The following is a 115,343-nucleotide window of genomic DNA, read 5'->3' on the forward strand; positions in this document are numbered from 1 at the left end:
ACCAGGGTGTCCAGATCCTCTATGAGGTCCTCAACGAGCGTGAGGGCGTGCTCGCCGAGCGCACCTACTCCGTGTGGAGCGACCTGGAGGAGCTCATGCGGAGCCACGGGGTGCCGCAGTTCACCTTCGACGCCCACCGCCCGGTGGGTGCCTTCGACGTGCTCGGCGTGAGCTTCTCCAGCGAGATGGGCTACACCAACCTCCTCACCGCGCTCGACCTGGCGGGCGTCCCGCTGTACGCCGCGGACCGGGGCGTGGACGACCCGGTGGTGCTGGCCGGCGGTCACTCGGCCTTCAACCCCGAGCCAATGGCCGACTTCCTCGACGCCGTGGTGCTCGGCGACGGTGAGGAGATCGCCCTGGCGATCTGTGAGGTCATCCGGGAGTGGAAACGCGAGGGGCGGCCGGAGGGGCGTGACGGCCTGCTCACGCGACTGGCCGCCGGAGGAGGGGTCTATGTCCCCCGCTTCTACGACGTCGAGTACGCCGAGGCGGGCCCGATCACCTCCTACCGCCCCAACCGGGCCGGCGTGCCGTGGCGGGTCACCAAGCACACGGTGATGGACCTCGACAAGTGGCCCTACCCCAAGAACCCGATCGTGCCGCTGGCCGAGTCCGTCCACGAGCGCTACAGCGTGGAGATCTTCCGGGGCTGTACGCGCGGCTGCCGCTTCTGCCAGGCCGGAATGATCACCCGGCCGGTCCGAGAGCGCAGCGTCGAGACCGTCACCGAGATGGTGCAGTGCGGCGTGGAGTCCTCCGGCTTCCAGGAGGTCGGCCTCCTGTCGCTGTCCAGCGCCGACCACAGCCAGATCGGCGACATGACCAAGGGGCTGGCCGACCGCTACGAGGGCACCAACACCGGGCTCTCCCTGCCGTCCACCCGCGTGGACGCCTTCAACATCGATCTCGCCGAGGAACTCACCCGCAACGGGCGTCGCTCTGGCCTCACCTTCGCGCCCGAGGGCGGCAGCGAGCGCATGCGCCGTGTGATCAACAAGATGGTGACCGAGGACGACCTGATCCGTACGGTCAGCGCCGCCTACGCCTCGGGCTGGCGGCAGGTCAAGCTGTACTTCATGTGCGGCCTGCCCACGGAGACCGACGAGGACGTGCTGGCCATCGCCGCGCTCGCGCGTCGGGTCATCGAGACCGGCCGCGAGGTGAGCGGCCGCAAGGACATCCGCTGCACGGTCTCGATCGGCGGGTTCGTCCCCAAGGCCCAGACCCCGTTCCAGTGGGCCGGCCAGACTCCGCACGAGGTCGTCGACGCGCGCCTGTCCAAGCTGCGCAACGCCATCCGCTCCGACGGGACCTACGGCCGCTCGGTCGGCCTGCGCTACCACGAGGGCAGGCCCTCCATCATCGAGGGTCTCTTGGCACGCGGAGACCGGCGCCTGGGCGCGGTGATCGAGGAGGTGTGGCGCGACGGCGGTCGTTTCGACGGCTGGAGCGAGCACTTCAGCTACGACCGGTGGGTGGCCTGCGCGGAGAAGGTCCTCGCCCGGCAAGGCCTCGACGTCGACTGGTACACCGTGCGGGAGCGGGACGAGGACGAGGTCCTGCCCTGGGACCACCTCGACGCGGGGCTGGACCGTGACTGGCTGTGGCAGGACTGGCAGGACGCTCTGCACGGCACGGAGACCATGGAGGTCGACGACTGCCGCTGGACGCCGTGCTACGACTGCGGGGTCTGCCCGAGCCTCGGCACCGAGATCCAGGTGCACTCCGGAGGGCGGCGTATGCTGCCCCTGTCCGTCGCCTCGACGTGAGACACCACGCCCCCGGCGTGGGACCACACGGGTGCGACACGGGGCGGGGCGCGGCGTCAGGGGTGCGGTGTCAACACGAATTTCACGGCGTTTTCCGCGCGCCCGGAGCACCGCGTCGCGGCCGGTTCCGGGCCTGCGGCGGCGGTTGGGCCGGAAAGATCCCCGGCTCCGTCGAGGATGCGGGAACAGGCCCACCATGCCTATTGTTATCGAATTGAGGTAGGTACACCTCGACGGTGCGCGGCGATGGCACGAACGTGGCCGGCGGCACCGTAGTCTGAATAGTGTGCGGGCTGTCCAGGTGGGCCCGTTCGCGTGAGGCGGAGGAATGCCCGCCGGAGAGCTAGGGAAGGGAGGAGCGCTGCCCCCCGCAGGTGAGGGAGTCTCGCCCTCGAGCACAGACCAGGTCCAACATTTGCGCGTGCGCTACGCCAAGCGTGGCCGAATGCGCTTCGCGAGCCATCGTGACATCGCCCGGGCCTTGGAACGCGCGCTTCGCCGCGCAGGGATCCCTGTTGCCAGCTCACAAGGCTTCACACCGCATCCCAAGATCTCTTATGCCGGCGCCGCCCCCACCGGGGTCGCGAGCGAGGCTGAGTACCTTGAGCTGACGCTGACCGAACCGTGGGACGCGGAACGGACGCGAAGCGCACTGGACACAAGTCTTCCGTCCGGCCTCGACATCGTGGACGTGACACCGCTGAACCCAGGGGAGAAGAGTGGGTTCGCCGGAGTCCTGGAGGCCTCGGACTGGCGGATCGAACTACCCGGAGTGGTTCCGACGACGTTGGCGGCTGCCGTCGCGGAATTCCTCGAACGGGACCAGGTCGAGGTCGAACGCGTGACGAAGAAAGGACGCCGATCCGTCGACGTTCGCGCCGCGACCCTGGGCCTTTGGGTGGAGAACGATCCGCAGGCGCAGCACAGCGCGCTGCGCGCCGTGACACGACAGGGGGACACCACCGTCCGCCCGGACGACGTCGTGGCGGCACTGAACTCGGTGTCCGGACTAACGCCACCGTCCCCGCCCCGGGTGACGCGTATGGCGCAGGGCCGGGAGAACGAGTTCACGGTGGAGGACACGCGTGAGCGGGTCCAGGAACACCCATCAAAGCTTCACGCCGACATCGCGAACAGCGGTGACGGCGTTTGATAACGAGAATCGACAGTTCCCGAGTGCCGCGGCAGCGGCGAGCCCGATGCCGCGCCCGGGAATGCTGACGGGAGAGCGCCCGGATGCTCGACAACGAGCCAACGAGTGGTGCCAAGAGCACCCACGAGACCCAGAACACAACGGGAGAGGACCACATCACCGAGAACGGTTCGGCCGCACCGGAACGGCGCAAGCCCGCGGTGCGACCGGCGGGGCCACCGCCGGAGCCGCCCGCGCCAGCACCTGTGCGCACGGCGACGACCACCGCCCCCGCCTCGGACTCCGACGCGGCGGCCGAGCCTTCGACGGACGACACCGAGTCCTCCGACCCCCCCGCGACGACCAAGAAGTCGACACGGTCGACCAAGGCGACCAAGTCGACCAAGGCGGCGTCGACCGGATCGAAGACGAAGACGGAGACCAAGGCACCGGCCAAGTCTCGGTCGAAGACGCGCGCCGCGGCCGAGCCGGACACCGCCGCCGACGCCGCGTCCGCCGAGTCCGAGCCGGCCACCGAGACCCCCGGTTCCGGCGAGCCTGCCGCGGCGGAACCGGGGCCGCAGCCCGACGGGTCCGCTGAGGCACCCGAGACTGTGGCTTCCCAGAACGTGGCACCCAGTGCGCCCGCGAGCCGGAGTGCGGCCACCGTCGCGTTCCAGCCGCCGCAGCTCGTGTTCCAGCCGCCCACGGAGCAGGAACCGGCGAGCCGGAACGGCGTGCGCGCCGAGCAGGACACCGAGACCGAGGCCGAGATCGACGAGGACGAGGACACCGACGGTGAGGACGAGGGCTCTCGTCCCGCGCGGCGTCGCCGTCGCCGTGGCGGGCGGGGACGGGGACGTACCCGCGCCGCCGAGGGCGAGGACGGCGCCGAGTCCGGCGAGTCCGAGGAGAGCTCGACCGACACGTCCGACGCCACAGACACCGCCGAGGCGAGCGAGTCCGCGGCCAAGGACGACACCGCCGACGACGGTGGGGAGAACGGGAGCCGGCGTCGGCGTCGGCGCCGACGCCGTGGATCCTCCGCCGAGGCCGGCGACGGCGAGGAGAACCGTTCCGACGACCCGCCGAACACGGTGGTCCGTGTCCGGGAACCCCGCGCCACCAGTGGCGACGCGGAGGTCCAGGGCGTCAAGGGTTCCACCCGGCTGGAGGCCAAGAAGCAGCGCCGCCGTGAGGGGCGCGAGCAGGGCCGCCGCCGCCCGCCGATCGTGACCGAGTCGGAGTTCCTGGCCCGCCGCGAGTCGGTGAAGCGGGACCTGATCGTCCGCCGCGCCGGTGAGCGCACCCAGATCGCGGTGCTCGAGGACGACGTCCTCGTCGAGCACTACGTCGACCGCTCCAGCCACAAGTCCCTGGTGGGCAGCGTCTACCTGGGTCGAGTGCAGAACGTGCTGCCCTCCATGGAGGCGGCGTTCGTGGACATCGGCAAAGGGCGTAACGCCGTCCTGTACGCCGGTGAGGTCAACTGGGATGCGACCGGGTTGGAGGGGCAGCCCAAGCGCATCGAGTCGGCGCTGAAGTCGGGCCAGTCCGTACTGGTGCAGGTCACCAAGGACCCCGTCGGTCACAAAGGGGCACGACTGACCAGTCAGATCAGCCTCCCGGGCCGCTACCTGGTCTACGTTCCCGACGGCTCGATGACGGGCATCAGCCGCAAGCTCCCGGACAAGGAGCGCGCCCGCCTCAAGCAGATCCTCAAGCAGGTCATGCCCGAGGACGCGGGTGTCATCGTGCGCACCGCCGCCGAGGGCGCCAGCGAGGAGGAACTCCAGCGCGACATCACGCGCCTCGCCGCCCAGTGGAAGTCGATCTCCAAGAAGGCCAAGTCGGCCACGGCGCCGAAGCTGCTGAGTTCGGAGCCGGACCTCACGGTGCGCGTCGTGCGCGACGTCTTCAACGAGGACTTCGCCAGCCTCGTCGTTTCCGGCGAGGAGGCCTGGAACACGGTCGAGGAGTACGTCAACTACGTCGCGCCCAACCTGGCCGAGCGGCTGACGCACCACCAGGGCGAGACGGACGTCTTCGAGGACTACCGGATCGACGAGCAGATCGCGAAGGCCCTCGACCGCAAGGTGTGGTTGCCCAGCGGTGGCTCGCTGGTGATCGACCGTACCGAGGCGATGACCGTCATCGACGTCAACACCGGGAAGTTCACCGGTCAGGGCGGCAATCTCGAGGAGACGGTCACCAAGAACAACCTCGAGGCGGCGGAGGAGATCGTTCGGCAGCTTCGGCTGCGTGACATCGGCGGCATCATCGTCGTTGACTTCATCGACATGGTCCTGGAGAGCAACAGGGACCTCGTCCTGCGCCGCATGTTGGAGTGCCTGTCCCGGGACCGCACCAAGCACCAGGTCGCCGAGGTCACCTCGCTCGGCCTGGTGCAGATGACCCGGAAGCGGGTGGGCCAGGGCCTCCTGGAGGCGTTCTCCCAGACCTGTGACTGCTGCAACGGTCGTGGTCTGATCGTCTCGCCGGACGCACCCGAGGCCAAGCAGTCCGGCTCGGGCGCCCAGGCGGGTGGCAAGAAGAAGAAGGGCAAGGCGCAGAAGTCGGCCAAGTCCGAGGGTGACTCCGGCGGCGAGGCCGCCCAGGAGCAGACTCCGGCCGAGGCGTCGGCGAAGGGTCAGAAGGCGGGCAAGTCCGCGGGCGGGGAGAAGGAGAAGCGGTCGAACTCCGGGTCCTCCCGCGCCAAGGCGGCGGCGAGCGACGCGGCACCGGCTGAGTCGGACGAACCGGCCGCCTCCTCCGACGACGCCGGCGGTGACGCCGCCGACGGCGCGGAGAGCGACGGCGACAAGGCCGAGCGGCCCAAGCGTCGGCGTACCCGCCGCACCAAGACGTCCAGCAGCGGTTCCACGACGGCGGTGGCCGAGGCCACGTGACCCGTGGCGGAAGCGCTGGTGGAGTGAACGCTTTCGGAAACTGATAATCTGGACTTCGGCGCGTCAGGCAGCCTGGTTCTCATGCGCTAGGACCCGGCTCACGCGGCCCTGGAGACGAACCCCTTCAGGACTCTCCATCGGAGCGCGGCCGTGGTCAATGGGAAGCGCGTTCGGTAGCTACGGCTTGAGCAGGAAGTGAGTATCTCGGTGTACGCGATCGTGCGAGCGGGCGGCCGGCAGGAACGAGTAACTGTCGACGACGTGGTGAACGTCGACCGGCTCCCTGACGAGGCTGGTTCCACCGTCACGTGGCAGCCGCTGCTTGTCGTGGACAACGACAAGATCATCAGCGATGCCTCGGAACTGGGTGGCTACCAGGTGACCGCTGAGGTCCTTGGTGAGGCCACCGGCCCCAAGATCAACATCATGAAGTACAAGAACAAGACCGGTTACAAGAAGCGCATGGGCCACCGCCAGAAGTACACGCAGGTCCGCGTCACCGGTATCACCGCGGGCAGCTAGGAGAGCGTGGCATGGCACACAAAAAGGGCGCTTCGTCCAGCCGGAACGGGCGCGACTCCAACGCGAAGCGCCTCGGAGTCAAGCGCTTCGGCGGCCAGGTCGTCAAGGCGGGCGAGATCCTCGTCCGGCAGCGCGGCACCAAGTACCACCCGGGCGACAACGTGGGGCGTGGCGGCGACGACACCCTCTTCGCGCTCACCCCGGGAACGGTGCGCTTCGTGCAGCGCAACGGCCGCAAGGCCGTCAGCATCGTGTCCGCGCCGGCGGAGTAACGGCGCGCACTAACTTGTCAGGGCGGGCCAGGTACCTGGCCCGCCCTATTGGTGTCTCCTGGGAGGATCCGTGCCGGATTTCGTCGATGAGGTCGTACTGCATCTGACGGCAGGCGACGGCGGTAACGGATGTGCCTCGGTGCACCGTGAGAAGTTCAAGCCCCTGGGCGGCCCGGACGGTGGCAACGGGGGGCGCGGCGGCGACGTCGTGCTGGAGGTCGACTCCCGGGTCCGCACCCTGCTGGACTACCAGCGCCGGCCGCACCGTGCCGCGGACAAGGGCCAGCAGGGACAGGGCCACAACCGTGACGGCGCCCAGGGAACCGACCTCGTGTTGGGGGTCCCCGACGGTACGGTCGTCACCTCCCCGGACGGGGAACAGATCGCGGATTTGGTCGGTGTCGGCACCCGGATCGTCATCGCCCAGGGCGGGAGCGGCGGGCTGGGCAACGCCGCACTGGCCTCACCCAAACGCAAGGCGCCCGGGTTCGCGTTGAAGGGGGAACCCGGTGACGCGCTGGACGTCCGCCTGGAGCTCAAGACCATCGCCGACGTCGGCCTGGTCGGCTTTCCCAGTGCCGGCAAGTCCTCACTGATCGCCGCGCTGTCCGCCGCGCGCCCCAAGATCGCCGACTATCCGTTCACCACTCTGGTGCCCAACCTGGGGGTCGTCGAGGCGGGCGACGTGCAGTTCGTCGTCGCCGACGTTCCGGGCCTCATCCCCGGGGCGAGCTCGGGCAAGGGCCTCGGTCTGTCGTTCCTGCGCCACGTGGAACGGTGCTCCACGCTCGTGCACGTGCTGGACTGCGCGACCCTGGAACCGGGCCGTGACCCCATCACCGACTTCGAGGTCATCGAGGAGGAGCTGCGGGCCTACGGGGAGGCGACCGGTGTCGACCTGACCGAGCGTCCGCGGATCGCGGTCCTGAACAAGGTGGACGTCCCGGAGGCGCGGGAACTCGCCGACATGGTGGAGCCCATGCTGGAGGAGCGCGGCGTACGGACCCTGCGTATCTCCGCCGCGAGCCACGAGGGGTTGCGCGCGTTGTCCTTCGCCATGGCCGAGGTCGTCGCCGCCGACCGGGCCAGTCGGCCCGAGGCCGAACCCACCCGCGTCGTGTTGCGGCCCCGCGAACTCGGGTCGTCGGCGTTCGAGGTCAAGGAGGTCGGACAGAACACCTTCCGCGTCGTCGGCGAGAAGCCGACCCGATGGGTGCGCCAGACCGACTTCTCCAACGACGAGGCCGTCGGCTACCTCTCGGACCGCCTGAACCGCCTGGGCATCGAGGACGCCCTCACCAAGGCCGGGGCCCTGCCCGGGGCAGAGGTGCACATTGGCGACGACGACGCGGTCGTCTTCGACTGGGACCCGACGATCGCCGACACCGGGGGAGCGATCGGGCCGCGAGGGACGGACCGCCGCCTCGGGTGAGACGCGCGCCCGTCCCGGCGGGAGAGGCCGGCGGGCGGCGGTGGGGCAATGTGACCGTGTGGGCAGAGTGAAGGTCAGGGGCCAATGACTTCGGGGGAACGATGAGCGGGGAGGAGCTCCGCGCGGACGTCGCCACGGCCCGCCGCATCGTGATCAAGGTCGGTTCGTCGTCGCTGACCACACCGGACGGCGGTATCGACACCCGCCGCATCGACGAGCTCGTCGACGTGGTGGCCGAACGGCGGGGCTCCGGCGCGACCATCGTGCTGGTGTCCTCCGGGGCGGTGGCGGCGGGTCTCGCCCCCCTCGGGTTCCCGACCCGGCCGCACGACCTGGCCAGCCAGCAGGCCGCCGCGAGCGTGGGGCAAGGGCTGTTGTTGGCGCACTACGGCCGTGCCCTGAACCGGCACGGGCTGACCGCGGCCCAGGTCCTGCTGACCGCCGACGAGATGATGCGCCGAGCCCAGCACCGCAACGCCCAACGCACCCTGGTCAGACTGTTGGACCTGGCGACGGTGCCGATCGTGAACGAGAACGACACCGTCGCCACGCACGAGATTCGGTTCGGCGACAACGACCGGCTGGCGGCTCTGGTGGCCCACATGTTGCGGGCGGACGCGCTGTTCCTGCTCTCCGACGTGGACGCGCTGTACGACACCGATCCGCGCTCGCCCGCGGCGAAGCGCATCGGGTACGTCGGTGACGTTCGCGCCCTGAAGGACGTGGACACCAGCGGCGCTGGCAACCGCGGCGTGGGGACCGGCGGCATGGCCACCAAGATCGCCTCGGCGGAGATCGCCACCAGCGCCGGGGTCCCCACCGTCCTGACCACCGCCGCCAACGCCCACGCCGCGTTGGCCGGTGAGGTGGTCGGTACCTATTTCGCGCCCTCACAGCGCAGGCGCCCCTCGGCGCGCCAACTGTGGCTGGCCCACGCGACCACCGGCCGGGGCAGACTCATCATGGACTGGGGGGCCGTGCGTGCCCTCACCGCGGGTAAGGCGTCCCTGCTTCCCGCCGGTTTAGTCAAGGTCGAAGGCGAGTTCACCGCCGGCGACCCCGTGGACCTCGTCGACGAGGATGGCCGCGTATGGGCCCGCGGCCTGGTGAACTACGACGCCACCGAGATTCCCCACCTCATGGGCCGGTCAACGCGGTGGCTCTCCCGTGAGCTGGGTCCCGCCTACGAGCGCGAGGTCGTCCACCGTGATGACCTGGTGCTGCTGGGCTGAGGCCCACCGCTCCGGGGAACACCTCCACCAGAATCTCTCCACCCCCATCAGAGCCAACGCGCATCCATCCGGTAGGTGTGCGCGTTCACCTGCCATGACGGGGTCGAGGGCACCCATCTCCGGGCGGGTGGGGGGTCCGGGGTTCTCAGGCTCGGGAGATCGAGGACTCCAGGTACTCCGTGGAAGCCCGGTAGGCGCGTTCGATGCGGTCGCCGATGTTGCCGGACGCCCGGTAGCGAAGCTGGCTCGGCTCTGCGCGCGGGTCGGCTCCCGTCGGGAGGACATGGACCTCCACATCCGGCGGCAGCGTGGCGATCTCCTCGGTGAAGCGGTGCCGGCGCGCGATCTCGAACGCGACGAGGCCCACCTCCCAAGGCCAACGGGGGACCGCCAGTGGACGTTCGATGCGCCCAACGTGTAGCACGTAGATCCGGGTGGCACCCAGGCGTACGGCCCGGCCGACGGGGATGCTGTGCACGAGACCCCCGTCGTAGTAGTGAACCCCGTCAATCTCGACGGGTGGCAGCACCCCTGGCACGGAGGACGACGCGAGCACGGCGTCCACGAGAGGGCCATGAGTGAACCAGTGGGCGGAGGCGCGCTCCACACTGGCGGCGACGCACTGGAACGGGACCTGGAGGTCCTCGATGCGGTCGACCGGCAGCGAGTTGGTGAGGAGACGGCGTAGCTCGTGGTGTGAGTGCAGCGCGGTACCGGTCCGGGCCAGGGTGGTGACCCGCCGCAGCAGTGACCCGGAGAAGACGTGACCGATCACGCCGGACCGCCACCATTCGCTCATCCGCCGCACGGCGGACGTCGGATCGGCCGCCAGCGAAGCGCCGTTGATCGCCCCCACCGAGGTTCCGACCACGAGGTCGGGTGCGATGCCGGCCTCCGCCAGGGCGCGCAACATGCCGACCTCATACGCCCCGAGCGCGCCCCCGCCACCCAGCACGAACGCCGTGCCTCCGTGGTGCTGAGCATCGACTGACATGGGCACCACCTCCACCTTCTACCAGCATCTATGCCCCACTCGCCGTCCGGGAAGCGTGCCCCCTCCACAGCGACGAGGCGCCGCGGGAACACCGAAGCCGGATCCGACAGGCTGAGGAGAAGGGGTCGGTCCCCCAAGGGCGGCCATGTCCGGAGTCAGACCGGAGCGTAACGACGTCGCACAGGACCTCGGCGTCTCCCGTGACTCCGACCTGGAGGACCGCTTGGCCGCGCTGGACGGCCTCACACTCGGCGTGACCAGTCCCGGGTCCAGCACCGACGACTTCATGCGCTACTCCCTGCGCCGGGCCGGACTCGACCCCGAGCGCGATGCCGAGATCATCGCGGTCGGAGGTGGGCCCGCGCTCCTCGCCGCTCTGGAGGAGGGGCAGATCGACGCCTACCACCTCTCACCGCCCACTCCGTTCATCGCCGAGGCCCAGGGGTTCGGCACGGTGCTCATCAATGGCCCGGAGGACGACGTCCCGGAGTTCGCGGAGTTCGTGTTCACCGCCTGGGCCGCCGACCGGGGCTGGGCAGAGGACAACCCCGAGACCGCGGAGGCGTTCGGCCGCGCGATCGCCAAGGGGGTGGAGTTCGCGCATGAGGATCCCGAGGCGGCGGCCGCGATCGCCGCCGACTATCTTGGCGCGGACACCGAGGAAACACGCACCTCGCTGGAGGCGATGCTCCCCGCGATGCCGGAGACGCTGTGTCTGGACGAGGACCTGTTGGGCACCTCCCTGGAAACCCTGCACGAGGCGGGGATCTCCGAGGAGAGGGGCGACCCCAGTGAGGGCGTCCTGTGGACGAATGACTACACGGAAGGGTGCTGATGCGAGTAGTCCGCTATCGAGGCCAGGACGGGACGCCAGTGTGGGGGGAGCTGGGGACGGACGACGTGATCCGTCCGCTCGCCGCCCCACCGTTCGGCCAGTACCCCGTCGACGACGTCCCGATGGAGTTCGGGGAGGCGGCACTGCTGGCGCCGGTCATCCCGCGCACCATCGTGTGTGTGGGCCGCAACTATGCCGCCCACGCGGCGGAGTTCAACAACGATGTGCCCACCCGCCCGCTGCTGTTCATGAAACCGGCGTCGACCGTGGTCGGTCCTGGGGCGGCGGTTCGCTATCCGCCGGAGTCGGAACGGGTGGACCCCGAGGCCGAACTCGCGGTGGTGATCGGCCGCCCCGCGTTCCAGGTCAGCGCGGCCGACGCGCCGTCAGTCATCGGCGGCTACACCTGCGCCAACGACGTCACCGCCCGCGACCTCCAGAAGACCGACCCGGGGCAGCAGTGGACCCGCGGAAAGGGATTCGCCACGTTCTGCCCGGTGGGGCCATGGATCGAGACGGAGCTCGACCCCACCGACGTCGAGGTGACCTGCGCCGTCAACGGGGAGGTGACCCAGCGCGGTCGGACCAGAGACCTGATCTTCGACCTGCCGTTCCTCATCGAGTACGTCACCGCGTTCACCCGACTCCTCCCCGGCGACATCATCCTCACCGGAACCCCCGAGGGCGTAAGCCCCGTACGGCCTGGCGACAAGGTGGAGGTGTCGGCCAGTGGCCTGGGAACGTTGACCAACACCATCGAGACCGCGGAGTAGGACCAAGAGGTCGTGACCACCCCCGGGCCCTCCAGAGGGGAAGTGGGTGGGACGGGGGCTCATGCCTCGGCCCACCCACCCGGAGGGGGCCAGAATGGCCTATCCGGCGGTGACCAGCGCGCGCCAGGTCACCGTGCCGACCCAGCCGTCGTCACACGGTGATTGGGCCTCGGCCACGACTTCCTCGCAGACCTGGTCACGCTGGAACTCCTTCACCGCGTCCATCGTGTCGGTGTCGTACTCGCCGTTGTCGGAGTTGTCCGGCATGTAGCCGTAGTTGATCAGCAGGTTCTGGATCGCCAGCACCCCAGCCCCTTCATCACCGAGGTCGTAGTACCACTTGACTGGGTCCGGCCCCCAGTCCGGGTTGGGAGTGCTTCGGTCGAACTGGATGGTGTCCAGATGACCCCAGAACTCCTCCTTCATCTCCCCGTGCTCGCCGAGCCCGCGGTCCGCCTGGTACAGCAGTACGGCGTCCTCGACAGCGGTGGTGTAGTTGGGAATTGGGTGGTCCCCGTAGAACTGGTCCCCGTTCTCGTCCACCTCCGCGCCGAGGATGATGGTGGCCGCGTAGATGTTGATGTGGGTGTCGGTGTCGTTCGGATACTCCGGCCAGGGACGGTCCATGATGTCCGGAGCGTCGGCGGGTTCGATGGGTCCTTCCTCGGCCGTGGCGGTCGCCGATGTGGCGACCATCCCGCCTCCGAGCAGGGCGACGCTCGCGAGACCGATGGTCGACTTCCGGGCCAGGCTGCGCATCATCGTCATGTCTCCCCCAATGGGATCCGCGTGCGGGTTACGTAAGACAGGACGGGCGCTCTCACCGCCCGGTTGGCCTGCGATTCCGCACTGTCCGCTTGCGGACGACCACGGCGCGGCGTGAACCTGGGGCGCGGTTGCGCGTCTGTCTAAACGTGTCTGCCGGCGGGCCTGGCGTCCGGGACCTCGGCGTGTGCCGGCAAAGGACCAGGAAGAGGACATCGAAGAGGCCGGGGCAATCCCGTGCGCCCCGGCCTCGGTCCGTGGGTGTGTTCAGCCCGTGGCGACGAGCGCGCGCCAGGTCACGGTGCCGACGAGTCCGTCGTCGCACTGCTGTGCCGCTGCCTCGTCCTCCACTTCCTCACACACGTGGTCACGTTGGAACTCCTTCACCGCCGCTGTGGTGTCTCCGCCATACTGGCCATCGACGTCGTCTTCCTTGTCGAAGTAGCCCTGCGTGAAGAGAAGGTACTGGAGGGCCTCGACGCCCGCACCGGAGTCGCCGTTGGTGTAGAAGTCCGGGCCAACGCGAGGCCCCCAGTCGGGAGTCTCCACACTGGTGTCGAACTGGAGAGAGTCCAGGTGACCCCAGAACTCCTCCTTCATCTCCCCGTGCTCGCCCAACCCTTCCTCGAGCTGGTAGTACTCCACGGCCGACGCCAGATCCTCGGAGTAGGTGTCGGTCGGGTCGTCCTGCCAATAGGGGATTCCGTCGCTGTTGTACTCGGCCCCGAGGATGACGGTGCCGGCGTAGATGTTCGGGTGCTGGTCGGTGTCGTTGGGGTACTCCGGCCAGGGACGATCCATGATGCCCGGAGCGTCGGCCGGATCGATCGGCCTCTCCTCGGCCATGGCGCTGGGGATCGTGGCCATGCCGACGAGCGCTGCGCCGGCGAGGCCGAGGCCAGAGAAGGTGAGAATCCTGCGCTTGGTGGTCAATACGGGCATCGTCTCTCCCCGATGTGTTCGACTGTGACACGGGGCAGGACGCCCTTCCATCCGGGAACGGTTGGCGCCCATTCGGCTACTGACCGTTGACGGACGTCGTGGAGTGGTGTGTGAACCGAACGCGGGGCGGCGCGTCCGGTTCGCTGGTGCCGGGGGAGTGGGGTCGCGACGGCCCGGTCTAGACTGCCCGGCGTGACTCCCCCCTACTGGAACCACAACATCCACTACCAGCCGCTCGTCCTGGACGCCGTTCCCACCGGCTGCGAACGTGCGCTCGACGTGGGCAGCGGTGACGGCCTGCTCGCACGCCAACTCGCCGATCGCGCCACTGAGGTCGTGGGGGTTGACCCAACCCCCGCCATGATCACCACCGCGCGCTCCGCCACGCGGGACCTGGAGAACGTGTCCTTCCTGCGGGCCGACGTGGTCGAGGCAGCCGGGACCGAGCTGCCGGACGGCGGATTCGACTTCGTCTGCTCGGTCACCACGGTGCACCAGATCGGGCTGGAGCCGGCTCTGACGGCGATGCGCCGCCTCCTCGCCCCCGGAGGTCGTCTCTTCATCGTGGGTCTGGCGAAGAACAGCACTCCCGCGGACTGGATCGTCTCCGGGGCGGGACTCGTCGCCCACCAGTGGTTCAGTTGGCGCAGGGGAGGGGTCAGCGCCCCTGAGGGGATGCCCATCATGGACGGCGATATCAGCTGGGGGGAGGTGCGCCGGATCGCCACCCGCGAACTCCCCGGCGTCCGCTACCGCCGCCACCTGCTGTGGCGCTACTCCCTGCTCTGGGACAAGCCGACGGACGGTTAGGGGTCGGTCCGCGTCCCGGGATCGATCGGTAGCGTCGCGGTGTCCACACCGAGCTCTCCGAGGGCGCTGGGCAGCGTCACTCGCTCGCCGTAGGCGACGCGTTCGGTGCGCGTGTACCCCGCTCCGTCTGGAGCGTGGTGCACCGTACACAGCGCTGCGTACGGGTCGAAAATGGCATAGACCGGGATTGCGACCTGGGCGTAGAGACGCGCCTTCTCGTGATAGTCCCGGCGAACACTGCCTGGGGAGACGACCTCGATCGCGAGTTCCATCAGGTCGGGCGCGAACTTGCTGAGGTTCTTGGCAGCCTCGATCTCGGGTATGAGGGCCAGGTCAGGGCACAGTTCCGAGTCCGCGATGGCGATGGGGGAAGCCACATCCGTGACCAGTGCCCACTCCGGATTCAGTTGAGGTTCCAGCTCGGTCCACAGCCGGACGATCGTCTTACCGTGAACCGGTCGGACCGGGCTCATCATGATGCTTCCCCCGACGATCTCGACCTTGTAGCCGTCAAGCTGATCCGCGAGCTGATGTACCTTCGCGCTGAGTTGGTCCAAGAGTGTGGTCACGCCAACCTCCCTACCGTCAGTCACCATGCTAGCGACCCGCTCTGACAACCGCGCTGGATCCTCCACGCCGAGCGGCGCCGACATACTATTGTTGAACAATCCTCACTCCGTCGAGCCCACGAGAGAAGATCATGACCGACACCGAGCGCGAGGTCCACGAGGTCGCTGCGCGGGCCAAGCGCGCTTCACACGAGCTCGCTCCGCTGGCCCGAGCAGCGAAGGACGCCGCGCTGTTCGCCATCGCCGACGCGCTGGTGGCCAACGCCGAGTCCATCGTCAAGGCCAACAGCGAGGACGTGGCCCGGGCCCGCGAGGGTGGTCAGCCGGAGGCGATGATCGACCGGCTCGCCCTCAGCACCGACCGTGTCGAGGCCATCGCCGACGCGGTCCGCGAGGTAGCCGAGCTCCCGGACCCGGTCGGGGAGGTCGTGCGGGGGAGCACCCTGCCCAACGGACTCGAACTACGTCAGGTGCGTGTCCCCATGGGCGTCGTCGGGGTGATCTACGAGAGCCGGCCCAACGTGACGGTCGACGCCGCGGTTCTGTGCCTCAAGAGCGGCAACGCCGCCCTGTTGCGTGGCTCCTCCTCGGCCTACACGTCCAACACCCGGCTGGTCGAGGTCATGCGGGCGGCGCTGGCCGACACCGACGTCCCGGCGGACGCCGTGCAGCTGGTGCCGGGAACCGGTCGTGAGTCCGCCCACGCCCTCATGCGGGCCCGTGGTCTCGTCGACGTTCTGATCCCGCGTGGCGGGCGTACCCTCATCCAGTCGGTGGTCACCGAGTCCACGGTTCCGGTCATCGAGACCGGTGAGGGCAACTGCCACGTCTACGTCGACAAGGCCGCCGACCTCGACAACGCGCTCGTCATCACCCTCAACTCCAAGGCGCAGCGGGTGTCGGTGTGCAACGCGGCCGAGACGTTGCTCGTGCACCGAGGAGTCGCCGAGGAGTTCCTGCCCCGGCTCGTCTCCGCGATGACGGAGCGCGGTGTGACCCTGCACGGGGACGAGCGCACCATCAACATCATCGGCTCCGCCACGCCGGCCACCGAGGTCGACTGGGCCACCGAGTACCTCTCGCACGACCTCGCCGTGCGGGTGGTCGACTCGTTGGCCGAGGCGGTCGAACACATCCGTCGATACTCCACCGGCCACACCGAGGCCATCGTCACCGACTCCACCTCAGCGGCACGCCAATTCGTCGCGCAGGTGGACTCGGCCGCGGTCATGGTCAACGCCTCCACCCGGTTCACCGACGGCGGCGAGTTCGGGTTCGGCGCGGAGATCGGTATCTCCACCCAGAAGCTGCACGCCCGCGGCCCGATGGGGCTGCCGGAGATGACCTCGACCAAGTACGTCATCACCGGAGACGGGCACGTCCGCCCCTGAGCCCAGGAAAAGGTCGGGGGCGGCCCGGAGCCCGGACCGCCCCCCGACAACGTGTCAGGAACTGGGAGTGCCGTCGGAGTCCCGCCGGCCCGCGTTCTTCCACCGGTCGGCGACCGTGTCGAAGAGCTTGCCACCGGCGTTGGCCGCACTGCCGAAGAAGTCGCGCACCGTCCCCGCCAGCGGGTCGGAGCTGCGCTCCCACGACTCCTTGTAGGAGTTGGCCGCCTCACGGGCCTCCTCACCGATGGACGCGTCCCGGTCGGAATCCCGTCGCGGGTACTCCCCGTCCAGGATCCGCTGGTAGGAGCCGTCTTTCAGCCAACGGTCCAGCTCGGCGAGCCGGATCACGGCGAAGGGGTGGGTGTGACCGGACATGTTCAACAGCTTTAGCACACTGTCCAGCGCGTCGCCGCTGGAGTCGTACTCGCGGGCCTGCTCCAGCATGGCGTCGCTGTTCATCTCCGCCAACCGGGACCCACCCGCGATCTTCATCAGGGCCCGCTTGCCCGCCTCGGGGTCCTGTCCCGCCAGCACGCCGGCACGGTCGCAGGACAGCTCCGACTTACGGAACCACTCCTCCAGAGCGAGGATGATGGCGCGCAGTCCGATGTAGCCGAAGGGCACCCAGGCGACCCGCGCCGCGAGGTTGATCAGGAAGATGAGCATGGTGCGGTAGACCGCGTGACCACTGAGAATGTGCCCCACCTCGTGGCCGATGACGAAACGCTGCTCCTCGGGATCCAACAGGTCGAACAGGCCCGTGGTGACCACGATGAACGGTTTGTCCATCCCGATCGCCATGGCGTTGGGGCGAGGGTCCATACGGACGTAGAGTTCCGGGACGTCCTTCATGTCGAGCACATAGGCTGCGTCGCGGACGTAGTCGTGGAGCTCCGGGAACTGGCGTTCGCTCGCCCGGACCGCACTGGCCAGGTGGAGTAGTCGCAGCGAACGCCGACTCAGAACCCCGGTGAACCGCTTGAACAGCTCATCGAACCCCTTGAGTGAACGCAGTGCCACGAGCGCGCCGCGGTCGGCGGGATGCTCGTAGGCGCGGGAGGAGATATCGGAGAGCCGGACGCGGGTGCGATCGGGTGTTGTGGCCATATGGGCATGCTATGCGTGATGGTTCGTCCACGCCACGGTTTCGGCCAACGAGATATGACGTGAAAATCATCGGGCGGTTCGGAACCGCGCCCCGCCGCCCCTAAGCACCAGAAACACCGCCTACCCTCTGGTGGGGAACGGGAGGCCGTGACCGACAACGGACACGGACCACGCGGCGAACGGAGACAACGGGTGTCCGAGGAAGACACGAAGAGACAACCGCGGCGAGTCGGGATCATGGGTGGCACCTTCGACCCCATCCACCACGGCCACCTCGTCGCCGCCAGCGAGGCCGCCTCACTGTTCGGCCTCGACCAGGTGGTGTTCGTGCCCGCCGGCAAGCCCTACCAGAAGGACGACAGCGAGGTCAGCCCGGCCGAGCACCGGTACCAGATGACCGTCATCGCCACCGTGTCCAACCCACGCTTCGTCGTCAGCCGCGCCGAGATCGACCGGACCGGCCCCACCTACACCATCGACACCCTGCGCGACTTCCGCGACCACTACGGGCGCGACACCGAACTCTTCTTCATCACCGGCGCCGACGCGCTCGGCAACATCCTCAGCTGGAACAGCGCCGACGAGCTCTTCCAGCTCGCGCATTTCGTAGGCTGTAACCGACCCGGCCACCGGCTCGACGACGCGGGGCTTCCCCCCGGTCGTGTCAGCCTCGTGGAAGTCCCAGCGCTCGCCATCTCCTCTACCGAATGCCGAGAGCGGGTACGCAAGGGAGAACCCATCTGGTACCTCGTGCCAGAAGGTATCGTCCACTACATCAACAAGACCGGGCTCTACCGACACTGAGACCCAGGAGGACCAACCGTCCCGTGACCGCAACTCCAAGAGCCGTCGAGCTGGTCAACGTCGCCGCCGAAGCGGCCGCCGAAAAGCTCGCCAAAGACATCATCGCCTACGACGTGAGCGACCAGCTCGTCATCACAGACGCCTTCGTCCTCTGCTCCGCACCCAACGACCGCCAGGTCCGATCCGTCGTCGACGAGATCGAGGACCGGCTGCGCGCCGCCGGAGCCAAGAGCGTACGACGAGAAGGCGAACGAGACGGCCGCTGGGTCCTCCTCGACTACGTCGACATCGTCGTGCACATCCAACACGACGAGGACCGCGAGTACTACGGACTCGAACGCCTCTGGAAAGACTGCCCCGAGATCCCACTGCCAGTGAAGAACTCCAGCGGTGACTGAAACACGACGTGTGCTGTGCTGGCGACACGGCCAAACACGGTGGAACGCCGAGAAACGATTCCAAGGCCAAGCCGACATCCCACTCGACGAGGTCGGCGCCGCCCAAGCCGCCCACGCCGCGCGCATGCTCGCCCGCCTCAAACCCGACGGGATCGTCACCTCCGACCTCAGCCGAGCCGCCAGCACAGCCCAAGCCCTCGAAGCCGAAACCGGCCTCACCCCCAACACCGACCCCGGACTACGCGAACGCTCCGCCGGTGAATGGGAAGGCCTCAACCGCGACGACATCATCGCCCGCTGGCCCGAGGAATACGCGAAGTTCAACGTCCCCGGCGGAGAGGACATGAACGACGTCGGCCAACGCGTCGCCCAAGCCGTCGACCGCGGACTCGCCACCATCCCCCCACACGGACTCCTCGTCGTCGTCAGCCACGGCGGAGCCATCCGCGCCGGCATCACCACCCTCCTCGGCCTCCCACCAGAACACCGAGAAAGCCTCGGCCCTCTCGGCAACTGCTCCTGGTCCGTCCTCGGCCCCTCCGCCACCGGCCGCTGGCGACTCCTCGAACACAACGCCGCCAGCCTCCCCGAAGAACGCATCCTCAGCGACGACCGCTAACCGTTTCGACTCCACGCCCACAGTCCGCTAAAGTAAGGGGAGTCCGCACGGGGGCCACCCCAAAACCGGACACCCACGGGGCTATGGCGCAGTTGGTAGCGCGCCTCCATGGCATGGAGGAGGTCTGGGGTTCGAATCCCCATAGCTCCACGAGACTCGGGACGACCCTGCTCGGGGGCCTTCGGCCTCCTCGCGGGGTCGTCCCGTTTGTGCTTGTCGGGGGGGCGACCCCCCGTGCCCCCCGCGTGGCAACGTTGGTTGTTGTCGGACGGGGTTGGGGGCCTGGTGGGGTGGTTGTTGCCCTTGCCTCGGATGGTTTGGGCCGACGTGCTCGGGGGCCTTCGTTAGGCGTTGCGCGCCGGGCCAGCGCAACCTGGATCGCTGACTCACCGTGTTGGGGCCCTGTGAGGTAGCTGCGGCCGCCCGGGGGACATTCGCCCGGGCATGACAACGTCCGTGCTGCTCCCACTCATCACCCCGTTGATTGTCCAGGGGCGCCGACCGGGGTCGTGCGTTCGTCGGGACGGCTCGGATCCCCGCCTAAGAGCTCGACGACAGGCCGGTCACAGGGTCCAGAGCGTTCGCCAGTGACGGGGCGTCCGGCGTGCTCACCAGGATTTCGTCGAACTCCGGGTGCTCCAGCCGCACCCGCAACAGCGCCACGTTCCGCCGCATGGCCACCAGCCTTCGCGTGCCGTTCGGGTGGGTGAAGGTTCCGACCTTCACGAACCCCGAGACAACGAGCCCGAACTTGCGCCAACCGAGCACCTCCGAGGTCCACCCGAGCTCGGAGATCGCCCCCGTCACATCCCCCAAAGGCACCTCCACCATCGACCTGAGACTCATGTAGCGCTCCCAGCCCTCAAATGCGATGTGAAGGCGAGCGGGGTTCTGAAGTATTCGCACCATCGCCATACCCCAACGTTATCAATTTTGATAATAATCGCAAGTGGCATGATTGGTTCCATGTCCCAGCCTCGTATCGCCGACGTCGTGATGCACCCGGTGCGGTTGCGCATCCTGCACCAGCTCGCCGACCGTGAACGCACGACCTCCCAGTTGCGTGAGGCGTTGCCGGACGTCACACCGGCGACGCTCTACCGGCACGTGGGCGCGCTCCTCGACGCCGAAGTCCTCACCGTCGTCGCCGAGCGACGGGTCCGCGGGGCCGTCGAACGGACCCTCGCGCTCGGGCCACGAACGCCGCACGGCGATCAGGAGGAGGTCGCGGCCATCGGTCCGGCCGGGATGCGTCAGATCTATCTGGTGTTCCTGGCCCAGCTCAGTGGTCAGCTCGACCGGTTCCTCGAGTCCGCGGACCCGGACCTCCTCGCGTTGTCCGGTGCCGCGCAGACCGTCCTGCACGTCGACGGGGACGATCTCGCCGCCCTCCAGGAAGGGCTGGCCGCTCTCCTGGCGGACTACCGGGAAGCGAAACCCGGGAAGCGGCGAGTCACCCTGTCGACGGTCCTGCTCCCTGACGCCTGAGGTGGCCGAGGCGGCGGGCGCGCGACCAGGGAAGTGTGCCCCGTCTCAAGCGTTCAGGTCCTCGCGGCTCGTGCTGAGGATGGTGAGGCCCGCGCCGATCGCGACGAACGTGTAGAGGAACGCGCCGAGGCCGATGGCGGCCTCGGCTCCCGGGCCGTAGATGGCGGTGAGGCTCATCCGCGCCGTCTCGCGTGTGCCCAGGAAGATCGCGAGTGCTCCGACGGTGGCGATGCCGGCGCCGGCGCCGACGGCGAACGCGCTCTCCTGGATGGCTCCGGCGTCGGCGGTGCGATGGTGGGGGGCCGCGCTCATCAGGGCGTTGGCGGCGATGGCCATGACGATCCCGGCGCCGAGCCCCAGCAGGACCATCGCCACGGTCTGGGTGGCCCCGTTCATGACGAACAGGGCGCCACCGGAAGCGAGGGCCAGGCCGGTGACGATGACGTGTTGTGGGGAGAGACCGCGCTGCAACGCCGGGCCCAGCAGGCCCCCGACCGCGCAGGCCGCGGCGAGGGGGACCAGGGTGATCCCCGCCTCCACCGCCGACTGTTCGTCGATGATTTGGAGACGCTGGGTCAACACGTACAGGACCCCGTTGAAAATGCCGGTGGTAGCGGCGATCGTCGCGGTCGAGGCGGCCAGGAGACGGTTCGTGAACAGGCGCACGTCCAGGAACGGGCGCGCGAGTCGGAGCTGACGGGCCAGGAAGACGACGCCGACGACGGCACCCGCCACGATCGCCGCGGCGCTGAGGGCGGTGGTGGAGTCCGGCTGCGCCGCCCCCTTGAGGCCGACCACGAGGAGCCCCACGGCGACGGCGGAGTAGACGGCACTCGGGACGTCGAGGCTGGGGGCGTCGGGGTTGTGGGACTCCTCCAACACGGCTCGGGCGAGCACCACGCAGAGGACGAACAGCACCACGTTGATCCAGAACACCCACCGCCAGCCGGCCAGCTCGACCAGGCCACCTCCGAGCAGGGGGCCCAGGGCAGAGCCGACGCCGAAGCTCGCGGACCAGACCCCGTAGGCCACGGCGCGCAGTCGCAGGCCCGGAAAGGTCACCCGGATGATCGCCACTGTTCCGGCGATCAACATGGCCGCACCGACACCTTGCCCGGCACGGGCCAGGAGCAGCATCTCCGGTACCGAGGTGGCACCCGCCACCATCGCGCCGGAGATGGCGATGCCGAGCCCGATCAGGTAGAGGCGTTTGCGACCGAACCGGTCAGCGAGGACCGCGGCCGGGATGATCATCATTCCGGCGGTGAGTGCGTAGACGTCCGCGGTCCAGAGCGCCTGGAGGGGGCCGAGTCCCAGGTCCTCGCCGATGGCGGGCAGCGCCACCGTCACCTTGGTCATGTCCGAGCCGCCGAGGGTCATCACGATGGCGAACAGCCCCAAGATGGCCCAGAGGCTCCGGGGGATGGCTCTCCGCTGGGCTACCTCTGTCATCGCTGCCGCCTTGCTCGGTGGGGATCTGGGGACACAGTCCAGTCCTACGGCAGCCGAGAAATGAATTCCAGGTTCAATTTTTCACCGAATTCATGCACCATGGGTGCATGATTGACGCTCGGCTCCAACTGCTGATCGCCGTGAGCGAGTACAAGACCGTCACCGCCGCGGCCGAGGCCCTCTACCGAAGCCCGTCCGGAGTCTCCAAGCAGTTGAAGGAGCTCGCCGCCGAGCTGGATATCGACCTGCTCGAACGGCAGGGGCGGCGGGTGCGCCTCACACCGGCCGGTCAGCGCCTGGTGAACCACGCCCGCGCGCTGAACGCCCAGTGGGAGACCGCCCTCAGCGACACGGCGGCCGCCGCTCGACAACTGTGCGGTCCCGTCACGATCGGGAGCTTCCCAACGGGCATCTCCTCCCTCGTCACACCGACGGTGAGCCAGTTGCGGACGCGGCATGGGAGTCTGCGGCCCCTGGTCGTGGAGACGTACTCACGTGAGGTGCTCGTCGCCCTGGAGTCGGGCGCGATCGACGTCGGGCTCTTCGTCGCGGAGGAGGCGACGAGTCGGATCGAGGACAGCCACATCGACGTCTGCGACCTCATGGATGACCCCATCGACCTCCTCATCCCGCATGACCACCCTTTCAACGACCGCGAACGGGTGGCCCTGGTGGACGCTGCGCACGAGGAGTGGATAACGGGCCAGTCGCACCAGGACTCCTACGCGGAGCTCCTCGCCGCGACGCGGGCGGTCGGGTACTCACCCCGGGTCGCCCACTACGCCCAGGAACTCACCGCCGTCACCGCGCTCGTCGCCGCCGGCCTCGGCATCGCCGCCGTCCCCCGGATCGCCATGACGATCTCCCACCCCAACGTCAACCAGATCGCCCTCGCCGGCCGCGACGTTCCCCGCCGCCGGATCCTCCTCGCGATGCGCCGAGGATCCGCCGAGAATCCCCGCATCGAAGCCGTGGTCGCGGCCCTACGGGAGCGCATCGCCGACCTACGCCGCGACCAGTGACGGCGGAAAGCGCCCCGCGGCTCCTCTGACGATGCGGGCCACGGGCCGGGGTCGGAGCTCGGCTATCCGACGACCTCCAGGTTGTCGATCATGGTGCGCAGAGTCCGCGCCGTGCGTTCGTAGTCCTCCGCCGGGACACCCGCCACCGACCGCTCGCGGATCGCCCGCACCTCGGCGGCGACGGTGGTGAGGACCCGTGTGCCGCTCGTCGTCAGTGAGTATGTGTCGTCGTCGAAGTGGACGAGTCCCTCGGCGACGAGCGCGGTGAGGTGGGGGAGCACCGTCTCCTCGGCGGGTGGTGTGAGGAACGGGGCCACTGCCGCGGCCAGCGTCGCCCGGGACGTGGGGCCGCCGGCGAGCGTGTTGAGGAGCTGCCACTGACGTCGGGTGATGCCGTGGGAGTCCACCGCGTGGGCGAAGCACGCGTCGATGCGGCGGTCCAGTGTGCGGAGTAGCAGACCGATCGGAGGAAGGGTCTCGTCGTCGCTGCGATCGCTATCAACAGTTGTATTCATACAACCAATGTGTCTCCTGGTTTGATGGTTGTCAACTAGCAACTGATGTATCGTGGCGGGATGTCGTCCGACCGTGCACCCGTGGAGGCGATCGAGGGCGCGCTGGTGCGCATCCGACGTGACCAGCAGGCCCGGCGGTTACACCGACGCGCCGCGGAGGACGGAGCGGCGGCCAGGGGAGCGGCGGACGCGGCGCGGTTCCGCTACCTGGACGCGCTGGACGGTGCGCCTCGAGAGCTGGCCATCTCGGAGGTCGCCGAGGCGATCGGTGTCGACCGACCGCGCGCCAGCCGCCTCACGAGGGAGCTGATCGCCGACGGATTGGTGGAACACGGCTCCGATGCGCGGGATTCGCGCTACACGCGTCTTCGCCTGACACACTCCGGACAGGAACTGGTGGACGCGGTGCGCGCGAGGCGCCGACGTGCTGTCGCCGACGCGCTCGGCGGGTTCACCGCCGAGGAGGCCCGGACGCTGGCGGTGCTCCTCGACCGCTTCGTGGACGCCTGGCCACGAGGATCCAACTAACTCCGGGGTTCGATGTCAGGGGAGGTGGATGCGTCGGTGCCTCGTTGTGGTGTGGGGCAGTGCTTCACCGCTGGCCGCGTTCAGGCCGTGGAGATCGCGAGCGGGTTCTCAATGGCGAAGGTCATCGGTCGCGTCTGGCCGCGCGCCTGACGATCGTGCCTTCGGTCGGGGGATCCAAGCGATCAGGTATTGACTGACCGTCAGTCAGTTAAATAGGTTTGCCTAACCTGTTCCCGTTGCTCGTCTGTGAGTCGGTCGAGCGAGCCCCTTGGGCGACAGTCACATCACAACAACCAGCCGGGAGGAACGTATGTCGAGTGGCACGCTGGACAAGGAGCTGATGGGGATGATCACCGGCTACATGCCGGCGTTCACGATCAGAGCGGCGCTCCAACTGGGGATTCCGGCGGCGATCGGCGAGTCCACGGTGACGGCCGCCGAGTTGGCGCGTGTCACTTCGACCCACGAACCCTCACTCATCAGGATGCTGCGCACACTGGCCGCACTTGAGGTGCTCGTCGAGACCATGCCAGGGTCCTTCGCGCTGGCTCCGCGGGGACGGCTTCTCCTGCCGGGGGTTCCGGGGTCCCAGCACGACAGTGCCATGGTGATACTCGACGAGTCGATGTGGGGGGCGTGGCCGATCCTCGACCAGGCGATTCGGACCGGCGAATCCGCGTTTGATTGTGCCTTCGGCACTGACTACATGACCTACACCGGGTACGCGGAGGGCTCGGAGATTCGCGACCACGTTGACCAGGCCCTCATTGACGAAACGCGCGCCGTGGCCCCGTTCGTCGTCAACGCGTTTGACTTTCGGCAGTATTCGACCTTCGTCGACATCGGCGGGGGCAGCGGCGCTCTCGCCGCTGCCCTGATCGTCGCCCACCCACATCTCCGCGGCACAGTCTTCGACACTGACAACGGGGCCGCTCTCGCCCCACGGCTGCTAACGGAGGCTGGTGTCGCCGACCGCTGCGAGGTCCGGACCGGGGACTTCTTCACCGAGGTGCCGGTCGGAGACGTGTTCGTGTGCAAGAGCGTGCTGTTCAACTGGGCCAACGACGAGCACGTCTCGACGATCCTCGACAACTGTCGGTGGGTCATCCCGGACAACGGCCGGTTGTTGTTGATCGAGCAGATGCTTCCGCCGACCGTTGACGGATCGATGCCCGCCGACGTCTATGTCGACGACCTGAACTCCGTCGTTAGTCTGGGAGGGCGTCGACGAGCCGAGCCCGAGTACCGCGTGCTGCTGTCCGCGGCGGGTTTCGACATGATCGTCCACCCACTGCCGTCCGCGCCGTACGGCTACGTGATGCTCGAGGCCGTGCCCATCTGACCATCGAATCCGACTACCTAGCCTCGGTCCTCCAATTGGGGCGACCGGGGCGCCCGTCAGCTTCGCGGCTCAACTCCGTGCCACCGATCGCGGACGTCCCGGGAGGAAGGCGGCGATGGTCAGGGCGACCAGGGCCGCCGCCGCGCCGATGCCGAGGACCGTCTGGAAGCCGGCCTCGGACGGGAGCTGGGTGGTGCCCACGCTGAGCGTCATGTGGGCGAGCACGACCCCCGCGACCGCGCTGGAGGTCGAGGTGCCGATCGATCGCATGAGGGTGTTCAGGCTGTTCGCGGCGGCGGTCTCCGACTGGGGAACCGCCCCCATGACCAGGGTGGGCATGGCACCATATCCGAGCCCGATGCCCGCGCCGACAACGCAGGAGACCGTGACCAGGCCCCAGGTGGAGGACATGAGTACCAGCGCGAGGCCGTAGCCGAACGCCACCACGACGGCGCCGACCATCAGGGTCACCTTCGCCCCCATCGCGCGGGAGATCCGCGCCGACACGGGCGCCATCACCATCATCACCAGCCCGCTCGGCGCCATCACCAGACCGGCGACGAGCATGGAACCGCCGAGTCCGTGCCCAGTCGCCTCCGGCAGTTGCACGATCTGTGGAATCACCAGCGACACGGCGAACATCGCGAAGCCGAACGCCACCGAGGCGATGTTGGTGAGCAGCACCTGGCGGCGGGCCGACGTCCGCAGGTCCACCAGCGGCTGACGGCTCCGGAGCTCCCACCAGCCCCAGACCGTCAGCACCACGGCGGCTCCCGCGAAGAGCCCCAACGTCAACCTGCTACTCCAGCCCCAGTCCGCGCCCTTGGAGACGGCGAGGAGGAGACACAGCAGGGCGATCGAGAGTCCCACCGCCCCGGGCAGGTCGAAGCGACCGCCCGTGCGCTGTCGGGACTCGGGGACGAGGGTCCACACGAGCACGGTCGCCAGGGTGCCCAGACCCACCGCCACCCAGAACAGCACGTGCCAGTCGGCCACATCCGCGAGCAGGGCCGCCGCGGGTAGACCGAGTGCGCTGCCGACGCCCAGAGACGCGCTCATCAGTGCGGTCGCTCCGGCGAGTCGCTCGGGCGGGAGCTCGTCACGCATGATGCTGATGCCGAGCGGAATCACTCCCGCGGCCAACCCCTGCAACGTTCGGCCGACGACCATCGGGGCGAGGCTGTGGGACAGGGCGCACACCAGGGAGCCGACCACGAGCATCGCCAGGCTGACCAGTACCATCCGTCTCTTGCCATACATGTCGCCCAGTCGTCCCAGCATGGGGGTGGCCACGGCGGCGGCGAGCAGGGTGGCGGTGATCGCCCAACTGGCGTCGGCGGCGGAGGTGCCCAGGAGTTCGGGCAGGGCGGGAACCAGGGGGATCATCACGGTGTGCATGAGGGCGACGATGATGCCGCTGAGCGCGAGCACCGCGACTACGACGTGGGGCCGTGCTGGGGTGGAGCCGTCGGTCCGCGAAGGCGAGGACGGTGGTCATGGGCAAGAGCGCTCCCGTCACGGCCGGACACAACTCGACAGGAATTAAGTCAGTTGATTGACTTACGCTAACAGGAGGGTGGACGGATCGTGGACGCGGGGCCGAGCGTCAGATGGTTCCTGACGCGTCCAGCGCCCTACACGGAGGAAGGCATGACGGGCAGGACGGTGAGGGACGAACGGGCGACCGCGACCCGGGAACGAATCCTCGCGGCGGCGGTGCGGCTCTTCGCCGAACACGGAGTGACGGCGGTCTCCAACCGGCAGGTCAGCGAGGCCGCCGGTCAGGGCAACAACACGTCGGTGAGCTACCACTTCGGTGGCAAGGCCGATCTGGTGCGAGCGATCGTCCGGCGACACAACGAGGAGATCGAGGTGCTGCGCGGGCGGATGGTCGCCCGGGTTTCCGACAACGCCGGGATCCGGGACTGGGTCGCCTGCCTCGTGCGCCCTCCGACGCAGTACCTGGCCGAGCTTGGCCCACCCACGTGGTTCGCCCGGTTCAACGCGCAGATCTGCACCGACCCGGCCTTCCGCGAGATCGTGGCGGAGGAGAGCCGATCCGCGCCCGCTCTGCGGACCACATTGGAACGGCTCCGTGCCTGCCTCCCGGACCTCCCGCCAGGTGTCCGCGAGGAGCGGGGGGCCATGACCCGTCAACTGATGTTGCACGCCGTCGCCGAACGAGAACTCGCCCTGGCCGAAGGACTCCCGACCGCACGCGCCTCGTGGGACGACGCCACGACCGGCCTCATCGACGCGATCACCGGTCTGTGGCTCGCCCCAACGTCACACGAGCACCCCTGACCAGAGGGACATGAGTCCGCCGTCGTTCACGGCCTTGTGGTCCCGTGCCCACCGGCACGGGACCACAAGGCACAACCGACGGCTCACGCGCCCACGTCCGGGGACGACGGCGGCCGTCCCGACAGCGGACCGGCTGACACGCGCCGGGCGAGGACACCGTTGAGCACCAGCGCGACCACCAGAATGAGCGCCCATTGCGACACCATGGTCATCAGGCTGAACGGTCGCAGCGGATCCCACCACGGGTCACCGAACACGAAGAGCGTCTGGTAGATCCAGAAACCCATCAGCGCCACGAACATCACCGGGAACAGGGCGATACAGAACCGGAACCACCCCGCGATCGGGATCGACTGGGTTTCCGCCACCTCCGCGTGAGCTCGGCCCAGGCCGTACTTCATGACCGCGATCGCCGCGAGCAGCCCGCTCAACAACAGGGCCACCCCCCACACGAAGTCCTGGTTCGCGAAGACGTCCGTACTCAACGCCGACGGGATGCCCAGCACGAACGCTCCCGCACCCACCACGACGAGACTCGTGAGGCGACTCGCCCCCATGTCCATGGCGTTGCGCACCACCAGCTCCACCATGGCCACCAGACTGGACAGTCCCGCCAGGGCGAACGCCAGGAAGAACAGCGGAGCGAACACCACCCCGCCCGGCATGTCCGCGAACAACGGTGGGAAGTGCACGAACGCCATCCCCTCGTTCCCCGCGGCCAACGCCTCCTCGGCCATCACCACCGAAGTGAGCGCGAACAGGGTGCACAGGACCGTGATCCCCGCGAGGAGCCCCGCGATGAGATCACCCACCGTCAGGATCGTGGCGTTGCCCGCCATGTCCTCCCGATCCCGGGAGTAGACCGCGTAGGTCAGGTACAGGCCCCAACCCGCGCCCGTGGAGAAGGCGATCTGGGTGAACGCCTCCAACCACACCTGCGCGTTCCCGAAGTCCGCGAGATCGACAGCGAACAGATACCGCAACCCCTCGAACCCGCCCGGCAACGTCACCGCGCGGATCGCGAGAATCACCAGCAACACGAACAGCGCCGGCATCGCCACCATCAAGACACCCTCGAAGCCCTTCTTCAGGCCCCGAGCCAGCACCAGCACCACCAGCAGAATGGACACCAACTGCAGCGCGACCACCAACACGGGAGACGCCGTCAGGTTCTCCCAAATCCTTCCGGTGTCGATATCAGGCTCAACGAAGCGACCACTCAGCGACGTGCCGAAGTAGTACAAGGTCCACGCGCACACCACCGCGTAGTAAGCCAGGATCCCCACGGTCACCAAGCCCATGAACACGCCCGCCCACGTGAACCGGCGCCCCATGAAATCCCGGAACGCGCCAACCGTCCCCAGACGACTCTTCGACCCCAACAACGACTCCGCGATCAACAACGGAATCGCCCACAACACCGACGCCAACACCATGATGATCAGGAAAGTGCCGCCGCCCCACTCCGCCGCGACCCGAGGAAACCGCCACAGGTTCCCCACACCGACCGCCATCGTGATCCCAGCGGCCACCAGCGCGTACCGACTACGAAATCGCTCCATGCGATCCCGACCTCTCCACCCGCCCGTGTGCGAACGGAGCCGTAGAACCCCCCACCCGCACAAACCGTACATACGCCCCTCCCCGCAAGGGAAGACACACGCCACCCCGACACAACCACCCGCCAAATCCTGTAACCTGACAACACACGGGGCTATGGCGCAGTTGGTAGCGCGCCTCCATGGCATGGAGGAGGTCTGGGGTTCGAATCCCCATAGCTCCACTCGACCTCTGGGCCGACTCTGCTCGCGCGTTGGACGCGCTCGCGAGAGTCGGCCTCTTGTGCTTGTCGGGGGGGGGGCGACCCCCCACAGTGTTTTTTAGGCGCTGCGCGCCGGGCCCCGGGTGGCAACGTTGGTTGTTGTCGGACGGGGTTGGGGGCCTGGTGGGGTGGTTCCGGGGGCCTTGTTCTGGGTGGTTTGGGGTCGACTCTGCTCGCGCGTTAGACGCGCTCGCTGGAGTCGGCCTTTTGTGCTTGTCGGGGGGACGACCACCCCACAGTGTCTTTTGGGCGCTGCGCGCCGGGCCCCGCGAGGTGACGTTGGTCGTTGTCGGACGGGGGCGGCTGGAGGCGCGGGTGGGGCTTTCGCCGCGAATGGTCACGCAAGGAACCGGCGGTGACACTACTGAGACGGTCAGGCTGCCCGCGTCGGCAGGAAATCGACCGGTTCGAGGCTTCCGGTGGGAGACAGGAGGATGCGCCTTCTGTTCCCGGGGTCGCTCGGGTCGAACACCAGGGGGCGGTACTCGCCCTGTAGGGGCACCTCGCGTGGAGGCAAGAAGAGGGAGCATCGCACCCAGCGGGAGGCGCCCGCGGGGTCCGAGAACCTCACGATGACGGACGCGGCGGTGCGCGCGGAATCGAGGGACACCGCCGGGGACTGTACGACCTCGGCGTCGACGAGAATGCCCGAGCGCAGGAGCTCGGCCGCGAGGGTTGCGTTCCTCGTCCGGTGCCGGTTGGAGGCGAGTCGACCGATCAGGCTGAGTCCCCCGAGCAGGACGAAGAGGCCGGGGAGCCACCACTGTGCGGAATACATGACCCAGGCGCCGACCCCCCACGCCTCGTCGTTGTGGAACGTGGGATCCACGGCGATGCCGACCGTGTCTGGTTCGGCCCACATGGTCGTCGCGGCCCAGGTGCCGACAGCGAGGCCGATAAGCACCAGCGACGCGGGACCGATGAAGGCGAAGTGTGTCGCCCGCCTCGTGAAGCGGTGGTTCCACTTCGCGTACTGGCCGAAGCACAGGATGGAGCCCAGAATTCCCAGAGGGATCGCGGCGGCGCGCAGGGCTACGGGAACTCCGGCGTCCCAGCTACTGAACACGCTGTTCAACAGCACGATCCGTACCTGGTCGACTATTCCGCCAATCCCCAGGCCGAGGAGGCCAGCGGCGGCGCACCCGCCCAGACCCCAGATCAGTGTCGCGGTCAGCGCCCTTGGAGATCCTCGGAGTTCGGTTGCGTTCTGTCGCGGGGACTCCAGTGGATCCGTCAGACTCATGCCTATGAGGGTATCGCCCCTCGTCAGAGGGGGGATGTCGCGAAAAGGGGCGCCCGTTCGTGGCGTGAGGTGATGGCCGCCGCGCCGGCGTTCCACCGGTACGCCCAGCGACGTCGTCCCTTCATGGGCGGAGTTCCTCTCCCCCTCCCCCGAAAATGCAAGTAACTATCAGAAATTGCTAGAGTGAAGCCATGTCACAGCAGCCAGGGTTGAGGGAACGCAAGCGGCGGGCGGCCATGCGTCACGTGCAGCACGTCGCCTTGGACCTGTTCGACGAGTACGGGTTCTCCGGCGTCACCATCGACCAGATAGCCGAGGTGGCGGAGGTCTCACCGAGTTCGGTGTACCGATACTTCGGGACAAAGGAGGGGTTGGTGCTGGTCGACCCCAGTGGGGGAGACAGTCGCATCCAGTCGGTGGCGCGGGAGGCGCGCGGTGCCGAGGTGATCGGGGTGGCGCGCGCCCGGCTCGTCGACTACCTCACTCACGGGATGGAGGACGACGTCACCCAGCGGCGGGTGCGTTACCTGATGGAGGTCCCCGCCCTCCAAGCCGCGATGTCGCAGAAGCTCTTCGAGCGCCTGCGTTTCATCGGTGAGGAGTTCGCTCGGGAGCACCGTGAGGACGACGGCATCACCTTCGACATTCAGGTCGCCCTGGGGGCCACCTACGGCGCGGTGCTGGGTGCCCTGCAGTACTGGCACGCCACCAGCTTCAGCGAGCCGTTGACGGAGCTGCTGGACCGGACCCTCGCGACGCTCAGCCAGGGCCTACCCGACCAAACATCGTCACCCGTCTGAGTCGACCTCCCGGGGGGCTCACCCGCCCGAACGGGTGGTGAGCGGAGTGCTGTGCAGGGGAAGTGACCTGAGTCCGCGCAGTACGAACGTGGGTCGTTGCCGGGCCCGTCCCGCGAGACGTGGGCCGGCGAGCCGTTCGAGGAGCGTGGTGAACGCGATCTCCGCCTCCATGCGCGCCAGCGCGGCACCCAGGCAGTGGTGCGGTCCGGCGGCGAAGGACAGATGACGCCGGGCGTCGTCCCGGGCGAGATCCAGTGTCTCGGGACGGTCGAACACCTCGGGGTCGCGGTTCGCCCCACCGATCATCAGCGTGATCGGCTGGCCGACGGCCAGCCGATACCCGTTGACCTCGATCTCCTCGGTCGGTATCCGCGCGGTGAGCTGGATGGGCGCGTCCCAGCGCAGGAGCTCCTCCACCGCGGCGGGGACGGCCCCCGGGTTCGCGCGCAGGTGGGCGCGCTGCTCCGGATGTCGAACGAGAGCCAGGGTGCCGTTCCCGATCAGGTTGACGGTCGTCTCGAATCCGGCGAACAGCAGCAGGGTGCAGGTCGCGATCAGCTCACGGCGGGTCAGCCGTTCTCCCTCGTCCTGGACCTCGATCAGGTGGGATAGGAGGTCTTCGCCCGGATCCCGCCGACGTCGCTCGATCAGCGCGGTGAAGTACGTGTGCAGATCGACCAGGGCCTGGGTCGCCGCGCGTTGGCGGCGTGCGGGGACGATCGCGTCGAGGTCCGCGGCGAGGGCCGCTCCCCACCTGCGGAACCGCTCATGGTCGGGGCGCGGGATCGCGAGCAGCTCGCAGATGACCAGAACCGGGAAGACCCCGGCGAACTCCGTCATCAGGTCGAACGTTGGCCGGCGCGTCGCCCGTGCGACGAGGTCGTCGGCGAGGCGGGTGAGCTCAGGGCGCATCCCCTCCACGGCCTTCCGGCTGAAGGCCTTGCTGACCAGCCGACGCATCCGGGTGTGGTCCGGCGGATCCATCCCGATCATCGACTCGGGGCCGATCGGTTCGATCAGCCCAGGCCGGGGGGGTGAGCCGAACAACCATCGCTGGAAGCGCTGGCCGCCTCCCTTGATGTCCTCCCGCATGGCCGTCGCGGTACGCGTTCCGGGGTGGCGAAGCACGGCGTCGCAGACGGCGTGGTTCGTGGTCACCAAACCCATGGACGTCTCGACGACCGGCCCCATCTCGCGGAGACGTCGATACATCGGGTAGGGGTCGGCGCGCACTCGGTTCGACAGCAGATCACCGCTGATCCCGCCCCGCCATCGCAGGAGAGCGAGCGATCCGGCGCGGATCCCGTCCCTGGTCGCGCCTTCGACGACGTCCAGCGCCTTCACGTCATCCCTCCCTGACCGTGGTGGGTGCCCCTCGACCGACACACGAGTGGTCACCACGGCGAGTATTCGACAACTGCTATTGACTGTCAACTGATATCAACTGTCGCTTTGGCGCCTGTTAGGCACCTGGCCACTGCCCTCCTCGCCCCACGGCGGCCGGTCGGTGTGGTGGTGTTCCTCTCCATCGCGGGGTCCCGCGGTCCGTCCTGGCTGGGGCGTGTCGCTGGCGTCCGGGAGGGGGATTCCGGCGAATCCCCTGTCAACACGGGTTCGGCGATGCTCGAGTCGTGAATCGCGGCGGGCGGGAGGCGCGAAGTCCCGGGGGATAGTCGCCGAACTCACCAACGACACGTGTGACCGAGTCTCTCCATTCCTGCTATACCTAGATTATCTGCGACGACCCGTCGATCGCCGATGGTTTCGGAGTTGTTGGACGGACTGATTCGGCATGTCGCGATCGACCGCACGTGTATTTCGGCATGATTTCCGGGGTGTGGCGTCAGCATGTCCAAATGGCTCCGAATGTGACGTGCGAGTTTACTGTCCTGCCTCGGTCCAGCGTGAACAAAAGGGTGGGTTTATATGAATCTCACTCCGTCAGATACGGAGAAGCTGCTGCTCAGCGTCGCCGGCATGGTCGCCCGTGACCGCCGTGAACGCGGAGTTCTCCTCAATCACCCAGAATCTGTCGCATTGTTGTCCTGCTGGGTTATGGAGCGCGCCCGGGAAGGATCCTCGGTCGCGGAGTTGATGACCGAGGGGCGCCGCATTCTGACCCGAGAGGAAGTCATGGAAGGGGTGCCCGAGATGCTTTCCGACGTTCAGGTCGAAGCGACATTCCCGGACGGCCGTAAACTCGTCACGATCGCCGAGCCGATCCAGTGATCCCGGGAGAAATGCGCGTTCGCGAAACGCCCATCGAACTCAACGAAACCCGGGACAAACACACCCTGGTCATCGTCAACGACGGCGACCGGCCGATCCAGGTCGGATCCCACCTGCACCTACCCGACGCCAACCCGGCGCTCAGCTTCGACCGGGAGGCTGCCATGGGGTTCCACCTGGACATCCCCGCCGGGACCTCCGTGCGTTTCGAACCCGGGGTGAGCCGGTCGGTGGAGCTGGTCACGTTCGGCGGGCGCCGCTTCATCGCCGGCCTCCAGATCCGAGGGGTGGAACTGACCCCGCACAGCCGGGCCCCGAAAACCGTGGTTCCGTTCGGCACGCCCGGTACCGAGCCCGAGATGCCCGGACACCCGCTGCCCGCCTCCGCGAAGGTCAGCGACGAGCCCGCGCAGGACGAACCCGACCAGGACGAGGACGAGAGGGGAGACGCGTGAGCCTGATCAACCGTCGGGACTACGCCCGGCTGTACGGACCGTCCGTCGGTGACCAGGTCCGGTTGGGCGACACCGATCTGTGGATCGAGATCGAGCAGGACCTGTGTGTCGGTGGCGACGAGGTCGTGTTCGGTGGCGGCAAGACCATCCGAGAGTCCGCCGCCCAGGGCGTGACGTCCAGCGCCGACGGCGCGCTGGACATGGTGATCACCAACGCGATCGTCCTCGACCACTGGGGCGTGGTGCGCGCCGACGTCGGGGTCCGGGACGGCCGCATCGCCGGGATCGGCAAGGCCGGTAACCCCGACACCATGGACGGGGTGCACCCGGACCTCATCATCGGGCCTGGCACCGACGTCATCGCGGGGGACCGCAAGATCCTCACCGCCGGCGCCATCGACACCCACACCCACTTCATCACCGAAGCCGAGATGTTGGAGGCGCTCGCCACCGGTACCACAACCGTCACCGGAGGCGGGGTGGGCCCGACCGAGGGCTCGAAGGCGACCACCGTCACGCCGAGCCCCTGGTCCCTGGCCGTGATGCACCGCGCGTTGGACCATCTGCCGCTCAACGTGCTGCTGCTGGGCAAGGGCAGCACAGTCAGCGCCGAGGGGCTCGCCGAGCAGGCCTTCGGCGGGGCCGGCGGATACAAGGTGCACGAGGACTGGGGAGCGACCCCAGCCGCCGTCGACGCCGCGCTCCGCGCCGCCGACGAGTACGGACTCCAGGTCGCGCTGCACGCCGACAGCCTCAACGAGACCGGCTACGTGCAACACACCCTCGACGCCATCGCGGGGCGGGGCATCCACGTCTTCCACTCCGAAGGGGCCGGAGGTGGGCACGCGCCCGACATCATCGTGGTGGCCAGCGAGCCCAACGTGCTCCCGGCGTCGACCAACCCGACACTGCCCCACACGGTCAACACCGTCGCCGAGCACCTGGACATGCTGCTGGTCTGCCACCACCTGAACCCCGCGGTGCCCGAGGACCTGGCCTTCGCCGAGTCCCGAATCCGGTCCACCACGATCGCGGCGGAGGACATCCTCCACGACATCGGCGCGATCTCCATCACCTCCTCCGACGCCCAGGCCATGGGCCGGATCGGGGAGGTCATTTGCCGCACCTGGCAGGTGGCGCACGTGATGAAGGCGCAGCGTGGAACCCTGGACTCCTCACTACCCGCGGACAACGAGCGCGCCCGACGCTACGTCGCCAAGTACACGATCTGCCCCGCCGTCGCGCACGGGATCGACCACGAGATCGGCTCCGTCGAGAAGGGCAAACTCGCCGACCTCGTGCTCTGGGATCCCGCGTACTTCGGCATTCGGCCCTACACGGTGATCAAGGGCGGAGCAGCGGTGGGCGGAGCCCTCGGGGACCCCAACGCCACCATCCCCACGCCACAGCCGGTCTTCATGCGGACCGCCCTGCCGAGCGCGCCGACCTCCGCGCCGCACCTGTCCGTGAGCTTCGTGGCCCAGGCGGCGATCGACTCCGGGCTGGCACGCACGCTCGACATCCGCCGGAAGCTGGTGGCGGTGCGGCCGACCCGCGACATCGGGAAGGCCGACCTCCCCAACAACACGGCCCTGCCGCGGCTGGAGGTGGACCCGGAGACGTTCGCGATCAGTATCGACGGTGAGCTGGTCAAACCCAACCCGGTGGACTGGGTTCCCCTGGCACAGCGCTACACCATGTTCTGAGCCGTGGCCATGACACCCGATATCACCGCACTGCTGCTGGCGGACGGACGCCTGCCGATCGGTGGTCACGCGCAGTCCGCCGGCCTGGAGCCGGCGCTGGCGGCCGGCCTGACCGTCAAGGACGTGCCGGCCTACATGCGGACGCGGGTGCGAACCGTGGGTCTGGTCGAGGCGGCGGCCACGGTGATGGCCCGCAGGGCGGCGCTCGACCCGCCGGTCCGTCTCGACGTCGTCCAGAACGCGGTACTCGCCCGGACACCCAGCGAGCCGCTGCGGGCCGCGTCCGGGCTCCTGGGTCGAGGGCTCTGTCGACTGGCGACCCGCTGGTGGCCCGACCACGAGGCCGTGGCCGCGCTGACCGCGCTCGGGTCGGGACCACAACGCCCCGTGGCCCTGGGCGTCGTCGCCGCCGTGACCGGGATGAGCGACGAGCAGGTCGCCCGCGTGTGCCTCTACGACGACGCCCAGACCGTCGCGTCGGCGGCGTTGAAGCTGTTGCCGGTCGACCCGGCCGACGCCGCGTGGTGGGTCCTTGACCTGGGGCCCGCCATCGAGGAGACGACGCTGCGCGCGACCCGACCCACGACGCCCGCCGAGCTGCCTGCGGCGACCGCGCCCTGGATCGAACAGTGGTCCCTGGATCACGAACGACGAACAAGGAGACTCTTCATTGCCTGAGCACCACCACTCCCACGGCCCGTCCACCACCCGTCCCTTGCGGCTGGGCGTCGCGGGCCCGGTGGGAACCGGAAAGAGCACCCTGATCGGCACGCTGTGCCGCGAACTCTCCTCCACAGCGGAGCTCGCGGTCGTCACCAACGACATCTACACCGACGAGGACGCGCGGATGCTGCGCGCGGCCGGAGTCCTCAGCCCCGACCGGATCCGTGCCGTGGAGACGGGAGCCTGCCCGCATACCGCGATCCGCGACGACGTCACCGCCAACATGATCGCGGTGGAGGACCTCGAGCGTGAGTACGCACCGCTCGACATCGTCATCGTCGAGAGCGGCGGAGACAACCTCACGGCGACGTTCAGCCCCGCCCTCGTCGACGCGCAGATCTTCTGCATCGACGTGGCGGGCGGCGGCGACGTCGCCCGGAAAGGCGGCCCCGGGATCGAACGTGCCGACCTGCTCGTCGTCAACAAGACCGACCTCGCGCCGCACGTGGACGTCGACGTCGAACAGATGGTCGCCGACGCCACCGCCGCACGGCACGGCCTGCCCGTGCTCGCCCTCGCCCGTTCCGACCAGGACTCCGTCGCGCGCCTGAGCGAGTGGGTGCGGGGGATCGCCGCCGCCTTCCACGGTGGCACGCACGAGGCGAAGGACCCCGGTCCCATGGCACCGCACTCCCACGCCCACAGCCACTGACGATGACCGCAGAGGAGTCACAGACCTCCATCGTCGTGGAGTCGGTGGGCGGCCGGGCCCGCGCCGCCGTGCTCGAGGGCGGGGCCCACCTGCGGCCCCGCCTGGTCGAGCTGGACGGCACCCACGCGCGGATCGCGCTGGTCGCCGTCTGCGCCACCCTGCTCGCCGGCGACCACATCCGCCTCACCATCGCCGTTGGCCCCGGCGTCACGCTGGAGCTGCTGGAACCGTCGGGCACCGTCGCCTACGACGCCCGCGGTGGCCGGGCGAGCTGGCACACCTCGGTTCGCCTGGCCGAGAACGCCGGACTGCTCTGGCGTGGCGCGCCGTTCGTCGTGGCCGACGGCGCCGACGTCTCCCGGCACACCGCACTCGACCTCCACTCCGGTGCCCGGGCGCTCGTCGCCGAAACAGTGGTTCTCGGCCGCAGTGGAGAACAGGGCGGCGCCCTGAGAACCTCAACCCACGCCCGATACGGTGGCCGCGACCTTCTCGTCGAGGACGTCGACCTCCGCCATCCCGCCACACGCGCCGACCCCGGAATGCTCGCCGACGCGCGAGTGCTCGCCACCACCACCCTCGTCGGAGCCGAGGAGACCACCCCCCGTTCCCACGAGACCCGTCTCCCCGGTCCTGGCGCCCTCGCCCGGGCCCTCACCCGCGAGGCCCACACCGTCGAAGCGGCCCTCAACGACACGTGGAACCGCTGGCGGGGCCACGTCACGACGGCCACGGTGCGGGGGTAGCTGGACATCGCGCGGGGCACTGGGCCAGACGTCGGGTCCCGCGGAACGCGGCGTCGTCAGTGGGGCGACAGGAGCATTCGCGTCACGGTACTCGGGGCGAAGAGACGGTCCTCCACACATTGGCACTGACTCATGAAGTGGGAGCGGAGCGGGGTCTGTCCTGGCAAAGTGGGTGAACGTGCCCGGCCGTCATGAACTCACCGATGGCGCGTGGGCCATGCTCGCCCCGCCCACCAACTCGCCCGAAGGCACGGCACGGGCGGACCTCCACCGGGCGCCACCGTCGCTGGCCCCTGGACGGAACCTGGCGAAGGATCGCTGACCGGCTCGGGACCGACGCCGCTACCGGCCAAGAGCTCCTCGCGAGCATAGGCTCGACCACCATGCGCGCCCCACCAGCACCCGGCCGGGGCCGCGAAAAGGGGACACGGCGCGGGACGAATCGGTGCTGGCCACCAGCTCCCGCCAACACGGGGACGGCCCGATCTCCGAGCCGCCCATGGCCGCCCGCGGTCACCGCTGCGCATTGGTCGGCCGCGGACTCGACCGGACCCAGAACTGGGCGAAAGAGCGTATTCCAGCAGGGCGACCAGGCCCCACCTGCGCGGGCGCCGCATCAAAAGCGACCCTCGACCAGCCTAGGGACCTGCGTGAACACCGTCGGGGCCAGGGATCGGCAGACGGTCGACTTCCGACCCCGACGGTCCAGGATCACGGCGTAGCGGAGAACGGGGCGGCGCCTTGAGCGCCTCGACCACTCGTTCGCCGGTCGTGATCGCTGGCGTGGGTGCGCGCCCGCTACGAACCGTGTCGGTGTCGAGGGGGTCAGCGGCCGCTTCTCGGTCGCGGAACCCCCGACCGGCCCTCGGCCGACCGGCGTACACCGCCGACGCGGCGTGCGCCGACACGGGGGAGGGCGACGTCCCTACGCGACGGCGACGGGGCGTTCGGGGCAGCGGCCGAGGAAGGCGAGGAGACGGTCGTTCGCGGGAGCGGACGAGGCGACGGGGAGCGGTGGGTCGAACAGTCCGGGACGGTCGGTCTCGGGAATGAGGAGGGGAGCCACGGAGAGGAGGGCGTCAGCCAGGCGGGTGGGGACGGGATTGGGGTGGTGGCAGGATTGGCCGATGTCCCAGGCGTGCACGGCGATCTCCAAGGCTCCGGCGAGCGCGGCGACACCCAGGGACAGGGGGAGACCCTCGACGTGGATCTCCTCCGGGGGGAGGGGATCCTCCCACGCCGCACGGAGCCGGTGCAGTTCAGCGCGCAGCGCCTGGACCGACCGGACCGATTCGTTGGTCGGGCGCGTCGGCGCGATGGGGACGTCGCCGAACGCGACGGCCTCACGCAGCGCGTCGTTGCTGTCGCGCATGTGGTCCACGAGCGCGCCCAGGTTCCACTCCGCGCAGGGGGTGGGACACCGAAGGTCGACCTCAGCGGCGAACGAGAGGCTGCCGAGCGCATAGGTGAGCGAACACCTGAGCAGTGCTGGACCGTCGGCCGGCCCAACGGTCCGACCGGTCGCCATCTGTCGGTCAACCTCGCAGTTCGGCGAGGGTGTCGGGCAGACCGAACCGGGGGAACAGCGACGTGTCGAAGAACGCGGAGACGTGCGCGACCTTGCCCTGCCGCACGGTGAGGACCTGCAGGTGGAAGGCGCGGTGTTCGCCCTCGGGGTCGCGCATGTACAGCGCGAAGGCCGGCTGGCCATTGGCTCTGGTCGGCACCATGACCATGTCGCCTGGGCCCTGGGCGGGGCAGTGCGTCGTGATGAGATCGACGATGTTGCGCGGCCCCCGCACCCAGGTGAGGAACGGCGGCATCTCCCAGGCGGCGTCGGAGCGGAACAGGTCGACCATGGCCGCGATGTCGTAGTTCTGGAACGCGGCCGCGTAGCTGTCCAGCAGGTCCCGCATTTCGGCCGAGTCCGGTTCGGTCATGTCGTCCTCACGCGGCATGACCTGCGCCAACTGGGCACGCGCCCGCTGCAGCAGACTGTTCACGGCGACCGTCGTCATTTCCAGGGCCTCGGCCGTCTCGGCCGCGCGGAAGCGCATCACGTCCCGGAGGACGAGCACGGCGCGTTGCCGGGGCGGGAGGTGCTGCAACGCGGCGACCAGGGCGAGCCGCACACTGAACCGGTCGGCGACCACGGTTCCCGGGTCGCCGGACTCGGCGTTGACAATCGTGTCCGGCGCGGGCTGCAGCCAGGGGATCTCGACGTTCTCCGCGAGTGGACGCGCCGGGTCCGCCGCCTCGGCCAGGTCGGTGGGCAGCGGCCGCCTGCCACGGCTCTCCAGAGCGGTGAGGCACGCGTTGGTCGCGATGCGGTACAGCCACGTGCGCATCGAGGCGCGTTCCTCGAAGCGCTCGTAGGCACTCCACGCCCGCAGATACGTCTCCTGCACGAGGTCCTCGGCGTCGTGGATCGACCCGAGCATCCGGTAGCAGTGGGCGGTCAGCTCGCGACGGTAGGGGTCGGCCCGCCGGGTGAAGTCCTCACTCGCCGTGGGGTGCGCCATAAGAACAGACATTACTGTTCCTGCCGCAGCGCGAGGACGTTTCCGGCGGGATCGCTGAACCAGGCGACAGGTGGCTCTCCGTCGGCCCGTACGACGCCCTTCTCGTCCTGATCGAAGCCGTCATAGTGCAGAAAGTCCACGCCGCGACGGTGAAGCTCAGCGACGACTCCTGAGATGTCGTCCACCCGAAACGTCAGCACCGGGTAGCGGGAGGGAACGTGGTCCGCGCGTGCGGCGACCCAGACGTCCGGCTGACCACCGATGTGCATCACCAGATCCCCAGGCTCACCGCTGGGGTCCGAGTCGCTCATGGGGACGCCGAGGATTCCTTCGTAGAACTTCCGCGCCGCGGCGGGGTCCGTCACCGAGATGCCGATGTGCGCGGGACAGCCACCGAGCATTGCCACCTCCTCACCTGCAGATTGCCCAAGAACTCGGGCGGGGACACTGGTCGTTCGTCGCTATTGACCAGTGGGGCGTGCGACTTTCATCGCTCGCGGGCGAAAAAAGTTTCCGGAGTCCCGTGGGCCGGCTCCCGCCCTCGGTGTGGCGGGGGAGCGGCGCCGGCGGGGAGGGGTGGTCGGGGCGTTCCATCGGGATCCCCGCGTGGATCCTCGCCTTTCGCGTCGCTGTGACTACTGACGGTGACTCGAGTGTGCCCGGTTGGTCGTCGTCATGGCAACGGGGTGGTGGGCCTGCGTGGGGCCGGGCAGGAGGGGTCAGTCGGTCACAGGTACAGGCCGGTTCCCCGTGCGGGGTCCTCGTTGGCCACGGCGTGCACGTCGCGTTCCCGCAGGATCACGTAGCGCTCCGACTGGATCTCGACCTCGCTCTGGTCCTCCGGGTTGAACAGGACGCGATCGCCGGTCTTCACGTGGCGGGTGCTGGTTCCCGCGCCGCACACCTCGCCCCAGGAGAGCCGCGTCGCCATCTTCACGGTGTCCGGGATGACGAGCCCGCCGCTGCTGCGGCGCTCTCCGGCCTTCTCCGGCACCTCGCGCACGAGGAGACGATCGTGCAGCATCTGGATTTCCAGCTTTGATTCCGACACACCCCCAGGATAGGTCGTCGCGCCGATGGTCCGCGTGTGCGTGGCATACACCACGTTCCGGATTCGGACACGAGGTAAACCAAACGTGTGTTGCGCGATGTGCAACATGGGGCGCAGGGGTGACGCGTTTGCTGACCAGGAAAAACAGTGAGTTGTCCAGCTCTGTCGCGGTTGTGTGGGGGTGTCACGTCCTGGTGGCAGAGGTGCTGTAATCGAACTGTGTCTTAAGGGTCCAGTGGTGTCCCATGTATGTTGAGTCCGTTCCTTTGAGTACTTAACGCGTGCTGGCCGCCCGATGAGTACGGCCCCGTCTTCTGATCCACCCCTGTCCCGGTTCGGATCCTCCCCATGTCGACGCCGGGCCGAGCGGTTTCAGACCAGCACGCCAACCCAGTGAGGACACCTGTGACATCCAATTCCCCTTCATCGACCGCGCGTCGTGTCGCGCTCGCGGCAGGGTCGGCCACGGCGCTGACCGCGTTCGGCTTCGGTGCCGCCGCGGCCCCCGCCGCCGCGGACGGCGATGAGCTGCACTACGGCCAGGCGCGCATCGGTTACATCGAGTGGTGTGCCTCCGGTCCGCTCGGTGACGTCCACACCGACAACCCCGACCGCGGGTACGAGGCCGACTGGAGCACCGACCCCGAGAGTGTCGGCGGCTCGGTGCACTTCTCCGGCAGCCCCTCCGGCAGCAGCTCGGTGGAGATCGCCGACGACTCCCTCGTCTCGAGCTCCAGCGCCTCCGGCGTCGTCTTCGCGCCCAACTGTGAGGAGGCGGAGGGCGGCGACGGTGAGTACTCGCTGTTCAGCGAGAACGACACCACCCAGGCCGAGACCCTCAACGAGGCGTTCGACACCGACGCGGTGCTGACGCTGGACTCCATCGAGTCCACTTCCACCTGGTCGCCTGACGGTGGCGCCACCACCGACATCTCGGTGGACGGCCTGACCATCTTCGGTGAGTCGGTCGACATCCACAGCGGTGACTACAACGAGTCCTACGTCGAGGAGTACAGCGACGGCTCCATCACCGTCGACGTCAACGCCACGCTCCACTCGGCGCAGCTCGACGGTCAGGACGCGGTCGCCGAGGGCGGCGTCGCCACCACGGCCAACTCCTGGCTGATGGTGAACTTCGACTGGACCTACGAGTGGGACACCGGCGAGACCCAGGAGATCCAGGACACACTGGAGTTCGGTCACTCCAGCGTCCACAGCGACCTCCCGGCCGAGCCGAGCGAGGACCCCACGGACGAGCCGACCGAGGAGCCCACGGACGAGCCGACCGACGAGCCGACCGAGGAGCCCACGGACGAGCCGACCGACGAGCCGACCGACGAGGGTGACGACAAGGACCCGGGTGACGGCAAGGAGGACGAGGACGAGGGTGGCCTGCCCGTCACCGGTGCCGCGCTGGGCGGTCTGATCGCCGCCGCGGCGGCCGCCGTCGGTGGTGGCGGTCTGGCCATGCACCTGGCCCGCCGCAAGAAGAACGCCGCCGCCGCGGACTCCGAGGCTGAGGAGACCGCGTAACACGGTGATCGGGTGACGCGCCACACCGTGGCGTTCCATCCGTGACGAGCGAGTCGGGCCCGGCCCCCGGTCACACCGGGGCCGGGCCCTTCGCTTGTCCCCAGCCCGGTCGAGGACGTCACCGCGCGCGGGTAAGGTCACGAGCGTGGCCGAACTTCCCACCACTGACGAGCTTCTCGACATCGCCGTCCGCGCCATCGGCGGAACCCGCAGAACAGGCCAGGACACGATGGCCTCCGCGGTCACGGCCGCCATCGAGGCCGAGGAACACCTGGTGGTCCAGGCGGGGACCGGCACCGGCAAGTCGCTGGCCTACCTCGTCCCCGCGCTCCGGCACGCGGTCAGCACCCGCACGACGGTCGTCGTGTCCACCGCCACCATCGCGCTGCAACGCCAGCTCGTGGAGCGCGACCTCCCCCGCCTCAGCGAGGCACTCTCGAGGCGTTGGGACGCGCGCCACGGTTCGCCATTCTCAAGGGGCGCGGCAACTACCTGTGTCTGCAGCGGCTCAGCGCACCCGACGACGACCCCGACGAGCCGGAGCTCTTCGACGTCGGCTCCCTCTCCGACACCGGCCGTCAGGTCAAACGGCTGCACGAGTGGGCACAGGACACGATCACCGGCGATCGGGACGAGCTGGTCCCCGGGGTGAGCGCCGCCGCCTGGCGCCAGGTGTCGGTCTCGGCCAACGAGTGCCTCGGCGCCGCGGCGTGCCCCTTCGGGGACGAGTGCTACGCGGAGCAGGCCCGTGCCCAGGCGACCGAGGTCGACCTCGTGGTGACCAACCACGCGTTGCTCGCCATCGACGCCGCGGCGGAGTACCAGATCCTGCCGCAGCGCACGATGCTGGTGGTCGACGAGGCGCACGAGCTCACCGACCGGGTCACATCCGTGACCACCGGGGTCCTCACCGGCCGCGCCGTCACCCGGGCGGCGCGGCGGGCGGCCCGAGTCTGCGACATCGACTCCACCGAGCGCCTGGACGAGACCGCCGAGGGCTTGGCGTTGACCCTCGGGGAGATGCCCGAGGGGCGGCTCGACCAACTCCCCGACCCACTGGGTGTGGCCGTGGCACGGGTGCGGGACACCGCCGCGGCGTGCGCCGCGCAGTGCACCGCCACCGCGGAGGCCGGAGCCGCGGGGGTCGGGGATACAGGGGACCCCGAGAGCAACTCCCTGCGGCGGCGGGCGCTCGCGGCCCTGACCGAGGTACATGACGCCGCCGTACGGGCGCTGGGAGCGTTCGAGGCGGGCATCGCCGAGCGGGGTGACGTCGTGTGGGTGGCGAGCGGGGAACGGCAGGCGCCCGCCCTCCACGTCGCGCCGCTGGGGGTCGCCGGAATGCTGCGGGACCGCCTCTTCGCCGAACACCCGGTGGTGTTGACCTCGGCCACGCTCAGCCTCGGTGGCTCCTTTGACCCGTTGGCGGCCCAGTGGGGGTTGGGGGAGGCCGACGCGGAACCGGTGTGGAGCGCACTGGACGTCGGATCCCCCTTCGACCACGCGCGCAGCGCCATCTTCTACGTGGCCAAGCACCTTCCCCCGCCGGGGCGCGACGGCCTCTCCGAGGCGGCCCTGGCCGAGATCGCGGCACTGGTGACGGCGGCCGGTGGCCGCACCCTCGGGCTCTTCTCCTCCCAGCGGGCGGCCACCCAGGCGGCGGCCGAGACCTCCGAACGGGTGGACGTCCCGGTGTTGTGCCAGGGCGAGGACTCGACCGCGCAACTCATCCGGGAGTTCGCCCAGGATCCCCAGACATGCCTGTTCGGGACGCTCTCCCTCTGGCAGGGGGTCGACGTTCCGGGCCCCTCGCTGCAGCTCGTGATCGTGGACCGGATTCCGTTCCCGCGTCCCGACGACCCGTTGGCCTCGGCCCGACAGCGGGCGGTCAGCGCACAGGGCGGCAACGGGTTCATGGCTGTCTCCGCGACCCACGCGGCGCTCCTGCTCGCCCAGGGCACGGGGCGTCTGCTGAGAGCCATGGACGACCGCGGCGTGGTCGCGGTGCTCGATCCTCGCCTGGCGACCGCACGGTACGGGTCCTTCCTGCGCGGATCCCTGCCGCCCTACTGGAACACCACCGACCCCGAGCTGGTGCGCGGGGCACTCGCGCGCCTGGACCGCGCCGCCCAGGAGGCCGAACCACAGCTCAGCTCCTGAGTCGCGGCCGGGCGCGACGCCCGTGGTTCGCATGCGGGGCGAGCGCTCGGGCCGGGACGGTCACTCGGCTCCCCGGCCGTCTCCCGCTTCGTCTCCAGCGTCCTGGTGCCCGGCGGCATGGTCGCGGGTCACGTTCGCCGCCAACCCCGTCCGACGCATCGTCACCGCGCGGGCGGCCATCGTGCTCGTGGTCCTGTTGGTCGGGGAAGTCCGGCCATGCCTCGCCTCCGTCGCATCGTCGGCCGGCTGGCCCCCCGGTGGTTGCGGAGAGCGCCCTTGGCGTGGCGGGGTCGCTCGTACTCGGGCGGCTCGCGTGGCCCTACGTCGTGCGGTGGACTGGACAAGGGGCCTCCGCCGGGCGGTGCCCGATCGGGAGAACCCCGCCCGGACCGTCTCCGACACGTTTGGAGGAGGGCCGTCCCTCGGGCCATGTCGTGCCGGCGCGTGGTTCTACCGCGCGGCCCGGAGTCAGCGTCTCGCTTCGTTCTCGTCGGTCAACTACGGAACCACTGTGCCTCCCTCCTCGGCCTCGCGAGTCACTCCACTGGATGACCGCTCACTCCGAGAGAGATCACCCGTGCGAAACACGACCCCACAAGGGCGGAGGCGGGCGACGGGCGGACACGGCACCCACAAACCACGGCCTCGTGCCCAGGGCCGGGGGCCGGTACTGGTCGTGGTCGCGTCCAGGACGAGCGGGTTCCGTCAGACACGTGGCGCACGGTGAACGGCGAAGGGTGCCGCCACGGCGGGATCGATAGACCCTCGGTACGCCGACGTCCCACCCGACGCACGCCCGACATGGCGGATCGCCTCATGTGGAACCCGCGTGGGCGACGCCGTTCCCGTGACTCAGCTCCGGACGCGGTAGCCGAACAGTCGGACCGCGTAACCGGGGGAGTCGTCGTTGGCCGGATGGATGTACCAGCGGTGCGTGTTCTCGCCGATGGCCAGCTCGGTCCAGATCAGGTCGATCAGGCGGATGCGTGCCGGTACGGACGCGTCCGGGTCCAGGATGACGCTGTAGGTGTGATCGGTGAGGCGCTGGGTGACCATCCCGACGGACTGGCCCTCCCAGATCGCCGGTACGGGGGCGTGACCGATTTCCACACCGCAGAGTCGTAGCTGTTCGATCTCCTCGTCCAGTGCCTCGGCGGCCAGTTCGTCGTCGAGGCGCAGCGCGTCCTCCAACTCGTCCCGGCTGGAGTCCTCACGGAGGTAGGCGTGCCGTGTCGGGTGACCACAGACGTCACAGGCGTGCCAGACAACGCAGCGCGCGGCGCCGAAGGCGGACTGTGCCTCACCGACACCGTCACTCCCACTGACATGTCGCAGTACGCCGCATTCGCAGCAGAGCGCCGTAAACTCCCGCTTCATCTGAGTTCCCCCCTCCCAGGCGAGTATGCGACGGAACGTGTCACAAGTGAACCCAGGTGGCGCAGGAGTTCCTACAAGTTGTCACCATCAAAACCTAAAAGGAGACGTGGAGCGCCGTGGGGGGAGGGGCGAGGTGTGAGGTGTCTCTCGTCACGGCTACTCCAGGGAAAGTCCGCGCTTGTTGCGTTCCGTCCACTCTCGCATACGCTTCGGGTATCCGACAATTTGTACGTCGTAGACGGGCAGCCGCAATTTCCCGGCCACCTTCCGGATGACCTCGGGGGATCCCACCCGTCGCCGCGTCCACTCGCCGTCGTTGGCCACCGCCACAGCGGTGGTGTTGGTCGCGAAGGTCTCCGGTTCGACGAAGAACTCCACGCCCACGCGGCTCTGCGCGAAGTCCATCAGGGCCTTGATGTCGTCGTCTTCCGCGGCACGGTCGAATCGGTCCTTGCGGTCGCTGCGGCGTCGCGCCTTGCGCAGGCCGAAGCGGTCTCGCCAACCCATGCCTGACACTCCTCTTCGGTGGCTTCTCGGGAAAGCCTATCCGTGCGGGGTTCCCTCACGGCAGGCCGCGCGCGGCGGATCTTCGAGCGGATCGGCCCGTGTGACGTCGTCCTGTTCCTCGCCGGCGAGGAACACGCCCGCTGGGTAGCGCAGCGCTCGGGTTGGTAGCGAAGTGGGGCGTCCGCTGGCCAGCACGGTCAGGCTGCCGGTCGGCGCGGAGCCGACCCGTGGTGGGAGTTCGAGTCGCCGCAGGATCTGGGCCGCGACGGGTGCCGCGGCGGTGAACAGTTCCACCGTGGGACCGACCTCCTCCGTGATCTGGGCGCTCACCAGGTCGTAGTGGGTGCAGCCGAGGACGACACCGCGGACGTCGGCCGGTGTGTGCTTCGCCGCGGCACGAAGCGCGGCGCGGGTGGCCTCGGGATCCGCGGCCTCGATCGCGTCCGCCAGGCCGGAACAGGCGACACTCGTCACGGCCAGTCCGTCGGCGAACCGGTCGATCAAGGATCGCTGGTAGTCGCTGCGTGCGGTCGCCGGGGTGGACCAGATGGCGAACGGTGCGCCGTGGGCCGCCGCCGGCTTGACCGCCGGGACCGTCCCGATGACCGGGACCGCCGGTTCGAACACCGTTCGCAGGGCTTCCAGGCCGTACACCGATGCCGTGTTACACAACACCGCCACCGCGTCCGCGGGCCCGGCGGCGCGCGCCCCGGCGAGCGCGCGTTCGGTGATTTCGGTCGCGTCACGCTGGCCCCACGGCATGTGGTCGGGGTCCATCGATAGCACGAGGTGGGCGTCTGGCCGGAGTCGTCGCAGCTCAGCGGCGGTGGAGAGCATCCCGATTCCGGAGTCGACCAGAACTATTCGCACGACTGGAGCTTACGACCCGGTGAGCACCGGATGCGCGTGACGGGCCGAACAACCCGAGGTGGGACAGGCCACGCCGGTCGTTACACGCTTTAGACCTACCGGCCGGTAGGCATAGGCTGTCCGGAAAGGCATCACAGACGAGAGGTCCGCGCATGAGCCTCATGTCCAACCAGGTCGGTATGGCCGACCACGCGTCCGCGGTCGAACGCTTGCGCCGCGAGTTCGCGCGACTCCCGACCGACTCCCCGGTTCGCCTGGCCAAGCCGACGTCGAACCTGTTCCGGTTCGGTCGCGCGGACGACGCGGCCCGGCTCGACGTCAGCGCGTTCACGTCGGTGATCGAGATCGACCCCGACGCGCGGACCGCCGAGGTCGGCGGGATGACCACCTACGAGGACCTGGTCGCCGCGACCCTGCCCCACGGGCTGATGCCTCTCGTCGTGCCCCAGTTGCGGACCATCACGCTGGGCGGTGCCGTCACCGGTCTCGGCATCGAGTCGTCCTCGTTCCGCAACGGGCTGCCACACGAGTCGGTGCGGGAGATCGAGGTCCTCACCGCGGACGGCGACGTCGTCGTCGCCCGCCCCGACAACGAACATCGCGAGCTATTCCGGGGCTTCCCGAACTCCTACGGCACCCTGGGCTACAGCCTGCGGCTGCGCATCGAGCTCGAGCCGGTCAAACCGGCCGTTCACCTGCGCCACGTGCGGTTCACCAACGCGGAGGACGCGATGGCGGCGATCTCCCGCATCAGTGGGGAACGCGCCTATGAGGACCAACCGGTGGACTTCCTCGACGGAGTGGTGTTCGCTCCCGACGACATCTACCTCACCCTCGCCCGGTTCGTTGACCGAGCGCCGTGGCTCAGCGACTACACCGGGCTGGACGTCTACTACCGCTCGATTCCCCGCTACGCCGGCAACGGTCCCGGGGACTACATGACCACCGAGGCCTACCTCTGGCGGTGGGACACCGACTGGTTCTGGTGTTCGCGCGCCTTCGGGGTGCAGAATCCCGCGGTGCGGGCTCTGTGGCCCCGCAGGTTCAAACGGTCCGACGTCTACCGCCGTCTCGTCGCCCTCGACCGTCGCACGGACTTCAGCCGCCTCCTCGCCCACTATCGCGGACGCCCACAGAGCGAACCCGTCATCCAGGACGTCGAGGTCGGAGTCGACCGCGGGGCCGAGTTCCTCGACTTCTTCCACCGCGACATCGGTATGAGCCCGATCTGGATGTGCCCACTGCGGCTGCGTGACGAGCGCACCTGGCCGCTCTACCCGTTGGAGCCCGAGCAGCTCTACGTGAACTTCGGGTTCTGGGGGCTCGTTCCGCGGCGTGGAGCCCAGGCCAAGGACCACTACAACCGACGGATCGAATCCGAGGTGACGCGACTTGGCGGGCACAAGTCGCTCTACTCGGACTCCTTCTACACCCAGGACGAGTTCTGGCACCTCTACAACGGGGCGGCGTACCGCGAACTCAAAGCGGCGTACGACCCAGGGGGGCGTCTGCTCGACCTCTACGCGAAATGCGTTGGCAACGGGCGGGGAGCCTGATCCAATCGGGCACCGTGCCAGCGCGGAAGACTGATCGAAGAGGAGTCTGGACGAAATGCGGCTTGCCGAGATCTTCGAACGAATCGTGGGCCCCGAAGCTCCAGTCCGGTTTCGGGCGTTCGACGGTAGTGAGGCAGGAGACCCCACCAGTGACGTCTCCATCGTGATCCGCACCCCGGTCGCGCTCAACTACCTGGCCGGGTCACCGGGGGCGGTCGGACTCACCCGCGCCTTCGTGGCCGGACACATCGACGTCGAAGGCGACATGTACACGGCGTTACGCCGGATGTCGGAGCTGACGCTCGTCGACAGCGTGAGCCCAGGCCAGGTCCTCGGCTTGGTGCGGGACATCGGCTGGGTCAAGTTCGTCAACCGGGTACCCCCGCCTCCCCAGGAGATGCGCCGCGGTCGACTCCTAGGGCGGGGCACCCGTCACTCCAAGTCGCGCGACGCCGAGGTCATCCACCACCACTACGACGTGTCCAACGAGTTCTACGAGCTCGTCCTCGGTCCCGCCATGACCTACACGTGCGCGGTGTACCCAGGGACCGACACGTCGCTGGAACAGGCACAGTGGCACAAGCACGACCTCGTCGCCCGCAAGCTGGGACTCGAGGAGGGCATGCGGCTCCTGGACGTCGGCTGCGGTTGGGGCGGCATGGTCATCCACGCGGCCAAGGAGTACGGGGTGCGGGGACTCGGCGTCACCCTCTCGGTGCAGCAGGCCGAGTGGGCGCAGAAGAAGATCGCCGAACTCGGTCTCGAGGGGCTGGCCGAGGTGCGCCACCTCGACTACCGCGACGTCCCCGACGGTTCCTTCGACCGGGTCAGTTCGATCGGGCTGACCGAACACATCGGCAAGAAGAACGTGCCGGACTACTTCGCGTCGCTGTACCGCAAACTGAAGCCGGGCGGCCGTCTGCTCAACCACTGCATCACTCGTCCGGACAACCACTCCCCGGCCCGTAAGCCCGGCGGCGTCATCAACCGTTACGTGTTCCCCGACGGTGAACTCGAGGGGCCGGGCTGGCTGAACACGGAGATGAACGAGGCCGGCTTCGAGGTCCGACACCAGGAGAACCTGCGGGAGCACTACGCCCTGACACTGCGGGACTGGAGCGCGAACCTCGACCGCAACTGGGAGGCGGCCGTCGCCCAGGTGGGGGAGGGGACGGCGCGGGTGTGGCGGCTGTACATCGCCGGCTCGCGACTGGGGTTCGAACGCAACGTGGTGCAGCTCCACCAGATCCTCGGTGTCAAACTCGACGGGACGGACGCGGGGATGCCCCTGCGTCCCCGGTTCGAACCTGGGGGATGATTCCACCATGGATCCACAGTCCGAGGGAATGAAGAGCCTCACGATCTCACTGATCGAGGCCTACGTAGAACGCGACGCCGACGGAGTGGAGGAGCGCTCCGCCGCCATTCTGCGTGACGGCGTGGACGCGGCACTCTCCGACCTCAAGGTCTTCGCCGCGTTCCTCGCCAGACGCGTCCAGGAGACCGGACTCGCCTGGCGGCCCTCGGACTCACGCGAGGCCGTCGCCCGGGCCGTCGCCGACATGCTCCCCCCGGAGATCGAGCTCGCGGTGGTGTCGGCCTGGGAGGCACACGCCCTGGGTGAGGAGGAGGCCGCGGAGCAGTTCACCCGCGGTGACCCACAGATCCGTCTCCACATGCTCGCGGCGTTCTGCGCCGCGATCGGACAGGCGGTCTACGAACCGGCCGAACTCATCTCCACGCTCCGGCTCGCCGCCGGACTGTGACCGCGGCTCGCCCGACCGGTCGCCGTGTGCGGCCGGCCGGGTGGGAGGCCCCAGGGAAACGGGGCGTCAGTCCTCCGAAACCCGAACCAGCGTCGCCGAGCCGGGCGACTCGTCGGTGTCGCTGATCGCGATCTCCGAGAGTCGCCAGGACTCCGCGCCGAGGTCCAGGGTGTCGCCCAGGGTCAGACGTCGGGTCTCGTCCGGCGTCGGAGCGGACGTTGAGGATCACGACCGGATCCTCGCTGTTCTCGAACGCGGTGACCTGCACGGTCCACGGCGTCTCGTCGTCGGTGAAGGTCTGGGCGATCCGCTCGTCCAGCCGGACCCGATCCTCGTCGGGGCCGACAGTGGGGGCCACACTCGAGTCCGACGCGACCGTCGCGTCGTTCTGGGGGGGAGGAGTGACAGCCAGTGAGCCCGAGCGCCACGCACAGAACCACCGCGGCGAGCACCCGGGGCCGTTGAACGTAGTCCTTGGCAGGCATGGCGGAATCCCCCAGCAGGATTGTCGTTGGTGGTCGCTGCTCCGGATGACCCGTCCGGGTTCGCCGGAGCGGGCGCGGTGGCAGCGGAAGGCGCGCAGCGAGCGGTGCCTCGCCGTCCGTAACATTGTGACACCCCATGGCGGCGGTTGTGTGCCAGGACAGCCCATCCGATAGCGGAGTGACAGCGGATCGTTACGGGATGACGACTGGTGTGGCCTTGGCGACACCAATGAGTCGAAGGGGCATCCCCCGGCACGCTAACCTTGGGAAATCAGGGCGAGACACCCTGGCCGCCCCAGCGAGAACACGCTGTCGGCCAGAGGACGGCGCCGGACTCCCGGTCGCGAGCCCGTTGACGATGCCCCGCGCACGACCCGGTAGAGGACGACGCACGCGATGACAATGGTAGACGGAACGCAGGCCCAGGGCGAGGCGTACGACGCCCAGAGCCTGCAGGACAAGTGGCAGCGGCGCTGGACCGAGGACAATCCGTTCACGGCGAGCGAGGACCCGACCGACAAGCGGCCGCGCTCCTACGTCCTCGACATGTTCCCCTACCCCTCCGGTGACCTCCACATGGGCCACGCCGAGGCGTTCGCCATGGGCGACGTGGTCGCGCGCTACCGGTTCCAACTGGGCGAGAACGTGTTGCACCCCATCGGCTGGGACTCCTTCGGGCTGCCCGCGGAGAACGCGGCCATCCAGCGCGGAACCCACCCCGCGGAGTGGACCTACGCCAACATCGAGACCCAGGCCGCGTCCTTCAAGCGCTACGCGGCCTCCTTCGACTGGTCCCGGCGGTTGCACACCAGCGATCCGGAGTACTACCGCTGGAACCAGTGGCTGTTCCTGCGGTTCTTCGAGCGCGGCCTGGCGTACCGCAAGGGCGGCCTCGTCAACTGGTGCCCCAAGGACCAGACGGTCCTGGCCAACGAGCAGGTGGTACAGGGGCGCTGCGAGCGTTGCGGCACCGAGGTGGTGCGTCGCAGCCTGGACCAGTGGTACTTCCGGATCACCGAGTACGCCGACCGACTGCTGGACGACATGGCGCAACTGGAGGGCTGCTGGCCCGAGCGCGTGCTCACGATGCAGCGCAACTGGATCGGCCGTTCCCACGGTGCCGACGTCCACTTCCAGATCGAAGGTCGCGAGGAACCGGTCACGGTCTTCACGACCCGGCCGGACACGTTGTACGGCGCGACCTTCTTCGTCGTCGCGGCGGACGCCCCGCTGGCCGAGGAGCTGTGCGCGCCGGAACGACGCTCGGAGTTCGAGGCCTACCGCGAGAAGGTCGCCAAGCTGAGCGACATCGAGCGCCAGTCCACCGAGCGGCAGAAGACCGGTGTGTTCCTCGGACGCTACGCCGTCAATCCGGTCAACGGGGAGCAGATCCCCGTGTGGGCCGCCGACTACGTTCTCGCTGACTACGGCCACGGCGCCATCATGGCGGTCCCGGCGCACGACCAGCGGGACCTCGACTTCGCGCGGACCTTCGACCTGCCGGTGCGGGTCGTGCTGGACACCGGCGAGCCCGATCCGCGGGAAACCGGGGTGGCCACGGTCGGCGAGGGCACCATGGTCAACTCCGGTCCGTTGGACGGGCTCAGCAAGACCGACGCCATCGAGCGCATCGTCGACGTCCTGGCCGAGCGCGCGACCGGCAACGCGACGGTCAACTTCCGCCTGCGTGACTGGCTGCTCTCGCGGCAGCGCTACTGGGGCACACCGATCCCGATCATCCACTGCCCCGACTGCGGCGAGGTTCCGGTCCCCGAGGACCAGTTGCCGGTCACCCTCCCGGACCTGCGTGGCGCGGACCTGGCCCCCAAGGGGGTCTCTCCACTGGCGACCGCGACCGACTGGGTGAACGTCGACTGCCCCTCCTGCCAAGGGCCGGCGACCCGGGACACCGACACCATGGACACGTTCGTCGACTCGGCCTGGTACTTCCTGCGGTACTGCTCTCCCCGCATGGACAGTGCCCCCTTCGACAGCGACGCCGTGAACGCGTGGGGACCGATCGACCAGTACGTCGGCGGCGTCGAGCACGCGGTGCTGCACCTGCTGTACGCGCGGTTCTTCACCAAGGTGCTCCACGACATGGGCATGATCCGCTTCACCGAGCCCTTCACCCGGCTGCTCAACCAGGGCCAGGTCATCAACCAGGGCAAGGCGATGTCGAAGTCGCTGGGCAACGGGGTCGACCTGGGCGTCGAGATCGACAACTACGGTGTGGACGCCGTGCGGCTCACCATGGTGTTCGCCGGTCCTCCCGAGGACGACATCGACTGGGCCGACGTCTCGCCCGCCGCCTCCCTGCGTTTCCTGAGCCGCGCCCTGCGGGTCATGACCGAGGCGGGCGCCGCCTCCGAACCCGGCAGCGACCCGGCCAGTGGCGACATCGCCCTGCGTAAGGTCACCCACCAGACCATCGACAAGGTCACCACCGCGATGGAGGCGTTCCGGTTCAACGTCGCCGTGGCTCGCCTGATGGAGTTGGTGACCGCCGCCCGCAAGGCCATCGACGCGGGCCCTGGAGCGGCGGACCCGGCCGTGCGTGAGGCCGCCGAGACCATCGCCGTCGTGCTGTCCCTCGTCGCCCCCTACGCCGCGGAGGAAGGCTGGGAACGCCTGGGCGGAAAGGGCTCGGTCTCACTGGGCAACTGGCCTAAGGCCGAACCCGACCTGCTGGTCCAGGAGTCGGTGACCTGCGTCGTCCAGGTCCAGAGCAAGGTCCGCGACAAGCTGGAGGTCGCCCCCGACATCGACGACGCCGAACTGGAACGCCTCGCCCTGGCGTCGGAGAAGGTCCAGGCCCACCTCCAGGACCGCGAGATCCGCCGCGTCGTCGTCCGCGCCCCCAAGCTGGTGAACATCGTCGTGGGGTGAGCTCGAAGCACCCGGTGAGTGGACTTCGGAATATGTTCCGAACTAGTCTGTTGGTATGTGTACGCCAACGGTCCCGTTCTCAGACCTGTCGAAGAACGCCACTCGGGTGCTCGACACGTTGTCTCGCTCTCATCGCGTGCACGTGACCCGTCGTGACGGTGAGGACCTGTATCTGACGACGGCGCGCCACGAGCGGCACCGAGACGAGACGGTCGATGTCGCCGCGCGGTTCCTCGTCGCTCTGTCCCAGAGTGCCGAGGGCGAGTTGATGGTGCGCCGGGCTTTCCCCGATGTCTTCCCGTGGGTTCGTCACCTGTCGGACGCTGAACTCGGGGAGTTCGCCTCCGACCTGATCTCAGCAACCCGTGACGCCGCTGAACTCGATGTTCACGCTGCCTTACATCGCATCATCATCGAATGGCGAGCGACGGCCCGAATTCTCGCCGATCCGGAGCTGACGGAGAAGCTGACGACGGCTCTGCCCGACGAGGACCATGGGTGTGTGGCCGAGCCGTGAGTCCCAAGCGTGGCGACGACGTCGCGCCCCCTCCCGTTGGAGACGAGTGGAGACTGCGGTTCGCCACGAACGAGGCGGCCAAAGGATGGGGGAGTCTGTCCGCCGAGGCGCCGGGTAACACGCGCCGGTGTTTCGAGGACCTACGGCGCGACCCACGGTGCCTCAATCAACCTGACCGTCAGCACCGGTTGCGCGGACGACTCGCCAACGGGGTCTTGGGAGGAGTCGGGTATCCCCAGTGGGAGTTCGAGGTGACCGCGGGGGGACGGGTTCGGTACCTCGTTGACGAAGGTCGGCGCATCGTGCATGTGGTGTACGCGTCCCCTCGCCATCCCAGGGACACGGAGTAGACCTCCGGCGGTCCCACGGAGGTGCGGGGCGGCTCGGGTATGGGAAGCGCGCTTTTCTTCCGTTCTCCTGCGGGGCGGGGGTGGAGGCGGAATACTGCTGCGCGTAGCGACGAATCCCCCTGGAGCATTCCATGACCTATTTCTCTGTGCTGGTTACGGTCAAAGAACGCGAAGAGCTGGACGCGGTGGTCTCCGTGTTCGACGCGGCGCGGCGGGTCGCCCCCCATCGCCGGCCCCTGGATCCGCGCGAGCTCGCCAACGCGCGGGCGTGGGCGCGATCTGAGGAGACACGGGCGCCGGGGGTGGACCCCGACCAGGTGGACGACCACGAGGGGCAACGGACGCTCCTCGCCGCGTACCTGGGAGAACCGGTGGACTTGGCGCACGTGGACGGAGAACCGGTGTACTCCGTGACGAGCAGCGCGAATCCCGACGGACGATTGAGCTCGTGGACGGTGGGAGGTGGGTTCTCCCACACCTTCCGGGCCGTGGATCCCGCCCATCCCGACCTCGTGCGTGGGGCCCGCCGGCGGGACAAGCCGCCGGCGCACCGCATGGAGTGGGTGGACGGCGGACCCAAGTGGTTGCTGGACCTGGAGGCCACCCGTTCCGCGGCGGCGAGCTACGCCACCGAGCTGTTCGACCGCTACACCGAGATCGCGTCCGAGCACCCGCCGGCCGAGGGGATGTCGGCGTTCCTCGCCCGGCACGAGGCGGACCCGGAGGGCTACCCACGGGAGAGGCTGCGCGAGGAGTACCACGCCCAACCACTGGTTGGCGCGTTGGACAAGGCGGGCCTGGGTGGGTTCTTCGACTGCCCCATCGACATCTTCGCGGTGGGACGGGACTCCTATCTCGCCACCCATCGTGACGCGGCGATTCCCGCCTGGGCGTTGGTCACCCTGGAGCGGGAGTGGGTCGCACCGGGGGAGATCGGTCGGTTCGGGACCTCCACGGAGTCCAGCGACGACCTCGCCGCCTACCAGCGGCGCACCAACGCCTATCTGGACGCGCTCCCTGACGACGCGTGGCTGATCCAGCTCGAGTGCCACAACTAGGGCACTCGGTTCTGGCTAGGGGCTGGGTACCGTGGCGCGCACCTGGGCCATTGCCGAGTCGAACCGGTTCCAGACCTCGCCGCCGGCCGTGAGGTCGGCACGGTCGGGGAACGGCGTGCGCAGCCAGGACCGCAGTACGTGGTTGTGTGCCGAGATCACCGCGGCGGCGAAGATCTCGGCGGACAGCAGGGCCCTGCCGTCCGTGGCGCCGCCGCTCAGGTAGTGGCTGAACGCGGCCTGGTAGCGCGCGGTCATCGCGATCTCGCGGTCGCGCAGGCGCGGGTGCGCCCGGACGAGTCGATGCCGGTCGATGGTCACGGTCGGAGCGCTGACGTAGGCCTGGAAGACGAGCCGTGCGGCGGCGCACACGGTGTCCGACGGCCGGTCCGGCGACGCCGCGAGGAACCGTTCCACGGTGGCGAGCAGGTCGTCGTGTTCGGCGAACAGGACGTTCTCCTTGCCGCCGAAGCGCCGGAACAGGCTGCGTCGGCTCATCCCGGTGGCGGCGGCGAGGTCGTCCATCGTCGTCGCCTCGTAGCCGCGCGTGGTGAACAGGTGCACCGCCGCGAGAACGACCTCCCGGCCGGCGCCCACCGACATCGCACGCATCGTATCTCCCTCCACCTGATGTCCCCCCACACCGTGGACGGGTATGTCCAGGACCACCACTCGACGCTATCCTGGCACCGCGTGCCATGGTGAGGCACATGGTGACGCGCGGGTGTGATGATGGCGACGACGATGATGGAGGGCCCGTGGCTGACGTCGACTACTTCTCGATCGGTGCGGACAACGAGGAACTGCGCTCGGTGGTGCGGGAGCTCGCAGCGGACAAGATCGCCCCACACGCCGCGGAGGTCGACGAGCGCAGCGCGTTTCCCCAGGAGGCCTACGACGCCCTGCTGTCCTCCGACCTGCACGCGGCGCACATCCCCGAGGAGTACGGTGGCGCGGGCGCCGACGCGCTGGCGACGTGCGTCATCATCGAGGAGGTGGCGCGGGCCTGCGCCTCGTCGTCGCTGATCCCCGCGGTGAACAAGCTGGGCACCATGCCGCTTCTGCTCGCCGGGTCCGACGAGGTCAAGCGGCGCTACCTCCCACCGGTGGCCCGGGGGGAGGCGATGTTCTCCTACGGGTTGTCCGAACGTGAGGCCGGTTCCGACACGGCGAGCATGCGCGCCCGCGCGGTCCGTTCGGGCGATGACTGGATCCTGAACGGACAGAAGTCCTGGATCACCAACGCCGGACTCAGCGACTACTACACCGTGATGGCGGTGACCGACCCCGACGGTCCTCGTGGACGCAACGTCTCGGCGTTCGTGCTGCACGCCGACGACGCCGGGTTCACGCTCGGTGAGCCGGAACGAAAGCTCGGGATCAAGGGGTCACCCACCCGCGAGCTCTACTTCGACGACGTCCGGATCCCCGGGGATCGAATCGTCGGCGAACCGGGGGAGGGCCTCAAGATCGCCCTGCGGACACTCGACCACACCCGCATCACCATCGGCGCGCAGGCGGTGGGCATCGCGCAGGGGGCGATGGACCACGCCCTGGCCTACGTGAAGGAACGCAAGCAGTTCGGCAAGGCGCTCGCGGACTTCCAGGGGCTGCAGTTCATGCTCGCTGACATGGGGATGAAGCTGGAGACCGCCCGACAGATGGTCTACACGGCCGCGGGAAAGTCCGAGCGCGACGATTCCGACCTCGCGTTCTTCGGTGCCGCCGCCAAGTGCTTCGCCTCCGACACCGCGATGGAGATCACCACGGACGCGGTCCAGTTGCTCGGCGGCGCGGGATACGTCAAGGACTTCCCCGTCGAACGCATGATGCGCGACGCGAAGATCACCCAGATCTACGAGGGCACCAACCAGATCCAGCGGTTGGTGATGGCGCGACAGCTTCTGCGCTGAGCCGAGGCTCAGCTAGGGTGAGCGCGTGATCGCTCGGAGACTCCTCGACAGCACCCCCCGGCGTGCCCTCCTGCTGGCCGGCGGAGTGGTCGTGCTCAGTGCCGCCGGGATCGGCGCTGGGCTCCTGCTGAGCGGACCGGAACCGGGGACCGAGCCGACCGATGCGGACGCCTTCGCCGCCCCTCCCGCGTGTGCCAGCGTGGAGGAGGCGGAGGGCGCGCCGATCGAGACGCACCTCTCCGGAGGGCAGCTCGACACCGCCGAGTCCACCCCACTGCACCACGGGGCGAGTCAGAGCTGCGTGTGGACCTCGGTGGACAATCCCGACACCAACGCCGGTGCCCTGCAGGTGGACTTCCAGGTTTTCTACTCCACTGGTGACTCCTCCGGTGCTGACCAGGCGCAACAGAGCGGCCTGGACCCGGGGGACCAGGAGGCGCCCGATCCGCTGACCGTCTCCACGGCCAGCGGCGGCGGGACGTCGCACGCGGGTTTCGTGCGCGACAACCTCGTGGTTCGCGTCGCCTACACCGCCACGGACCCAGACTCGGGCTCCGCCCTGGACGCGGACGCCGCCACCCAGGTGGCGACAGAGGTCGCCAACGCCATCGATGCCGGACTCTGACCTGAGCCGCTGTCCACGGTGCGCCATGAACGATGAGCCCGGTGACGTTTCTGTCCCCGAAAGGCCCCAGGTCCGACGGTCGCCCGGCGTGGGCGACCATGTGCGGTCTGTCCTTTATCACGTATCGTTTCGTAATTGGCCTAGTACGGTGGGACCGCTGGTCATCTCGTACTCCCCACGCCGGCACGAGAAAGGGGCCCACTGATGTCGCAGCCGCCCTACGGCAACCCCCCCGAGGGGCCCTACGGGGGCCCTGGTGATCCGAGCGGTGGCCATGGACCACAGGATCCCTCCTGGGCTCAGCCGCCCTATCCGCCACCCGGTCCGTCGGGGCCACAGCCCTCGTACGGAGCCCCGAACCCCTACCCAGAACCGCAGTACTGGGGTGGATCCGGCGCACCGCCACCTCCTGGTGGCCCCTACGGGCCGCCCGGACCACCGCCCGCACCACAACGACGCGGACTGCTCATCGGTCTCATCGCCGCCGGTGCCGCGCTGGTCCTGATCGTGGTCGGGGTCGCCGCGGTCCTGATCTTGCGCGGTGGTGGAATGACGCACGAGGCGACACCCCAGTGCCAGGACATCATGCCCGCGTCCCTCGACCAACACGTGCCCGACCCCGAGCTCACCCGGGACGAGTTCGCCGAACACGACTTCTGGGACAGTCTCAACTGCGACTGGCAGAGCGAGTCCGGGACCGCGGGCGCCCCCGGGTACGCCCAGGTCTTCCTGATGCGCAACGAGGGCAACGACCCTGTCGGCATCACGGAGCAGGACCTGGAGAACGAGATTCTCGATCGCACGACGAGCCCGGTCGACGGTATCGGGGACGAGGCTCACTCCTTCTACGAATCGGCCAGCCAGTGGGGGTGCGTCGCCGCTATCACCGACAACATCTACGTCGTCACCTGTTACGACGCCGCGGTGGACTTCATGGACCTGGAATCGATCGACGAGCAGGCCGCTATCGACGGTGCGACCCAGCTCAGTCGCGAGGTCGTCGGTGAGATCGAGGCCCGCGCCTAGCGCCGGCGCTGGTTTCGGTCGTCCGGCACGGTGGCCGGTTGCGGACCGTTCCGTACGCGCACCGAACCCGCCGGCGCCGTCGGTGTAGCGGGCGAGACCCGAGACGTCCCAATCCCCACCGTGACAGCCCCTTCGAACGTTGACGATCCGGTCGGTGCCCCACCGACCATGAGGAGCGAGACATGAGCCTGCCTCCGCGGGGCGGCTCCACGGAGCCGGCCCCGTCCCCAGTCGGGAGCCCCGGGCCACCTCCCGGCCAGGGGCTTCCGCCACGGCCGCGACGCGAGGCGGATCCGTCCGGGGGAGGCCGCGGCCGGGAACGGCGGAAGCGCCGTTCCACGCGGGCCCCTCGACGGCGTGGGCTCGCGGCGGTCGCCGCCGTGGGGCTGTCCATCCTGCTCGCCGCGGTGGTCGCCGTCGTCGCCGTCATCATCCTCACTGACGACGGCGGCGGGGTCGCCGACGACGCCGCGCCGCCGACCGGCGAACCCGTGGGCGAACACGGCGCGCTTCCCGAGTGCGACACCGCCGAGGGATCAGTGTTGTCCGGTCTGGTGCCCAACGCGGAGCACACCGTCGACGAGGCGGACAACGAGGACGGCTGGGAGCTAAGGGACTGCCAGTGGAGCAGTGCCTCGCTGCGCTACGGACAGACCGCCGGATTCGCCGCGGTGGTGTTCATCCGCAACAGAGACGACCCGGTCGTCGGTGTCTCCGGCGGCGACGTCGCACTGGAGGACCTGGAGGCCGACATCGCCGACCACTCCGGCACCGCTGTCGAGGGCATCGGCGACGCGGCGGCCACCTGGTACAACGTCAGCGACGAGGTGGGCTGCGTCGGTGCGGTGACCGCGAACATGTACACCGTCACCTGCCACGACGCCCAGGACGATGACGGGCGGTGGGGTGGTCTGGGCCAGGAGGACGCCATCGCCGGCGCGCGGGAGCTCGCCGAACACGTGGTCGCCCACGTCGCCGTCGGTGACTACTAGGTCGTGTTCCTTGGGCGGGCCGCGGAGCGGGTTGGCCACTCCCATCAGGACTTCTCCACCCCCACCGGGATCACGCCACATCCAACCGGTGGGGGCGCACCTCGACCCGCTCTGCCGCGGTCGACAGCACCCACCACCGATGCACGGGAACCGAAGCGGCGAGGCCGCGCGAAGGAAGAGGGCGGGGCCCAGGCCCCGCCCTCTTCCTTCGTTGACCGCTAGACCTTGCGCATCACGGTGACGACCTTGCCGAGGATGGTCGCGGCGTCGCCGTTGATCGGCTCGTAGGCGTCGTTGCGGGGCAGCAGCCACGCGTGGTCGCCGTCGTGCTTGAACACCTTGACGGTGGCCTCGTCATCCAGCAGCGCGGCGACGATGTCGCCGTTGCTGGCCTCCGGCTGTTGGCGCACCACCACGAGGTCGCCCTCGGTGATCGCCGCGTCGCGCATCGAGTCGCCGACGACGCGCAGCATGAACAGGCGCCCCTCACCCACCAGTTGCTTGGGTAGCGTGAGCACGTCCTCGATGTGTTCCTCCGCCAGGATCGGACCACCGGCGGCGATGCGTCCCACGACGGGGACGTCGGTCACGGGGCCGGGGTCGTCGGGCGCGGAGGACGCGTCGGAGCGGACCGGCGGCTGGCCGGGAATCTGGATCTCCATGGCCCGCGGACGGTTCTGGTCGCGATGCAGGTAGCCCTTGCGCTGGAGCACGTTGAGCTGGTGGGCGACGCTGGAGGGGCTGGAGAGGCCGACCGCGTCGCCGATCTCGCGAATGGACGGCGGGAAACCGCGCTGACGGACGTAGCGCAACATGAAGTTCAGGACGTTCTGTTGTCGCGCCGTCAGTTTCGGCGGCGCCTCGGCGTCTCCCGGGGACGTGGTGTCGCCGTTGGCGTCCGGCGCGCTCGCCGTGGTCGGGCGCAGCGTCGCTGTCGCCGTGCCACGCCCGTTCGAGCGTCGTGCCTTTGGCGACGGGGTCTTCTGCACTTCCGGCCTCCTCGGCGGATCGTCGGGCGGCGTAGATGGGGGAGTGTGTTCCGCGGCTACGTCACGTTACGGCTCACATTACATACCTCCCTGAGATATCTCAAACAAACGTTCGACGAGAATCCCGTTGCGTGCGGCCCCTCAACACTTCTGTGGCCGCGCGGGGCACCCGTGGAATGCGTTCTCCTGCCCTCGCCAATTCGATGGCGAACTTTTGTTCGAATTTTGTGTTATTTGACCGGCATGGTCGGCCGTCGCGTGGTGGTTCGTGGGGATGGTCCCGCCGGTCCGTGTTGTTTTACCTAGAGAACGGCGAACGCTGGATAGGCTGTCCGGCGCCCAGGGGTGGGGAGGTGAGGATGTCAGCTCGCGCGGCGCGATACGCGTCACCGCCGGCGCGCCCCGTTTCGGGTTGCGTATCTCTCGCGACGGTCGTAGGTTAACCACAACATCTTGTGCTGATCGAAGTTCACTCGACTACACCTTGTGCTCATGAGGGGTGTAGGCTCAGCCGGGCCGTGTGGCACGTGGGGAAGGGGATCGGTGTGCGCTGTCCATTCTGCCGTCACCCGGACACCCGGGTGATCGACAGCCGGTCGGCCGAGGAGGGGACGGCGATTCGGCGACGCAGAGCCTGTCCCGACTGTGACCGGCGTTTCACGACCCAGGAGACCGTGTTGCTCATGGTGTCCAAGCGGTCAGGCGTTACCGAACCGTTCTCGCGCGACAAGATCATCGCTGGGGTGCGGCGCGCATGCCAGGGGCGGTCTGTGGCCGAAGACTCCCTCGCTCTCCTGGGGCAACGGGTGGAGGACGAGATCCGCGGGCGAGGCGTCGCGGAGGTTCCCGCGCATGACATCGGTCTGGCGATCCTGTCGCCGCTGCGGGAACTGGACGAGGTGGCCTATCTCCGCTTCGCGTCGGTGTACCGAGGATTCGAGTCCATCGAGGACTTCGAGCGGGAGATCGAGGGACTGCGCGCGGAGCGGGCGTCCCAGTAGCTGGTGGTTTGAGTCCCGACGGGTGCGAGTTCGGGCGAGAGAGACGATGACACGCCCGCGGAGCGGGTCCCGCGGGTGTTGTGGGTATGGCGAGATTCAGGGGGAGTGACATGACAGAGACCGCGAGCGGCCCCACGGCGCGCAAGGGCCGGGGGAGTCAGCGCAAGGGGCTGCGGGTCCAGCGGATTCACACCACGGCAGGTGTGCACCCCTACGACGAGATCGAGTGGGAGCGCCGGGACGTCGTCATGACGAACTGGCGCGACGGCACGGTGAACTTCGAGCAGCGTGGCGTCGAGTTCCCCGTGGCCTGGACGATGAACGCCACGCAGATCGTGGCCAGTAAGTACTTCCGGGGCGCACTGGGCACCCCGGAGCGGGAGTGGAGCCTCAAGCAGCTCATCGACCGCGTCGCCGGCTCCTACACGCGCGCCGGCAGGGACAACGGCTACTTCGCGTCCGACGAGGACGCCGAGGTCTTCGACCACGAGCTCAAGTACGCCCTCGCCCACCAGCTCTTCAGCTTCAACTCCCCCGTGTGGTTCAACGTCGGGACCCAGTCCGCGCAACAGGTCTCCGCGTGCCAGCCCTACGACGCGTTGGTGAGCACCCCGGCCGGGTTGGTGCCCATCGGTGAGTTGGTGGAGAGTGACGCGGTCGGCACCAAGGTGTACGACGCCCACGGGCTCACACGCGTCCTCGCCACCAAGATGAACGGCACCAAGGAGGTCCTCCGTCTCCACACCAAGGCCGGTTACACGCTGGACGTGACCGCTGATCACTTGGTCTGGAAGTCCACCGGCCCCGGTGTGGACGCGGGAGGGTTCGTCCCCGCTGGCTCCCTCGAGCCAGGCCACACGGTCCAGTGGCACCGGCGAGATGCCTTCGGCGAGGACGAGATCACCAAGCAGGACATCGCGGAAGCCGCACTCGCCGGCTGGCTGCAGTCCGATGGATTCGTCGGACAGTACGAAGGGACGAACAGGTCACTGACGATCGAGGCCATGACCGTCAACGAGGCGGAACTGGACTGGGTCACTCGTGCGCTGGATCGGGTCTTTCCGCACGTCCACCGCAAGGAAAGTGCCGTCGAGACGCGTGACACCTCCCTGGACTGTCGACGTACCCGGCTCTACGGGAAGCCGCTCGCCGAGTTCGTCGAGCGGTGGGACCTTCGCGAGCGTGGTACGGAGATGACGCTCCCCAAGCGGCTTCTGACGGCGCCGCTGCCCGTCGTCTGCGCGTATCTACGGAGCCTGTTCCAAGCGGAGGGCTACGTCTCCCACCGAGAGCGGTCAACCCTGGTCGGCCTCGACATGATCTCCGAGGATGTGGTTCGCGGAGTGCAGCGGCTGCTGCTGCGGTTCGGGATCTTCTCCCGCGTTCGTCGCAAGCAGGACAAGCGGCCGAACCGCCACGACACGTGGTCACTGGGAATCCAGGGACTCGGCGAGCGGACGACCTTCTTCGACGAGATCGGCTTCCTCGACGAGCGCAAGTCCGCGAAGCTGGAGGAGAGTCTGGCGCGTCCTGGGCGCATCGCCGGGAATACCAAGCAGCTGGAGATCTCCGAGGTCGAGAACCTGGGACCGATGCCGGTCTACGACATTCAGACGGAGAGCGGCGAATACCTCTCCGGCAACCTCCGGGTGCACAACTGCTTCATCCTCTCCGTCGACGACACCATGGAGTCGATCCTCGACTGGTACAAGGAAGAGGGGATCATCTTCAAGGGCGGCTCCGGTGCCGGGGTCAACCTGTCGCGGATCCGCTCCAGCCGGGAGCTGCTGTCCTCCGGCGGAACCGCCTCCGGGCCGGTCTCCTTCATGCGCGGGGCCGACGCCTCCGCCGGAACCATCAAGTCGGGTGGGGCGACCCGACGTGCCGCGAAGATGGTCGTGCTCGACGTGGCCCACCCCGACGTCGAGGAGTTCATCGAGACGAAGTCCCGTGAGGAACACAAGATCCGGGCACTGCGTGACGCCGGATTCGACGTGGACCTCGGCGGGTCGGACATGTTCAGCGTCCAGTACCAGAACGCGAACAACTCAGTGCGGGTGTCCGACGCCTTCATGCGGGCCGTGGACTCCGGCGCGGACTTCGGGCTGACGTCCCGCACCACGGGCGAGGTCGTGGCCACGGTGGACGCGAAGGACCTCTTCCACAAGATGGCCAAGGCCGCCTGGGAGTGCGCGGACCCCGGGGTGCAGTACGACGACACCATCAACGACTGGCACACCACTCCGGAAAGTGGCCGCATTTCCGCCAGTAACCCGTGTTCGGAATATGTGCACCTGGACAATTCCTCGTGCAACCTGGCGTCGATCAACCTGTTGAAGTTCCTCAACGACGACAATTCGTTCGACGTCGACCGGTTCGTGAAGCTCACCGAGCTCGTGATCACCGCGATGGACATCTCCATCTGCTTCGCCGACTTCCCCACCCAGAAGATCGGCGACACCACGCGGGCGTTCCGTCAGCTCGGTATCGGGTACGCGAACCTGGGCGCGCTGCTGATGGCGACCGGCCACGCCTACGACTCCGACGGTGGTCGCGCGGTCGCGGGCGCCATCACCTCGCTGATGACGGCGGTGTCCTACCGGCGTTCGGCGGAGATGGCCGGCGCGGTGGGCCCCTACGACGGCTACGCGCAGAACGAGGACGCCCACAAGCGCGTGATGCGTAAGCACGCCGCCGCCAACGACGACCTGCGCACGGTCGGCACTATGGAACGGCCCATCTACTCCGCGGCCACCAAGGAATGGCAGAACTGCCTGAAGGTCGGGGAGAAGAACGGCTGGCGGAACGCCCAGGCGAGTTTGCTCGCCCCGACCGGGACCATCGGCTTCATGATGGACTGCGACACCACCGGAATCGAGCCGGACTTCTCGTTGGTGAAGTTCAAGAAGCTCGTCGGCGGTGGGTCGATGCAGATCGTCAACCAGGCGATCCCGCGCGCGCTGCGCAACCTCGGTTACCAGGAGGAGCAGGTCGAGGCGATCGTCGACTACGTGTCGGAGAACGGACACGTCGTGGACGCGCCGGGGCTGCGCACCGAGCACTACGAGGTGTTCGACTGCGCCATGGGCCGTCGCTACATCGAGCCCATGGGTCACGTCCGGATGATGGCGGCGGTGCAGCCGTTCCTGTCCGGCGCGATCTCCAAGACGGTGAACGTGCCGGAGGAGGCGACCGTCGCCGATTTCGAGCACATCTACTTCGAGGGCTGGCGTCTGGGACTGAAGGCCCTGGCCGTGTACCGCGACAACTGCAAGGTCGGCCAGCCTCTGTCCACCGCGAAGACGGAGACCACCGAGGAGCCCGAGCCGGCGGTCATCGAGGTGAACCGGCCGGTCCGGCGGCGCCTGCCGAAGAAGCGGCCCAGCGAGACCGTGTCCTTCAGCGTCGGCGGAGCCGAGGGCTACATCACCGCGGGCTCCTACCCCGACGGTGGGCTCGGCGAGGTCTTCATGAAGCTCGGCAAGCAGGGCTCGACCCTGGCCGGGGTCATGGACGCCTTCTCCATCGCCGTGTCCATCGCCCTGCAGTACGGGGTGCCGCTGGAGACCTACGTCGAGAAGTTCACCAACATGCGCTTCGACCCGGCGGGCATGACGGACGATCCCGACATCCGGATGGCGCAGTCGGTGGTGGACTACATCTTCCGCCGCCTCGCCCTGGACCACCTGTCCTACGAGGAGCGGGAGGCCCTCGGGGTGCTCACCGCGGAGGAGCGCGCGGCCCAGGTCGCGGGTGAGGACCCGGCACAGGTCGCGGCGCAGGTGGAGTCCTACGCCCAGTCCGCGCCGGTCGCCGAGCCCAACGCGATCGAGCAGGCCCAGCCGGCGGAGGAGTCCGCCCAGGCGGCGCACAGCACGGCCGAGGTTCTCGAGCGCACCCAGGGCCGCACGGCTGACGCACCCCTGTGCGTGACCTGCGGAACCAAGATGCGTCCCTCCGGTAGCTGCTACGTCTGCGAGGGCTGCGGCTCCACCAGCGGATGCAGCTGACGCGGAAATGCCGAGTGACCCCGGGAGCGTGTTCGGGGTGAACTGACGGGGAGTGGTGGTCGAGACAGCGGCCACCACTCCCCGCGTTTGTGCGTCATCTGAGCGCCCGTGAAGTTCGTTATCCGTCTGACGTACCCCGCCCGCGGTGGCAGGCTGGGCCCTGTGTCGAATGACGACGTCCGGATCGCCGGCGTTCACCGTGACAGCCCTGTGGGGCCTCGACAGTTCGCTGAGATGAGGATCGCGGACGTCACGCGGTCGGGTGAGCTCCCCGCCGTGGCGAGTCCCGCGGACGCCCACGTGGTCGCGGAGGGCGGAGGCTGGTCGGTCGTCATACCCGGAGTCCCGATCGCCGCTGATGGTGCGACGTTCGACGAAGCCCTGGTCGAGACGGTCGAGGCGCTGCGGGAGTATGCCGAGGACTGGCGAGATCACCTGCTCGACGCGTCGAACCATCAGGACCACTGGGCGTTGGTCCAACGGGTCATGTTGAGTGACGATGCCGAGCCGCGTGCGTGGCTTCTGGGTGGCGAGGCGGGTGACGAACGCGCCAACGAGACGCGGCGGTGACCCCGGGATTTCGACGCCGGCGACGGCCCGGTGGACACAGCGTGTCACCCCATCCCTCCGTCTCCCTCGGGTTCACGTGCGGGCATAGGAGCGCTAGTCTGATTAGGAAACGAGGCGTTTCCTAGTTGTGGATTCGGGTTCGTCGTCTCGTTCGACCATGGGGTGACGGGAAGGCCGACGACGCTCGCACGCGCAGTGTTTCTCCACGTCCACCCGCTGTTGATGGTGGCGGGATTTCCCGCGCTGGTCTGGCTGGTCACTGACATACAGAACCCGTCGGCCTGGCGTACGGCAGCGGCGCTCGCGGTGGTCGTCGTCGGCGGGACGTTGCTGCTGCGTGCGCATTGGCTCCTGTATCGTCCGGAACCATGGGTGGGCCGGGACTCCCCCTTCGGAGAGCCCAACCGACTCGTGACACACGGCCCGTACCGACACATCCGGCATCCGTACCTTGTCGGTATTTACCTCGTGATCCTCGGTTGGGTCGTCGCCTTCCCCGGGTGGTTGCTGGCGACCTATCTCATCGTCGTGGTGGTTCTGAGTTCCGTGGTCGCGAACACCTTCGAACGGCGGGGGCTGGAGAGGACGTTCGGAGCGGAGTACGAGGCGTACCGACGTGCCACCAGCCAGTTCGTGCCGCGACTGTTCTGACCCGTGGTGCCCCGCCGGCCGCCCGCGTTCACCGGTGGTCCAACACGCGCCGCACCTCGGTGGCGATCTGGATGTCCTCGCGAGCGGAGACCACGAGAGTGCTGACGTCGGACTCCTCGGACGAGATGTCGGCGTCGCCGGTGGTGTCGGCGTTGGTGGTTCCGTCGATGGCAAGGCCAAGGAAGACGAGGCCGGCGGCGGCCCCGCTGCGGACCATGGGGGCGTTCTCGCCCACGCCGCCGGTGAAGACCAGGGTGTCGATGCCGCACAGGGCGGCGGCCATCGCGCAGATGCCGGCGCGCAGGCGGTGGAGGTAGACGTCGAGGGCGAGCCGGGGGTGGGGTTGGCCGGCGTGGAAGCGACGCACGATCTCCGCCATGTCGGCGGTGCCGGCGAGCGCCACCAAGCCGCCCTCCTGCTCCAAACCGGCGGACAGGCTCTCGAGGTCGATTCCGGGACGGCGCAGCAACCACATCAGCATGCCCGGGTCGACCGAGCCCGAACGGGTGGCCATCACCAAGCCCTCGTCGGGGGTGAAGCCCATGGTGGTGTCCAACGAGCGGCCCCCGTGCACGGCGGCGAGCGAGGCGCCGCTGCCCAGGTGGGCGATGACCAGACGGCCCGGGTCGCGGCCGAGGATCTCCTCCGCGCGCCTGGTGGCGTATGCGAACGACAGCCCCTGGAAGCCGTAACGCCGCAGCCCGTACTCCCGGCGCCACCGCTCGGGGATCGCGTACGTCGTGGACTCCGGCGGCAGGTCCGCGTGGAACGCGGTGTCGAAGCAGGCGACGGCGGGAACGTCGGGCAGCGCGACCGAGGCCGCGTCGATCCCGGCGAGGGCCTTGGGCTGGTGGAGTGGCGCGAGGTCGACGAACTCGTGCAGGCGGCGCAGCACCCGCTCGTCCAGCACGCGCGGGCCGGAGAAGTCCGGGCCGCCGTGGACGACTCGGTGCCCGACCGCGTCGATCGCGGGCATGCCGCGGATCTCGGTGACGATCTCGTCGTGCGGGACCCGTCCTCCGATGACGGGAAGGTCGTGTGAGGCCAGCACCGTGTCGGTGGAGTCCAGGAGGCGCAGCTTCACGCTGCTGGACCCGGTGTTCACCACGAGGATGCGCACGTGTTCGCTCCAGTCGCCGCGGATCGTCGTCGAGGTGTCAGTGAGGCCAGGCCCAGTCGCGGATGTCGGGCGCGTCCTCCCCGTACTCCCGGGTGAACGCCCGGCAGCGCAGGCGTTCCTCGCTCATGTGCTGGCGGAGGTGGGCGGCCCGTTCGGCGAGGCCGGGCACCCGGTCGATCACGTCCATGACGAGGTGGAACCGGTCGAGGTCGTTGAGCATCACCATGTCGAAGGGTGTGGTGGTCGTTCCCTCCTCCTTGTAGCCCCGTACGTGGAGGTCGTCGTGGCTGGCACGTCGGTAGGTCAGCCGGTGGATGAGCCACGGGTAGCCGTGGAAGGCGAAGATGACCGGCACACCGGGCGGGAAGATGGCGTCGTACTCGTGGTCGCCCATCCCGTGTGGGTGCTCGGTCGCGGTCTGGAGCCGCATGAGGTCGACGACGTTGACGAACCGGACGCGCAGGTCGGGCAGATGGCGACGGACGAGGTCGGCCGCCGCGAGCGCCTCCAGGGTGGGGACGTCACCGGCGCACGCCAGCACGACGTCGGGTTGGGCCCCCTGGTCGGTGCTGGCCCACCCCCAGATCCCGATGCCGCGGGTGGCGTGGGCGACGGCGTCCTCCATGGGGAGGTAGGTGAGCTGGGGCTGCTTCCCCGCGACGATGACGTTGACGTAGTCGCGGGACCGTAGGCAGTGGTCGGCGACGGACAGCAGGGTGTTGGCGTCGGGCGGGAGGTAGACCCGGATGATCTCGGCCTTCTTGTTGACGACGTGGTCGATGAACCCGGGGTCCTGGTGGGTGAACCCGTTGTGGTCCTGGCGCCACACGTGCGAGGTGAGCAGGTAGTTCAACGAGGCGATGGGGCGCCGCCAGGGGATGTCCCGGGTCACCTTCAGCCACTTGGCGTGCTGGTTGAACATCGCGTCGACGATGTGGATGAACGCCTCGTAGCAGGTGAAGAGGCCGTGCCGCCCGGTGAGGAGGTAGCCCTCGAGCCATCCCTGGCACAGGTGCTCGCTCAGGACCTCCATCACGTGCCCGTCGGGGGCGAGGTGTTCGTCGGTGGGCAGGGTGGCGGCGTCCCACGCCTTGGCGGTCGCCTCGTAGACGGTGTCCAGACGGTTGGACGCGGTCTCGTCGGGGCCCATGAGGCGGAACCGGTCACGGTTGTCCGCCATCGCATCACGGAGGAAGGCACCGAGGACCCGGGTCGCCTCGGCGGTCGCCGTCCCGGGTTCGGGGACGGGCACCGCGTAGTCACGGAAGTCGGGCAGGACCAGGTCGCGCAGCAGCAGCCCGCCGTTGGCGTGCGGGCTGGCGCTGATGCCGCGTCCGGGCGGCGGGGCGAGCATGTTGATCTCCGCCCGGGGTCGTCCGTCGTCGTCGAAGAGTTCCTCGGGCCGGTAGCCGCGCATCCACGTCTCGAGTTGGCGCAGGTGGTCGGGGTTGGTGCGGACCTGGGCCAGCGGTACCTGGTGTGACCGCCAGGTGCCCTCCACCGGGAGACCGTCCACGAAGGAGGGGCCGGTCCATCCCTTGGGCGTACGCAGGACGATCATCGGCCACGGCGGTGTCTCCGCTCCCGGTGCGGTGCGGGACAGGTGCTGGATCTCGGCGATCGTGTCCAGTGCGCTGTCCAGGGCGGCCGCCAACGCCTGGTGTACGGCCTGGGGCTCGTCGCCGGCGACCACCAGCGGCCGGTAGCCGCAGCCGGAGAGGAGCGAGAGGAGTTCGTCCTCGGGGATGCGCGCCAGCACCGTGGGGTTGGCGATCTTGTAGCCGTTCAGGTGCAGGATGGGGAGTACCGCGCCGTCACGACGCGGGTTGAGGAACTTGTTGGAGTGCCAGCTCGCCGCGAGTGGCCCTGTCTCCGCCTCGCCGTCGCCGACCACGCAGGCGACCACCAGGTCCGGGTTGTCGAAGGCCGCGCCGTAGGCGTGGGTGAGGGAGTAGCCCAGTTCGCCGCCCTCGTGGATCGACCCCGGGGTCTCCGCCGCGACGTGGCTGGGGACCCCGCCGGGGAACGAGAACTGGCGGAAGAGGCGTCGCATGCCGACGCCGTCGCGGGAGACCGCGGGGTAGACGTCGCTGTAGGTCCCGTCCAACCACGCGCAGGCGACGGCGGCGGGACCCCCGTGTCCGGGGCCGACGACCCACATCATGTCCAGGGCTCGTGCCTGGGCCTGGCGCGAGAGGTGCGCGTAGATCATGTTCAGCCCGGGTGTCGTCCCCCAGTGGCCCAGCAGTCGTGGCTTGATGTGCCGTGGTTGGAGGGGTTCGGTGAGCAGGGGGTTGTCGAGCAGGTAGATCTGGCCCACGGACAGGTAGTTGGCCGCGCGCCAGTAGGCGTCCACCCGGCGCAGCTCGGCGCCGTCCAACGCGGCCCCGGCCCGAGGGCCGGCGTGTGAGGTCGTCATGTCGGCTGGCTCCCCCTGGCGTTCCCGTCGCGCACGCAACTGCCAGGTCACGTTACTGCGCCGCAGGCCACAGGCTCGGTAGGGCACTCCGAGGACCGCGATTCCGACGAAAGAGTTTCGGGAGGGCGGACGGTGGGTAACCCCCGGGCACCGAGCGAAAGGCGCGCGTCATGCGTATCGCGGAGATCCTTCGGCGCAAGGGAGACGAGGTCGCCACGGCGCGTCCGCACCAGTCGGTGGCGGACCTGGTGATAGACCTACGGCGCTACAACATCGGCGCGATGGTGGTCCGGGACGAGGCGGAGACGATCCTGGGCATAGTCTCCGAACGCGACGTGGTCCGCCGGCTCGCCGAACAGGGGAACGACCTGCTGGAACGGCCGATCTCGGCCATTATGACCAGGGTTGTCGTCACGTGTGACCCTGACGATACGGTGGACGACCTGACGCTGGTGATGACGGAACGCCGGATCCGACACGTCCCCGTCGTGCGTGAAGGGGAACTGGTCGGCATCGTCAGCATCGGAGACGTGGTCAAGAGCCGGATCAGTCAACTCGAGGACGACCGCCGGCACCTCGAGGCCTACATATTCCGCTGACGCCGCGACCAACGACCTGGTCGCGCCGCCTTGGGGATGGGACCCCCTTGGGTCGGTATGTCATCATGCACACACACTCCCGTCCTCGGTGACCTACCTGGGACGTGCTGCCCCGACGCTCGGATCCCGCCGGAACCGAGAGCGTTCCCGTCGCGTCTCACGGGCAGTTCCGCACGGTTTCTGAAGGAGACAAGAATTCATGTCGTTCGCGCAGACAGTGCGCGGGGCCGCCGAATCGATCGCCCAGGGCGGGGATCCACGCGAAGTGGCCTCCGACGCGCTGCGTAAGACCTCGGAAGGGTTCGGGATCGATCCGAACGACTTCCTGGAGGTACGGGATCGCGCCCCGTCCATCGCGACCCGCATCGAGGAGCAGACGGCGTCCCTCGCCAACGCTGACGAGGCCATCAACCACAGCAAGCGTGAGCGATCCCGACACGGCCCCGTACAGGTCGTGGCCCCGGTCGTCATCCCGCGCAGCCGTACCGCCGCCGCGGTGCTCCCGGTGCTGCTTCTCGCCGGCGCCGGTGTCGTCGGCCTCCTGGCCACGGGCGTCGTCTACGGTGTGGTGGCCAACCCGTTCTTCGGCATCCACTACTGGATCCTCGTCCTGCTGACCTTCGGCTTCCTCTGGTGGCGGCAGGGGTTGGTGCGTGTGCCGGAGGGCTGCGCGGCCCTCATCACGAAGTTCGGTCGCCTGGAGCACGTGGCCCCACCAGGACGCATCACGCTGTACGACCCACGCAAGAAGGTGGGCTACATCGTCAACACCTCGCGCGAGTTCCCCTACAACGCGCCCATCCGTGAGGCTCCCACCAAGGGGGGCGTAAAGGCCTCGGTCGACCTGTTCGTCCAGTTCCGCATCGAGGACCCCGAACAGTTCATCTTCGTGCTCGGCGGCGTGCAGGGCCTGCGTGAGAAGCTGGACAACGCGATCAGCGAGACCACGCGGAGTCTGATCTACGAGCAGGAAGCCTCCAACATCTACGACCTGGTGGGGGAGAGCACACGCGGGCTCCTCGACCAGCTCAACCGGCAGTTCCTGCCGGCGGTGCGGTTGACCAACGCCAACATCACCCACGCGGAGCCCTCCAGCCAGGAGTACCGGATGGACCTCGCCGCCACGGAGATGGTGCGGGTGGCGAAGGAGGCCTACACCTACGAGTACGAGCTGAACCTGCTCAAGGAGCAGAACGAGGGCGTGCTCAACCGGGAGCTGGCCTCGCTCAACGAGACCCTCTCCTCGATCCAGGCCGACATCGCCCAGTACCAGGCCCAGATGGACACCGCCCTGGAGCGGGAGACCAACCGGGCTCGCGCCGTGGCGCGCCAGCGCTTCGTCGAGGCGGAGAGCACCGCACACGCCAACGCGGCCCTGCTGGAGGCGCAGGCCCTGGACATCCGGGCCGTCGCCGCGGCCGAGGCGCCGGAGATCCTCAACTACCGCTACCAGCAGGACCTCCTGGACAAGCTGGAGTCCGTGGCGGCGAGCCTTCCGCAGGTCATCCAGGTGGGCGGCCACAGCGCCGCCGTCAACTTCCTGGAGACCGCGCAGCAGATCATCGGCATCAGCGAAGGCGAGCTGTTCAGCCAGCAGGACATGTCGGCGATCCGGATGCGGCTCGCGGAGATCCAGGAGCGGATCAACTCCCGGGAGTCGGAGATCGAGGACCTCCTGAACACCGAGCAGGAGAGCACCGTCGACACCCCCGACCTGGAGGAGCTGGAGGAGGTGCCCGGCGCCGACATGGTCGAGGAACTCCGCCAGTCGGTGTCCACCGAGTCCGTCGAGGAGCGCATCGCCGAGCAGCGGACGTCGGAGACCCAGCGGTCGGTCGCCCCGTCCGAGCCCTCCGCCGCGCACACTCCACCCGAGACCCCCGCACCGTCGGCCGAGCCGGGCGCGCCGCCCAGCGGCCAACCCTACGGCGGGCCCCCACCCGCGACCGGGGTCTTTCCGCCCGACCAGCCGTGGGGAACGTATGAAGGGGGGCAGCGGTGACACAGCCTCAGGGTCAACCACGCCCACATCCGCAGACACAGGCACAGGTCGCGGAGTCCCGCGACGTGTCGAGCATCAAGGAGGCACTGGCGGGCTGGGGTGACGTCACCCGTCTGCTGCGCAGCGGTGACAACGGCTCGCTCGTGCCCGTCGTCGTTCCCCGCAACACCCGCGGCATGAAGTGGGCGATCCCGATCTGGGCCGCCCTTTTCTTCCTGGGCAGCGCCATCTCGATGTTCATCTTCGCCGCGGGCGTCGGGGACACGATGTACGGCCTGGCGGCTGTCGCCAACACCGGTCTCGCGTTCATGCTGCTGCTCTTCGCGTTGCTCTCGCTGCTGGTCGCCCTGGTCTGGTGGTGGCGCAGTTCCATCTTCGAGATCGAGCAGGGCACCACGGGTGTCCTGACGCAGTTCGGGCGCGTCGTCGGGGTCCTGCCCCCAGGGCGGCACTACCTGTGGAACCCCTGGTCGGAGGTCGACTTCGTCGTCGACACCTCCACCGAGATTCCCTACACCGCACCGGTTCTCGCCTGCCCCACGCGGGAGAACGTCCCGCTGAAGTCCATCGAGTTCTTCCTGAAGTTCCGGATCACCGACGCGGTGGCGTTCGTCCGCACGATCGGCGCGAGCAACTTCGACATCGTGCTCGCCAACGCGGTGCAGGACGCGATCCGCCAGCGCAGCCGCAGGGTACAGACGGAGCGGGCCTACGACCTGCGTGGCTCCGACGTCGCCGACATGCAGGAGCTGCTCAACCGTCAGCTGCAGCACTACGGTGTGCGGATCATGGGCTGCAACATCCCCGATGTCCGGCTGCCGGACCAGTACCAGCAGCACCTGTCGACCCGGGAACGCGTGTCCAAAGAGCGGGTGGCGTTCGAGCAGGAGTGGGAGCTCACGCGCAAGCGTCGCATCGACACCCTGCTGATGGACATCGAACGGTCGAAGCGGACGCGCGAGGCCAAGATCGTCGAGGTCAACGCCGCGTTGAACAAGGCTCGCAAGGACGTCGCGCAAATGCTGGAGGAGCAGGAGACCGAGGCCCAGCGGGTCCGGCACGAGATCGAGACGCAGGGGCGCGCCGACCTGGTCGCCGCGCAGAACCAGGGCAAGGCCCAGCAGCGGCTCGCCTCCTCCTACCGGGAGAACCGCGCGGTGCTGGAGTACGAGCTGGCGCGGCGGCGCCTGGACGTCGGCGCGAAGCTCGCCGAGCAGGCCCCGCAGCCCATCGTGGTGCGCACGCCGGAGAACGGCGGCGACACCTCGGCGCTGACCACTCTGCTCACCGCGCAGTTGCTGCCGGAACTGTCCTCGGGTCGCCGTGGCGCACGGCGCGTCCCCGCCGACGTCCAGGACCAGGTGCCCGACAACATCCGGGACCTGGGCCAGAACGCCGAGGGCGCGATCGCCGCGGCGGCCGAGCGTCAACAGCAGATGCAGAACGCCCAGGCGCGGCAGGCCGCTCAGCAGTCCCGCCAGCAGCAACAGGGCGGCGGGGGCGGCGGCCGTGGTGGCGGAGGACAACGCCGGCGGTAAGCCGGACATCCATCGCCACGGGCCGCACGCACGACGAAGCCCTCACCGGTATCCGAGACGAACTCGGTCTGGTGAGGGCTTCGTCGTGGTCTGAGCGGGGCGGTCAGGCGGCCTGCGCGATGTTGGCGTAGGCGGGGGAGAGGTCAACACCGTGCCGGGCCGCGATCTCCACCAGGTCCTCGATCTCGGCCGCGCGCGCCTCCACTCCCGCGAAGTCCCCGGAGTCGCGTGCGGTACTCAGTTCTTCCAGGGAGTCGTAGATGCGAAGGTGCAACGCGATCATCAGCTCGGTCACGTTCGTCCCCTGTCACTCGCCGGGCAACTGGTCACTCCCTGTCTAACCCACGCGAGTTAAGGGCGGCGTCAACACGCGTAACATCGTGACTGCGTCCACGCGAATCCCAGGGGTCCCTAGTACTCCAGCCAGACGTACCACGGGCCATCGATGTGCGCGTAGACCAGGTTTCCGTGCCCCGGCACGAACACGTCGGTCTCCAACGGTTCCTCGCTGTAGGCGAGGCCGTGGGTGCGCAGCACGCCGGCGCCGCTCACCGCGAACCGCATCGTCTCGTCGTGGACCGTCGCCGACTCCAGGTTGAACAGGCCGACCCGTTCCCCGTGCAGCTCCAGGGTGGTCTCGTCGGGGATGTCGGCCCCGGCCTCTAGCAGGGCGTCGGCCGAGGCGTTGATGCGCGCTTGCAACGGCAGGTCCGCGAGCACGACCCCGATGACCCCGACGGCGATCAGCGGTGCGGTGATCCACCGCAACCAGTAACGCAGGATCATGGGGCGCGCGACGGTTAACGCGATCCCCAGCCGCAGCGCGCCCATCGCCGCCAGGAGCCCGCCGGTCAGCGCGCCCAGGCCGAGGGTGATGAGGTTCCAGCCGGGGAAGCTGGCACTGTAGACGAGGATTCCCGCAGCGACCGTGCAGGCCGGAAGGTACAGACGGCCGGGCGGTCGCGACGCCCAGGAGATCAGACGCTGGCCGACGGTCGGTCGATCGGCCATCTCGATCAGTCTGGCCACGGGACCGTCGTCGGCCGGGGGACCGGACGGTGTTGGAGCAGACATGGTCGGCATTCCCATACTGGTGGCTGCGGATGGGGAAGAGTCGCCCACGGAGCCGCGAGGTCGTTGGCCGGCCGCTTCCCGCCGAAAACGTACCGTCCCTCAGCATAGGGGAGTGGAGGGGCGTTTTCCGGACGTTTGGACGAACCCCGAAGGGGGCGCACGGAGTCCGAACCGGAGCTGGGGTCCGTTCACCGTGGTGAAACGCCATGTTATCCACTCTGACACGTCCGGGGTCGTGGCGAGGGCGGGACGCACAAGATTGCGAAAGTGAGCCATAACTCAGGTGACAGTGGGACGAAAGGCCCGTGTGGGAAGGAGGAATCGGTCCGGACAGGCGGGTCGGCGGCCGAGTGCGGGAGTAGGGTGGGACCTGTGACCGGCGCGATCCCCACCCCGACCTACGACGTCGAACGCGAGCTGCCGTGTAGCGGCGGTGTCCCCGGCGTGGCCGGAGTCGACGAGGTCGGACGCGGCGCCTGGGCCGGTCCGGTCGTCGTCGGCGTCGCGGTGACCGACGGTTCACCGGCCCCGGAGGGGCTCACCGACTGCAAGCGGCTCGCCCCCAAGGCGCGCGTCGCCATGGCCGACCAACTCCGCGACTGGGTCGTCGACCACGGACTGGGCCGCGCGGAACCGACCGAGATCGACACCTTGGGCATGACGGCCGCACTGCGCCTCGCCGCCCAACGCGCGCTCGACCAGCTCGCCGCGCCGCCCGAGTGGGTGCTCCTCGACGGCAAGCACGACTACCTCGGTACACCCTGGCAGGTGCGAACCGAGATCAAGGCGGACCTCACCTGCGTCAGCGTCGCCGCCGCCTCGGTCCTCGCCAAGGTCTACCGTGACAACCTGATGACCGCACTCGATCCCGACTTCCCCCAGTACGCATTCGCCTCCGCCGTCGGCTACCCCTCCCCCCAACACCGCCGGGCCTTGGCCGACCTCGGCCCCACGCGGCACCACCGCATGTCCTGGAGCTATCTCGACGACCTGCCCCAGTGGCGCCACCTCCGCAAACCCCGCCCGGGCCCCCAAGGCCAGAGCGCACTGTTCTGACCCCGCCACCGCCACCGCCTCCGTCACCCCGCCTCGGCCGTGTGCTGGGCTCACCGCTGTCGGTCTCGTCGAGTCGACCTCGACACCTATGCCTCCGCCGGTCGTGGGAGTCCGCCGACGCGGGAAAGGTCTTTGGCGCCGGGGCAACCCACGCTGCTCCAGCACGGGGGCGGGGTTGACCGTGGCGAGGTGGGTCCCGGCTGCGCTTTCCCACATGTCGCTCGTCTTGGTCACGTTTCGTACCGCGTCCATTCGCGGCACCGAACAACGTGGGGATGGGCCGCGCGGAACTCGATGAATGTGCCTGGCCTGGCGTCGCACCGTTGGTCGACCTCGCGCGCGGACTCGGGGGCGGGGTGGGGCACTGCCTCGGGTGTGACGGAGTTCGTGGAGGAGCGACGGAGAATGACGGAGATCGTGGAGATGACAGCGACAATCTCCGTCATCGTCATCCGGTTCCCGGGTCCCCAGGGACAGGGGCTGTGCGCTATACAGGTGGTCACGAGCGACGGACGCGGAAGAGGTGGGCAATGGCGCGCGACGAGCGGCCCCGGACCACCGAGGTTCCGTCGAACTCCGCGATGGAGAGAATGCGCGTCCGGTACAGCGGTCTCACCCTCGGCGGGAAGCTCGCGGTCGCCGGCGCCGTGCTCGTCGCGGTGGCGGTCGCGGCGCTGTTCGCGGATGTGGCGCTGCTACCGGCGCTGCTGGTGACGGCCGTCGTCCTGGGCGTGGTCGCGGCGTTGATGCGGTTTCCCGACGCGGTCGGCGCCGTGGGTGTGTCCCTCGTGTGGATCGTCATCGCTCACGTCGTGTTCCAGATCTCCCTGGGATACGCCTCCTCGTGGATTCTGGTCCTGGCGCTGCTTCCCCTGCCCGTCGCGCTGATCGCGAGTCGCATCCCGGGCCACCCGACCTGGCACACGACGCTGCTGAGTCTCGCCTGCGCCCTGATCGTCGGGCTGGCCTCCGTCGTATTCGGGATGGCCGTCACCGCGGTGGTCCCCGACCACGAGGGGGTCCCGCCCGCGGCGGTCGTCATCCTGGCGTTCGCCGCGGCGGGGGTGGTGCTGGTGTGGCGCGGGATATCCGGACGGCACCTCGCGGCCGAGGAGCGGCGCCGCCGTCAACGGTCCGAGAGTGCGGGGGGCGCCGATCCCACGGCCCCTGGGGCCCCGGCCGGTTCGGGCCAGTCCGGCGCCGACCCTTCCGACGCGGGGCCGGCGAAGAGGAAGAGCGGACGTACGGCGACGAGTTCGGGGGAGCGGCAGCGGGAGCGGGCCGGTTCGTCGACGGGGAGCACGGCCCGCGGCTCCGACGACGAGACCGCCGTCCCGGTGGACGAGGCCCTCGCCCAGTTGGAGGCGATGGTCGGGCTCGACCCGGTGAAGCAGCAGGTGCGTTCGTTGGCGGCGGCGATCGAGGCGGCCCGGCTGCGCGCCGACGCGGGGATGGCGGTGGAGAAGCCGCTGCGCCATCTGGTGTTCTCCGGTCCTCCGGGGACCGGGAAGACCAGTGTCGCCCGAACCATCGCGACGATCTTTCACTCCTTCGGTCTCCTGCCCAGCGCCCAGGTCGTGGAGGTGCAGCGCGCCGACCTCGTGGGGGAGTACCTCGGGGCCACGGCGATCCGCACGAACGAGGTCATCGACCGGGCGCTCGGGGGTGTCCTGTTCATCGACGAGGCCTACGCGTTGGTCAACTCCGGTGACGGCCAGCCCGACCGCTTCGGCCAGGAGGCGGTACAGACTCTGCTCAAGCGGGCCGAGGACGACCGGGACCAGCTCGTCGTCATCCTGGCCGGCTACTCCGAGGAGATGGACCGGTTCCTGGCCTCCAACCCCGGTCTCGCGTCGCGGTTCTCCACCCGAGTCCGCTTTCCCGGCTACACCCCGGACGAGCTGATCGAGATCTCCGAAGGACTGTTCGAGCAGCGGGGCGACGAGTTGGACGACAGCGTCGTCCCGGCGCTGCGCCAACGTTTTGACCAGGCGGCCCAGCTCGGTGTGATCGACGACCTCGGTAACGGCCGGTTCGTTCGTTCCCTGGTGGAGCGGGCGGCGGAGGCGCGGGACGTGCGGGTCGTGACCACGAGCCGCGAAGGCCAGGCCCCGGCGCCCGAGGAACTGGTCACCGTGCGCGACGTCGACGCGATCCGCGCCTTCGAGCAGCTCACCGAGGCCCTCTCTGGGTACAGCAAGCCGCCCGACCTCGAGGAGGCCCTCGCCGAGCTCGACGCCATGGTGGGCCTGGAACCCGTGAAGCGTCAGGTCCGGTCCATGACCGCCCAGTTGCGTCTGGCGCGGATACGTCAGGAGCGCGGGCTGCACAACCAGCCCCCCATGCGGCACTTCGTGTTCGTCGGCCCCCCGGGGACGGGAAAGACGACCGTGGCCCGCGTGCTCGGCCGCATCTTCGCGGCCCTGGGGTTGCTGACACGTGCCGAGGTGGTCGAGGCCAGTCGGGCCGACCTCGTGGGCGAGCACCTGGGCGCCACCGCGATCAAGACGAACAAGCTCATCGACTCCGCGGTGGGCGGCGTCCTGTTCGTCGACGAGGCCTACGCCTTGTCCAACCCCGGCTACAGCGGAGGTGACGCGTTCGGCGCCGAGGCGATCCAGACGTTGCTGAAGCGCGCCGAGGACGACCGGTCCCGCCTGGTCGTGGTCCTGGCCGGCTACCCAGACGAGATGGACCGGTTCCTGTCGACCAACTCGGGCCTCGCCTCCCGGTTCAACGTGCGGGTCTCGTTCCCGAGCTACTCCCCCGAGGAGCTGTTGCGGATCACCGAGACATTGGCCGAGCAGCGCGGTGACACCATCGAGGACAGGGCCCGGGACGATCTGCGCCAGGTGTTCGGCTACGTGTGCTCCGAGGGCTGGGTCGACACTCTCGGCAACGGTCGCTTCGCCAGGTCCCTGTTCGAGAAGGCCTGTTCCGCGCGTGACCTCCGGGTCGCCGAGGACGTCGGGGACGCCGCCGACCAGGAGGATCTCACGGTGGTCACGAGCGCTGACCTCCGGGAGGCCTACAGCGAGCTCACTCAGCGTTAACCCGTGTGTGAACTGTTAGTCTCCGAAACATGAGTGCCTCCCCCGAGCCGCCGGCCCGCGAGGCGGTCATCCTCGCCGGTGGCCGCGCTACGCGCCTTCGTCCCTACACCGACACCCGTCCCAAGGCCATGGTGGAGATCGCCGGCCGCCCCATCATCGATTACCAACTGGAGTGGTTGGCGTCGTACGGCGTCGAGCACGTGGTCGTCTCCTGTGGACACATGGCCGACGTCCTGCGGGGCCACCTCGAGGAGACGACCGGGGACCGGCATCCTCGCCCCGAGACCACGGTCGTGGTCGAGGAGGAGCCGCTGGGCCGTGGCGGTGGGCTACGGTACGCGGCGGGGGCGCTGCGGGATCCGAACCGTGCCTTCTACGCCCTGAACGGCGATGTCCTCACCTGGTTCCCGCTCGACGACTTCAGCGCGTTCCACACCAAGCACGGCGGGACGGTGAGCGTCGCCCTGGCCGCCTTCCGCACGAGCTGGGGGATCGTGGACGCGGAGGAGTCCGGACGGATTCGGGGTTTCACGCAGAGCCCGATCCTGCCCTACTGGATCAACGCGGGAATCTACCTGGCCGAACCCGAACTGGTGGGCCTCCTGCCCGAGCGCGGCGACCACGAGACGACCACGTTTCCCGAACTCGCCCAGCAGGGCCGCCTGTTCGGATACCGGATCGAGGGGTTCTGGCGCGGGGTGGACACGGTGAAGGACGTGGAGGAGGCGAGCGCCCAGATCGCGTTGCTGGAGGGGACCGCTCACGACCTCAGAGGTCATCCAACCGCTTGACCAGGACCGACGTTGGCGAACCAGCGCCAACCGTCCGTTCCAACGTGTCGCAGAGTGTCGAGATCACGGTGACCCGTGTCATGCCGCGGTCCAGGAGCCGCTGGGCGGCGGACCACAGGTTGGGCGGGTCGCCGTGCCACAGACGCAGCGCCAACATCTCGTGCACGTCGAGCGCCTCCTCGAGCTCGGGACTTCCCTCGAAGGTGTTCGACGCGTGCTTTCCCTGGCTGGGCTGTTGACCGTCGAAGTGGTCCAGGCGCAACAGCGCGCGTCGGCCCTCGACCGTGCTCGGGTCGTAGTGCTCCTTGTCCGGGATGACGTCACTGGCCAGCAACGGGAACGCGAACATCCGACGGGGCAGGGCGGAGAGGTCGCCGTCGGGGATCAGCCGGTTCACGACGTCGCGGGCGAGACCGTACCCGCCGGCCGCGTGGTCGGGATAGGAGTCGGTGAAGGAGTTGGTCACCCCCCACACCGAGTCCAGCGTGGCGGCGATCGCGTTCTCCGGGAGGCCGGTGCGGCGACCCGCCCACCGCACCCACGCGGCCAGGATGTGCGGCACGGCCTCCTGCTCCGCGGGACTGAGCGCCACGCGGCTGGGCAGCCACGTCATCAGGAACGCCTCGGCCTTGCGCGGGCTGATGCGCATCGGCCGGCCCGCGTCCACGTCGCAGCCGTAGTCGACGATGTGGTCGGCGCAGCGGCTCGCGACGAAGCTGTCCGACAGTTCCTCGGCCTCGGGTGAGGACAGGAAACGCGCCACCAGCGTCGCGCGGTGCTCCCGCAGCCACACGGTGCTGCGCGTTGGAGCCCCCTGCCCCGGCAGCGCCCGCACCCGGGCGCGCAACAGGGCGTGACTCGTTCCCAGGGAACCGGCGCCGGGATCCGGCACGCCCGACTCGGCGCGGACCGGCAACAGGGCGGTACGCCCACCGCTTCCCGGCGGCAGCGCCGACTCGGTGCGCGCGGAGGCGGAGCGCAACAGGGAACGCGCCCGCTCCGGCGCGAGCGCGACGAACGTGGACATGCGGTCGGCCCGGGCGCCGGCACGGCAGTGCTCGATGAGAGCGTCCACCTTCGTGGTGACCCACGCGTCACGCAGGATGCCCCCCGCGTTGTAGTCGACGACGGCGATCAGCGCGTGCCGCCCCGTCCGCTCTCCGTCGCCGGTCTCCGCGTCCGCGTAGTCGAACACACAGATCACGTCGTCGGCGTCGCCAAATCGTGACCCGGAGAGATAGCACTCGCGCGGCTCGAGGGTCGGGAGGGCGGACACCCACGGAGGACAGGCGACGCCGCGATCGACCAGGGCGGCCGCGGCGGTCTTCGCGTCCAGACGCTGGCGGCGTGTCCGTCCCAGACCGGCCAGCGCGTGCAGGAGCGCGGCGGCGGCCGGGCTCCCCTCGGCCGCGGCGTAGGCGATCAGGCCCTCGCCGAAGATACGTTCGGCGTTGTCACCGCGGGGGCGCTGTCCCCACCACGCGCCGAGGATCTCACTGACCACGATCTCGGCGTCCAGCGGATCGCGTAGGGGGAGGAGTCCCCGTGCCGCGCCGAGCATCGCCGCGAACACGCCACCTTCCTCCGACGGGGTACCGGGGTCGGAGGGGGTACCTGGGGCGGGGGAAGGGAGGGACACGCCTCGAGGGTAAGGGGTACCGCGCGGAACTCGTAATGCGATCAGGCGTGACCGACAGTACTGAGGACATCCCGCCACGAGGTGGTGCCCGCTATGCGGGAAAAGTGGTGATTTGGCGGCCAGAAACGCGGCCCAGCCGGAGGATGCGCCTGGACTTGGGTCGACAGGCCCAAGGAAACGTGGCCTATGCTATAGCGATGACTGAGGCGCTCCCGGTTGACTCAGCGGTGTTGCGTCGTTCGCGGTGGAGGTGGAGCCGCTCCGGTTTCGGGGCAGGTCAGCGCACGGCGATACGTCCGTGGCGGACAGTGTCGGAGTCACGGCGAGCTGTGACGATCGCCCGGCGCGTCCGGTCGGGACGCGCCGGCCTCGGGGTCGACGCGCGACGGTCGCGGCCGGCGGCACCCGGCAGCACGACCGATCGGGTCGGTACGGGCGGCGCGAGGGGCGCCGGGTACGACCGCACCGCGGAACGATCCCCGGCACACTCGTCCGGCGCCCGGGGCGTAAACCAGATCCCAGGTAGGCACGGGACACGATCCCGGAGGTGACAGCTTTGAGCACCGAGGCCTCGGTTCCCCTGGCGCGGGGAGCACGGTCGGTCATGCCGGAGTCGGCGCGGCTCGCTTCGCTGGTGGAGGACGTGTCGATCGGCGTCGGTGTGTTCGACGCCGACATGCGCTGTCTGAAGCTCAACGACACCTTCCGGGTGATGTGCGAGATCGCCGACCCGACCGAACTGGTTGGTCGGACCCTGGACGCCGCCCTTCCGGAGGCGTCGGCCTGCCCACATATGGCGGCGCTGTCGGAGGTGGTGGGCGGCGCGCGGGTCGCCAGCAGTGAGCACCACGGGACCGCGTCCGACCGTCACTGGCTGGTGTCGTGGTTCCCGCTCTCCTCGGCGCACGACGACGACAGGGGAGTGGCCGTCGCGGTCGCCATCGACGTCACCGATCGTCACCGCGCCGAGGTCGCGCTGCGTCGCAGCGAGGAACGCCACCAGGCACTGTTGGCCGCGGCGAACCAGATGGTCTGGGCGGCGACCCCGTCGGGTCAGGTGACCGAGGACTGTCCACAGTGGCGCGCGATCACCGGCCAGGACCTCGACGAGTACCTCGGCGACGGCTGGCTGGACGCGGTGCACCCCGATGACGTCGACGCCGTGCGGGAGGCGTGGCGGGACGCGGTCGCCGAGGGCGAGGTCTTCGAGCACACGTTCCGGGTGCGCACACGCAGTGGTGAGCCGCGCCACTATCGGGCGCGGTGCGTCCCGCTGGTGCGCGACGGACGACTCGCAGAATGGGTGGGTACGCACACCGACGTCACCACCCAGCACGAGGCCGACGAGATGCGTCATCGGCTCACGCACCAGCTCAGTGAGGCGGCGCTGCGCACCGTGCGGTTGCAGAAGGCGACGTCCGGTCTCGCCGAGGCGCTCACCGTCGACCAGGTGGTGCAGACGATCTCCGAGATCGCCCGCACCGAGGCTGGGGTCGACCGGGTCGGCGTCGCTCTTCTGGACAGCCAACGCATCCGGTTTCGCGCGCTGACCCCCGGGGCTGTCTCCGAGACGGCGCCGGTCGCCGACGGTGAGGCACACGAACCGCCCGAGGTACGGCTGGACCAGCCCGGTGTGGTGGCCAACGCGGTGCGGGAACGCCGCACGGTGGTCGTGGGGTCCCGGGGGGAGCTGCTGCACCTCCTCGGCGGGGGCGACTCGATCCGGGAGTTCCTGCGCCATACCGACGAACAGGCCTGGGTCGGCCTGCCCCTCCTCAGCGCTGGATCGCCGATCGGTGCCGTGCGGTTCGCGTTCCGGGCGCCACGGAACGTCTCCGACGAGGAGCGTGTCTTCCTGGAGGCGTTGGCCGGCCAGTGCTCTCTCGCGTTGGAACGCGCGGAGATGTTCGAACGTGAGCACCGCACGGCGGAGGCCCTGCAGCGCAGTCTCCTGCCGCAGAAACTTCCCACGGTCCCAGGTATCGGTTTCGCGGCTTTCTACCGTTCCGGTACTGAGTACGTCCAGGTCGGTGGCGACTGGTACGACGCCTTCCCGCTGCCCGACGGTCGGGTGGCGGCGGTGCTGGGCGATGTGATGGGCAAGGGGGTGAAGGCGGCGACCGGGATGAGTCGGGTCCGCAACGCCCTGCGCGCTCTCGCGCTGAACGGTCCCGAACCCGCAGACGTCCTCAGCGGTCTGGACCGGATGTTCCTGGCGACCGAGGCCGACGAGCAGGTCACGACGCTCGCGTACTGGGTTCTGGACCCCGGAACGGGACACGGTCACATGGGCAACGCCGGACACCTTCCGGCGCTCATCGTGGGCCCGGGCGGCGCGCCACGATTGGCCGACACGCCGGCGGGAACACCTTTGGGCATGCCATCGGAACGAGAACAAGAAATTCTTGTCGTCCCACCCGGTAACACCGCGGTGCTCTACTCCGATGGACTAGTAGAGAACCGAAAGCGTGGGCTCAGCGCGGGACTCGACCGGCTGGTCGAGGTCGCCTCCCGCGCCCCGACGGAGGTGGTGGGGGATCCACAGGAGTTGCTCGACTATCTTGTCGGGAGCATGCTCGAAGGCTACAACCAGGACGACGACGTCACCCTGCTCGCCGTCCACGTTCCGGTCTTGTAGTACCGGGTAACAAATGTACGGAGAACTCCGTGGTCTTGCCTAAGGTAGGTAGGCGCCTTCCGCACTGGGGAGGCCGCGGGGGACGTGCCAACCGAGCCACGGAAGCACGTACTCTCACATGTGAACCGCCGAGCTGGCGGAATCGGTCTGTGGAGCCGGTGTAGGCCTCGACGGGAGTCGCCCGGAAAGGCAGTCGGCGGTGAAGCAGGAAATCCGGCGGGCCACCGCTGGACTCCCCTCCCACCGAGGGGGAAGTACAAACGTAAAGAGTGCATCTTCCGCATCCAGCGGGAGAGATTCCGGGCCTAGAGCACGATCGAGTTACACCCGCGAGGCTCCCGGCTGCCGGATACCAACAAACTCGCCACACGTCCGTTCGAGAGGTGTTTGTGTCGCCTGCCAGTTCGACCCGCTCCAAGCAGCCCGATGTGCTGCGGGAGCCTGTCATTCAGCAGCTGATGGAGCGAGGGCGGTCCCAGGGGTATCTGGAGCCCGAGGATGTGCGCCGGGCCTTCGAAGAGGCTGAGATCCCCATGTCGCAGGCCCAGGCGGTGCTGCGCAGCCTCAGCAAGGAAGGCGTGACCGTTGTCGTCGGCGCCGCCGAGTCCGCGCCGGAACGTCGGCGTTCGGCACGGCGCAAGGCCGCCGAGGGCTCCAAGCGTGCCGCCGCCGCGCAGCGTCGGACCGGGACGGTCACGGCCGTCGTGGACCAGGACGCTGGCGGGGAGTCGGCCGGGACGACCGGTGCCGCGGCGAAGCCCGCGAAGCCGGCCAAGCCCGCCAAGTCCCAGACCAAGAAGCGTTCCGCCGGGAAGGCGGCCCCCGCCGCCGCCGAGACCGCCGCGCAGCCCGCCGGGACCGAGTCTGAGGGTCTCGCCGAGCCGGGTGAGCCGCAGGACCTCGCCGCCGACTCCCACGACGACCCCACGGGTCTCGAGCTCGAGGTGACCGACACCGACACCGACGACTCCGGTGTCGAGCTGGAGATCGTCGAAGACAACGACAGCGGGCCGCTGGAAGCAGTGGACGGCCCGGTCGCGGGCTCCGGCGTGGTTCCCGAAGCCGTGGGAATGCCGGAGAAGGCCGCCGCCAACACCTCCGAGGAGGAGGCGTTCGTCCTCTACGAGGACGACGACGACGCCCCCGCCGCGCAGGTCGTGGCGGCCGGTGCGACGGCCGACCCCGTCAAGGACTACCTGAAGCAGATCGGTAAGGTTCCGCTGCTCAACGCGGAGCAGGAGGTCGAGCTCGCCAAGCGGATCGAGGCGGGTCTCTTCGCGGAGGAGAAGCTCGCGGAGGACGGTCGGGGACTTCCCTCCGAGGCGTGGGAGGAACTCGACTGGATCGCCGAGGACGGCCGGCGGGCGAAGAACCACCTGCTGGAGGCCAACCTTCGTCTGGTGGTGTCCCTCGCCAAGCGCTACACCGGGCGCGGCATGCTGTTCCTGGACCTGATCCAGGAAGGCAACCTGGGCCTGATCCGCGCCGTGGAGAAGTTCGACTACACCAAGGGCTACAAGTTCTCCACCTACGCGACGTGGTGGATCCGCCAGGCCATCACCCGAGCGATGGCCGACCAGGCCCGCACCATCCGGATTCCGGTGCACATGGTCGAGGTCATCAACAAGCTCGCCCGGGTGCAGCGCCAGATGCTGCAGGACCTCGGGCGTGAGCCCACGCCGGAGGAGTTGGCCAAGGAACTGGACATGACCCCGGAGAAGGTGGTCGAGGTCCAGAAGTACGGTCGGGAACCCATCTCGTTGCACACCCCGCTCGGCGAGGACGGCGACAGCGAGTTCGGTGACCTGATCGAGGACTCCGAGGCGATCCAGCCGGGTGAGGCGGTCAGTTTCACCTTGCTGCAGGAGCAGCTTCACTCCGTGCTGGACACCCTGTCGGAACGTGAGGCGGGCGTGGTGTCGATGCGCTTCGGCCTCACCGACGGTCAACCCAAGACGCTGGACGAGATCGGCAAGGTCTACGGCGTCACCCGTGAGCGGATACGGCAGATAGAGAGTAAGACGATGTCCAAGCTTCGGCATCCGTCTCGCTCCCAAGTGCTTCGCGACTACCTCGACTGATTCGGTGTGCTGGGCGAGTGGCAGCGCTGCTCGCCCAACGCCGCCGTTCACCGGTGGTCGCGGTCCGCGGGCCGGTTTGGCGGCGGGGATCCCGTCGGCGTACCACCGAGGCGGTACCAACCGGGCTCAGGGTGGTCGACACGGTCAGCTGGTCGCTGGGCGTCACCGCGGTGAGTGCCGGTTCGGTTCGCGAGACCCTGTTCGACGTCGGGCGCCGAGGCAGATAGGCGCTGCCTCGGCGCCCCTGACGTCCCCTCCCCGCAGTGGGACGTCCGGCGGAGCCGTATGACGTCTGAAATCCCCTTCATCCGACACCAGTAATGATGGCTGACGGGTGATATGGGCGAGATAAAGGGACGATCCTGAGGTGGAGGCGTGTTCGCCATCACACCGGACGCGTGGAGCGTTTCGGGACGCGGACGCGTCGATCGACGCTCGCGCGAGACACCTCATTCGACCGGAGACCGAACCGCGACAGCGATTCGATCCGGCGCGGGTCGTTCACTGGTAGATCGGGCCGGTCCTGTCGATCCGGTCGGCCTGGCGGCCGAGCCGTGGGAGTCGACGCGAACGGTGCCGGGCCGCTGGCGCGGCCAGGAGTCCATGGCGTGGGACACGCGATGGGTGTGCCGTAACCCGGCGGTGGGCCAACGCGACGGCGGTGACCCCGAAGGGTCACCGCCGTGCGACGTCTAGAGGCCTAACGCTCCTCTTTGTCCGCCGTGGCTGGCGTCTCCTGCAACTTGCTCGTCTCGTCGTGGATGTCCGTGGCAACCTTCCGAAGCGACTCTTCGTGCTTGCGCGCGTGGTGCGCACAGAACAACAGCTCGCTACCGGAGCTGAGTACAACTCGGACATAGGCCTGAGCGCCGCACCGGTCGCACCGGTCAGCCGCCGTCAGGGGCTGCGTGGGGGCAAGAGTTCCAGTCACTGCGCCTTCCTCAATACTCGGCGTTAGTCACCTCAGACAACATCTAACCGAACTGAGAGCTTCCCAGCGAGCGCTGGTGTACGCCGACAGCGGAATGTGTCCGATTTGTTCCCGAAGCTTACTCGATGTCGGATTATTTCTGTGGTCCTCGTGGTCGGGATCATTACCGCGAAGGGCGTAACTCATCCCCAGGACCTGTGGGCACCGTGCACGCGGCGCGGCATGTCCCGCTACGCTGCATTTCGAACTACTGTGCCTATTGGCTTGACGACCTGATCCTGGAGAGGCCCGTGACCGCGCTCCCCGCAGCCGTTCCCGACCCGGACGACTACTCCGCCCGGCATCTGTCGGTGCTGGAGGGTCTGGAGGCTGTCCGTAAGCGCCCAGGCATGTACATCGGGTCCACCGACAGCCGCGGCCTGACGCACTGCATGTGGGAGATCGTCGACAACTCGGTGGACGAGGCGCTCGGCGGCAACTGCGACCGGATCGACGTCACGCTGCACGCGGACGGCTCCGTCGCGGTGGGTGACAACGGGCGCGGTATCCCGGTCGACACCGAGCCGCGCTCCGGCCTGTCCGGCGTGGAACTCGTCATGACCCGGCTGCACGCCGGCGGAAAGTTCGGCAACGGGTCCTACACCGCGTCGGGCGGGCTGCACGGCGTCGGCGCCTCGGTGGTGAACGCGTTGTCCGCGCGCCTCGACGTCGAGGTGGACCGCAACGGCCACACCCACAGCATGAGCTTCCGGCGCGGAATCCCCGGCGAGTTCCAGGACGCGGGGCCCGACGCCGCCTTCACGCCGCGTTCCGGCCTGAGCGAGGGCCGGCGGGTGGCGCGCAAGGTGACGGGAACACGGGTGCGCTTCTGGCCGGACCGGGAGATCTTTCTCAAGGAGGCGGACCTGGCGCGCGACGCCCTCTGGGACCGTGCGCGACAGACCGCCTTCCTGGTCCCCGGGCTGACCGTGGCGGTGCGGGACCTACGCGACGGCGGCGATACCTCCGAGGAGTTCCGCTTCGACGGCGGGATCGGTGAGTACTGCACCTACCTCGCGTCCGACGAGCAACTGTCGCCCAACCTGCGTTTCCAGGGGACCGGGAGTTTCGTCGAGACGGTCCCCGTGCTCGACGACAGCGGCCACATGACGGCGACCGAGGTGGAGCGCCGCCTGGACGTCGACATCGCGCTGCGGTGGGGGAGGGGCTACGACCCCACCGTGCGGTCGTTCGTTAACGTGATCGCGACGCCCAAGGGCGGGACGCACCTGGTCGGGTTCGAGCGGGCCCTGGTGCGCGTGCTCAACGACCAGTTGCGCGCGGCGAAGCTGCTGAAGGCGGCGGACGAGCCCATCACCAAGGAGGACGCGCTCGAGGGGCTGACCGCGGTGGTCACCGTGCGACTGCCGGAGCCGCAGTTCGAGGGACAGACCAAGGAGATCCTGGGTACCTCCGCGGCGAGCAGGATCGTCTCCCAGGTCGTCTCTCGGGAGCTGCGGACCTTCCTGACGTCGACCAAGCGTGCGGAGAAACAGCAGGCGAAGGCCGTCATGGAGAAGGTCGTCGGGGCGGCCAAGGCGCGTCTGGCGGCACGACAGCAGCGAGAGAACCAGCGGCGCAAGACGGCGCTGGAGAACTCCGCGCTGCCGGCGAAGCTCGTGGACTGTCGCAGCGAGGGCCTGGACCGCAGTGAACTGTTCATCGTGGAGGGGGACTCCGCGCTGGGTACGGCCAAGCTCGCCCGGGACTCGGAGTTCCAGGCGCTGCTGCCGATCCGCGGCAAGATCCTCAACGTGCAGAAGTCCTCGCTGGCCGACATGTTGAAGAACGCCGAGTGCGCGGCCATCCTGCAGGTCATCGGCGCGGGCTCGGGCCGGTCGGTGGACCTGGAGGCGGCGCGCTACGGCCGGGTGATCCTGATGGCCGACGCCGACGTCGACGGTGCGCACATCCGCTGCCTGCTGCTCACGCTGTTCTACCGGTACATGCGACCCATGCTGGAGGCCGGCCGGGTGTTCGCGGCCGTGCCGCCGCTGCACCGGATCGAGCTCACCAACGCCGGTCGGAAACGTGGCGCCAAGGCGGAGGACCGTTACATCTACACCTACTCCGACGCCGAGCTGCGCCGCCGGTTGCTGGAGCTGGAGCGCAAGGGCCTCTCCTGGAAGGAGCCGGTGCAGCGCTACAAGGGTCTGGGCGAGATGGACGCCGACCAGCTCGCCGAGACCACCATGGACCCGCGTCGGCGGACGCTGCGCCGCATCAACGTCTCCGACGCCGAGGACGCCGCCAGCGTCTTCGACCTCCTGATGGGCAACGAGGTCGCGCCCCGCCGTCGCTTCATCGCCCAGGGCGCGGCCGAACTGGACCGCGAACGCATCGACGCCTGAGTGGTGGCGGGCACTCGGTACGCGAGGGTTTCCCTGTCCTGTCGTTGAGGTGTGCGTCCCCTTGTGTGCGCCCTGGACTACGCTGCGGGCGCATGGACCCGATCTTCCGGCTTCCCGTCGCCTCTCCGCTGGCCGCCGCTGTCTCGTGGAACTGGGGCCTGATCCCGCTGCGCGTCCCGGCCGGTTGGAACGTCATCCACAACCAGTTGTGGGCCCGACGCCTACCGGACGGGGGAGTGGAGACCAACGACTCCCAGGACCTGTACTGGGCGCGAACCGCACCTCGACCGTGGCTGAGCGCCGAGGAGGTGGCGGAGCGGGGCGGCCCGCAGGCTCGGGAGATCAACATCGACGCCGGTTGGTACGACGGCGTCGGCTTCCGTGTCGTCGTTCTCGATCCCGACTGGGACCACGAACGGGCCTCCCACACCACGTCCGACCCGGACGACTTCGTCGCCACCCTTGAGGCGTGGATGTGGACGATCACCGAGGAGGGAAGGCTCCCCGAGACGTGAGCGACGCGTCGTCGGGAACCAGCCGGGGCGATCCTCACCCGGCGGTGGGTGGGTTCCAGTTGGCCGAGGTGAGGAACTCCTCGATGGCATTGGTGTAGGGGTCCAGGTCCCAGCCACGTTCGGAGACCCACTCGTCGGAGTAGTAGCTGTGCCGGTAGCGGTCGCCGCCGTCGCAGATCAGGGTCACCACGCTGCCGCTGCGCCCCTCGTGCAGCATCCGGGCGACGAGGTGCCACACGCCCCACAGGTTGGTGCCGGTGGAGCCGCCGGCACACAGGCCGGTGACCCGCTGGAGGTGGCGCATGGCCGCGACGCTGGCCGCGTCCGGGACGGGAATCATCAGGTCGATGACCGAGGGCACGAAACTGGGTTCGACGCGGGGGCGGCCGATGCCTTCGATCCGTGAGGGCATTCCGGTGGCGTAGTCGCTGGCGCCTGTCGCCCAGCCCGGGAAGTAGGCGGAGTTCTCCGGATCCACCACCGCCACTTTGGTGGGGTGACGCCGGTAGCGGACGTAGCGGCCGATCGTCGCCGAGGTGCCGCCGGTGCCCGCGCCCATCACGACCCAGTCGGGCACCGGGAAGCGTTCCAGGGACAACTGGTCGAAGATGGATTCGGCGATGTTGTTGTTGCCGCGCCAGTCCGTGGCACGTTCGGCGAACGTGAACTGGTCCATGTAGTGGTGGTCCGCCTTCGCGGCGAGCCGCTCGGCCTCGGTGTACATGTCGGGAGGCGCGTCCACGAAGTGGCAGCGTCCGCCGTACCGCTCGATGAGCGCGATCTTCTCCGGGCTGGTCCTGCGCGGTACGACCGTCACGAAGTCCAGCCCCAACAGGTGCGCGAAGTACGCCTCGGAGACCGCTGTCGACCCGGAGCTCGCCTCCACGATCGTGGTGCCCTCGGTGATCCACCCGTTGGCCAGTCCGTACAGGAACAGCGACCGCGCGAGTCGGTGCTTGAGGCTTCCCGTGGGATGGACCGACTCGTCCTTGAGGTAGAGGTCGATGTTCCAGTGCGACGGAAGCGGGAACACGTGCAGATGTGTGTCAGCCGACCGATTCGCGTCGGCCTCCACCCGCCGCACCGCCTCGTCCACCCAGGCACGCTGCCGCGAGGAACCGTGTTCAACCCAGTCTTCCGATGGCATAGGCATGCCAGCAGGGTAACCGGAGCCCCTCGCGGATGTGGGCGGCGCGAACTCCGCCATGACAGGCAAATATGCACACCCACCCGTTCGGTGCGGGCGAAACCTGGTGGGGGTGGAGAAATCCTGATCGGGGAGCTGGGAACGCTGGTCGGCGGTCACCGGCGCTCCCAGGAATCACGCTCTCGGTCCAGATCGGCGGCCTCAGCGATGCCAGGAGCGGATCCGATGGCGGCCTCCAGCCGGAGGCCGCCATCCCCCTCCCCTTCGGGCGGTTCCCCCTGGTCGATGGTCGTATCGCCTCGGCCCGGAGGAACTCGGGGTGTCAGCTCCAATGCAGGATGCCACCCACGCGGTCGGCGAAGCGCTCCGGGGTGAGCGGCGAGAAGATCTCGCGGCCTCGGCAACTCCGCGCGATCACACCGCCTTCGGGGTAGACGGCACCGTAGTAGGCGGGTTCGGTGTCGTCGGTCTCGTCATCCGTATAGACGTCCACGCGGAACGCACGCGGCATGGTCTGTGGATCGGGCGGAGCGATGTCGTCATCGGGGTGGTAGACAGAGTTGTCGGGAGCGGTTCGATCGTTGTCCATACGAGAGTCCCTCCTGAAGTGGGACCGCCCCGGTGGACGAGCGCCAACTCATGTTGCCCGGGCGGTCCCTTGTGACAATCCAGGTGAGTGGTAGGCCACTCAGTGTTAGAGTGTCACCCAACAAATGCCGGTGCAAGCGCCAATTGGAAATCTGTGGATTGGAATCTTCATGGCGAAGCGGGAGCGTCGGGTAACCCTGCGGGCTCAGTGGCTCGGACAGCTTCTACGCAAGCTCCGTGAGGACAACAGCATCACGCTCAAGGAGGCGGGAGAATACCTGCAGAAGGACTTCTCGTCAGTGAGTCGGTTCGAGCTGGGCACCTTCCCCGTCCGACGAGGTGACCTCACCGCGCTGATGGATCTGTACGGCATTGATGACCGAGCGCAACGGGACATGCTGATCCAGATGTGCAGCGAGGTGTGGCAGACCGGCTGGTGGGAGTCCTACTCCAAGGACGATGTGTGGGGCAGCACCATCGATTTGGTGTGGCTTGAAGGACGGGCAAAGAAGCTACAGATGTTCGCTGCGCTTACGCTGCCCGGAATGCTGCAAACCGAGGACTATGCGCGTGCGTTGATCACGGCTGTGGATGATCAGGCGACGACGCAGCAAATTAACCGCTGGGTTGAACTGCGAATGGGACGACAGCAGATTCTCGGCAGGGACGACGGCCCGGCAGTCTCGGTTGTCCTCGATGAGGCGGCGATCCGCCGTCCAGTAGGAGGATCGCAGGTCATGAGTCAGCAGCTTCAGAGCCTCTTGTCCCAGATACGGTCTGGATGCATCGAGGTGCGCGTCCTGCCGTTTGCGGTCGGCCCTCATGCCAGCCCCGAGGGCGGGTTCACCCTGCTTACGCTGAATGAACCCTTCGATAGCGTGGCGCATATCGAATCCAGAGGCGGAGGGATCTACCTCGAACGCGGCGATGTTGATCATCTTTTGCGCGTATACGATCGACTCAAAGAGAGCGCGCTCGGCCCGCAGGATTCAGCCGCGTTCATTTCCGGAGCGGAGAAGGACATCCGATGAGTGACATCAAGGCGACCTCACCCCACGTCGCCTGGCACATCAGCAGCTACAGCGCGAATGGTGGCGGCCAGTGTGTCGAGGCGGGTCGAATGCTCGACGGGTCCGGCCAGGTGGCGGTGCGGGACTCCCAGCGCCGCGACCAGGGGCATCTAGCCTTCACCCACCGTGAGTGGGCCGCCTTCCTCCAGGCGACCCAACACGGCCAGCTCTAGCACCCCCATCAAGGTTCCTCCACCCCCACCGGGATTAGCTCACCCCGAACAGGTGGGTGCCCATTCACCTGCTACAGCGGGGTGCACGTCACCCAGGCGCCTGGTCGGGCCTGGGTGACGCTCGGCTCCTGCCGTGAAGCGTTAGCGCTCAGGCATCGCCGCCGGCGGTCTTGTGCAGGGGGACCGCGATCCGGTTCAGCAGGTTGATCTGGGCGATCGTGAGAACCAGCGCGCTGAGGGACTCCTCGTCGAAGTGGCGGGCCGCTTCGTTCCACACGTCGTCCGGGACGGGGTCGGGGGTGTCCGCCATGCGGGTCACCGCCTCGGTGAGGGTGAGTGCGGCGCGTTCCGCGTCGGTGAAGTACTCGGTTTCCCGCCAGGCGGCGACGGTGAAGAGACGTTCGTCGGTTTCGCCGGCCTTCTTGGCGTCCCGGCTGTGCATGTCGACACAGTAGCCACAGCCGTTGATCTGGCTCGCGCGGATCTTCACCAACTCCAGGACGGTATGGGGTAGCGCGCTCTCATCCAGGTACTTCTCAGTGGCGAAGATGCCCTTGTAGGCCGCCGCCGACATGGTGAGACGTGGACTCACGTGATTCTCCTCAGTTTCTCGGGACTCAGAACGAGACCGATCTCGGTGATGCGCCCGTTGTCGACGGTGAACGCCGCGACGTTGCGCTTGCCCTCGGCGCCGTCGTTCACCAGCCCCGGCATGCCGTTGACGACGACCGGTCGCCAGCGGCCCGCTCCGCTGATGGCGGCGCTGACCCCCACCAGGAACCGACCGACCTTCTCCGCGCCCCGAATCGGGTTGAGCGCGGCGCGGACACGGCCGCCCCCGTCGGTACGCAGCACGACATCCGGGTCCAGGAGCCGTAGCAGCTCCTGGAGACTCCCTCCGCTGACGGCATCGGTGAACGCGTCCACGACGCGGCGTTGTTCCGTCACGTCGACGTCGAAGCGTGGCGTGTTCGCCTCGACGTGTGACCTGGCACGTCGAGCGAGCTGACGGCAGGCGGCCGGAGTGCGACCGACCATGCGCGCCACCTCGTCGAAGGCCACCCCGAACACGTCGTGGAGGACGAACACCGCGCGTTCCGCGGGGCTCAACGACTCGAGCACGGTGAGCACCGCGAGACTCAGGGACTCGTGGAGTTCGATCCGGGTGCTGGGGTCGTCGTGGTCCACGTACGGCTCCGGCAACCACGGGCCGACGTACTCCTCACGGCGGTGCCGCGCGGACCGCAGGTAGTCGAGGGCGATCCGGGACACCGTCGTGACGAGCCACGCCTCGAGGTCGATGATCTGACCGGGATCGACCCGGGCGAGCCGCAGCCACGCCTCCTGAACGGCGTCCTCGGCCTCCTCCAGGCTGCCGGTCAGCGCGTACGCAGCCCCGACCAGGCGAGGACGCAGTGCGTCGAAACGGGAGCTGAGATCGTTCACGTGATGAGGACGAGTCACCGCCCGATTATGTGACATCTGGTCCGCGAACACACCACGGCCGGGAGGGATGCTTCCCTCCCGGCCGTGGTCGTGGTGCTGGGCTCAGTCCCGTGAGCCGCCGGCCATGGCGGCGTGCAGTCGCCGGTACCGGCCGGCCTCGTCGTCGCGGTCCTGGCGTTCCAGGGAACGTGCCAGCGCGATGTGGGCCCAGGCGTCGCAGGGGTCGAGATCGATCAGTTTCCGGAAGGTCTCCTCGGCCTTGCGTAGCTGCGCCGAGTGGAAGTAGGCGCGCCCGAGGAGCTCCAGAAGCGAGCGGCTCTCCGGCTGCTCGTCGCGCAGCGGCTCCAAGATCTTGGCGGCGCTGATCGGGTCGCGCAGGTCGAAGTGCCACTTGGCGCGTTCGAAGGTCTCGTAGAATCCTTCCGTCACCGGGAACTCCTTTCGTCGGTGGCCATAACAGCACACCCGCACGAGGAATTCCCGGTGCGCGTCGTCCCCAATCCCCCGTGGCTCAGGCGTTCAGCGGCGTCACGGTCCCGGAGTCCACGTCGTACACCGCGCCGGCCACCGGCAGGTCGTCCGGCAGCAGCGGATGGTGCCGAATCCGCTCCAGATCCCGTTGCAGCGCCGCGCGCTGGTCGGTGACCGTGTGGAACTCCAGGCTCCGCGTGTCCACCCCGTAGTTCGCGCGAATGAAGTCGTGGACCTCGTCGTCGCTGGACACCGAGGCCATCTTGCACTGCGTGTGCGGCATGATCAGGACCCGGTCCACCTCCAACAGGTAGACGGCCAACACCAAGGTGCGCAGGGTGTCATCGGTGACCCGGCCGCCCGCGTTGCGCAGGATCTTGGCGTCGCCCGGTTCCAGGCCCAGCGCGCTCAGCGGCTCGATCCGTGAGTCCATGCACGTCACCAGGGCGAGCCCACGGCGCGCCACCGGTTCCAGCCCACCCAGACTGAACTTCTCCACATAGGCGGCGTTCGCCTCGAAGAGGTCGTCGAACTGTCCTGCCACTGTTCCCCCTGGTCCTACCCTTGGCCGTAATCAGCGGTGCCGCTTCCGATCGCGGCCACCGCCCGGGGAAGCTGCTCGCCCGAGCCGTCACGACGGTCGGTCACGTCCGGCAGTCGCATCGGACCACCGTCGGTCTTGGAGGCGCGAGCGGGCGAACGGCCGACCCACGCCGTCAGCAGCGTGTCCTCCCCCTTCAGGAAACGCTGACACCGCACGCCACCCGTCGCACGCCCCTTGGCGGGATACAGCGACAGCGGGGTGACCTTCGCCGAGCCGGCCTGCGTTCCCGGCAACGCGTCGGAGTTCCCCGCGATGGTGACCACCACCGTGTCGTCGGTGACGCTCGACGCGCCGAACCAGACGGCGTGGGCGTCCTCGGCGAGCTTGACCCCCGCGACACCCCCGGCGGCTCGTCCCTGGGGGCGAACGGAGTCGGAGGCGAAGCGCAGCAGTTGCGCCGTCGACGTCACGAACACCAGCTCCTCGTCCCCGTTCGCGAGCTGGGTCGCCCCGACGAGCCGGTCCCCGTCGCGCAACGTGATGAGCTCGAAGTCGTCCTGTTTGCTGGGGTAGTCCGGCGTCACCCGCTTGACGACCCCCTGTCTCGTCCCCAGTGCGAGCCCCGGACCCTCGGAGTCCAGACTCGCCAACGCGATGACCCGCTCCTCCGAGGCCGTGTCGACCTCGACGAACTCCGACACCGGGGCGCCGGCGCTCAGCGGAACAACACTGTCGGTATCCTCGCCCGATGGCAACTCGGGCAGTTCGACCACGGGAACTCGAATCAGACGACCCAGGTCGGTGACCAGCCCGATCTCGCCCCGAACCGTCGCGGACACCGCCGAGGCGATCGCGTCGTTACGCGCCCGCGGCCCCGTGTAGACCGGAAGCGTCGCCCCGACCGTGCGCCCCAGCATCCCGCCAGTGGACAGCGCCACGACGCACGGATCGTCGCCGACCTCCAGGGGGACCGCGGCGCTACGGGTCTCGCCTGTGCTCTCCATGAGCAGTGTGCGGCGCGGTGTCGCGTAGTCCTTCGCCACCTCCTGCAGCTCCGAGGAGACCAGCTCCCGCAGCCGGGCGTCGGAGTCCAGGATCGCCGTCAGCTCCGCGATCTCCTTGTTCAGCGCGTCGCGCTCGGTCTCCAGCTCCAGTCGGTCGTACTTGGTCAGGCGACGCAGCGGCGTGTCCAGGATGTAGCGCGCCTGCACGTCGGACAGGTCGAACGTCGTCATCAGCCGTCGCCGCGCCGCGGCCGTGTCCTCGGAGTCGCGGATGAGCGCGATGACCTCGTCGATGTTGAGCAGGGCCACGAGCAGACCCGCCACGAGGTGCAGCCGCTCCTCGCGGCGCGACCTGCGGTAGGCACAGCGGCGCCGCACCACGTCCAGACGGTGGTCGACGTACACCTGGAGCAGCTCGCGCAGACCCAGGGTCTCGGGCTGTCCGGCGACCAGCGCGACGTTGTTGATCCCGAAGGTCTCCTCCATCGGGGTCAGCCGGTACAGGTCCTCCAGGACGGCCTCGGGGTTGAAGCCGTTCTTGAGCTCGATCACCAGGCGCAGCCCCTGGTGGCGGTCGGTGAGGTCCTTGAGGTCGGAGATGCCCTGGAGCTTCTTCGCCTGGACCAGTTCCTTGATGCGGGTGACGACCTTCTCCGGCCCGACCGTGTAGGGCAGCTCGGTGACCACGAGACCGGTCCGGCGGGCCGACACCTTCTCGATCCGTACGGTCGCCCGGGTGCGGAACGTGCCCCGCCCGTTGGTGTAGGCGTCACGAACACCGTCCAGACCGACGATGCTGCCCCCGGTCGGCAGGTCCGGGCCGGGGACGAACTCCATCAGCTCGTCCAGGCCCGCCTCCGGGTTCGCCAGCAGGTGGCGGGCGGCGGCGATGACCTCGCCCAGGTTGTGGGGGGCCATGTTGGTGGCCATCCCGACGGCGATGCCCGACGCCCCGTTCACCAGCAGGTTCGGAACGCGGCCGGCAACACCTCCGGCTCCCGCTCCTGGCCGTCGTAGTTGGAGTGGAAGTCCACCACGTCCTCGTCGATGGACGCCACGACGAGCCGCGCCGCCGCGTCCATCCGCGCCTCGGTGTAGCGCATCGCCGCGGGCGCGTCGTCGCCACCGAGGGAGCCGAAGTTGCCGTGCCCGTCCACCAGGGGCACACGCATGGCGAACGGTTGGCTCAACCGGACCAGCGCGTCGTAGATCGGGCCGTCACCGTGGGGATGGAGCTTGCCCATCACCTCGCCCACGACCCGGGCGCACTTGACGTGGCCACGGTCGGGGCGCAGTCCCATCTCGTTCATCTGATACAGGATGCGCCGCTGTACCGGTTTCAGGCCGTCGCGAGCGTCGGGGAGGGCGCGCTGGTAGATCACCGAGTAGGCGTACTCGAGAAAGCTACCGCGCATCTCCTCGGAGACGTCGATGTCGACGATCTTCTCTGCGAACTCTTCGGGAGTCGGGGACGTGGTTCGGGCCATGGACGCTATTGTGGCCCGCGGCGTTGACCAGATCGAACACAACCCCCGACACGAGCGCCGGACGTGTCCGTTTCCACAATGGCGTTCGCGCATGTGGGGAACGGGTTTCGGTTCTGCTAGCAAGGAGTCATGGACGCGACCGTGGACTGTGGACAGACCGACGAACAGGTTCGGGCCGAGGCGGAGGAGTGGCTGCGTGCTCTGGCCGGTCCGGACGCGTCGCTGAGGGAGGACCAGTGGACCGCGATCAGGGCGCTGGTCGTCGACCGCAGGCGGGCCCTCGTCGTCCAACGGACGGGGTGGGGCAAGTCCGCGGTCTACTTCGTGGCGACCGCGCTGCTGCGTCGTGCCGGGGCCGGCCCCAGCGTGATCGTCTCCCCGCTGTTGGCGCTGATGCGGGACCAGATCGCCGCCGCCGAACGGGCCGGACTGACGGCGCGGACCGTCAACAGCGCCAACACGGCGGACTGGGACGCGGTCTACGCGGAGATCGCCGCCGGCGCCGTCGACGTCGTGCTCGTGAGCCCGGAACGGTTGAACAACCCCGAGTTCCGGGAGCGGGTGCTGCCGGACCTCTCCGTCGCCTGCGGTCTGGTCGTCGTGGACGAGGCGCACTGCGTGTCGGACTGGGGACACGACTTCCGGCCCGACTACATGCGCATCCGCACCCTGCTCGCCGACCTCCCGGCCCGGACCCCGGTCCTGGCGACGACGGCCACCGCCAACGCCCGGGTGACCGCCGACGTCGCCGCGCAGGTCGGCGTGGGGGAGTCGCGGGACACCGTCGTGCTGCGCGGGCCGCTGGACCGCACCAGCCTGCGGCTCGCCGTGGTCGACCTGCCCGACGCCACGCGTCGCCTCGGCTGGTTGGCCACACACCTCCGTGACCTCCCGGGATCGGGCATCATCTACACCCTGACCGTCGCCGCGGCGGAGGAGACGACCGACTTCCTCGTCGGCCAGGGCTACGACGTGCGCGCCTACACGGGCCAGACCGACCCCGAGGAGCGGCGGCGGGCCGAGGACGACCTACGCGAGAACGCGGTCAAGGCCCTGGTGGCGACGAGCGCGCTCGGCATGGGCTTCGACAAGCCCGACCTCGGTTTCGTGCTCCACTTGGGTGCTCCCCAGTCCCCGATCGCCTACTACCAGCAGGTGGGGCGTGCCGGGCGCGGGGTTCGCCGCGCCGAGGTCGTGCTGCTGCCGGGACGCGAGGACCGGGCCATCTGGGCCCACTTCACCGAGCGCGCCTTCCCGCCGGCCGAGACCGTCGCGACGACACTCGACGTGCTTCGCGCCGCGGCCGAGCCGGTCTCCCTGCCGCGCCTGGAGCCACGGGTGAACCTCGGCCGCTCCCGCCTGGAGCAGATGCTGCGGATCCTCGACGTGGAAGGGGCGGTGCGCCGGGTCCGTGGCGGCTGGGTCGCGACCGACGCCCCGTGGGAGTACGACGCCGAGCGCTACGCGGGCGTGACCGCCGCTCGACGGGCCGAGCAGGACGCCATGGTGCGCTACCTGGCGCACTCCGGGTGCCGGATGGAGTTCCTCCGCCGCGAACTCGACGACGCCGAGGCGGGCCCCTGTGGCCGCTGCGACAACTGCACCGGCGCGCACTGGCGTGCCGACACCGACTCCACGGCGATGGAGGCGGCGGCGCGTCACCTGAGCCGGGCCGGTGTCGTGGTGCCGCCCCGACGCCAGTGGCCCACCGGGATGGCCCAGCTCGGGGTCTCACTCTCCGGGCGGATCGCCGCCGAGCACTCCGCCGCGGAAGGACGGGCGGTGGCCCGGTTCACCGACCTCGGCTGGGGGACGCGGCTGCGCGCCCTGCTCGGAGAAACGGCGAGCGACACCTCGGTCGACGCCGAAGTGTTCGCCGCAGTGGTGAGCGTCCTCGCGGACTGGGGATGGCGCACCCGCCCCGTCGGCGTCGTCGCGGTTCCCTCGCACGCCCGTCCGCGCCTGGTCAGTGACCTGGCGCGGCGGATCGCCACCGTCGGCCGGCTGCCCTACCTCGGCAGTCTCGCCTACCAGGACACCCACCGCCCCGGAGCCCGCCGCCACAACAGCGCCCAACGGTTGGCGTCGGTGTGTCAGTCCCTGCGCTTGGGCGACGAGATCCCCGACGCCCTGCGCGACACCTCCAGCGGCCCGCTGCTCCTCGTCGACGACTACACCGAGTCCGGCTGGACCCTCACCACCGCGACCGCCCTCCTGCGCGGGGCCGGCGCCCCCGAGGTGCTCCCACTCGTGCTGGCCACGAGCTAGGTGGTGCTTGTGGTTCGGCCGCGGTCGTTGGTCGCGCGCTGTTGGTGACGGATGTGTGGTTCGACGGCACGAGGTCACCGACCACGCCTGGGAACATGTCCGACGGCTGTTTCCCCTCAACCAGGGCCGAGGCGGGCGCGGGCGTGATCATCACAGAATGCTCAACTGCATGATCTACAAACTCGAGGGCGCTGTGTGCGATTCACTCCGCCAGAGCAGGTGAATGCGCACACCCACCGGATGGATGTGTGTCAATCCTGGTGGGGGTGGAGAAACTTCGACGGGGAAGCTGGTGGTGGCGGGCGGCAGGGTGGACCGTCGCTAGGTGAGTTCGGGGCGGGCGCCGGGTTGGATCAAGGCGCGGGCGGCGAGGCGGTGCGCGTTGGTGAGCGCCTCTTTGGGGTGGTAGTTGGCGAGGAAGGGCGGGAGGAATCCCGCGACGAAGGCGTCGCCGGCGCCGATGGAGCCGGGGGTGGTCTCCACGGGGGGCGCCTCGACCGTGATGGTCTCGTCGCGGCCCTTGGCGGTCCACAGGGCGCTCTCGTCGCTGGTCTTGATGACCACGTTGGGGTACCAGGCGGTGAGGACCTTGGCCGCGGCCTCGTCGTCGTCCCGGCCGGTGAGTACTTCGGCCTGCCGGCTGTTGGCGAACAGCAGGCGCGCGCCCGTCGTCCACTCCAGGAACGACTCCGCGCCGATCCGTTCCAACTGGGCGTGCGAGGCGGCGTCCACCGACACCGACATCCCCATCTCGCGCGCGTGGGAGAGGGCGACCCGGCCCGCCTTGCGTGACCCCTCGTTGAGCAGGGTGTGGCCGGACAGATGCAGGTGCCGGTCCGGGGTGAAGAGGTCGCGCGGGAGGTCCTCGGGCTGCAACGCGGCGTTGGCGGCCGGATCACTGAGGGTGGTGCGGTCGCCCTTGTGCGTGACCATGACGACGCACGTGCCGGTCGGACGCTCCGGGTCCATGACCATGCGAGCGTCGACGCCGTACCCCATGAGCTCCATCTCGCGGGTGCGCCCAGTGATGTCCGAGCCCCGTCGCCCGATGAGGGCGATGTCCCCGCCTTCGACCGCGAGCCAGGACGCGATGTTCGCGCCCGATCCTCCGCCGTAGGTCGTGACGGAGGACGGAGTGTTGCCTTCCCGGGCCAGGGGGTAGTGGGCTCGGGCGACGGTGTCGGTCATGAGTTCCCCGATCACCACCACGCGTGTCATCCTGCACCGCCTTGCCGACCGTTTCCGCCGCGTGCTGTCCAACCGTGGGTTTCGACGTTAACAGCTTCCAGAGTGGCCGTGGGTAACGAACTGGCAGAGGTCCGGACTATATGTGGATTACTTCCGCCACACCCGGCACGTCTGTCCAGTTCGGCGAATCCGGCAGATCGGCGACACCGCACTCAATCGACATCATTCCGGTTCGTCATGATCACGCGTCCGGATACGGCCAGATATCCGGAACCGACGAATTCCGTCGCGACCACCGCTTCTCCGTGATTCGCTCGCGGAAGGATCCGTCACGCTCATCTCATAGCACCCACCCGACACCGTGACGGCCAGGACGAGGCCGAATGACCGCAGGCGGCCGAAGACCACCTCGCCACTTGTGGTCGGAGTAACAGTTCCCCGAGACTCGGAGTAGACGAACTACCGCATACCCCCGCGCAGTAGGAGTGGTGCCGTGGAGCACGGCTCCCAACCCCCAGAACCGGTGATGACGTTGGCACAGGTCGACGAGGCGCTCCTTGGCATGCGCACGGACCAGGCCCGCATCACCGAGAACCTGCTGGAGCTGGAGGGCACCGCCGGTTACCGCTTCCTGCACGGTGGGGAGCTCCACGGGCGGACCCGCCAGCGCTGGCTGGAGGCGTCCGAGGACCTGGCGCGCCTGTGGCAGCTCTTCGACGTCTACCAGCGCCTGGTGGACGCCGCCGAGGCCAGGCGTGGCACCCAGCGCCGCCTGGGTTCGGCGGAGTTGCGGGATCTCACCCACCTGTTGCGTGGTCCATCCATCGAGCTTCCGTGGGACACCGGTGGCCTCGCCGACCGTTCACTGTTGGACCCGCGACGCGGCCACGTCACCCCGTCGGAGGCACTGGAGCACATGGTGGAGCGCTACGGTCGAGCCACGGCCGTGGTGACCAGCGCGGACGCCGCGTGGAAGGTTCTTCACCCACGGCTGCGCACCGTCGAGGACCTCCACGAGGAGGCCGTCGCCCGCGCGACCGAGCTCGGAGACGCTCCGGACGACCTGACGGACTTGTCGTCCCAGGTGGACCAGCTCCGGGACACGGTGCGCACGGACCCCCTGTCCTTGCTGCGGGCCGACGCGCCCACGGACCGGACCGACGACGTGGCCGCCGCCGTGGACACCACGGCCCTGGATGCGCTCCGCGAGCGTCTGATCGAGGTCCGGGACCGTCTCGACGCCGCCGTCGCCACACGTGACAACGCCGCGACGGCGCTGCACACGGTGCGCACGGCCGCCGAGGACGTGCGCCGTGCGGCGCGGGACGCGAACGAGCAGCTCGCGGGCATCCGAGCCCGGATCGCGGCCTCGGCGCTGGAGCCGATCCCCGAGACCCACACGACCCTGGAACCCCAGCTCGAACGGCTTGGTTGGTTGCACACCAACGGCCGCTGGGAGGAGTTGGACCGTCTGCTCCGGGAGACCCACCTTCACATCACCTCCCTCGCCGGGGCGGTGGAGTCGGCCGCCTCGGCCAACCGTGCGCGGCTCCACCGTCGCGACGAGCTCCGTGGCCGCATGGACGCCTACCGGGTGAAGGCGGCCCGGCTGGGGCGTGCGGAGGAACCGCGCGTCCACTCGGCGCAGGAGCACGCGGAGAAGCTGCTCTGGGAGGCCCCCTGCGACCTGCCCGCGGCGGCCGAGGCCGTCGAGCAGTACCAGCGAGCGCTCAATGAAAGGGCATGAGCCAGTGACTCCGTGCACCACCTCCGGATGCCAGGGCTCCGTCATGGACGGCTTCTGCGACCAGTGCGGAATGGCCCCGACCGAGACGACGACGAGCGCGCCCGACGTCCCGGCGCAGGCGGCACCGATCCATTCCGCGCCGCGACCCGCCCCCGTCGGGGCCAACGGGGAGGCGGTGACCAGTGGAAACGGCGACAGCGCACGGGGACTGCCGCCCACCCCCTCGGGGCCGAGCGGCGCCGTGGTCTCGCGGCCGGTGGCGACCAGCGGCTCCCGGCGCAGCCTGCGCGGCCGTTCGGGGTCGAAGGGGAGCGGTCACTCCGGCCGGCTGAGCGGGCGCAGCGGTACGTCGGCACGGGGCATGCTCGGCGCCGGCATGGTGCAGGTGCCCTTCGTCGCCACCCGGGACCCCTCCAGCGCGATCATGCGACGGCCCGAGGTGCCCGAGGACGAACGGTACTGCGGCGCCTGCCAGCAACCGGTCGGACGCAGCCGCGACGGCCGCGCCGGACGCACCGAGGGGTTCTGCCGATCCTGCGGGACACGGTTCTCCTTCACCCCCAAACTCAACCCCGGGGATCGGGTGCAGGGGCAGTACGAGGTGCTCGGCTGCCTGGCCCACGGGGGGCTGGGGTGGATCTACCTGGCCCGGGACCGCAACGTCGATGACCGCTGGGTCGTGCTCAAGGGGCTGTTGAACACCGGTGACCTGGAGGCCTACCAGGGAGCGGCCGCCGAACGGTCCTTCCTGGCCGGGGTGGAACACCCCAACATCGTCAAGATCTACAACTTCGTTCGTCACCCGGACCCGGTGTCGGGGATGGACACCGGCCACATCGTCATGGAGTACGTCGGGGGCAAGTCCCTGAAGGAGCTCCTCGTCGAGCGGCGCAAGGAGGGGTCGGGCGACGCGCTGCCGCTGGAGCAGGTCATCGCCTACGCCCTGGAGGTGTTGCGGGCCCTGGGCTACCTCCACAACAAGGGCCTGCTGTTCTGCGACTTCAAGCCGGACAACGTCATCCAGAGCGAGGAGCAGATCAAGCTGATCGACCTCGGTGGGGTGCGCCGGATCGACGACCAGATCAGCCCCGTCTACGCGACCCCCGGCTATCGCGTGCCCGAGGCGGAACTGCGGGACCCGGGCCCCACCATCGCGGCCGACCTGTACACGGTGGGCCGGTCCATGGCGGTGTTGAGCTTCCCATTCAGCTTCGTGCGCGAGCATCCCCACACCATTCCGCCGCGCCACACCGTGCCCCTCCTGGAGGAGCACGAGTCCTACGACCGGTTCCTGCGGCGTGCCACGGACCCCACCATGGGTAACCGTTTCCAGGACGCCAACGAGATGGCCGAGCAGCTCACCGGCGTGCTCCGCGAGGTCCTGGCACACCAGGACGGCCAGCCCCGCCCCGCGACCTCCAACCAGTTCACCGGGGAGAACTTCACCGCGGGAGCCGACAGCGTTTCCACGGGGCGGGTCGACTGGCTGCTGGAGCTGCCCGACCCGGGCGAGGCGGTCGCCGCCCTGCCGGTGCCGCTGCCCAACCCGGCCGACCCCGCGGCCGACCAGTTCGACGACTTCCTGGACATGCCGCCGGCCGACCTCGCCCAGACCCTGCGGTTGCAGGCCGCCGCGACCCCGGAGATCCAGCTCCTGCACGTCTGGGCCCTCATCGCCAATGGTGACCTCGCCGAGGCGGGGCGCCACCTGCACGAGATCGCCGACGAGCAGCGCGAGGCGAACCAGCCCACCGACTGGCGCCTCGCCTGGTACTGGGCGCTCTACACGTTGCGGGAAGGACAGTTCACCGACGCGCGACACCGCTTCGACGCCCTGTACAACTACCTGCCGGGTGAGGCCGCGCCCAAGCTCGGCCTGGCGATCGCCAGCGAGCTCGAGGGACAAAACGCGGCATCCTACTACGACGCCGTGTGGACCACCGACCACACCTACGTCAGCGCCGGGTTCGGGCTCGCCCGCATCCACCTCTCCGCCAACGGCGACCGGTCCCAGGCGGTCCGGGTCCTGGACACGGTGCCCCAGTTCTCGATCTTCTTCATCCCGGCCCAGATGGCGGCGATCAACGCCCGGGTCCTCGACACCGGACCGGGGCGCCCCGGGGTGACGGTGGAGGACATCATCGACGCCGGAGCTCGGCTGGAGCGCCTCGGCTTGCAGAGCGAGGCGCACAGCCGGCTGGGCGTCCGCGTCCTGACCTCCGCCCTGACCTGGCTGTCCGAAGGAGGCCAGCCGCCGCCGGACGCGGTGCTGCTGGACGACGCCTTCACCGAGACCGGCGTCCGTGCCCGGTTGGAGAACGCCTTCCGGGACCTCGCCCGGTTCGCCCCGAACGAGCGTGGCGCCTACGAGCTCATCGACAAGGCCAACGCGGTGCGGCCGAGGACCCTGACATGAACGTACGTTCGGCCTGCCCCGCCTGCGACGAGCCGATCATCGCCGACGACGACTTCTGCGAACAGTGCGGACACCGCCTCGACGGCACCATCGTGCCCAGCGACCGCTGCACCTGGTGCCAGGGGAGTCTCACCGAGGGGTTCTGCGACCAGTGCGGAATGCGTCAGCGCACGGAACGGGAACACGCCGAGGTCGACTTCGGGTTCGCCGTGGCCGTCACCGACCGAGGCCTTCGCTACAGCCGCAACGAGGACGCGCAGAAGGTCCTCGCCGTCCCGGGACGCACCATGGAGGATCCACCCACGGCGGTGGCGGCCGTGGTCAGTGACGGTGTCTCGGCCTCCCCACGCCCCGACGAGGCCGCCGCCGTCGCGACCCGCCGTGGGTGCGAGTCGTTGGCGGCGGCCACCGCGACCGGCCGCGACCCCAAAGAGGCCACGTTCGACGCCCTGAACACGGCGGCCGCCGCGGTCGCGGGCCTCGCGGAGTCGGTCGAGCAGGCGCCCGCATGCACCTACGTCTCCGCGCTCGTCAGCGGTGGAACCGAGTCCTCGCCGTCGATCACCATCGGTTGGATCGGGGACAGCCGCGCGTACTGGCTGCCCGAGGACCCACACGCGCGTCCCCGCCTCCTCACTCGCGACGACTCCTGGCACGAGTACATGGTCTCCAGCGGACGTCTCACCGAGGAGCAGGCGAGCGCGTCCGCCAACGCCCACGCCCTCATCGCCTGGCTGGGGGCCGACGCCGTGTCGGTCGACGCCCATGTCGTGACCTTCACGCCGCCCGAAGCCGGTGCGTTGGTGCTGTGCAGCGACGGGCTGTGGAACTACCTCCCCACACCAGAGGAGCTCCACGCAGCGATCCCCGACGCGCGCAGCAGCCCGCGGGACAGCGCCCGATCCAGCGTGAACTTCGCGTTGGAGAAGGGAGGACACGACAACATCACCGTTGTCATCGTTCCCGTGCCCACAGTCCCGCCCAGTCAAGGGGAGTCGTGATGAGTCCAGCCGCCCCACAGTTCTCCGTCCACGTCGACCAGAACCGCTACCTGCACCGCGACGCCTCGGAGATCCACGCGATCGTGAGCGTCGAGGCGACCGGTGACCACACGACGCCGGCCGGACCGGGTGTCGACGCCTGCCAGGTGATCATCGTCGACGCCTCCGGGTCCATGTACGGCAACCGGATCGCCGAAGCCCGCGAGGCGGCCGCCGCCGCCATCGACAGTCTGCGCGACGGGGTGCACTTCGCCATCGTCGCGGGCACCCACCGGGCGACCATGGTCTATCCCCCCTCCCAGTCCCTCGCGGTGTGCACCGACGAGACCCGTGCCCAGGCTCGGGCGGCCGTGGGGCGGATCGGCGCCGACGGTGGGACGGCGATGAGTGTGTGGCTCGGCCTCGCACACGAGCTCCTGGCTCCCATGGCCGGCGCCGTGCGGCAGGCGATCCTGCTCACCGACGGCTACAACAACGAACCCGGCCACCGGCTGGAGTCCGCCCTCGCCGCGTGTACCGGCGGCTTCGTCTGCCACGCGCGCGGGGTCGGGGTGGACTGGCATGTGGAGGAGCTGCGGTCCATCTCCTCGGCACTGCTCGGCTCCATCGACATCATCCCCGACCCCGCCGGCTTGGTGGAGGACTTTCGGGCGATGACGGAGGAGGCCATGGGCAAGTCGGTTCCCGACGTCGCCCTGCGGGTGTGGACCCCGCAGGGGGCCACCATCCAGTTCGTCAAGCAGGTGTCACCCACCGTGGAGGACCTCACCCAGCGGCGCGAGGACGTCGACGAGCGTACGGGGGACTACCCGACCCCGGCGTGGGGGGAGGAGAGCCGCGAGTACCACCTGTGTGTCCGGGTGCCACCGAGCGAGGTCGGCCGCCAGATGCGCGCCGCCTGGGTGCGGCTGGTGCGGGCCGACGGAGAGGGCACCGTTCTGGGCAGTGGCAACGTCCTGGCCGAGTGGACTGACGACCAGCGGCGGGCCACCGAGATCAATAAGCGCGTCGCGCACTACACCGGTCAGGTGGAGCTGGCGTCGGCGATCCAGGAGGGCCTGCGTGCCCACCGGGAGGGCGACGCCGCGACCGCCACCTTCCGGCTGGGGAGGGCGGTGCAGCTCGCCTATGAGCACGGTGACCAGGCCAAGGCCGAGCAGTTGGCGGAGGTCGTGGTCGTGGAGGACGCCCGCAGCGGCACGGTGCACCTGAAGCCGAACATCGACCCCGCCAAGGAGATGTCCCTGGACACCCGCTCGTCACGCACGGTCCCGCTCTCGATCTCCAGGAACAAGCAGGCCTAGTCTGTCGCGTGTCCTGACGAGCATGAACAGCGGTGTAGGGAGGTAACAGCCATGCCGAAGTGTCCGGCTGGCCACGAGTCGACCGACGACGAGTGGTGCCACGTGTGTGGACTCGGGCTGGCGGCGCCGCCGATGGGACCTCCCATCTCCACCGACCCGCCCGAGACGTTCGCCGGGGCACCCGCCTCGTCGGCCGCGGCGTCCGCCCCGCCCCCCACCCCGGCGGCACCTGCCGGTTCGCCCTCGAGCCAGTACTGTCCCGACTGCGGTCTGGAGCGCACCGGGAACTTCTGTGAGGGCTGCGGGTTCGCGTTCAACGAGCCACTGCGACACGTCTCCGGCGGCCAGCCCACGTCGGGCGGCATGTCAGTGGTGTGGACGGCGATCGTCGCCGCGGAGCCGGGGTACTTCCAGATCCTCGCCGACCGTGGATTCCTCGACCCGCAGGTGGTCCGGTTCCCCTCCCGGGCACCCCAGCGGCGGATCCGCCTCGTGGGCGACCTGATCCGTGTCGGTCGGCGAAACACCGCACGCGGCGTCGACCCCGAGATCGACCTGTCGGAGGCGACGGGGGATCCGGCGATCTCACACCGGCACGCCGAGCTGCGTGCCCGTCCCGACGGTACGTGGGTCGTCGTCGACGTGGGTTCCTCCAACGGGACGGCCGTGAACGACACCGAGAAACACATCACCCCCAACGCGGAGGTCGCGTTGAAGGACGGCGACCGGATCTTCCTCGGCGCCTGGACAGTCATCACCTTGCGGAGAGGGTGAACCCCCCATGTCAGTAGGCGCGACAGAGGCCGACAGGGCCGCCCAACGCGCGTACCAGCAGGCGCGGCAGGCACGCCTGTACCCCACCCGGCTGTTGCCCTCCCACACACCGGGACGGCTGCGATGGATGAGCGGCATCAGCGTCGTCGCGGTAGCGGTCCTGCTCGCGGTCGCCTGGAGCTTCGTGTCCTGGGCGCAGGACAGTGTCACGCTCATCGGAAGTGAGGCCGGACCTCGGGCGTCCAGTTCCGCCGAGCTGTACCACGCGTTGGCCGAGATGGACAACCAGGTCGCCCGTGTCGTCCTGATCGACAGCACCAGCGGAGTCAACGGAGCCGACCAGAACGGGGTAGAGGACGACGGACAGGCCACGGGCGACGCCGACGCGGACCGGAGTGAAGCGCTGGACCTCTACGAGGAGCGGCGCACCGAGGCGAACCGGGCGGCGCTGGAGACCAGCAGCCTCACCGCCGGCGACGACGAGGCCGTCGCCACGATGGGCGAGATCCTCGACGGGGTCGGCCACTACGAACGGCTCGCCGCCGAGGTGCTGCTGCTCAGTGCCGAGTCCAACGGCGACGAGACGGTCAGCGCCGAGGTGCGGGAACTCTACGCGGAGGCGACCGACCACATGCGCGAGGAGGTGCTCCCCAAGGCGTACAACCTGAGCCTGGAGAGCACGTCCATCATCCGTGCCGCCACCGAGGAGGGCGACGCCACCCTGCAGCGGGGCCAACTCCTCGTCGCGTTGACCGGCGTCGTCGTGATCGCCACGCTGGTGATCCTCCAGCTCTACGTCCGCGCGAAGTTCCGTCGGCGACTGAGTCCGGCACTGCTCGCGGCGAGCGTGGTCGTGGCCGTGATGGCTGTGGGCACCCTCAACTCCCTCGCCGTCGTCTCCTCCGACCTGCGCTCCGCGACCGACGACGGCCTCGACAGCGAGGTCCGGCTCGCCCAGGCACGGGCCATCAGCGCGGCCACCAACGGTGACCAGACCCGGTACCTGATCGACAGCGCACGAGCGGACACCTACGAACAGACCTACCTGGAGGCCTCGCAGAGCGTCCTCTTCGTCCCCGGCGACAGCGTCGACACCTTCGCGGAGGCGGCGGAGGCCGCGGTCGCGGAGTACCGGGGCGAGAGTCACGACACGGCGCTGTTCGACGAGATCGTCGAACAGCAGCCCGACGGAATGCTCGGCCTGCTCGGCGAGCACGCGAGCACCCAGGAGCTCACCGAGGAGCAGCGGGACGGAGTGGAGAGCGTCCTGGAGGCCTACCTCCAGGTCCGTCAGGCGGACCTGGAGATGCGGGACTCCTCCACCCTGCTCGACGCGGCCGAGCTCCGGCTCGACGAGAGCGACGACGGACTCGCCGGGGCGCAGCTCGCCTACGAAGCCGAACTGACCGAGCTCATCGAGGTCCACAACGAGACCTTCGTGGAGGCGGTGGACAGCGCGAACTCCGAGCTGGGCTCGTCCAACGTGATCCTCCCGGTGGGGGCGGTCCTCGCCGCGGCGCTCGTCGTCTTCGGGGTCCGGCCCCGCATCGTCGAGTACACACAGAATCGGCGCGAAACCGAAGGGACGGAGTGAGTGATGCCGGCCATGGGTAGACGGCGACACGCCCCACTGGTGATGGCTCTGGCGGTCCTCGCGTCGTCGGGGTGCTCGGCCCTCGCCGCGGAGAAGGAGTCCATCCTCGACCAGGACGGTCTGGTGATCGGGGTCAAGGCCGACCAGCCGGGGCTGGGGCTGGAGGTGTCGGAGGGGCAGTTCGAGGGATTCGACGTCGACGTCGCCACCTACATCGCCGACCACCTCGGTTTCGAGGAGTCCGACCTGCGGTTCGTCGAGGTCCCCTCGGCGGCGCGCGAATACGTCCTGATGAAGGGCGAGGTCCCCGACGACGAGCTTCCCGACGTCGACGACGAGGTCATCGACGGTCTCGAGGCCGACGAGGTGGACATGGTCATCGCCACGTACTCCATCACCCCGGCACGCGGTCGGATGGTGAACTTCGCCGGGCCGTACTACGTGGCGCGCCAGGACATCATGACGCAGGCGGGCGATGAGTCGGTGGACGACGTTCGCGACCTGGACGGCACCACCATCTGTCAGGGCGCGGGGTCCAACTCCGCCAACCGCATCGTCGAGGGGCGGGGCGTCGACGCGGCCATCGAGGAGCCGCCCACCTACGGTGAGTGCTTCGACATGCTGGAGGACGGCTCGGTCGACGCGGTGTCCACCGACGACCTGATCCTCGCCGGATTCGCGCTGGACAACCCCACGGCGTTCCGGATGGTCAACGCGCCATTCACCGCGGAACGCTATGGTGTGGGGCTGCGGCAGTCCGACGTGGCGGGATGTGAGGAGGTCAACCGTGCGATCACGTCCATGTATCGCACGGAAGCCGCCAACGGCGCGGACGAGGACGACGACTCGGACGAGGGGGACATCTCACCAGCGCAACAGATGCTGGAGCAGTGGTTCGGCGAGACCGGTCTGGAGCTCACGACCTCGGTACCACAGTTCGACGGATGCGGCTGAGAACGTCTTCCTCGGTCGGGAATCCGCAATGAGTGGGAAACTGGGGCCGGGGACGACTATCGTCCGGACTTGGCACCTGTACTGGGAGCGACCGATCGCGCTTCCCAGTTATCACCCGACGGTTCTGGAGCCCCGTTGACCATGGTCATCGCCCACCGAGGCGACCCACACAACCACCGGGAGAACACGCTTCCCGCGCTGCGGGCGGCGCTCGACGCCGGCGCCGACGCCCTCGCGATCGACGTCGGACTGACGCGTGACGGCCACGTCGTCGTCCTGCACCACGACGCTCTGCGCCGAGTATGGGGACAGGCGCGGGAGTTGGCCGACGCGTCGTTCACCGACCTCGCGATGCTGAGTCGCGGCGGCCTGCGGATCCCGACCCTCCTGGAGGTGCTCTCGGAGTTCGCGCGTCCCGGGAGCCCACCGTTGATCCTCAACGTTCCCACGGTGGAGACGGCCCTCGCGGCGGACCTCGCCGTTCGGGAGTACTCACGGACGGATCGCACCATCCTCCTGGGACCCCACGAACCCCTCCGGGCCCTGCGCGCCCGCCAGACTCCAACGTCGTTGGCGTTGACCTGGCAGGAGCAGGGGCTGCCACCACCGGAGCTGTGGGAGACGCTGCGTCCCGCGTGGTTCAGCGCGTTCCACGCGACGCTCGCCCCGGACCTGGTGGCGGAACTGCGGCGGCGCGGACACGGCGTTCTCGCCTGGCTCGTCAGCGATCACAACGACATGGCACGGCTGTTGCAGATGAACGTCGACGGGATCCTGACCGACCGGCCCGGGGAGCTCGCGCCGCTCGCGCGCCGCTACTCCTCGCCGGCCGTCGGCTAGGCGGGCCCTGGGCGCCGCCACGGCGTCGAACGGGACATCCGGTATGGACCAAGGCGTAGCCGGACGGAGCCCAACGTTGGGGTGGGCCCCCTACGTTGGTCAGTGTTTCGCACCCCCATGACCTCGATACTGTCGGGTCGTGCGCCTATTTTCCCGTGTGGATCCCGAGATTCTGCGGGGTGTCCTGCTGCCGGTGGGCTGGTGGACCACCCGCGGTGCCGTCGTCCGTGACGCCGTGCTCTGGCTGGCCCTGACGGTCCTGACCGGAGCCGGTACCGTCGTCGCCCAGGTCATCCCGTCCTCCCACGTGCTGAGCCTGTTGGCCACCATGGCGGTTGTCGCGGTCGTGGTGGTGCTCACCCGCCCCTGCCCCCTCCTCGGGGTCGTGGTGGCGGTCGTGGCGTGCCTGTGGTCACCCATGTTCTTCCTCGCCGTGATCTGCGCCGCCTACCTGGCGGGCCGACGAATGCCCCGGTTGAGTCTCGCCATCGTCCTCCTCGACCTGATCGCCCTGGCCGGGATCAGCTACGGGATCGTCACCGCGATCCTGGAGTGGGGCTGGTGGATCAACTCCGCGTTCTGGATGGTGTTCGCCCTCATCCTGCCGTGGCTGGTCGGGGTGCACCGCCGCCAGGAACAGCAGCTCGCCGCCGCGGGGTGGGAGCACGCCGCGCAGCTCGAACGGGAACACCAGATCGCGCGCGAGCAGGCGCGGCTGCGGGAGCGGTCCCGGATCGCCCAGGACATGCACGACTCCCTCG

97 protein-coding genes, 2 tRNA genes and 3 pseudogenes (2 of these 102 running past the window's edge) are annotated in these 115,343 nt (G+C 68.9%); 66 read left to right on the top strand and 36 right to left on the bottom strand.

Features of this window, described 5'->3' with window-relative positions:
- The 7 genes from J4H86_RS24950 to proB form a co-directional block, all read left to right on the top strand.
- Positions 1-1,772 carry the 3' portion of a TIGR03960 family B12-binding radical SAM protein gene (locus J4H86_RS24950; RefSeq protein ID WP_236540763.1) on the top strand. It extends 166 nt beyond the left edge of the window, so only the last 1,772 of its 1,938 coding nucleotides appear in the window; its start codon lies beyond the left edge, outside the window; the stop codon is at positions 1,770-1,772.
- A 421-nt stretch (positions 1,773-2,193) separates the two neighbouring features.
- Positions 2,194-2,925 (top strand): TIGR03936 family radical SAM-associated protein, encoded by a 732-nt coding sequence (locus tag J4H86_RS24955; protein ID WP_236540764.1) that lies wholly within the window; start codon positions 2,194-2,196, stop codon positions 2,923-2,925.
- Between the two features lie 83 nt (positions 2,926-3,008).
- Positions 3,009-5,813, top strand: coding sequence for an Rne/Rng family ribonuclease (locus tag J4H86_RS24960; RefSeq protein ID WP_236540765.1), 2,805 nt, complete (start codon positions 3,009-3,011; stop codon positions 5,811-5,813).
- 207 nt (positions 5,814-6,020) lie between these two features.
- Entirely contained in the window at positions 6,021-6,335 is a 315-nt protein-coding gene (gene rplU, locus J4H86_RS24965) for a 50S ribosomal protein L21 (RefSeq protein ID WP_236544166.1), read from the top strand.
- A gap of 11 nt (positions 6,336-6,346) precedes the next feature.
- A complete protein-coding gene (rpmA, locus tag J4H86_RS24970; RefSeq protein ID WP_236540766.1) occupies positions 6,347-6,607 on the top strand; it encodes a 50S ribosomal protein L27 in 261 nt (86 codons plus the stop codon).
- Between the two features lie 70 nt (positions 6,608-6,677).
- Entirely contained in the window at positions 6,678-8,039 is a 1,362-nt protein-coding gene (gene obgE / locus J4H86_RS24975; protein WP_236540767.1) for a GTPase ObgE, read from the top strand.
- A gap of 101 nt (positions 8,040-8,140) precedes the next feature.
- Positions 8,141-9,271, top strand: coding sequence for a glutamate 5-kinase (gene proB / locus J4H86_RS24980; RefSeq protein ID WP_236540768.1), 1,131 nt, complete (start codon positions 8,141-8,143; stop codon positions 9,269-9,271).
- Positions 9,272-9,416: 145 nt separating this feature from the next.
- On the opposite strand, the gene J4H86_RS24985 is transcribed toward proB, so the two are convergent.
- Positions 9,417-10,265, bottom strand: a complete 849-nt coding sequence (locus J4H86_RS24985; protein ID WP_236540769.1) for a patatin-like phospholipase family protein — start codon at positions 10,263-10,265, stop codon at positions 9,417-9,419.
- A 145-nt stretch (positions 10,266-10,410) separates the two neighbouring features.
- On the opposite strand from J4H86_RS24985, the gene J4H86_RS24990 reads away from it, so the two are divergent.
- A complete protein-coding gene (locus J4H86_RS24990) occupies positions 10,411-11,100 on the top strand; it encodes an ABC transporter substrate-binding protein (protein ID WP_236540770.1) in 690 nt (229 codons plus the stop codon).
- Positions 11,100-11,873 carry a fumarylacetoacetate hydrolase family protein gene (locus tag J4H86_RS24995; RefSeq protein WP_236540771.1) on the top strand — a complete coding sequence of 258 codons (774 nt, stop codon included), beginning with the start codon at positions 11,100-11,102 and terminating at the stop codon, positions 11,871-11,873. Before J4H86_RS24990 ends, J4H86_RS24995 begins: the two co-directional genes overlap by 1 nt.
- Before the next feature lie 99 nt (positions 11,874-11,972).
- Here J4H86_RS24995 and J4H86_RS25000 read toward each other — a convergent pair whose 3' ends face one another.
- Positions 11,973-12,641 carry a peptidoglycan-binding domain-containing protein gene (locus J4H86_RS25000; protein ID WP_236540772.1) on the bottom strand — a complete coding sequence of 223 codons (669 nt, stop codon included), beginning with the start codon at positions 12,639-12,641 and terminating at the stop codon, positions 11,973-11,975.
- A gap of 264 nt (positions 12,642-12,905) precedes the next feature.
- Complete coding sequence (locus tag J4H86_RS25005) at positions 12,906-13,580, bottom strand: peptidoglycan-binding domain-containing protein (protein WP_236540773.1); 675 nt, start codon at positions 13,578-13,580, stop codon at positions 12,906-12,908.
- A 192-nt stretch (positions 13,581-13,772) separates the two neighbouring features.
- On the opposite strand from J4H86_RS25005, the gene J4H86_RS25010 reads away from it, so the two are divergent.
- Entirely contained in the window at positions 13,773-14,390 is a 618-nt protein-coding gene (locus tag J4H86_RS25010; RefSeq protein ID WP_236540774.1) for a class I SAM-dependent methyltransferase, read from the top strand.
- On the opposite strand, the gene J4H86_RS25015 is transcribed toward J4H86_RS25010, so the two are convergent.
- Entirely contained in the window at positions 14,387-14,959 is a 573-nt protein-coding gene (locus J4H86_RS25015; protein ID WP_236540775.1) for a Uma2 family endonuclease, read from the bottom strand. The genes J4H86_RS25010 and J4H86_RS25015 overlap by 4 nt on opposite strands.
- A 131-nt stretch (positions 14,960-15,090) precedes the next feature.
- On the opposite strand from J4H86_RS25015, the gene J4H86_RS25020 reads away from it, so the two are divergent.
- Complete coding sequence (locus J4H86_RS25020) at positions 15,091-16,350, top strand: glutamate-5-semialdehyde dehydrogenase (protein WP_236540776.1); 1,260 nt, start codon at positions 15,091-15,093, stop codon at positions 16,348-16,350.
- Positions 16,351-16,404: 54 nt separating this feature from the next.
- Here the strand turns inward: J4H86_RS25020 and J4H86_RS25025 are convergent, their stop codons facing one another.
- A complete protein-coding gene (locus tag J4H86_RS25025; protein ID WP_236540777.1) occupies positions 16,405-17,457 on the bottom strand; it encodes a M48 family metallopeptidase in 1,053 nt (350 codons plus the stop codon).
- Between the two features lie 192 nt (positions 17,458-17,649).
- Between J4H86_RS25025 and nadD the strand changes: the two genes are divergently transcribed.
- The 4 genes from nadD to J4H86_RS25045 all read left to right on the top strand — a co-directional run bounded on the left by nadD (position 17,650) and on the right by J4H86_RS25045 (position 19,428).
- Positions 17,650-18,261 (top strand): nicotinate-nucleotide adenylyltransferase, encoded by a 612-nt coding sequence (nadD, locus tag J4H86_RS25030; protein WP_394356417.1) that lies wholly within the window; start codon positions 17,650-17,652, stop codon positions 18,259-18,261.
- A gap of 23 nt (positions 18,262-18,284) precedes the next feature.
- Positions 18,285-18,659: a ribosome silencing factor gene (gene rsfS, locus J4H86_RS25035; protein WP_236540779.1), complete on the top strand. Its 375-nt coding sequence runs from the start codon at positions 18,285-18,287 to the stop codon at positions 18,657-18,659.
- On the top strand, positions 18,652-19,278 hold the full coding sequence (locus J4H86_RS25040; protein WP_236540780.1) for a histidine phosphatase family protein: 627 nt from the start codon (positions 18,652-18,654) through the stop codon (positions 19,276-19,278). The genes rsfS and J4H86_RS25040 overlap by 8 nt, the downstream gene beginning before the upstream one ends.
- Positions 19,279-19,355: 77 nt before the next feature.
- Positions 19,356-19,428: transfer RNA gene (locus J4H86_RS25045), tRNA-Ala, on the top strand.
- 390 nt (positions 19,429-19,818) lie between these two features.
- On the opposite strand, the gene J4H86_RS25050 is transcribed toward J4H86_RS25045, so the two are convergent.
- Positions 19,819-20,124, bottom strand: a complete 306-nt coding sequence (locus J4H86_RS25050) for a hypothetical protein (protein WP_236540781.1) — start codon at positions 20,122-20,124, stop codon at positions 19,819-19,821.
- Positions 20,125-20,244: 120 nt separating this feature from the next.
- On the opposite strand from J4H86_RS25050, the gene J4H86_RS25055 reads away from it, so the two are divergent.
- Entirely contained in the window at positions 20,245-20,766 is a 522-nt protein-coding gene (locus J4H86_RS25055) for a helix-turn-helix domain-containing protein (RefSeq protein ID WP_236540782.1), read from the top strand.
- Positions 20,767-20,811: 45 nt separating this feature from the next.
- Here the strand turns inward: J4H86_RS25055 and J4H86_RS25060 are convergent, their stop codons facing one another.
- The gene (locus J4H86_RS25060; protein WP_236540783.1) at positions 20,812-22,218 is read right to left on the bottom strand and encodes an MFS transporter; all 1,407 of its coding nucleotides are present in this window, start codon (positions 22,216-22,218) and stop codon (positions 20,812-20,814) included.
- Between the two features lie 107 nt (positions 22,219-22,325).
- Between J4H86_RS25060 and J4H86_RS25065 the strand changes: the two genes are divergently transcribed.
- Positions 22,326-23,240, top strand: a complete 915-nt coding sequence (locus J4H86_RS25065) for a LysR family transcriptional regulator (protein ID WP_236540784.1) — start codon at positions 22,326-22,328, stop codon at positions 23,238-23,240.
- Positions 23,241-23,302: 62 nt separating this feature from the next.
- Here the strand turns inward: J4H86_RS25065 and J4H86_RS25070 are convergent, their stop codons facing one another.
- Positions 23,303-23,755 carry a MarR family winged helix-turn-helix transcriptional regulator gene (locus J4H86_RS25070; protein WP_236540785.1) on the bottom strand — a complete coding sequence of 151 codons (453 nt, stop codon included), beginning with the start codon at positions 23,753-23,755 and terminating at the stop codon, positions 23,303-23,305.
- A 60-nt stretch (positions 23,756-23,815) separates the two neighbouring features.
- On the opposite strand from J4H86_RS25070, the gene J4H86_RS25075 reads away from it, so the two are divergent.
- Positions 23,816-24,283 (top strand): MarR family winged helix-turn-helix transcriptional regulator, encoded by a 468-nt coding sequence (locus tag J4H86_RS25075; RefSeq protein ID WP_236540786.1) that lies wholly within the window; start codon positions 23,816-23,818, stop codon positions 24,281-24,283.
- 310 nt (positions 24,284-24,593) lie between these two features.
- Positions 24,594-25,625 (top strand): methyltransferase, encoded by a 1,032-nt coding sequence (locus tag J4H86_RS25080; RefSeq protein WP_236540787.1) that lies wholly within the window; start codon positions 24,594-24,596, stop codon positions 25,623-25,625.
- 69 nt (positions 25,626-25,694) lie between these two features.
- On the opposite strand, the gene J4H86_RS25085 is transcribed toward J4H86_RS25080, so the two are convergent.
- Positions 25,695-27,056, bottom strand: coding sequence for an MFS transporter (locus J4H86_RS25085; protein WP_269134502.1), 1,362 nt, complete (start codon positions 27,054-27,056; stop codon positions 25,695-25,697).
- Positions 27,057-27,275: 219 nt separating this feature from the next.
- Here J4H86_RS25085 and J4H86_RS25090 point away from each other — a divergent pair, with 219 nt between their 5' ends.
- Positions 27,276-27,929, top strand: coding sequence for a TetR/AcrR family transcriptional regulator (locus J4H86_RS25090; protein ID WP_236540788.1), 654 nt, complete (start codon positions 27,276-27,278; stop codon positions 27,927-27,929).
- 83 nt (positions 27,930-28,012) lie between these two features.
- Here J4H86_RS25090 and J4H86_RS25095 read toward each other — a convergent pair whose 3' ends face one another.
- Entirely contained in the window at positions 28,013-29,491 is a 1,479-nt protein-coding gene (locus tag J4H86_RS25095) for a sodium-dependent transporter (protein WP_236540789.1), read from the bottom strand.
- Positions 29,492-29,639: 148 nt separating this feature from the next.
- Here J4H86_RS25095 and J4H86_RS25100 point away from each other — a divergent pair.
- A tRNA-Ala gene (locus J4H86_RS25100) sits at positions 29,640-29,712 on the top strand.
- Between the two features lie 412 nt (positions 29,713-30,124).
- Here J4H86_RS25100 and J4H86_RS25105 read toward each other — a convergent pair.
- Positions 30,125-30,994 carry a hypothetical protein gene (locus J4H86_RS25105; protein WP_236540790.1) on the bottom strand — a complete coding sequence of 290 codons (870 nt, stop codon included), beginning with the start codon at positions 30,992-30,994 and terminating at the stop codon, positions 30,125-30,127.
- Positions 30,995-31,185: 191 nt separating this feature from the next.
- Between J4H86_RS25105 and J4H86_RS25110 the strand changes: the two genes are divergently transcribed.
- Complete coding sequence (locus tag J4H86_RS25110) at positions 31,186-31,794, top strand: TetR/AcrR family transcriptional regulator (RefSeq protein ID WP_236540791.1); 609 nt, start codon at positions 31,186-31,188, stop codon at positions 31,792-31,794.
- An 18-nt stretch (positions 31,795-31,812) separates the two neighbouring features.
- Here the strand turns inward: J4H86_RS25110 and J4H86_RS25115 are convergent, their stop codons facing one another.
- Entirely contained in the window at positions 31,813-33,138 is a 1,326-nt protein-coding gene (locus J4H86_RS25115) for a cytochrome P450 (protein WP_236540792.1), read from the bottom strand.
- Positions 33,139-33,720: 582 nt separating this feature from the next.
- Between J4H86_RS25115 and J4H86_RS25120 the strand changes: the two genes are divergently transcribed.
- From J4H86_RS25120 to J4H86_RS25145, 6 genes are read left to right on the top strand one after another with little or no spacing between them, the layout of a single operon-like run.
- Complete coding sequence (locus tag J4H86_RS25120) at positions 33,721-34,023, top strand: urease subunit gamma (protein ID WP_236540793.1); 303 nt, start codon at positions 33,721-33,723, stop codon at positions 34,021-34,023.
- Between the two features lie 11 nt (positions 34,024-34,034).
- The gene (ureB, locus tag J4H86_RS27740; protein WP_236540794.1) at positions 34,035-34,478 is read left to right on the top strand and encodes an urease subunit beta; all 444 of its coding nucleotides are present in this window, start codon (positions 34,035-34,037) and stop codon (positions 34,476-34,478) included.
- Positions 34,475-36,184, top strand: a complete 1,710-nt coding sequence (locus tag J4H86_RS25130; RefSeq protein WP_236540795.1) for an urease subunit alpha — start codon at positions 34,475-34,477, stop codon at positions 36,182-36,184. Before ureB ends, J4H86_RS25130 begins: the two co-directional genes overlap by 4 nt.
- Positions 36,185-36,193: 9 nt before the next feature.
- The gene (locus J4H86_RS25135; protein WP_236544168.1) at positions 36,194-36,862 is read left to right on the top strand and encodes an urease accessory protein UreF; all 669 of its coding nucleotides are present in this window, start codon (positions 36,194-36,196) and stop codon (positions 36,860-36,862) included.
- Positions 36,855-37,559 carry an urease accessory protein UreG gene (gene ureG / locus J4H86_RS25140; protein ID WP_236540796.1) on the top strand — a complete coding sequence of 235 codons (705 nt, stop codon included), beginning with the start codon at positions 36,855-36,857 and terminating at the stop codon, positions 37,557-37,559. The genes J4H86_RS25135 and ureG overlap by 8 nt, the downstream gene beginning before the upstream one ends.
- Before the next feature lie 2 nt (positions 37,560-37,561).
- Positions 37,562-38,305 (top strand): urease accessory protein UreD, encoded by a 744-nt coding sequence (locus J4H86_RS25145; protein WP_236540797.1) that lies wholly within the window; start codon positions 37,562-37,564, stop codon positions 38,303-38,305.
- Positions 38,306-39,230: 925 nt separating this feature from the next.
- Here J4H86_RS25145 and J4H86_RS25150 read toward each other — a convergent pair.
- From J4H86_RS25150 to J4H86_RS25165, 4 genes are all read right to left on the bottom strand, one after another.
- Entirely contained in the window at positions 39,231-39,833 is a 603-nt protein-coding gene (locus J4H86_RS25150) for a TIGR03086 family metal-binding protein (RefSeq protein ID WP_236540798.1), read from the bottom strand.
- 7 nt (positions 39,834-39,840) lie between these two features.
- Positions 39,841-40,839 (bottom strand): sigma-70 family RNA polymerase sigma factor, encoded by a 999-nt coding sequence (locus J4H86_RS25155; RefSeq protein WP_236540799.1) that lies wholly within the window; start codon positions 40,837-40,839, stop codon positions 39,841-39,843.
- Positions 40,839-41,228 (bottom strand): VOC family protein, encoded by a 390-nt coding sequence (locus tag J4H86_RS25160; protein ID WP_236540800.1) that lies wholly within the window; start codon positions 41,226-41,228, stop codon positions 40,839-40,841. The genes J4H86_RS25155 and J4H86_RS25160 overlap by 1 nt, the downstream gene beginning before the upstream one ends.
- A gap of 326 nt (positions 41,229-41,554) precedes the next feature.
- Entirely contained in the window at positions 41,555-41,851 is a 297-nt protein-coding gene (locus J4H86_RS25165) for a GroES family chaperonin (RefSeq protein WP_236544169.1), read from the bottom strand.
- A 432-nt stretch (positions 41,852-42,283) separates the two neighbouring features.
- Between J4H86_RS25165 and J4H86_RS25170 the strand changes: the two genes are divergently transcribed.
- Together J4H86_RS25170 and J4H86_RS25175 are read left to right on the top strand one after the other, a co-directional pair.
- Entirely contained in the window at positions 42,284-43,411 is a 1,128-nt protein-coding gene (locus tag J4H86_RS25170; RefSeq protein ID WP_236540801.1) for a PT domain-containing protein, read from the top strand.
- A 145-nt stretch (positions 43,412-43,556) separates the two neighbouring features.
- Positions 43,557-45,571: pseudogene (locus J4H86_RS25175) on the top strand (ATP-dependent DNA helicase).
- A gap of 852 nt (positions 45,572-46,423) precedes the next feature.
- Here the strand turns inward: J4H86_RS25175 and J4H86_RS25180 are convergent.
- The 3 genes from J4H86_RS25180 to J4H86_RS25190 all read right to left on the bottom strand — a co-directional run bounded on the left by J4H86_RS25180 (position 46,424) and on the right by J4H86_RS25190 (position 48,325).
- Positions 46,424-46,948 (bottom strand): DUF6315 family protein, encoded by a 525-nt coding sequence (locus tag J4H86_RS25180; protein ID WP_236540802.1) that lies wholly within the window; start codon positions 46,946-46,948, stop codon positions 46,424-46,426.
- A gap of 156 nt (positions 46,949-47,104) precedes the next feature.
- Complete coding sequence (locus J4H86_RS25185; protein WP_236540803.1) at positions 47,105-47,455, bottom strand: hypothetical protein; 351 nt, start codon at positions 47,453-47,455, stop codon at positions 47,105-47,107.
- A gap of 36 nt (positions 47,456-47,491) precedes the next feature.
- Positions 47,492-48,325 carry a glutamate racemase gene (locus tag J4H86_RS25190; RefSeq protein WP_236540804.1) on the bottom strand — a complete coding sequence of 278 codons (834 nt, stop codon included), beginning with the start codon at positions 48,323-48,325 and terminating at the stop codon, positions 47,492-47,494.
- A 152-nt stretch (positions 48,326-48,477) separates the two neighbouring features.
- Between J4H86_RS25190 and J4H86_RS25195 the strand changes: the two genes are divergently transcribed.
- From J4H86_RS25195 to J4H86_RS25205, 3 genes are read left to right on the top strand one after another with little or no spacing between them, the layout of a single operon-like run.
- The gene (locus J4H86_RS25195; RefSeq protein ID WP_236540805.1) at positions 48,478-49,881 is read left to right on the top strand and encodes an FAD-binding oxidoreductase; all 1,404 of its coding nucleotides are present in this window, start codon (positions 48,478-48,480) and stop codon (positions 49,879-49,881) included.
- 55 nt (positions 49,882-49,936) lie between these two features.
- Positions 49,937-51,199, top strand: coding sequence for an SAM-dependent methyltransferase (locus J4H86_RS25200; protein ID WP_236540806.1), 1,263 nt, complete (start codon positions 49,937-49,939; stop codon positions 51,197-51,199).
- Positions 51,200-51,206: 7 nt separating this feature from the next.
- Positions 51,207-51,647, top strand: coding sequence for a hypothetical protein (locus J4H86_RS25205; protein WP_236540807.1), 441 nt, complete (start codon positions 51,207-51,209; stop codon positions 51,645-51,647).
- A 66-nt stretch (positions 51,648-51,713) separates the two neighbouring features.
- Here the strand turns inward: J4H86_RS25205 and J4H86_RS27710 are convergent.
- Positions 51,714-51,839 (bottom strand): annotated as a pseudogene (locus tag J4H86_RS27710) (DUF6406 domain-containing protein); the annotation flags it as partial.
- 689 nt (positions 51,840-52,528) lie between these two features.
- On the opposite strand from J4H86_RS27710, the gene leuS reads away from it, so the two are divergent.
- The 3 genes from leuS (at position 52,529) to J4H86_RS25220 (ending at position 56,946) form a co-directional block, all read left to right on the top strand.
- Positions 52,529-55,021 (top strand): leucine--tRNA ligase, encoded by a 2,493-nt coding sequence (gene leuS, locus J4H86_RS25210; protein WP_236540808.1) that lies wholly within the window; start codon positions 52,529-52,531, stop codon positions 55,019-55,021.
- Between the two features lie 106 nt (positions 55,022-55,127).
- Complete coding sequence (locus J4H86_RS25215; protein ID WP_236540809.1) at positions 55,128-55,538, top strand: hypothetical protein; 411 nt, start codon at positions 55,128-55,130, stop codon at positions 55,536-55,538.
- A 481-nt stretch (positions 55,539-56,019) separates the two neighbouring features.
- Positions 56,020-56,946, top strand: coding sequence for a hypothetical protein (locus tag J4H86_RS25220; RefSeq protein WP_236540810.1), 927 nt, complete (start codon positions 56,020-56,022; stop codon positions 56,944-56,946).
- Between the two features lie 15 nt (positions 56,947-56,961).
- Here J4H86_RS25220 and J4H86_RS25225 read toward each other — a convergent pair whose 3' ends face one another.
- Positions 56,962-57,555, bottom strand: coding sequence for a TetR/AcrR family transcriptional regulator (locus J4H86_RS25225; protein WP_330932454.1), 594 nt, complete (start codon positions 57,553-57,555; stop codon positions 56,962-56,964).
- 146 nt (positions 57,556-57,701) lie between these two features.
- Between J4H86_RS25225 and J4H86_RS25230 the strand changes: the two genes are divergently transcribed.
- The 4 genes from J4H86_RS25230 (at position 57,702) to J4H86_RS25245 (ending at position 61,499) form a co-directional block, all read left to right on the top strand.
- A complete protein-coding gene (locus J4H86_RS25230) occupies positions 57,702-58,856 on the top strand; it encodes an acyl-CoA dehydrogenase family protein (RefSeq protein WP_236540811.1) in 1,155 nt (384 codons plus the stop codon).
- Between the two features lie 25 nt (positions 58,857-58,881).
- Positions 58,882-59,481, top strand: a complete 600-nt coding sequence (locus tag J4H86_RS25235) for a hypothetical protein (protein WP_236540812.1) — start codon at positions 58,882-58,884, stop codon at positions 59,479-59,481.
- A gap of 204 nt (positions 59,482-59,685) precedes the next feature.
- On the top strand, positions 59,686-60,507 hold the full coding sequence (locus J4H86_RS25240; RefSeq protein WP_236540813.1) for a hypothetical protein: 822 nt from the start codon (positions 59,686-59,688) through the stop codon (positions 60,505-60,507).
- Positions 60,508-60,887: 380 nt separating this feature from the next.
- Entirely contained in the window at positions 60,888-61,499 is a 612-nt protein-coding gene (locus tag J4H86_RS25245; protein ID WP_236540814.1) for a hypothetical protein, read from the top strand.
- Positions 61,500-61,717: 218 nt separating this feature from the next.
- Here J4H86_RS25245 and lexA read toward each other — a convergent pair whose 3' ends face one another.
- Positions 61,718-62,425, bottom strand: coding sequence for a transcriptional repressor LexA (lexA, locus tag J4H86_RS25250; RefSeq protein ID WP_236544170.1), 708 nt, complete (start codon positions 62,423-62,425; stop codon positions 61,718-61,720).
- A gap of 608 nt (positions 62,426-63,033) precedes the next feature.
- Here lexA and nrdR point away from each other — a divergent pair.
- The 4 genes from nrdR to J4H86_RS25270 all read left to right on the top strand — a co-directional run bounded on the left by nrdR (position 63,034) and on the right by J4H86_RS25270 (position 68,720).
- Entirely contained in the window at positions 63,034-63,489 is a 456-nt protein-coding gene (gene nrdR / locus J4H86_RS25255; protein WP_236540815.1) for a transcriptional regulator NrdR, read from the top strand.
- Between the two features lie 110 nt (positions 63,490-63,599).
- On the top strand, positions 63,600-67,499 hold the full coding sequence (locus tag J4H86_RS25260) for a vitamin B12-dependent ribonucleotide reductase (protein ID WP_236540816.1): 3,900 nt from the start codon (positions 63,600-63,602) through the stop codon (positions 67,497-67,499).
- A gap of 234 nt (positions 67,500-67,733) precedes the next feature.
- Positions 67,734-68,069 carry a hypothetical protein gene (locus J4H86_RS25265; protein ID WP_236540817.1) on the top strand — a complete coding sequence of 112 codons (336 nt, stop codon included), beginning with the start codon at positions 67,734-67,736 and terminating at the stop codon, positions 68,067-68,069.
- A 195-nt stretch (positions 68,070-68,264) separates the two neighbouring features.
- Entirely contained in the window at positions 68,265-68,720 is a 456-nt protein-coding gene (locus J4H86_RS25270) for a methyltransferase family protein (protein WP_236540818.1), read from the top strand.
- 28 nt (positions 68,721-68,748) lie between these two features.
- On the opposite strand, the gene J4H86_RS25275 is transcribed toward J4H86_RS25270, so the two are convergent.
- Together J4H86_RS25275 and J4H86_RS25280 are read right to left on the bottom strand one after the other, a co-directional pair.
- Positions 68,749-69,840, bottom strand: coding sequence for an acetate/propionate family kinase (locus J4H86_RS25275; protein WP_236540819.1), 1,092 nt, complete (start codon positions 69,838-69,840; stop codon positions 68,749-68,751).
- 37 nt (positions 69,841-69,877) lie between these two features.
- A complete protein-coding gene (locus J4H86_RS25280; RefSeq protein ID WP_236540820.1) occupies positions 69,878-72,259 on the bottom strand; it encodes a phosphoketolase family protein in 2,382 nt (793 codons plus the stop codon).
- 170 nt (positions 72,260-72,429) lie between these two features.
- Between J4H86_RS25280 and J4H86_RS25285 the strand changes: the two genes are divergently transcribed.
- From J4H86_RS25285 to J4H86_RS25295, 3 genes are all read left to right on the top strand, one after another.
- Positions 72,430-72,858, top strand: a complete 429-nt coding sequence (locus J4H86_RS25285) for a CBS domain-containing protein (RefSeq protein WP_236540821.1) — start codon at positions 72,430-72,432, stop codon at positions 72,856-72,858.
- Positions 72,859-73,057: 199 nt separating this feature from the next.
- Positions 73,058-74,860, top strand: a complete 1,803-nt coding sequence (locus J4H86_RS25290; RefSeq protein WP_236540822.1) for an SPFH domain-containing protein — start codon at positions 73,058-73,060, stop codon at positions 74,858-74,860.
- Positions 74,861-74,925: 65 nt separating this feature from the next.
- Complete coding sequence (locus tag J4H86_RS25295; RefSeq protein WP_236544171.1) at positions 74,926-76,398, top strand: SPFH domain-containing protein; 1,473 nt, start codon at positions 74,926-74,928, stop codon at positions 76,396-76,398.
- A gap of 103 nt (positions 76,399-76,501) precedes the next feature.
- Here J4H86_RS25295 and J4H86_RS25300 read toward each other — a convergent pair whose 3' ends face one another.
- A complete protein-coding gene (locus tag J4H86_RS25300; protein WP_236540823.1) occupies positions 76,502-76,693 on the bottom strand; it encodes a hypothetical protein in 192 nt (63 codons plus the stop codon).
- 116 nt (positions 76,694-76,809) lie between these two features.
- Positions 76,810-77,409: a hypothetical protein gene (locus J4H86_RS25305; protein WP_330932455.1), complete on the bottom strand. Its 600-nt coding sequence runs from the start codon at positions 77,407-77,409 to the stop codon at positions 76,810-76,812.
- 426 nt (positions 77,410-77,835) lie between these two features.
- Here J4H86_RS25305 and J4H86_RS25310 point away from each other — a divergent pair, with 426 nt between their 5' ends.
- The 3 genes from J4H86_RS25310 to J4H86_RS25320 all read left to right on the top strand — a co-directional run bounded on the left by J4H86_RS25310 (position 77,836) and on the right by J4H86_RS25320 (position 82,372).
- The gene (locus J4H86_RS25310) at positions 77,836-78,528 is read left to right on the top strand and encodes a ribonuclease HII (protein WP_394356419.1); all 693 of its coding nucleotides are present in this window, start codon (positions 77,836-77,838) and stop codon (positions 78,526-78,528) included.
- Positions 78,529-79,058: 530 nt separating this feature from the next.
- Positions 79,059-81,581 (top strand): AAA family ATPase, encoded by a 2,523-nt coding sequence (locus tag J4H86_RS25315; RefSeq protein WP_236540826.1) that lies wholly within the window; start codon positions 79,059-79,061, stop codon positions 81,579-81,581.
- A gap of 29 nt (positions 81,582-81,610) precedes the next feature.
- Positions 81,611-82,372 carry a nucleotidyltransferase family protein gene (locus J4H86_RS25320; protein WP_236540827.1) on the top strand — a complete coding sequence of 254 codons (762 nt, stop codon included), beginning with the start codon at positions 81,611-81,613 and terminating at the stop codon, positions 82,370-82,372.
- Here the strand turns inward: J4H86_RS25320 and J4H86_RS25325 are convergent.
- On the bottom strand, positions 82,350-83,933 hold the full coding sequence (locus J4H86_RS25325) for a hypothetical protein (RefSeq protein ID WP_236544172.1): 1,584 nt from the start codon (positions 83,931-83,933) through the stop codon (positions 82,350-82,352). The two genes, J4H86_RS25320 and J4H86_RS25325, sit on opposite strands and share 23 nt — an antisense overlap.
- 682 nt (positions 83,934-84,615) lie before the next feature.
- Between J4H86_RS25325 and J4H86_RS25330 the strand changes: the two genes are divergently transcribed.
- The gene (locus tag J4H86_RS25330; protein ID WP_394356537.1) at positions 84,616-86,649 is read left to right on the top strand and encodes a SpoIIE family protein phosphatase; all 2,034 of its coding nucleotides are present in this window, start codon (positions 84,616-84,618) and stop codon (positions 86,647-86,649) included.
- Between the two features lie 500 nt (positions 86,650-87,149).
- On the top strand, positions 87,150-88,730 hold the full coding sequence (locus tag J4H86_RS25335) for an RNA polymerase sigma factor (RefSeq protein WP_236544174.1): 1,581 nt from the start codon (positions 87,150-87,152) through the stop codon (positions 88,728-88,730).
- 700 nt (positions 88,731-89,430) lie between these two features.
- Here the strand turns inward: J4H86_RS25335 and J4H86_RS25340 are convergent.
- Positions 89,431-89,661: a DUF7455 domain-containing protein gene (locus J4H86_RS25340; RefSeq protein ID WP_236540828.1), complete on the bottom strand. Its 231-nt coding sequence runs from the start codon at positions 89,659-89,661 to the stop codon at positions 89,431-89,433.
- Between the two features lie 290 nt (positions 89,662-89,951).
- Between J4H86_RS25340 and J4H86_RS25345 the strand changes: the two genes are divergently transcribed.
- Both J4H86_RS25345 and J4H86_RS25350 read left to right on the top strand, forming a co-directional pair.
- Positions 89,952-92,051 (top strand): DNA gyrase/topoisomerase IV subunit B, encoded by a 2,100-nt coding sequence (locus tag J4H86_RS25345; protein ID WP_236540829.1) that lies wholly within the window; start codon positions 89,952-89,954, stop codon positions 92,049-92,051.
- Positions 92,052-92,143: 92 nt separating this feature from the next.
- Positions 92,144-92,566, top strand: a complete 423-nt coding sequence (locus tag J4H86_RS25350; RefSeq protein WP_236540830.1) for a hypothetical protein — start codon at positions 92,144-92,146, stop codon at positions 92,564-92,566.
- Positions 92,567-92,600: 34 nt separating this feature from the next.
- On the opposite strand, the gene J4H86_RS25355 is transcribed toward J4H86_RS25350, so the two are convergent.
- On the bottom strand, positions 92,601-93,719 hold the full coding sequence (locus J4H86_RS25355; protein WP_236540831.1) for an L-cysteine desulfhydrase Cds1: 1,119 nt from the start codon (positions 93,717-93,719) through the stop codon (positions 92,601-92,603).
- A 316-nt stretch (positions 93,720-94,035) separates the two neighbouring features.
- Positions 94,036-94,302, bottom strand: coding sequence for a hypothetical protein (locus J4H86_RS25360; RefSeq protein ID WP_236540832.1), 267 nt, complete (start codon positions 94,300-94,302; stop codon positions 94,036-94,038).
- 169 nt (positions 94,303-94,471) lie between these two features.
- On the opposite strand from J4H86_RS25360, the gene J4H86_RS25365 reads away from it, so the two are divergent.
- Positions 94,472-95,332, top strand: coding sequence for a helix-turn-helix domain-containing protein (locus tag J4H86_RS25365; protein WP_236540833.1), 861 nt, complete (start codon positions 94,472-94,474; stop codon positions 95,330-95,332).
- The gene (locus tag J4H86_RS25370) at positions 95,329-95,544 is read left to right on the top strand and encodes a DUF397 domain-containing protein (protein WP_236540834.1); all 216 of its coding nucleotides are present in this window, start codon (positions 95,329-95,331) and stop codon (positions 95,542-95,544) included. The genes J4H86_RS25365 and J4H86_RS25370 overlap by 4 nt, the downstream gene beginning before the upstream one ends.
- A 148-nt stretch (positions 95,545-95,692) precedes the next feature.
- Here J4H86_RS25370 and J4H86_RS25375 read toward each other — a convergent pair whose 3' ends face one another.
- From J4H86_RS25375 to J4H86_RS25395, 5 genes and pseudogenes are all read right to left on the bottom strand, one after another.
- On the bottom strand, positions 95,693-96,136 hold the full coding sequence (locus J4H86_RS25375; RefSeq protein WP_236540835.1) for a carboxymuconolactone decarboxylase family protein: 444 nt from the start codon (positions 96,134-96,136) through the stop codon (positions 95,693-95,695).
- Positions 96,133-96,990: an RNA polymerase sigma factor SigJ gene (gene sigJ / locus J4H86_RS25380; protein WP_236540836.1), complete on the bottom strand. Its 858-nt coding sequence runs from the start codon at positions 96,988-96,990 to the stop codon at positions 96,133-96,135. The genes J4H86_RS25375 and sigJ overlap by 4 nt, the downstream gene beginning before the upstream one ends.
- A gap of 102 nt (positions 96,991-97,092) precedes the next feature.
- Positions 97,093-97,419 (bottom strand): tetratricopeptide repeat protein, encoded by a 327-nt coding sequence (locus J4H86_RS25385; RefSeq protein WP_236540837.1) that lies wholly within the window; start codon positions 97,417-97,419, stop codon positions 97,093-97,095.
- Positions 97,420-97,501: 82 nt separating this feature from the next.
- The gene (locus J4H86_RS25390) at positions 97,502-98,005 is read right to left on the bottom strand and encodes a beta-class carbonic anhydrase (RefSeq protein WP_236540838.1); all 504 of its coding nucleotides are present in this window, start codon (positions 98,003-98,005) and stop codon (positions 97,502-97,504) included.
- A gap of 14 nt (positions 98,006-98,019) precedes the next feature.
- Positions 98,020-100,496, bottom strand: a pseudogene (locus J4H86_RS25395) (DNA gyrase/topoisomerase IV subunit A).
- A 129-nt stretch (positions 100,497-100,625) separates the two neighbouring features.
- Between J4H86_RS25395 and J4H86_RS25400 the strand changes: the two are divergent.
- The gene (locus J4H86_RS25400; protein WP_236540839.1) at positions 100,626-102,764 is read left to right on the top strand and encodes a RecQ family ATP-dependent DNA helicase; all 2,139 of its coding nucleotides are present in this window, start codon (positions 100,626-100,628) and stop codon (positions 102,762-102,764) included.
- Positions 102,765-103,085: 321 nt separating this feature from the next.
- Here the strand turns inward: J4H86_RS25400 and J4H86_RS25405 are convergent, their stop codons facing one another.
- Complete coding sequence (locus tag J4H86_RS25405; protein WP_236540840.1) at positions 103,086-103,982, bottom strand: sugar kinase; 897 nt, start codon at positions 103,980-103,982, stop codon at positions 103,086-103,088.
- Positions 103,983-104,445: 463 nt separating this feature from the next.
- On the opposite strand from J4H86_RS25405, the gene J4H86_RS25410 reads away from it, so the two are divergent.
- The 9 genes from J4H86_RS25410 to J4H86_RS25450 form a co-directional block, all read left to right on the top strand.
- The gene (locus J4H86_RS25410) at positions 104,446-105,699 is read left to right on the top strand and encodes a hypothetical protein (RefSeq protein ID WP_236540841.1); all 1,254 of its coding nucleotides are present in this window, start codon (positions 104,446-104,448) and stop codon (positions 105,697-105,699) included.
- A gap of 43 nt (positions 105,700-105,742) precedes the next feature.
- On the top strand, positions 105,743-108,115 hold the full coding sequence (locus J4H86_RS25415; protein ID WP_236540842.1) for a serine/threonine-protein kinase: 2,373 nt from the start codon (positions 105,743-105,745) through the stop codon (positions 108,113-108,115).
- The gene (locus tag J4H86_RS25420) at positions 108,112-109,116 is read left to right on the top strand and encodes a PP2C family serine/threonine-protein phosphatase (protein WP_236540843.1); all 1,005 of its coding nucleotides are present in this window, start codon (positions 108,112-108,114) and stop codon (positions 109,114-109,116) included. The genes J4H86_RS25415 and J4H86_RS25420 overlap by 4 nt, the downstream gene beginning before the upstream one ends.
- Complete coding sequence (locus J4H86_RS25425) at positions 109,116-110,420, top strand: VWA domain-containing protein (protein WP_236540844.1); 1,305 nt, start codon at positions 109,116-109,118, stop codon at positions 110,418-110,420. The genes J4H86_RS25420 and J4H86_RS25425 overlap by 1 nt, the downstream gene beginning before the upstream one ends.
- Positions 110,421-110,471: 51 nt before the next feature.
- Positions 110,472-111,194: an FHA domain-containing protein gene (locus J4H86_RS25430; RefSeq protein WP_236540845.1), complete on the top strand. Its 723-nt coding sequence runs from the start codon at positions 110,472-110,474 to the stop codon at positions 111,192-111,194.
- Positions 111,195-111,201: 7 nt separating this feature from the next.
- On the top strand, positions 111,202-112,788 hold the full coding sequence (locus J4H86_RS25435; protein WP_236540846.1) for a hypothetical protein: 1,587 nt from the start codon (positions 111,202-111,204) through the stop codon (positions 112,786-112,788).
- 12 nt (positions 112,789-112,800) lie between these two features.
- Positions 112,801-113,742 (top strand): transporter substrate-binding domain-containing protein, encoded by a 942-nt coding sequence (locus J4H86_RS25440; protein WP_236540847.1) that lies wholly within the window; start codon positions 112,801-112,803, stop codon positions 113,740-113,742.
- Positions 113,743-113,883: 141 nt separating this feature from the next.
- On the top strand, positions 113,884-114,582 hold the full coding sequence (locus J4H86_RS25445) for a glycerophosphodiester phosphodiesterase (RefSeq protein ID WP_236544175.1): 699 nt from the start codon (positions 113,884-113,886) through the stop codon (positions 114,580-114,582).
- Positions 114,583-114,721: 139 nt separating this feature from the next.
- Positions 114,722-115,343, top strand: partial view of a sensor histidine kinase gene (locus J4H86_RS25450; RefSeq protein ID WP_236540848.1) — the 5' end (the start) only. 992 nt of this gene lie beyond the right edge of the window; the window shows 622 of its 1,614 coding nt (coding positions 1-622); it begins with the start codon at positions 114,722-114,724; the stop codon falls past the right edge of the window.

Source organism: Spiractinospora alimapuensis (genome assembly GCF_018437505.1).
Classification (GTDB): Bacteria; Actinomycetota; Actinomycetes; order Streptosporangiales; family Streptosporangiaceae; genus Spiractinospora; species Spiractinospora alimapuensis.

Bases quoted from the DNA above. Each gene is read 5' to 3' on its own strand.
- J4H86_RS24960 (WP_236540765.1), top strand. From the start codon at position 3,009: ATGCTCGACAACGAGCCAACGAGTGGTGCCAAGAGCACCCACGAGACC.
- rpmA (WP_236540766.1), top strand. From the start codon at position 6,347: ATGGCACACAAAAAGGGCGCTTCGTCCAGCCGGAACGGGCGCGACTCC.
- proB (WP_236540768.1), top strand. From the start codon at position 8,141: ATGAGCGGGGAGGAGCTCCGCGCGGACGTCGCCACGGCCCGCCGCATC.
- J4H86_RS24985 (WP_236540769.1), bottom strand. From the start codon at position 10,265: ATGTCAGTCGATGCTCAGCACCACGGAGGCACGGCGTTCGTGCTGGGT.
- J4H86_RS24990 (WP_236540770.1), top strand. From the start codon at position 10,411: ATGTCCGGAGTCAGACCGGAGCGTAACGACGTCGCACAGGACCTCGGC.
- J4H86_RS24995 (WP_236540771.1), top strand. From the start codon at position 11,100: ATGCGAGTAGTCCGCTATCGAGGCCAGGACGGGACGCCAGTGTGGGGG.
- J4H86_RS25000 (WP_236540772.1), bottom strand. From the start codon at position 12,641: ATGACGATGATGCGCAGCCTGGCCCGGAAGTCGACCATCGGTCTCGCG.
- J4H86_RS25005 (WP_236540773.1), bottom strand. From the start codon at position 13,580: ATGCCCGTATTGACCACCAAGCGCAGGATTCTCACCTTCTCTGGCCTC.
- J4H86_RS25020 (WP_236540776.1), top strand. From the start codon at position 15,091: ATGACCGACACCGAGCGCGAGGTCCACGAGGTCGCTGCGCGGGCCAAG.
- J4H86_RS25025 (WP_236540777.1), bottom strand. From the start codon at position 17,457: ATGGCCACAACACCCGATCGCACCCGCGTCCGGCTCTCCGATATCTCC.
- J4H86_RS25050 (WP_236540781.1), bottom strand. From the start codon at position 20,124: ATGAGTCTCAGGTCGATGGTGGAGGTGCCTTTGGGGGATGTGACGGGG.
- J4H86_RS25055 (WP_236540782.1), top strand. From the start codon at position 20,245: ATGTCCCAGCCTCGTATCGCCGACGTCGTGATGCACCCGGTGCGGTTG.
- J4H86_RS25060 (WP_236540783.1), bottom strand. From the start codon at position 22,218: ATGACAGAGGTAGCCCAGCGGAGAGCCATCCCCCGGAGCCTCTGGGCC.
- J4H86_RS25065 (WP_236540784.1), top strand. From the start codon at position 22,326: ATGATTGACGCTCGGCTCCAACTGCTGATCGCCGTGAGCGAGTACAAG.
- J4H86_RS25070 (WP_236540785.1), bottom strand. From the start codon at position 23,755: ATGAATACAACTGTTGATAGCGATCGCAGCGACGACGAGACCCTTCCT.
- J4H86_RS25075 (WP_236540786.1), top strand. From the start codon at position 23,816: ATGTCGTCCGACCGTGCACCCGTGGAGGCGATCGAGGGCGCGCTGGTG.
- J4H86_RS25080 (WP_236540787.1), top strand. From the start codon at position 24,594: ATGTCGAGTGGCACGCTGGACAAGGAGCTGATGGGGATGATCACCGGC.
- J4H86_RS25090 (WP_236540788.1), top strand. From the start codon at position 27,276: ATGACGGGCAGGACGGTGAGGGACGAACGGGCGACCGCGACCCGGGAA.
- J4H86_RS25095 (WP_236540789.1), bottom strand. From the start codon at position 29,491: ATGGAGCGATTTCGTAGTCGGTACGCGCTGGTGGCCGCTGGGATCACG.
- J4H86_RS25105 (WP_236540790.1), bottom strand. From the start codon at position 30,994: ATGAGTCTGACGGATCCACTGGAGTCCCCGCGACAGAACGCAACCGAA.
- J4H86_RS25110 (WP_236540791.1), top strand. From the start codon at position 31,186: ATGTCACAGCAGCCAGGGTTGAGGGAACGCAAGCGGCGGGCGGCCATG.
- J4H86_RS25120 (WP_236540793.1), top strand. From the start codon at position 33,721: ATGAATCTCACTCCGTCAGATACGGAGAAGCTGCTGCTCAGCGTCGCC.
- ureB (WP_236540794.1), top strand. From the start codon at position 34,035: ATGCGCGTTCGCGAAACGCCCATCGAACTCAACGAAACCCGGGACAAA.
- J4H86_RS25135 (WP_236544168.1), top strand. From the start codon at position 36,194: ATGACACCCGATATCACCGCACTGCTGCTGGCGGACGGACGCCTGCCG.
- J4H86_RS25145 (WP_236540797.1), top strand. From the start codon at position 37,562: ATGACCGCAGAGGAGTCACAGACCTCCATCGTCGTGGAGTCGGTGGGC.
- J4H86_RS25150 (WP_236540798.1), bottom strand. From the start codon at position 39,833: ATGGCGACCGGTCGGACCGTTGGGCCGGCCGACGGTCCAGCACTGCTC.
- J4H86_RS25155 (WP_236540799.1), bottom strand. From the start codon at position 40,839: ATGTCTGTTCTTATGGCGCACCCCACGGCGAGTGAGGACTTCACCCGG.
- J4H86_RS25160 (WP_236540800.1), bottom strand. From the start codon at position 41,228: ATGCTCGGTGGCTGTCCCGCGCACATCGGCATCTCGGTGACGGACCCC.
- J4H86_RS25165 (WP_236544169.1), bottom strand. From the start codon at position 41,851: ATGCTGCACGATCGTCTCCTCGTGCGCGAGGTGCCGGAGAAGGCCGGA.
- J4H86_RS25180 (WP_236540802.1), bottom strand. From the start codon at position 46,948: ATGAAGCGGGAGTTTACGGCGCTCTGCTGCGAATGCGGCGTACTGCGA.
- J4H86_RS25185 (WP_236540803.1), bottom strand. From the start codon at position 47,455: ATGGGTTGGCGAGACCGCTTCGGCCTGCGCAAGGCGCGACGCCGCAGC.
- J4H86_RS25195 (WP_236540805.1), top strand. From the start codon at position 48,478: ATGAGCCTCATGTCCAACCAGGTCGGTATGGCCGACCACGCGTCCGCG.
- J4H86_RS25200 (WP_236540806.1), top strand. From the start codon at position 49,937: ATGCGGCTTGCCGAGATCTTCGAACGAATCGTGGGCCCCGAAGCTCCA.
- J4H86_RS25205 (WP_236540807.1), top strand. From the start codon at position 51,207: ATGGATCCACAGTCCGAGGGAATGAAGAGCCTCACGATCTCACTGATC.
- leuS (WP_236540808.1), top strand. From the start codon at position 52,529: ATGACAATGGTAGACGGAACGCAGGCCCAGGGCGAGGCGTACGACGCC.
- J4H86_RS25220 (WP_236540810.1), top strand. From the start codon at position 56,020: ATGACCTATTTCTCTGTGCTGGTTACGGTCAAAGAACGCGAAGAGCTG.
- J4H86_RS25225 (WP_330932454.1), bottom strand. From the start codon at position 57,555: ATGCGTGCGATGTCGGTGGGCGCCGGCCGGGAGGTCGTTCTCGCGGCG.
- J4H86_RS25240 (WP_236540813.1), top strand. From the start codon at position 59,686: ATGTCGCAGCCGCCCTACGGCAACCCCCCCGAGGGGCCCTACGGGGGC.
- J4H86_RS25260 (WP_236540816.1), top strand. From the start codon at position 63,600: ATGACAGAGACCGCGAGCGGCCCCACGGCGCGCAAGGGCCGGGGGAGT.
- J4H86_RS25265 (WP_236540817.1), top strand. From the start codon at position 67,734: ATGAGGATCGCGGACGTCACGCGGTCGGGTGAGCTCCCCGCCGTGGCG.
- J4H86_RS25280 (WP_236540820.1), bottom strand. From the start codon at position 72,259: ATGACGACCTCACACGCCGGCCCTCGGGCCGGGGCCGCGTTGGACGGC.
- J4H86_RS25285 (WP_236540821.1), top strand. From the start codon at position 72,430: ATGCGTATCGCGGAGATCCTTCGGCGCAAGGGAGACGAGGTCGCCACG.
- J4H86_RS25290 (WP_236540822.1), top strand. From the start codon at position 73,058: ATGTCGTTCGCGCAGACAGTGCGCGGGGCCGCCGAATCGATCGCCCAG.
- J4H86_RS25305 (WP_330932455.1), bottom strand. From the start codon at position 77,409: ATGGCCGATCGACCGACCGTCGGCCAGCGTCTGATCTCCTGGGCGTCG.
- J4H86_RS25315 (WP_236540826.1), top strand. From the start codon at position 79,059: ATGGCGCGCGACGAGCGGCCCCGGACCACCGAGGTTCCGTCGAACTCC.
- J4H86_RS25320 (WP_236540827.1), top strand. From the start codon at position 81,611: ATGAGTGCCTCCCCCGAGCCGCCGGCCCGCGAGGCGGTCATCCTCGCC.
- J4H86_RS25325 (WP_236544172.1), bottom strand. From the start codon at position 83,933: ATGCTCGGCGCGGCACGGGGACTCCTCCCCCTACGCGATCCGCTGGAC.
- J4H86_RS25330 (WP_394356537.1), top strand. From the start codon at position 84,616: ATGCCGGAGTCGGCGCGGCTCGCTTCGCTGGTGGAGGACGTGTCGATC.
- J4H86_RS25350 (WP_236540830.1), top strand. From the start codon at position 92,144: ATGGACCCGATCTTCCGGCTTCCCGTCGCCTCTCCGCTGGCCGCCGCT.
- J4H86_RS25355 (WP_236540831.1), bottom strand. From the start codon at position 93,719: ATGCCTATGCCATCGGAAGACTGGGTTGAACACGGTTCCTCGCGGCAG.
- J4H86_RS25360 (WP_236540832.1), bottom strand. From the start codon at position 94,302: ATGGACAACGATCGAACCGCTCCCGACAACTCTGTCTACCACCCCGAT.
- J4H86_RS25365 (WP_236540833.1), top strand. From the start codon at position 94,472: ATGGCGAAGCGGGAGCGTCGGGTAACCCTGCGGGCTCAGTGGCTCGGA.
- J4H86_RS25370 (WP_236540834.1), top strand. From the start codon at position 95,329: ATGAGTGACATCAAGGCGACCTCACCCCACGTCGCCTGGCACATCAGC.
- J4H86_RS25400 (WP_236540839.1), top strand. From the start codon at position 100,626: ATGGACGCGACCGTGGACTGTGGACAGACCGACGAACAGGTTCGGGCC.
- J4H86_RS25405 (WP_236540840.1), bottom strand. From the start codon at position 103,982: ATGACACGCGTGGTGGTGATCGGGGAACTCATGACCGACACCGTCGCC.
- J4H86_RS25415 (WP_236540842.1), top strand. From the start codon at position 105,743: ATGGACGGCTTCTGCGACCAGTGCGGAATGGCCCCGACCGAGACGACG.
- J4H86_RS25420 (WP_236540843.1), top strand. From the start codon at position 108,112: ATGAACGTACGTTCGGCCTGCCCCGCCTGCGACGAGCCGATCATCGCC.
- J4H86_RS25425 (WP_236540844.1), top strand. From the start codon at position 109,116: ATGAGTCCAGCCGCCCCACAGTTCTCCGTCCACGTCGACCAGAACCGC.
- J4H86_RS25430 (WP_236540845.1), top strand. From the start codon at position 110,472: ATGCCGAAGTGTCCGGCTGGCCACGAGTCGACCGACGACGAGTGGTGC.
- J4H86_RS25435 (WP_236540846.1), top strand. From the start codon at position 111,202: ATGTCAGTAGGCGCGACAGAGGCCGACAGGGCCGCCCAACGCGCGTAC.
- J4H86_RS25440 (WP_236540847.1), top strand. From the start codon at position 112,801: ATGGGTAGACGGCGACACGCCCCACTGGTGATGGCTCTGGCGGTCCTC.
- J4H86_RS25445 (WP_236544175.1), top strand. From the start codon at position 113,884: ATGGTCATCGCCCACCGAGGCGACCCACACAACCACCGGGAGAACACG.